Genomic DNA, 115,343 nt, shown 5'->3' with positions numbered 1-115,343 from the left:
ATCATGTTTGATTGTAATTATTGCTTTATCACTCCCTGCCCTTTTTCTAACATGATTTTTATCAAACTGGCTGAAAGAAGCAGCAATAGCATCTAAAATATTAGTTTTACCAACCCCATTTTCTCCACAAATTATATTCATTTTTGAATTTAAATTTTCGAGTTTTAAATATGGGATTCCGCCTACATCTTTTAACTCAATAGAATGGATTTTCATCTTATAACTACCTTAATTTTCTATCTTAAATAAGATATAGTTGATAGAATACCTTACCTAAAAGTTACTTCATTCATAAACTTATAACTATTTTAAAAAATTGTTTTTTATTTTAATTCAATCATGCCACGCATTTCATAATTTTGAAATGCAAAGTCAAATGTACTAGATACTGTCTCATTTCTTTCTGATACAAATTTAAAAAGACTTCTTAATATCTCAATAACATTTTCAATATTGAAACCTGAATCATGGAATTCAGCTTTTATAAGTTCTTTGAATTTTTCTGTGTCTACACCTTTAACGAAAATCAAAACGCTTGAATCATCTAAGACTCTAGGCTCTTCAGTATTAGCATTTATATAGACTGCCCTATCACCAGCATCTGTCAAATAAATTGCAGTTAGGTGGGTAGTATCCAACCAATAATCATCTATTGTATTCCGAGCTTTATAGCGCTCAAGATATTCAACGATTTGATACATATCAGTAATTGGACTGTTAGCAGCAAATGCTTTCACATCTTCTAATAGATCAGCACTTCCACTACCAGAAATATATCCGCCATTCCATTCAATAATTTTTTTTATATCATTAGAAACTACCCGGGCTACTTTACCATTTTGCATGTAGACCGACCTATTATCTGCTGCCATTGCTAATGCACCAGCATTTCTTATTAATACACACATTGTCATTTTTATTAATACCTAATTGAGGATGTCTTATTTTAGGCTATCAAAAAATTGAAAAGAATAGTTCAGTGAAAAGATGCTTTGCGCCATAAAATGACGCGCACTTACTCTATGAGATGATCATCGCTAATATACGTAGATCTATTTTCATCTACTCATTTTATTATTGAAAAAAAAAACATCAAATCGATGATTTTTACTTTTAAATGTATATTCACTTATTCGCTCAAATCCCACCAATAGCTATTGCCCAAATTTTCTAACCGTTTTTTTGTTTTTGGTAAGTAGTCAGGGTCAATCATGTTTTGAAGTTTAGAGTACAACATTCTGTCAATTATGACCTTACTCTACCATATGTTTTGGAATGGCAAATTACCCTTCAAAGTATTTGCAATTTCCATTGCTCGTGTAGATTCTTTACCTTCAATAAAGTTATTGCCCATATGCTATTACGCACGGCGGTTAATGTGAAAGAAAACACTTTCACAGTGCTGCAGCATAAATCGCTTAACTACGATAAACCGATTTATATTGAAGTTGATATGCACCCGGAACTTGCTGAAACAGTAGTTAAATGTATTGCCAATTCTTTTCGTTTGAATTGTCCACATTTAATTGCTACTCGTCCGGAACGTATTACCGAACATAATCGGATTCCAAAACCGCACCCCTATGCAGTTACTGAGGATCACTTAACAAAGCAATTTCAGAAATACCGTGATTTGTCTGGAGCATGTGACCATCTAGAACCAAGACAACGCCCATCTTTTCATGATCTACGTGCACTTGGTATTTTCAATATTACCGAGAAATATGGAAAACCTTATGCCCAAGCATTGGCAGGACATGCAACGGAAAAAATGACTGATCACTACTTGCAAGGTCACGAAGAACCGAAGCCAGAAAGGGTTAGTTTTCGTTAGTTTTTAAATTCTAAACTTGATTAATTTTCGCACTTATCCACATTAGGGCGTGAATTAGTTCCCCGAAAATACCCCGAAAGATGCCCGAAAAGAAAAAACCGCCAATTAAGGCGGTTTTTTAAATTACTGATTTAACAGCGAATCTTGGTAGGTATATCCAGACTCGAACTGGAGACCTCTACGATGTCAACGTAGCGCTCTAACCAACTGAGCTATACACCTAGAATGGAAAGCATCATATTCATTTTTCAAAAGCAAAACAAGAGATTTGCCATTGAAAAAAATACAAATGAGCAGACTTTGAGCAAACTCTTTTTCATTTCCCAAAAAGTAAAACGGTACATGGTTCAACCACATACCGTCTTTGGTTAGCCAAATATCAAGCTCAACTTAACAAGGGCATTTCTTCAAAGTACCACCTGCCGATGGATAACGCACATCAACACAATGTCGATAGAAAGTCTTCGCATCCATAGGTGTTAAATCTGGATGGTGGACTTTCATATGCTCCAAATACGTTTGATAGTCCGGCACGCCTACCATCAGTCGGAAGCTTTGCTGCAAACGCTGCCACAAGGTTGCTATACGCGACCAGTTCTTTGGAGAAAGTAATAGCTCTTTTTGCGAGAGCACTGTCATTTTGATGATTTTCGCAATAATGACAGTTCCATTTTTTGCAAATTTAAAGTTCATCTTTATTCTCCTCGAGTGGTAACCACTTCAGGATCAGCATATACCGCAGGTGCTTCATTTACAGTCGGAGTACGACTCGCTAAAGCACGGCGAACAATACCAATTGAGGCAATAATCATGACAATCGAAACAATCATAAAGAAGCCACAAAGCGCAGCATTAATCTGATTCGACATCACAATGTTTTGCATCTCAGCAATAGTTTTGGCTGGTTTAATAATTTCACCACGAGCAATCGCGTCAGAGAACTTATGCGCTTGCGCCAAGAAACCAATTTTTGGGTTTTCGTGGAAAATCTTTTGCCAGCCTGCTGTCATACAGGTAATGAACAAGAAAATTGTTGGGAAAATGGTCACCCAAACATACTTTTCTTTTTTCATTTTAAACAGAATGACTGTACCTAAAATGAGTGCCATAGAAGCCAGCATTTGGTTACCAACACCAAATAAAGGCCATAATGAGTTAACGCCACCTAATGGGTCAATCACACCTTGATAGACGAAGAAGCCCCATCCACCAACTGCAACAGCTGTACCAACCAAATTACCAAAGAAAGAACCTGATGCTTTAACTGCAGGAATAACAATACCTACAGTGTCTTGCACCATAAAACGACAAGCACGAGTACCCGCATCGACAGCAGTTAAAATAAACAATGCTTCAAATAAAATGGCAAAGTGATACCAAAATGCCATCATTTGGCGGCTATTAAAAATTTCAGAAATGATATGAGCCATACCAATAGCGAAGGTAGGCGCACCACCTGTACGTGAAAGAATCGAGCTTTCACCTACTTCTTGAGCCAATACGGTTAACATTTCTGGGGTAACAACAAAGCCTAAATTACGTACAGCTTCTGCCGCAGTTTCTACAGTTGTACCGAGTACTGCCGCTGGCGCATTAATCGCAAAATACACACCTGGGTCTAAAACTGTCGCACAGATCATTGCCATGATCCCGACAAAAGACTCCATAAGCATACCGCCATAGCCAATCATGCGCATGTCAGCTTCGTTATCGACGAGTTTTGGTGTCGTACCACTAGATACAAGCGCATGGAAACCAGAAATGGCACCACAAGCAATGGTAATAAATAAGAATGGGAATAAGCTACCTGAGAAAACCGGACCTGTACCATCAATAAAATGAGTTACAGCAGGCATTTTCAATTCAGGTAATGCAATGATAATACCCACCGCTAAACCAAGAATTACCCCGATTTTGAGGAAGGTAGATAAATAATCACGCGGTGCTAACAACAACCAAACAGGTAATACCGATGCGATAAAACCATAAATGATGAGACACCAAGTCAGTTGTGTACCAGTTAAAGTGAAGAATTCACCCCAGTACGGGTCTGCTGCAACATGTCCACCATAGACAATTGCCAGCATCATTAAAACAAAGCCAATAATTGAAACTTCTGCAATACGTCCCGGACGGATAAAGCGCATATAAACGCCCATGAACAATGCAATTGGAATGGTTGCTGCAATACTAAAGACACCCCATGGACTATGTGCAAGTGCTTTAACAACCACCAATGCCAGTACTGCAAGGATAATAATCATTACCCCAAGCGCACCGAGCATTACGACAATACCAGCAAAAGAACCAAGCTCCTGCTTTGCCATTTCACCCAGTGAACGACCATCACGGCGTGTTGAAATAAATAAAACTAAAAAGTCTTGTACTGCACCCGCCAGAACTACACCGACCAATAACCAGATGGTTCCCGGTAAAAAGCCCATTTGTGCTGCCAAAATTGGTCCAACTAACGGCCCTGCTCCTGCAATTGCAGCAAAGTGGTGACCGAAAAGCACATATTTATTGGTGGGTACATAATCCAGACCATCGGCTAAACGGTGGGCTGGGGTTAAACGTCTTGGGTTTAATTCAAATACTTTAGTTGCAATAAATAGACTATAAAATCGATATGCGATGCTATATACACATGCTGCAGCCAGTACAAGCCAAACCGCGTTAACATGTTCACCACGACTGAGTGCCAGCATCCCAAAAGAAATTGCACCTATAATTGCCACTAGGCTCCAGACCAGCTTGGAGGGAAGCGTAGATTTCGCTTGCATTGTGTCCATTCTTAACCTCTCAATAAATAACTACAGCATTTTTATATTGTTATGCACTGTTTCTCTTAATCCCTGTGACTCTACTCCTCCTTTTTCTTTTTTCCTCTTATACTTTCGCATAAAAAAAGGGATGATTTACATCATCCCTTCGATAATAGTTTATTTTTTAACTATTATGCACGCTCTAAATAATCGCCAGTACGAGTATCTACACGAACGCTTTCTTCTTGCTGAACAAATAACGGAACACGAACAACCGCACCTGTTTCAAGCTTAGCTGGTTTACCGCCACCGCCAGATGTATCACCACGTACGCCTGGATCAGTTTCAACAATTTTTAATACAACGAAGTTCGGTGGGCTTACTGTTAAAGGTACGCCGTTGAACAACATAATTGTACATTTTTCATTTGAATCATCTTTTAACCATTTAGCAGCATCGCCCATTGCAATTTTGTCTGCAGCGATTTGCTCAAAAGTTACAGGATCCATGAAGTTCCACATTTCACCGTCGTTGTATAGGTATTCCATTTCAACTTCAACGATGTCAGCCGCTTCTAAAGAGTCACCTGATTTGAAAGTTTTTTCTAATACTTTGCCAGTTTTAAGGTTACGTAATTTTACACGGTTGAACGCTTGACCTTTACCTGGTTTTACATATTCGTTTTCCATGATAGAACATGGGTTACCATCAAGCATAACCTTAAGGCCAGCTTTGAAATCATTTGTAGAATAATAGGCCATGAAAGGCACACTCCAAACTTAACAAGTCAACTATGCGATATAATGCGTTGTTGCATTATCTTAATCGTGTCAAATGATAAACTATTTATACCAAGAGCAAAACTGGCAATCACAACTCAGTGACCTTATTACTGATCCTTCTGAATTGCTAAGCCTACTCGAGTTATCCTCAGATCAGCTATTATCAGGTGCGATTCTGGCTTCTGAAAAGTTTAAATTGCGTGTTCCTCGTGCGTTCGTCGGAAAAATGAACGTTAAAAACCCGCTTGACCCGCTTTTACTACAAGTATTACCTCATCATTTAGAGCTTGAGGAACATCCCGAGTTTGTAACCGACCCTTTAGGTGAAGAAGCAGCCAACCAGTTACCGGGTGTTTTACATAAATATAAATCGCGCTTTTTACTGACTTTGACGGGTGCATGTGCTGTGCATTGTCGTTATTGTTTCCGCCGTCACTTCCCTTATCAGGAAAATCTGCCAAAAAATGATGATTGGCTCAATATTAAAAACTATATCGAAGCCAATCCTGACATTAATGAAGTAATTTTAAGTGGAGGTGACCCACTTACACTTTCTAACCGCAAGCTTGCACTTTGGCTAGAACGTTTATCATCTCTCAAACAAGTAAAGATTTTGCGAATTCATTCACGAGTTCCAATTGTCATTCCAAATCGAATCGACGAAGAGCTTATTTCTTTATTAAAAAACAGTAGGCTGCGTATTGTTCTGGTGGTACACTCGAACCATGCTTCTGAGCTCGATGACTTTACTTGTTCAAAGTTGATGGAGTTATCTTCACACCACATTACTGTACTAAATCAGGCGGTATTGCTAAAAGGTGTCAATGATTCTGCTCAAACTTTAACTGATTTAAGTTATCGTCTATTTGAAGCTCGCGTTATGCCATATTACTTACACGTATTAGATAAAGTAAAAGGTGCACAACATTTTGATTTAATGCCATCTGAAATAGATGCGATATATCAAGACGTGTTAGCGAGCCTACCTGGATATCTGGTTCCTAAACTCGTCAGGGAAATTGCGGGCGAAAAGAATAAAACACCGCTTTTTGGGGCTACAACTTTTTGAGTTATATAATAAGTGATGATGAATAATGCACTTTCGGACATTTTTCACAATCAAACCTCACGTACTCGTGAACGGTTAAGCTTTTGTGAAGCCAACATTAAAGACCTTAATGAATGGGTCACTACCCTTTCTATTATGCAATTGGGTGATACTTCAAAAGCGCTATTTACTGCAATTTTGGAATTAAATGAATTAAATTGCAGTGAAACGCTTCGCTTTGACTTAATTCAAACGCTTCACCCAACTATTAATAATGTTTTGGCAAGTTTAGAAAAGAACTTCTTTAACCAAGGTGTGATTAGTACAGACCGGAACGAGCATATTATTGAGCTGGCAATGCTGTTGCGCTGTTATTTTGCCAGCATTTATTTAAATATTGCGCAGACCAGCCACGAACAGCTGCAAAAACAGAAGTTCTCTTTGTTTTCTTTTAAACAAAAGAAAAACTTACAAACTGCACGTATTTTGGCGACATTCCATGCGTTGCAGCAACTGACCAATCTTTTATACCAACAGCATATGCTCTATAGCGAACCTGTAAAAGGACAATGGTTAATTGCACATCAACTTTATGAAACAGCCGTTCAGCACAAATACCATTTAACCAATATTAATCATATTCAAGGCGTGCAACATCCTTTAGCGAATATTACGCAGGCTTATGCACAGCTTATTTTATTAGATATTTTTAATACCAATCAGATTCGTCAATCAGAAATTCAGGCTTTGTTTCAATGTAGCTTCGACTGGGCACGCATGATTCAGATCTTGCCTAAAGACTCTGCTTTAACAAAGTATGTGGTCGATCCAACTAAAGACCACCCACCTGTATATAACAAAAAGCAAAGTTCAAACTTCAACCCAAGCATTTTTATTAGTACACAAGCGTTGCTTGAGCATGTCACTGCTACCATGCATAAAAATGCTCAATATATGTCTAAAAATGAAAAGATTTATTTGAGTCCAGCGTTAAAGTTTCACGTTCAAACCATTTTGGGCACGACAGCACAACGCCGTCATGAACGTTATGAATATAATGCTGCACTACAAATCTGTTTCGGATTAAGTACCGCTCATTTTTACTTATCTAAAGCAAAAAACTTTGAAGAAACGCTACAGCTTAACAATAACTATAATCTACAAAGCGAATCGAAAGTTTTATCAAACCTAGAGAAAAAAGAGCAACAAACTTCGTCTTACCAACGCTTAAGCCGTGAGAGTAAAACCATCTATCAAACCACCGTGCTTGATATTAGTGTGAATGGCTATCGTATTAAATGGTCTGGTGAAGCGCCTAAAAACTTAAGAACTGGCGAATATATTTTAGTCAAAGAAACACTGCATGGTCAGTGGCGTGGCGGTGTGATTCGCTGGATTAAACAATCAACAGAAAAAAGTCTGGAACTGGGTTTAGAAATTCTTTCACAAGCCATGTTTCCTTGTGCTGTACATATTCAGGCAGAGCGCCATACTCGTAATTACCACCCTGCACTATTACTACAAACTCAAAACTTAGAAGAAATACAAAACACGCTTATTTTACCGGGGTCTCAAATTTTTAGAGAGCAACAAACAATTCATTTACGATTGGGGACAGAAGAAATCAAAGTGTATCTACTCAAAGCACAACTCATTACTCAAAGTTTTATTCAATTTCAATTTGAACTTTTGAATGAGCAGCAGCAACACCTGCTTGATCAGTTCATGCTGAAAAAGAATAGTAACGTGAATAGCCAAGATTTATGGGAAGCATTAAAGTGAGAAACTCTTTACTATCTAAAAGGTTAAAACGTACTGAAATACGTTTACTCATTATTGATGATAACCAGTTACGTTATAACCAAATTTTAAATTTATTATCGGGGAATGATTATCAAGTTAATGCCTTATTACTTGATGATTTAAAAAGTTTTGAAAAGCAGCTCAATACATCGTGGGATGTCATTATTTTTGGTCGCGCATATGATTTGAAAATTGAACAAACTCTCTCCCTTGTTCAAGCCTCAGAACAGCCGCAGCTACCAATTTTACTTTTACAACCAGATGATTACCAAGCGCAGCAATATCAAAGCTATATTCAAAAAGGTATTTATGATGTAGTCCCGCTAGAACCTCTGGACTATTTCTATATTACGCTTGTTCGAGCACTGTCATACAGCCGCCTTTTACAAAAGGAACAACGTCTTTTGGCGGAGCTTGATACCATTCATACGCATACGCAAACATTGGTCGATAACAGCCATAAAGCGGTCGCTATTTTTCAAGAAGGCATCCACATTAAGGCAAATACCGAATATTTGAATCTTTTTGGCTTTCAGCAAGAAGAAGATATTATTGGTTTGCCGATTTTAGATGTCTTACAACCCAACGATTTAAATATTTTTAAACAACGTTTTAAGAAAATTTCTTTAGGACAGTTTGATCAAGCACGCTTCGAGATTCAAAGTCAGCATCAAGCCATTTCGGGTAATAATGCTTTAAAACTGGAATTTATTCCGAGCCAAGAAGAAGATGCTGTACAGCTGACCATCGACTATCAAGTTGATTTAAAAACACCAGCAAATACGGCGCCGTCCGAGAAAACAACTGGGTTAAGCACGGCTTGGCCACAGATTAACCGACATTTATCGACCCACCCTGCGCAAGCAAATGCCATAGTTCTATTTAGACTTGCACAGTGCCCAGAACGCCTCTTTCAACAAGGTTGGCAGACTTTGGGGCAGTATTTCAATCAGCTACATGGTTTTTTAAAAGACCATGCACAAATGCCGATTTACCAAGTCGATTTGGGTACGTATATCGGCATCTTACAAGCTGAAAATAGTACAGTTTTAAACTCTCAGTTGACGAGTTTGCAAACTTTGCAAAAAGAACACTTGTTAAAAGTGAATGAGCAAAACTTTTCGGTACAGTTAAAGCTTGGCTATGCTCCGCTTAATCAACCACTCACTGAGGTTTCATTTAGCTCATTACTTAATGAAGCTGAAAAGCAGAACCTACCTCAAGTTACCCCTCAGCTTGAAATAACGCCTATCGTAGAAAAAACAGTTTCGCCAAGCATTGAAGCTGTTCCTCTTGATTTAACAATTGAACATTTTGAGACGACTTCGCAGTCTTCTTTGCTACAGCAGTTAAGACAAAAATTAGCTCAGGGACAAATACACCTGAAGTATCAGCAAGTTTATGACAAGCATGATGAAGAAACTCATAACTATGAAGTGACGAGTGGCTTTATTGCTGATGAACAATGGCATGATTTAAATGACTTAGCTGACTTAAAAGAAGATGCTGAACTATCAATTCAACTAGACCGCTGGATATTGGTAGAAGCGTGTAAACAGCTTCATAACTTCATTGCTCAGTATCCTAAAGCAAGACTCATTATTAACCTTAATATTGATATTTTGCTGAAAGATAAGTCATTCCCTGAGCTGATTTCAAAACTGCTTACCATCATTGGTAGCAAGCTTGAAAGTCCGCTAATTTTGCAATTTTCGGAACAGGCACTTCAGCACTACCTCCCAACAGCTCAGCCGCTGATTGGTCGTTTACGTCAACATGGTGCGGAGGTTTCAATCCGAGACTTTGCTTCTTCTATATATAGCGATTCAATTTTGCAGCAGCTTGATATTCAGCTCGTAAAATTACAGTCCAGCAAAACTGACCTATTAAGCTCAGGCCAAGGACTTAGTAGCTTGCAAGAAAAAGTATTGAACTATTTGACTGTAAAACCGATTGGAATTTTATTGGCTAACTTAAATGATATGAACCTGTTTGCTAATGCATGGAATGTGGAAGCACGTTTCTTACAAGGTGATTATTTTCAGAAAAAGCTTGATCGCTTAACAGATGTGCAAGACCAATAATGGTCTTGTACGCTAAAAACAAAAAACGGGCATAAGCCCGTTTTTTGTTTCGTTTTGAAGTATTAACGCTTGATAGAGCGAGACATACCAGCAAAACGTTGTTTGAATTTGTCGATACGACCACCAGTGTCTACATTCTTTTGTTTACCAGTGTAGAAAGGGTGGCAAGCTGAACATACGTCAAGGTAAATAGTTTCTTTACCTAAAGCAGAACGAGTTTCGATTACGTTACCGCATGAGCAAGTTGCAACTAATTTTTCATATTTTGGGTGAATATCGGCGCGCATCGTCGATTACTCCTAATTGAAGAAAGGCTTAAGCTGTCATCGCAATTGATCACTCTCAATTAAATTGAGGCAGGCTTTTTCAAGCAGATCAACACCACAACAGACCATTCTTTTGGCCCACCGAAACCTCTAGGGTTAGAGCTAAGCACAACAAGTGGACAGTATTATACGCCATATAATTTTTTTTTGCGACTTAATCTTGGGATTTAGCCCAGTAATTTGCGATTACTCCACACACCATTAATTGTATTTGGTGAAATATCATAATTGGCAATACAATCATTCCTAACGGCTGACCAATAAATAAGATTTGTGCCATTGGGACCCCACTTGCCAAGGTCTTTTTTGAGCCACAAAAGAACACGGTAATCTGATCGGCACGGCTAAAACCAAAAGCACGCGGTAAATACAGTGCAAGCAACATAATAATAGTCAGTAATACCGAGCAAGCGAGTGCCAAAAGAAGTAAGGTTTTCCAATTCACTTGATGCCAAAGTCCGGCAACTACTGCCCCACTAAATGCACCATAGACCACCATCAAAATTGAGCCTTGATCGAATGCTTTTACAATGCTTGGTACTTTTGCCATATATGGAAAAACATAAGGACGAAGCAATTGCCCTAAAACAAATGGCACTAATAACAATAGCGTAATTTCTATAATGGACGATGTAGGATCAAACCCGTGCTGACTTTGCCCTAAAATAAAGAAACTGACTAAAACTGGCGTAATGAACATACCCACCAAGTTTGAGAAAGATGCACTACATACCGCCCCTGCCACATTCCCTTTTGCCACTGAAGTAAAAGCAATAGAAGACTGAACTGTAGAGGGTAAAAAACACATAAACAGAAAGCCCCAATAAAGCTGCTGTCCCAATAAAGGTAAAAGAATAGGTTTAGCCAATAAACCAAGGGCAGGAAAAATAAAGAACGTAATTGCAAATACCAGTAAATGCATTTTCCAATGCAAAATACCTTCAATTACAGCCTCACGAGACAACTTAGCCCCATGCAGGAAGAATAAAATTGCAATCGCGACTGTAGTTAATGTATTGAAATACTGCGCAGCTTGACCACTGACTGGAAAAAATGTTGCTAGCAGCACCATACCAACCAACAAAATTGTAAATCGATCAAGTGCCAAGAACTTCAGCATGTTCACATCCTATGATTATTTTAGACAAATAAAAACCCAGTTGACAAATTGACCATTTGGTCAAGCCTTCATCATACTGGGCTATAAAAATAAAGCTAGGCTTTTAAGACCTAAATCTTAAAGCGCCATATTCAATTATTTAATTATTTCTAGCATTTGCATCTTGCTGAATGAGCTCGATTTTGTAGCCATCTGGATCTTCAACAAAGGCAATAACCGTAACGCCACCCTTCATTGGGCCAGCTTCACGCACAACTTTACCGCCACGTGCTTTAATTTCTTCACATGCTTTGTAAGCGTCTTCGACACCAATTGCGATGTGACCATAAGCATTACCTAAATCATAACTTGATGTATCCCAGTTATGAGTAAGTTCAAGCACGGTATTATTTTCTTCATCGCCATAACCAACAAATGCCAGTGTAAAACGACCTTCTTCATAATCACGCTTACGAAGTAACTTCATCCCTAATACTTCGGTATAGAACTTTAAAGATTGTTCTAAATTGCCTACTCGCAACATTGTATGAAGCATTCGCATGTTTATTCACCTGCCTTTTCTGTTTCATGTGTTTGATGATCTTTGAGTAGTTTTCCAACCCAAACCACTAAAATTAAGATTGGAATCCCGATCAGTGTGGTCATCAAAAAGAAGTTTGGGTACCCAATATTACTCACTATGGTACCTGAATATCCACCTAAAAGTTTTGGTGTAAGGGTCATGAGTGAACTAAAGATCGCATATTGAACAGCAGTAAATGACACACTAGTTAAGCTCGAAAGGAATGCAATAAATGCTGCACCAGCAAGACCCGAAGCCATATTATCTACAACAATTGCGAAGTAGAGCCACAGCGAACTATAAGGCTTGATGACTTTACCGCTAATCTCAACTTCTTGACCTGACTTGGTGTCAATGTATGGTAGAGGTTCAATGTTCACATCTAATTCTGCTTTTGGTGCAGAATTTGAAGCGACTTGATATTGATGGGAAACTGATAATACTTTTTGGTTTCCTTCAACCACCGCAGCAGTTAGTTGCTTGCTTGGTGATGACAATAATTTTTGCATATCAATTGCAGCGTTAAACACGCCTTTTTGATCTGTCATTTTTGCATCAAAATTCTGTCCATCAAGATTCACCACAATCTTTTGGTTAGGCGATAAAGCTTTGCCAAAGTACTGACCACGAACAACCACACTGCCTTCAGAAGATTTAGCAGTGATTTGGTCACTTCCCATTAAAGGTAAAATTTGTAGAGGAACATGTTCAGCATGCGTTGTTACTAATGGTTGAACTCGGACTATAGTCTCTGCTTGTTGACCTTGCAAAGCATAGCCAGCTTTTACATCAACTTGTTTAGTCCCATCAAAAGTGGAACTCGGGACTTTAATCTTCCAATAACCCACTTCATCTGGCTGAGCTTTATAATGTTTATTACCCACTTGAACATCAACCATATCAAGCGGTTTGCCAGATTTTACTAAACCAATGAAAATGAGGTTAGTCGAGCTTGCTAATACAGCACCAACAAACATGAGTTTCATGATGTTCATACGCTGCGCTAGTAAGCCGCCTAAGAAGCCACCAACCAAGCTAAAGATAACACCATAAACTTTTACAGCTTCGGCAATTTGCTCTTTGCTAAAGTTCAAATCTTGATAAAAGACATTTGAAATCACACCCGCAATAATGTCTGAAATACGGAAGAAACCAATCAAGAATAAAAGCACTAACGCAAGTTTGACACCATAACGTTTAAAGAAATCAAGAATTGGTGCAATCCAAGTTTCTTTTGCCATTTGCTGGTTGACCACGCCTATTTTCACCAGTATGTAACCGACTAAAATGGCAGTGCCTGTTGCCGTTAAAAATCTTAAAGCTTCTAAGCCAAATAAAGCTGCGCTGTCTTGAATATTGCCAGCTTTAGAAATTGCCTCAGTAATTTGACCTGAGTAAATATAAGTTATGACAAACGAAATGACCGCTACAAAGAAGACTAAAACCAGACGGTAATAATCTGTGGTTTTATAGTTTTTATATACGCGATTAACCTTAGGTTCGCGAACAAGCAAGGTTGTAATAATACCTACCGACATGACGGCTGCCATCGTTAAGTAGGTGGTTTTCCAAGCCTCGTAAATATAGTTGCCTTTAGCTGTTCCTAAATGTGCGGCTAAGAATAATGCACCAGCACCCGCGACAATCATACCGATACGGTAACCCGCATTATAAGTAGATGCTAACACTGTCTGCATTTCAGTTTCAGCTAACTCAATACGATAAGCATCAATCACGATATCTTGCGTTGCTGCTGAAAAGCCGAGCAACACGGCACCTGCCGCCATTTGAACAAGGTAGCTATGACCTAAAGCTGGGTCGGCAAAAGCCATGGTACAAATCGCAAGCACAATTAAACACTGCGCGATTAGCAACCAAGCACGTCTTCGGCCTAAAGCCTTGGTCAAGACCGGTACTGGTAACTCATCAATTAAGGGTGCCCAAACAAACTTAAAGGAATATCCCAAAGCTGCCCAACTGAAAAAAGTGACTGCACTTTTATCAATGCCCGCTTCACCTAGCCATAAAGAAAGACTAGAGAAAATTAGTAAAATAGGTATTCCGGCAGAAAAACCCAGAAATAGCATAATTAATGCACGACGGTCTAAAAATGCTTTAAACGCCGAGACCCAACCAGAGGTTTGTGTGGTCATTCGTTTTTTATTTTCCATAAATTATAAATGCGCCTATTCAATCGCTTCTTACAATTGCTTTCAAGATTCTTTCTGCAATCAAGTTTTGTTTTGGTGATAAAAGCAGCAAGTTTGCTTGATATTTTATGCTAAACCTGTATACCTTTAATCTTCAACCTTCGTTTTCTTTTGCTGGATATCAACAGTGACACAAAAACTTGATCAAGTGACAACTTCAACTTTATCACTCGCTAAAACAAACACCACAAACGTCACAATAAATGCATTTCCTTCAGCTTTTGAGCAACCTGATATAAAAATGACTTTGGATAAAACAGCCTTAAAACCCGAACAACTTACGCATATTCCAAATTTCGAAAATATCCCAGCTTCTACAAAACGTATAAAACCGCTTAATAACTTTTTAGGGCAAGACCGTGCCAAAGCTTCGGTAGAAGCAGGCATTTCTTTACCCTACTCTGGTTATAACATTTTTGCAGTAGGAACGGCAGGCTTGGGTAAACGCACCATGATCAAGCGTTTACTCCAACAACATGCGAAAACAATGCCTACTCCAGATGATTGGGTATATGTCTATAATTTTAAGCAAGCACGCCAACCACTTGCTCTACGCTTCCCTGCTGGGCAAGGAACGAAGTTTCAGCATACTCTTCACCAAACTTGGCAAATTATTTTAAAACAGCTTGAACGCCGTTTTAGTGCCGAGACTTACCATAACCGTATTGAGCGTATCCGTGAAGAAACCGGAGATGAACAACAACAAGCGCTGGTTGAGTTAACCAAAGAAGGCGAAGAGCTCGATTTAAAATTGATTTCTCGAAATGAGAAACATGGTTTTGTACCTGTACAAGTAAAAGATGATCAGGTGCAAGAACTGACTCAAACAGAAATTGATGCTTTAAATACTAAGCAGCGTGCTGAGATCGCAGCTAATGTTCGTTACATGGATAAAAAGCTCGAGCGTCTTGGTTTGCATTTAGGCGATTTAGAAGATGACGCACGTGACAAAGTGTCTGTGTTAAATCGAGACATCGCGACTCAAGTGGTTATGCCACGCATGGATTTGATTTTAAATAAATATGGCCAAGTCAAAGGCCTTGAAGATTATTTAAAGCAGTATGCGCAAGATGTAATTGACAATGTTGAGCTCATTTTAGAGCAAGAAGAAGATGACTTTGCTCCAGCTATGTTCAATCGTGTACCTGCTCGCTATCAAGCTAATGTGATTGTCTCAAACAAACCAAACAGTGGTGCACCGGTTATTTTTGAAGATTTCCCAACGCACTACAACTTGCTTGGTCATGTCGAACAACTTACTCACAACGGCACAATTACCACAGATTTCACTCTCATTCGCCCAGGTGCTCTACATCAAGCGAATGGTGGTTTTTTAATGCTTGAGGCCGAGCAATTACTCGAGCAGCCTTATGCATGGCAAGGTTTGAAGCGTGCTTTAAAATCAGGCCAGCTCAAGCTCTCTTCTCTTGAACATATGTTGACGTTAACAGGCTCTATCTCAATAGAACCTGCTGCAGTTCCACTTGATATTAAAGTGGTTCTTATGGCGGAACCTGAAATTTATTATGAAATTTTAGAAGTAGAACCAGAGCTTGGTAGTGTATTTAAAATTCGTGCAGATTTTACCGATACATTACAACGTAATGACGAAAATGAACAAGCTTACATGCAGCTAATTGCTGACTATGTACAAGCAGATAAATTGCTTCCGTTTGACCGCAGTGCATTAGCAGCTTTACTTACCGATTCAAGCCGTCAGGCAGAAGACCAAAGCTCGCTGTCGTTACATGCTTCAACTTTGGGTGACCTCATTCGCGAAGCGCATCATCATGCATTTAAAGCCAATGAAAAGATTGTAACCGACCAGCACATTAACCTTGCACTACAACATAGACAATATCGCTTAGGCTATTTAAGAGAGCTTTACTGGCAAGATCTGTCGCGAGGAACTCAGTTAATCGAAACTTCTGGTCATCGTTTAGGTCAAATCAATGCCCTCTCCGTCATTCACTATGCAGATGTTGAGTTTGGTTTACCTTCACGTTTGACTGCATCAGTCTATCAAGGTGGCGGCGATATTCTTGATATTGAACGTAGTGTAGAACTTGGTGGTTCACTACATGCCAAAGGCGTGTTGCTCATGTCTAGCTTCTTGAAAGCTCACTTTGGCCGTGAACAGATTTTACATTTCTCTGCTGCGCTTGCATTTGAACAAAGCTATGGGCAAGTGGATGGCGACAGTGCAACAGTTGCCGAGCTTTCTGCATTAATTTCAGCAATTAGCCAAATACCAATTGATCAATCATGGGCGATTACCGGTTCTATGAACCAGTTAGGCCAAGTTCAACCAATTGGTGGTGTAAATGCCAAAATTGAAGGCTTTTATGATGCTTGTAAATTACAAGGTTTAACTGGCAAACAAGGTGTCATTATTCCACGTCAAAACATGCAGCATTTGATGTTACGTCAAGATGTGATTGATGCGGTGCAAAGTGGTCAATTCCATATCCATGCGATTGATACCATCGATCAAGCGCTTGAGATTTTAATGGCCCGCCCTGTAGGTACACTCGACAAAAAAGGCAAGTACAGTAAACACTCTATTTATGCTGCTGTAATGGAGCAACTCGAATATTGGCAGGCCATTGAAGACGGCGCAGAAATTGAAGAGGAGCCAAAGAAGAAAAAGAAAAATAAGAAAAAGATCAAAAAGCATGAAGAACTCACAGCTGATGATCTTCCCCAAGAGACTCAAGAAGAGGTTGCGACTCTGAAGCAGAAATAACATCAATAAAAAAGGGCTTGTAATCACAAGCCCTTTTTTATGAATAAGATCAAATTAGCGAACAATTTGCATGGCTCTTCCGCCTGCCAACTGACTAAAATATTGTTTAAGCGCTTCAACACAACGCTGAATCTTCATTGGCTGTTGATCGTGTTTTGCGATCTCTGCATATAAAGTGAAAGCTGGGAGTTTCCAATCTGGAAGGATTTCAATTAAAGAACCAGCCTTAAGTTCTTTTTGAGCATCTAAATATAAGATTCTGGCAATACCATGTCCCTGCTGACATAAGGCTTTAGCAACTTGCAAATTATTACTTTGCAAACGACTTACCATCTCTATATGTAATTTTTCACCGGTTTTAGCATGTTGAAAACTAAAACTGCGTGATTCATTCATTGCATTGATAGAAAGCAATTCATGGTTGTTTAAATCATTTGGATGCAAAATCGGGCTTGATTGATTGAGATAGCTGGGAGAGGCTACCAAAATCTGATCAACAAAAGCCATAGGAACTACAGTACTACTCTCTTCTACTGGTGTAGAACTCATACGCACTGCAATATCAATTCGCTCTTCAATTAGATCGATATAACGATGCCCCACTTCAAAATGAACAGATAAACCACGATGGGCAGACATCCAGTGAGATAACGCAGGAATAATGTGCTGAACTGCTAAATCAGGTGTAGTTGCAATACGCAAATCACCAATCAAATCATCTCGCAATTCATTGATTCTGATTTTACCTCTTTCTGCTGCTGCCAACATTTCTTGGCAACTTGAGAAAAAAGCCTGTCCAGCCTCTGTCAAACTAAGTTTTCGAGTAGAACGGTGTAATAAAATTACATCCATTTCATTTTCAAGAGAACGTATTTGCTGACTTACAGCACTTGTTGTAATGCCTAATTCACGTGCCGCACCACTAAATGAACTTTTTTCAACCACACAAGCAAAAACACCCATCGCACGAAGCTGATCTAACATAGGTTTCCTCAAATCTAATTCTAAATTTATAAAAAATGCTTATTGTTGTAATGAAAGCAACCAATTGCATTATACGAGGAAACCTATATTTATTGCATTAGCTAATTTGGTAAAAGATTTGCTGGATTGATTGGTTTACCGTCAAGGCGAATTTGGAACTCAAGCATGACACGAGAAGCCCCTGAAGACCCCATCTCAGCAATCTTTTGGCCCGCGGTTACATTATCTCCACTCTTCACCATCATCTTGCTATTGTGGGCATACGCACTGATATAGCCATCAATATGTTTAATCAAAACGAGATTACCATATTCTTTTAAACCATCGGCTGCGTATACAACTTGACCATCAGCCGCGGCATAAATCGGGTCACCCTGGTTACCACCGTAACGAATTCCTTTGACATTATTCGCCAAATTAAATCCTTGGATCACTGGACCACTATTTGGTTTCACCCAACGCAAGCTTGAACTTGGAACAGAGACACCCACTGTAGTATTGGTAGTTGGTGCAACTGTTCTTGGTGGCGGTGTAGTCACCGTCGTTTTTGGTGGGGTTGTTGTAGTTGTCGGTAATGCAATGGTTTGACGCTTAATTGGTTCTTGTTGCGCCATGACTTGTGTCGACACGGTTTTTGGTGAAGAAGATTTCTTCAATCGTAGTGATTGATTGACATAAATGCGATATGGCGGAGCAATATCATTCATCTCTGCAACACTGAGGTAGTCCAAACCATAACGCATTGCGATACCACTTAAAGTATCACCTGAACGGACGGTGTAATAGTTAGGAGCCATTGAATAGCGAGAACTATTATTAATTTGTGGTTTAGAAGCACACCCTGCCATTGCAACAGTGAAACCTACAGCTACAGACAACATCATAATTTTCATTATATTGTCTCTTTGAATATGCGATCTGCTTTGTTGCCCAGTTAAATGCATCGATCTCCCTCACTAAATGCTACAAATCATTTCGGCTAAGAGTACCAAAAAAGTAAGAGGAAACATGTTCCTCTTTTTCTTTATTCACAAAGTTATAACATTTGGCCCAGATTATTAGCCCAGACTTGCCTGCAAATCTTCTAAAACCGCATAGTTTGTTGCATCCATCTGAATTGGGGTTACGCTTACAAAACCGTTCGCAACCGCAAAAAAGTCAGACTGAACTTGGCTGGCAATACGCTGTGGGTCCGTAACCGCTTCACCTGCTAGACCAATCCAGTAAACCTGCCTTCCTCTTGGGTCAACATGACTTGTAATTGGTTTAGACTGAGCACGACGACCTTGATAGGTAATTTGAGTCCCTTTAAGCTGTGGCACATCCGGAATATTAATATTAAAAATATGTCGCGGCGGTAGCGCAGGTAATCCATTGGCAATAAAGTCATGCACCCACTTGGCTGCTTGAGCATAATCATCTTTATGGTTGTATGAGCGAACATCCGACCCAGCCAAAGAAACCGCAATTGCTGGCTGTTTCATTAAGCGCCCTTCAAAGGCAGCGCCGACTGTTCCAGAGTACAGAACATCATCACCTAAGTTTGCGCCGCTGTTGATTCCACTCACCACCAAGTCAAATTCGAAATCGAATAATCCATTCATAGATAAATAGACGCAATCGGCTGGTGTTCCATTGACTGCCCATACATCTTCAGCAATTTGAATAGGACGTAAAGGACGATCTAGTGTTAACGCACTCGAAAATCCACTTCTTTCACTTTCCGGAGCAACCACGACAACACGGCCTAGTGGTTTTAAGGCTTCAGCTAAAGCTTGTATACCTGGTGCAAATACACCGTCATCATTCGCAATTAGAATATTCACAAAAAATCTTTCTCGACAAATAAACCCAAAGGTTTTCTCAATTGAATTATTTGTTGAATTATATATATTTATGCCTCCATAGCATTATAAAATTGTGAAAAAATGAAAACTTTCGCTCCTTTTTTTCAAGTATTGGGGATCAGTATCACATTGTGTACGCAAACGGTTTTTGCTGATGAGGGTATCTCGACACAAGAAGCTGACAGCTTAATTAAAGATGACATTGCATCTACTCAAGTTTTACAAGAAATTTGCCCTACTTTTGTTGGCGCAAATAAAAATCTTGAAACCAATACTAAAAAGATTATTGCGATGTACCTCGGCGGTTATTCCAATAAAGCAATTACCTTCTCTGCACTGCAAAATGATGCAGAGTATAAAACTTTATTAAATGAAGCTCGCCAAGCTGCAAAAGAAATGGATCATCATGAGCAACATGAACTTTGTGAAGAAGTTGTAAATTACAAAGACTAAGCTTAATTCGCTTTTCTTTGGAGGGTTTTCTGTTTATGTAAAGCAGAAAACCTACATAACAATACATTTTTTCCATTTTTTTAGCGTTTAAATTGTTTAAGCTATCGGCATATTTCAAATTTTTGTTTCAGGTTATCCATGTTTATGAAAAAAAGCTTAGTTCAATCACTTTCTGTTGTTTTACTCATGACAATGGCAACAGTGGGTTATGCTGCTGACAAGAAAAAAACAGCTGAAAAGAAAACTGAAAATGAAAATGTTGTTGAAGTTACACCGACCAAAGGTACTACGCCGGAAGAATTAGCAGCAATTCAAGTACTTTCTGAAATTTGCCCAAGTTTGATTGGTAAAAAAGATGCAGAATTTGCTCAAGGTTATGAGCGTCTTGTTAAAGACTATTTACCAAATGAAGCAGATCCAGTTGCCGCTTTAGAAAAACGTACTAAAGACAAAAGTTTCAAGAAAGTCTTAAAAGAAGCACGTAATGATGCAAAAGCTGCTGGTAACGAGCAAAATACGTTAGTTTGTCAAGACGTAAAAGCTTATCAATCGCAAAACTAAATTAGTTAAAAACTCTCTAGTTACAATACTGTTTGAAAAAGCCGACTTCCCCCATAGAAGTCGGCTTTGCTTTGTCCTAAAATGCTAGGCTCTTCTGCTTCACACAAGATATTGGAATTACCTAGAATGACTCGAAAAAGCGCTATTGCTGCACTCCTCCTCTTACCAAGTTTTTCTTATGCAGCAACTGTCTTATCAGCTCCGCCAGAATTAAATAATAAGTCTTATGTATTAATGGATTACGAGACAGGACAAATTCTCGCTTCTAAAAATGAAAATGAAAAGCTTGCTCCTGCTTCTATGACTAAAATGATGACAAGCTACATCATTGAACAAAAATTATTAAAAGGTGAACTTACCGAGAACGAAAAGGTTCGTATGAACGAATCAGCTTGGTGTAAAGGAAGCAGCGCTGAATCATGTATGTATGTACCATTAAATGGCACAGCTACTGTTTTAGAAATGCTTCGAGGTATTATCATTCAGTCTGGTAATGATGCATCAAAAGCAATGGCTGAACACATTGCCGGAAATGAAGGTACTTTTGCTCACCTGATGAATCAGGAAGCAAAACGTATTGGTATGACAAATACCCAATTTATGAACTCTACAGGCTTACCTGCTGAAGGTCATTATTCAACTGCAAAAGATATGGCAGTTTTAGCTCAGCATATTATTAAAGATAGCTCAAGATACTATCCAATTTACTCTGAGAAAGAATTTACATTTAACGGTATCAAGCAAGGTAACCGTAATGCTTTACTTTACACTGACCCAAGTGTTGATGGTTTAAAAACAGGCCATACAGATGAAGCTGGTTATTGCTTAACGACTTCGAGTAAACGTGGTCCAATGCGTTTAATCTCAGTGATTTTTGGTACCGACAGCGTTAATGAACGTGCTAATCAAACTCGCTCATTGTTGTCTTGGGGCTTTGCAAACTTTGAAACTGCAAATGTTCAACCTGCAAACCAAGTTCTTGCAAAAGCGAAAGTATGGTTCGGTAAAGAAAATGAAGTTCAAATTGGTTTAGCCGAGAACTTTAACGTTACTATGCCTAAAGGCAAAGCAGGCGGTATTAAGACTCAATTAGTTGTACAACCAAACCTTAATGCTCCGCTACAAAAAGGCCAAGTGGTGGGTAAACTTGTTGCAAGTTTAGATGGCAAAGTCATTGCTGAAAAACCTCTTGTTGCATTAAAACCAGTTGAAGAAGCAAGTTTCTTCGCACGTATGATTGACCATATCAAACAATTCTTCAGCAACTTATTCTAAGTTTAGAGTAGTTGGATTAAGCACTCATGCTATTAGCTTGAGTGCTTTTTTATTTTATAATTCGATTAAATTTTATTTTGATGCTTCTCATGACAAAAAACATCCGTCCTTATTTAGATCATCATCCACAAATTGATCCAAGCTGTTACATTGATGAAATGTCAGTGGTTGTTGGTGATGTTAAATTGGCCGAAAATGTTTCGGTTTGGCCTTTTGCAGTCATTCGCGGAGATGTAAATAGTATTCAAATTGGTAAAAACAGTAATGTACAAGACCACTGTATGTTACATGTGAGCCATAAAAATGATGCAAAACCGAATGGTTCACCTCTTATTATTGGTGAAGACGTAACAGTAGGTCATCATGTTACTTTACATGGCTGTACAATTGGCAACCGCGTACTAGTCGGAATTAATACCGTCATTTTAGATGATGTCGTTATTGAAGATGATGTAATGATTGGTGCGGGCAGTTTAGTTCCACCTCGTAAAGTCTTAAAAAGTGGTTATCTATATGTTGGAAGCCCTGTACAGCAAGTACGTCCTCTAACTGAAAAAGAATTGGCATTTTTACCTTATTCAGCAAGACATTATGTAAAAGTGCAAAATAACCATAAAGATAACCAAACAAATTAAAAACGTAGTTAGTTTTTCAAACGATAGAGTTTTTAGAGTGCTCTATCGTTTGTAAGATCACCGTAGCCAAAAACCCCTAAATTTCGTATCATACGACTTTTAAATTCATGGTGCTTTTTTATGGCCGCATGGACTCCTCATGTCACTGTCGCTACAGTCGTAGAAAAAGATGGACGCTATCTTTTTGTCGAAGAACATAGCGAAGGTTTTGTACACACTGTGTTTAATCAACCTGCTGGTCATGTGGAATGTGGTGAAACGCTAACAGAAGCTGCTATTCGTGAAACACTTGAAGAAACGGGTCATCATGTTGAGATAGATGCCTTACTTGGTATTTATACATATACCCCACCCATGTTTCCGGACCGTACTTACTATCGCTTCTGCTTTTTAGCACATGTCACTCAAGTCGAAAGCGACCCTAAACTTGATACAGGTATTGTTTCTGCTGTCTGGATGACTCTAGATGAGCTTCAAGAATCTGCCCGTGCTCGTAGTCCTTTGGTCATTAAAGCCATTGAAGATGCTATAAAAGGCCACCATTATCCTTTAGCTCTTATTTATGAGCACCCTTTCTCTCCCTCATTAACTTCTCATTTGGATGCCTAGTCCTATGCAACAACGTGTCATCGTCGGTATGTCTGGTGGCGTAGATTCATCTGTTTCTGCGGCACTCTTACTTCAACAGGGTTATCAAGTTGAAGGTCTTTTCATGAAAAACTGGGAGGAAGATGACGGCACGGAATACTGTACAGCAATGGAAGATTTAGCCGATGCTCAAGCAGTAGCTGATAAAATCGGTATTAAACTCCATACTGCAAACTTTGCTATGGAATATTGGGATCGTGTATTCGAACACTTCTTGGCTGAATATGCAGCGGGTCGTACCCCAAACCCAGATATCTTGTGTAATAAAGAAATTAAGTTTCGTGCATTTTTAGACCATGCTATGACTTTAGGCGCAGATTTCATTGCAACAGGTCATTATGCTCGTCGTGCTGAAACTGCTTACAACTCTAAAGGTGAAGCATATGCACCTTTATTACGTGGTTTAGATAACAACAAAGACCAAACCTATTTTTTACATGCAGTGCATGGGCGTGAAATTAATAAAACCCTGTTCCCTATAGGCGAAATTGAAAAACCGGAAGTTCGTAGAATTGCCGAAGAACTGGACTTAGCAACTGCGAAGAAAAAAGATTCAACTGGTATATGTTTTATCGGTGAACGCCGTTTTAATGACTTCCTTAAACAATATTTACCCGCTCAACCAGGTAAAATTGTATTGGATAACGGTAAAGAAGTTGGTGAACATCACGGTCTGATGTACTATACGCTCGGTCAGCGTGGTGGTATTGGTCTAGGCGGTATGAAAGGTGCAGCAGAAGGTGCATGGTTTGTACTTCATAAAGACGTAGCAAATAACCGTTTAGTTGTAGGCCAAGGACATGAACACCCACTGATGCAAAGTACACAGCTTTGGAGTGAGTCCATTGACTGGGTAGCAGGTGAACAACATATTCCGTCTGAAGGATTACGTTGTACCGCTAAAACACGTTATCGCCAGCCTGATCAGGCTTGCACAGTGTTTATTGATGAAAATAGTGAACACGGTATTCGTGTTGAGTTTGATGAACCTCAACGCGCAGTTACACCGGGTCAAAGTGTTGTATTTTATTCAGATGAAGTTTGCCTAGGCGGGGGTGTGATTCACCATACAAATGCCCCTACACCAAATTTTATTTAAGGGAATGAGTGGCATGGTGGAGTTACCCTTTCAACAATCACAAGCCTTGAATGTTCGCCAAAACCGTGCCCTTGCTTTAGCTGGGGTATTCCAAGCGACCCAGCTTACACATATGACTGCTATGACAGGTCAGCAAAGTATTGGTGAAAGTGGTAACTTCTATTTTGAGTTATTAATAAAGGCGAGTTTAAATATTCGCCCTACAACAAATAATAATACCGTTCAGACTTTAGATTTTTTTAATCAACTGGCTGATATTTCGTTAGGTCTTAAAACACTCGAAAATTGTATTACCCAGCCTTTTACCAATGCGCCTAAGTCTCGTTTGCCTAAAATGCGTAGTGCAAAGCTTCCTATGTCTTACGCAATGTCACTTTTGCAATTAGAAAAAAAGGTCTATAGCAATCCTGAATATGTGGCAGTTATTGAAAAAGCGCAGCAGAAGATTTTAAAACAGCTTTCTTTTTTCGATAATAACTATTTACACCCAAGTATTTTAGCCAATTTGGCGCAAACCTATGTTGATACTGCCGGGCAAATTAATCCACGCATTTTAGTTCGTGGTAATGCTGAGGCATTTAAAGATACCAACCATACCAACCGTATTCGTGCTTGTCTGTTTACAGGGCTACAAATGGCTCATTTATGGCGACAACTCGGCGGTAGTTCATGGAACATGATTTTTAGCAAACGTAAATTGCTACAGGATATTCAAGCACTTGCTCGCTTACAGTACCAAGTTATCTAAGTCTGTAACGAGATTATTTTTGTTTTATGTTTATTCCAGCATTAAGGAATCGTTATGAACGCTTTAACCGCACTATCACCATTAGATGGACGTTATGCCAGCAAATGTGATGCGCTACGCCCTTTTCTTTCTGAGTTTGGTTTAATTCATGCTCGTGTCACTGTAGAAGTGCGTTGGTTACAAGCGCTTTCTAACCGTCCAGAAATTATTGAAGTTGCTCCTTTCTCAGCTGAAACAAATGCAGCTCTAGATGCAATCGTAAGCAACTTCTCTGAAGAAGATGCGAATCGCATTAAAGAAATTGAACGTACAACTAACCATGACGTAAAAGCAGTTGAATATTTCTTGAAAGAGAAAATTGCTGGTATTGCTGAATTACAAAATGCGGGTGAGTTCATTCACTTCGCTTGTACATCAGAAGACATCAACAACTTGTCTCATGCGCTTATGCTTAAAAACGGACGTGAAGTTTTAGTATCAAGCATGAAGCAAATTTTAAATGCAATTTCTGCTTTAGCAACGACTCATGCTGAACAACCTATGTTGTCTCGTACACATGGTCAAACTGCTAGCCCAACAACTTTGGGTAAAGAAATGGCGAACGTTGCATATCGTTTAGCTCGCCAAATCAAGCAATTTGAAAATGTTGAGTTACTCGGCAAAATCAATGGTGCAGTAGGTAACTACAATGCTCACCTTTCTGCTTACCCAGACGTTGATTGGCCAGCACACTCACAAGCTTTTGTTGAATCTTTAGGTTTAACATTTAACCCATACACAACTCAAATTGAGCCACATGACTACATGGCTGAGTTGTTTGATGCGTTACGTCGTTACAATACAATTTTGATCGACTTTAACCGTGATGTATGGGGTTATATCTCTTTAGGTTACTTCAAACAAAAACTTAAAGAAGGTGAAGTTGGTTCTTCAACTATGCCGCACAAAGTTAACCCAATCGACTTTGAAAACTCTGAAGGTAACTTAGGCATTGCAAATGCAGTGTTGGCTCACTTAGGCGAAAAATTACCAATTTCTCGCTGGCAGCGTGACTTAACTGACTCAACTGTACTTCGTAACATGGGTGTTGGTTTTGCTCAAAGCTTAATTGCTTTTGATGCTTGCTTAAAAGGTATTGGTAAACTTGAACTCAATGCAAACCGCTTAAATGAAGACCTTGACCAAGCTCAAGAAGTTCTTGCAGAACCAATTCAAACAGTTATGCGTCGTTATAACGTTGAAAAACCATACGAGAAGTTAAAAGCTTTAACTCGTGGTCAAGCAATGACTCGTGACATGATGGTTGACTTCGTAAATGGTAATGAACTTGCTCAAGTACCAAGCGAAGAACGTGCTCGTTTAGCTGAGCTTACACCTGCAACTTACACAGGTAATGCAGCTGAACAAGCAAAACAAATTAACGATTTAATTAGCAAAATCTAATTAAAAAAGTTATAAAAAGCGAAGCTTAGGCTTCGCTTTTTTATTACACTCATATAAATCAGAATAAAGACTTATCTAGAAGATGATCGAAAAAGAATTCAAAGTTAAACACTATATTGCGCTTGGCCTGCTTTTTATTGCCATTATCATTTCAGGTATTCAACCACTTGAGTTTGAGGCTTATTTACTTCATCAAGCTGGCACTGTTTTTATGGTGATTCTGCTTTTTATTATTTTCAAAAAAATTGGACTCGATTTCTTAAGTTTCACTTTTTATCTACTGTTTTTATTAATCCATATTATTGGCGCTCACTATCTCTACTCATACGTTCCGTATAATGACTGGATTCAACACATCTTTCATTTTAACTTAGATGAGTACATGGGCTGGTCTCGTAATATGTATGATCGTTTAGTTCATTTTGCCTATGGTGTTTTACTCTACCCTCTTATTTATCGTGTATTCCAAGTATGGTTGCCGACTGCACGACCTTTTTCGCTATTTTTACTTGTAGTCCAATTCGTGATGGCATCAAGTGTCTTTTATGAACTGATCGAATGGGCAATCGCAATTGGGTTATCACCTGAACAAGCAGAAAACTATAATGGGCAACAAGGTGATATGTGGGATGCTCATAAAGATATGTTACTCGCCACAATTGGCGCAATCCTCTATGGGCTTTTCACCTTGATAACATCACCTAAATTAGACAATAAACCGTAAATAAAAAGCGCTCATTGAGCGCTTTTTATTTGTTACCAAACGGCCTGTTAAACAACCGGATAGGTTTGCTCTAACATGTTTTGCAAAGGTGAAGAAGTCGTATTTGGCAAAAGATGATCAAGATTTGTTGTCTGATCCATTGAAGTATTTACATCATTTTGCTCAGGAGTCTGCGTCGTTTTTAATGCTGTCGATGATAGAAGTTTTGAGACAGGATCTGATTCGTTTAAAGAAGAGCTTTTTAGCAAATCATCTACAGGAACAGTTTTCTGCTGACTAGTCGGCTCAGTTGTCGTAGTTTGCGCAACCTTTAAAGTATGTAACCCAACACTATCTGCCAAAGATGGAGCTTCTGTACTTAAAGTATTGACTGAAGCATCGGCCAGACTCGCGACCTTCGGTGCAACCACATAAAAAGTAAATGGAGAGCTTGCTTCACTGGTCAGCCCTGCTGCATCGGTTTGGGTTAAAGTAATGCTGTGCTTACCAAGAGTTAAGTCTTTATCAAAAGTAAATGACCAAGATCTACCAGCCGTTACAGTCACCACCCCAATTGCAACACCATTATCATAAATCGTAAGTGTCGCATTTGCTTCACCTGAACCCGTAAGTTTTGGCCTAGCATCGTCAGTTTCCGAACCTGCCGCGATAGCGCCTTTGATGTCACCTACATCATCTTCTACACTGTTTAAGATAGGTTTGGTTGGAGGTATAGTATCTTTTATACCCACAATATCCAGACTTTCAGATCTATTTCCTGCACTATCAATCGCAGAAACAGCACCATGGTTGTTATCAGTCAATGCTGGCGAAATAGTAATGGTAAATTTTCCATTCGCATCTGCTGTTCCAGTACCAATCACTTTACCAGTTGCATCTTTAATTTCAATTTTGGCATTGGCTTCCGCTGTACCAGTTACTGAAGTGCCATCTGCATTAATTTGAGCCGTTGGTTTATCTGGTGCAATCGAGTCAAAACCTGGCTTAATTTCGACAGGCTTAGACGTATTACCGGCTGCATCTTCAACAACTACGGTGCCTTTTTGAGACTCTTTTAAAGCAGGTGAAAGCGTAATTTGAAAGTCACCTTGGGCATCCGCCATGCCAGATCCAATGACATTGCCATCGGCATCTTTGATTTGAACTTTTGCATTGGCTTCAGTTTTACCATGTATTACCGACCCTTCTTTGTTGACTTCAACAAAAGGAGAAGCTGGTGGCACGGTGTCTTTACCTGCAATAATTTTAACTTCTTCAGATTTATTACCAGCAGCATCTTCAGCAATAACTTTACCGCCCGCCTCACCAGTTAATGGCGGAGTAAGTTTTAAAGAATAAATACCATCTTTATTTGCAAAAACAGAACCTAGTACTTTGCCAGTGGCATCATAAACTGTAATTTTTGCATTTGCCTCTGCTTTACCAGTCAATAATGAACCATCATCGCTTAATTGGGCCTGTGGAGTATCTGGAGGTATTGTATCTTTTGTACCTGTTACAACAGTCGCTTTAGAGCTATTTCCAGCCGCATCTTGGGCAATAACATTTAATTTGTCCCCATTCACTAGAGGCTTATCTAATTTAATCGTGTAGTTACCACTTGCATCTGCAACACCCGATGCGACTGTATTGCCTGCAGCATCTTTAAGATAGATTTTTGCATTTGCTTCAGTTTTACCAGTCACTGTCACGGTATCATCAGCAAGCGTAGCGGTAGGAGCAGCAGGCGCGATTAAATCAGGTGCACTTGCTGAGTCATCCTTATCATCTTTCTTAAAAGCCCAAAGATATAATCCTTCCACAGCTAGAACTGCTAGACCAGCTTTGAGTACATTACCCATTGAAAAACTTGGATCACCATCAACCGCCATAGTTGCAGCTGTTGAACTCGTACTGGCATAGCCCAAATCTGTAACGTGATTTAAGCCTTTATAATCGATCACTTTGCCTTGGGCATCAAACTGTGCTTCAACAAACTTCCCTTGTTCTGTTGGAAAAACAAGTGAATGCTCTGTTGTATTCGTTGCTTCATTAAAGAAATTTTCTAAGACAATGGTCTCTCCATTTTTTAAATGGATGACTAGGCGTCCACCCTGTTTTTCCATCGATGCAATATCTTTTTGACTTACACCAATTTGAATAATAGTAGGCTGGTTTAAAATTACTTTATTGAGCTGACCATCTTGCAGAACGTCCAAACCCTCTTTGGATGCCACAATTATTCTTGTCATTATTTCCTATCCTGAATTTCAGTTATATTTTTAAATGTGTAACTTTTTAAATGAAACATCTAAAAGCTATTTTATTGTTGCCTAAAATATCAAAATCACTTATCTATCACAATTCAATAAGTATATTTATCAACAATATTTTTTGAATTCTCATTAAAAAATATAACTTCAAACAGGATTCATATGCACCTTATATATTACATCCTTAAATAAATAAAGCTAAAAGCTCCGACAAGAACTAACACCAATAATGTCATAAATTTTGTTATTTTTTTATCTGCTAATGTCATTTTAAGCATAGTCCAGCCTTGAAAGCGTTTAGCAAGAATGCTATTTAAAATAAGCGTTGAAAGATGCAATATAACCAAAGCTAAAAATAAATTTGCAAAAAATGAATGTAAGTCTCTCAAAGAATAAGTAAAGTGCTCTGTTCCATATCCAAGTACTACAACAATAGGAATGAGTATGAAAATAAATACAATCGAAGCTTGAAATAACCCAATACTGATCAATTGAATTGAATTTTTCGAAAAAATACTTACTGAATTTGCATGACTAAACGGCTTTTTAATTGCGTTGAATGCCATATTGCTTCGCTTCTTTATGCCAAATGGCGTAGTATTTGAAATACGTGGACTTAAAAAATGCCAGATAACCCGTGTGGTAATACTCATCAGGAGGATATAACCAAACATCATATGCACCTGATGTAAGTCCTCACTATCCCCCGTAAAATAAGCACCAACAAACGCAACCATAATAATGATGTGCAAGATTCTTATAAGAATATCAATATGAGATAAAGCCTTTGACATTACAAAACTCAAAAATTTAAAAATAACCACAACTTTGGCAATTGAAACTTAAACAAATATTAATCAAATTGGTTTAATCACTCCCATAAAAAAGAGCACCTATAAAGGTACTCTTTCGTTAAAAATATATCTTAATTAAAACTTCGTATCGCGCATTTGCACTAAAGTTGAATTCGCTTTTGCCAATGTATCTGCAACTTTATTCATTACCGCCGGAATCAAACTATCTGCCATTTGTGCAGCTTGTAGACCTAACTTTTCACCCAAAGTTGCCTTTTTACGTGTATTAATCACATAGACATCATGCTGAGGTAACAACGCTAATAGATACTCATCAGAAGTTTCTAATTTATCTACAAGGTTTAAATCAAGCGCGTCTTGTCCATACCAATGCTCACCTGTAGCAACTTTGTCTACATTAAGCTGTGGACGATACTTCTCTACAAAGTGCTTAAACAAGATATGTGTTTGTTGTAGTTCTTCTTCAAACTTCGCTTTACCTTCAGGCGTATTTTCACCAAACATAGTCACAGTACGCTTATATTGCCCTGCTGTGTAAAGTTCGAAGTCAACGTTATGCTCTTTTAAAAGACGATTGAAATTTGGAACCTGAGCAACGACACCAATCGAACCAACAACAGCAAATGGTGCAGAAATAATTTCATTTGCAATACAAGCCATCATATAGCCGCCACTTGCAGCGACCTTGTCAACACAAATCGTTAAATGAAAGCCTGCATCACGTAAACGAACCAATTGAGCTGCTGCTAGTCCATAACCATGAACCATACCACCCGGACTTTCAAGACGTACCACTACGCGGTCACGTCCAGCTTTAGCGGTAGCTAAAATAAGTGTGATTTCTTCACGAAGGTTTTCAACCGCAGATGCTTGAATGTCACCTTTAAAATCTAAAACAAAAATTTTCTGGTTGTTCTTACGGCGAATTTTAGCTTCTTTTGCAAGTTGTTGAGCCAATTGTAAAAGCTCTAAACGACTTGCTGTGGTTTGTGCAATTTTTTTTCTCTGTTCATTTACACGTGCATTTAAATGACTAACACGTATTTCCGCAGGGAGTTTAGGCAAATGGAATAACATAAAATTCTATGCTCATAAGTTTGTCTTTATAGCCTTAAGATGTGGTTCTTTTGATTAAAATTCAATAGCGATTTTGCAAAATAGATTCATTTTCATTTATTAAATAAAAAAAGAGCACAAGGCTCTTTTCTTTTACAGCTAGAAATTAACCGAAACGGCCAGTAATGTACGCTTCTGTCAATTGATGGTCAGGTTGCGTGAATACTTTTTCTGTAGAGTTTACTTCGATCAAATCACCTAAATGGAAGTAAGCTGTACGGTCTGAAACACGTGCCGCTTGTTGCATTGAGTGCGTTACAATCACAATCGTATATTGATCAGAAAGTTCTGAAATAAGCTCTTCCACTTTTGCTGTTGCAATTGGGTCAAGTGCAGAACATGGTTCATCCATCAAAATGACTTCAGGACTTACCGCAATCGTACGTGCAATACATAAACGTTGTTGCTGACCACCAGATAAGCCTGTACCTGGCTGATTCAAACGGTCTTTCACTTCTTCCCATAAGCCCGCTTTACGCAAGCTATTTTCAACAATTTCTTCTAAGTCATATTTGTCACGTGCTAAACCATGTAGCTTTGGTCCATATGCAACGTTATCAAAAATAGACTTAGGAAACGGGTTTGGCTTTTGGAATACCATACCCACCTGAGCACGTAGCAATACAACGTCCAGATTTGGATCATAGATATTTTTATTATCTAAAGTGATCTTACCTGTTACACGGCAGCCATCAATCGTGTCATTCATACGGTTTAAAGTACGTAGGAAAGTTGATTTACCACAACCTGATGGTCCAATGAATGCAATCACTTCATTTTGGTAGATATCTAAATCAATGCCTTTAATCGCTTCAAAGTCGCCATAATAAACATGGGCATCTTGTGCACTAATTTTGATTTCAGTTGAGTTCTGCTTTTTTGAAGTTTGTGGTTCAAAATGCGAAACATATGAAGTGCCATGATTCTGCGGCTTATCTGTAAATTGAGATTGTTCAGTATTCACTAACTTATCCTTTTCTAAGGAATTCGTAATATCAATAGTATTCATTATTTATCCTCTATTACCAACGCACTTCGAACTTTTTACGTAACCAAATTGCAAGGCTGTTTAAACCAATCATTAATGCAAGAAGTACGATAATCGCAGCAGCAGTACGGCCTTCGAAGAAGTTACGCAACTCATTACCCTGCCATAAGTAAACTTGAACAGGTAAAGCAGTTGCTTGATCAAATGGAGTGGTTGGAATACTTGCAACGAATGCACTCATTCCGATTAAAAGTAACGGCGCAGTTTCACCAAGCGCATGTGCAACACCAATAATTGAACCTGTCATGATGCCCGGCATAGCCAAAGGTAAAACATGATGGAAAACGGTTTGTACTTTTGAAGCACCTAAACCAAGTGCAGCTTGTCGAATTGATGGTGGGACAGCTTTTAAAGACGCACGGGTTGTAATAATAACTGTTGGCAGTGTCATTAAACTTAATACCAAACCACCGACAAATGGAGCCGACAGTGGTAAATGCATCCAACCAATGAAAATAGCTGCACCAAGTAAACCGAACACAATTGAAGGAACAGCTGCAAGGTTATTAATGTTGACTTCAATAATGTCTGTAAGGACATTCTTAGGAGCAAACTCTTCCAGATAAATAGCACTCGCCACACCAATTGGAATTGAAATAATGATCACAATCAGCATCATGAATAACGAGCCCATGAATGCACCTGCAAGACCACTAATTGCTGGTGAACTACGAGAGTCCGGATTTTTAAATAAGTTGGTATTAAACGTATTTTCGAGAATACCTTTTGCTTTCAAATCATCTGCGAGCTTACGGATTTCCGGATCAAGCTGTTGCTGGTCATCTGGTAATGAACGGTCAATATTGCCTTTTAACCATACATCTACGTTAGCATCGCCCAAGAAAGTAAGGTTCTCTTTTTTACCAATCAGCGATGGGTCGGCAAATACCATGTCACGCAAACGATAAGCTTCTGAGCTTGCATAAAGGCTACGTAAAGAATCACGTTGCGACTCAAGTGAAGGATCTTTAGCGACCATACCATTTACGATCAGGCTATCCCAATCCACCATACCCATTTTTGTTTGCCAAGCTACATAACGTTCTTGGTAATGCGCAGGTGTTTCACCTTGAGTACGTGCTGGCAATGGACCGGCATCAATCACTTTAGGATCGAAGTAAACTGGTACATTCATACTGGTTTGCCAAAAAGCAGGTAAACCTTTTGCCAAAATACTACCAAACAATAGCGCTACGAATGCAAGACCAATAACCACTGCCGATAAACCAGCAAAACGGAAAGCTTTTTCTTTGCGGTGACGTTTAGCCAATGACTTTTCAATCACTTTTTTACGGCGATCACGTGCTTGAGCAGCAGCTTGTGGATCAAATACGTTCTGATCCATAGGAGACGATGTATTTGATGTACTCATTCGTATTGCTCACGGTATTTACGCACAATGTACAGTGCAACAATGTTTAATCCCAAGGTGATTACAAAGAGTGTTAAACCCAGTGCAAATGCCACCAAGGCCTGTGGGCTTGCAAAATCGGTATCGCCAGTTAACTGTTTTACGATGGTTACAGTCACTGTCGAAACAGCTTCAAACGGATTTGCATGTAGAAGTGGACTGTTCCCCGCTGCCAAAACCACAATCATGGTTTCCCCCACGGCACGTGATACAGCCAATAAAAAGGCCCCTGTAATACCCGGTAATGCTGCTGGTAAAACCACTTGGCGAATTGTTTCTGATTTGGTTGCGCCAAGTCCGAGTGAACCATCACGAAGTGCACGAGGAACTTGAGTAATAATGTCATCAGACAAAGATGAAACGAATGGGATAATCATGATTCCCATTACGAAACCAGCAGTCAGTGCACTGGTTGCGTTAATTTCAATACCAATATGAGCACCCACAGCTTTAAAGAATGGACCAATAATCATCATGGCAAAAACACCATAAACAATTGTTGGAATACCCGCTAAAACTTCAATCGTTGGTTTTGCCCATGAGCGTAACCATGGTGAAGCATATTCAGCTAAATAAATGGCAATCATTAAGCCAACAGGTACAGCAACCAATAAAGCAATACCACTGACCATGAGCGTACCCCATAGCAATGGTAATAACCCATAACTACCTTCAGCGTTGCCTGAAGTACTAAAGCCAGGGTTCCATTCTGTACCAAAGAAAAAGTCAATTGGACTTACAAAATGGAAGAAGCGCATTGCTTCACCAAACATCGACATTACGATGCCGATTGTGGTTAAAATTGCTACACCAGAACACAAAATCAAACCAACATTAATGGCACGTTCAACTTGGTTACGTGCACGATATTCTTGGCTGATTTTTTTCTTTGCCCAGACTAAACCCAATAATGCAGCACATACAACAACGGCAAATTTGGCAAAAGAGCCAATAGTTTGAAATTTTGCATATTGCTGAGCAGCAGCCAACTCATAAGCTGCAGGATGATCACTTACCCCAAAACCAGAAGCAATCGCTTGAACTCGATCAACAAGTACGCTTCTTGCTGCTTCATCAAGAGAAGCTGACACAGAAGCTGGAACATTATTAAAGATAATATGATTTAAAATATTTGGTTCAACTAAGTTCCAAATCATCAAAATTAAAAAAGCAGGGATACCGCACCAAAGTCCAACCAGTGCGCCATAATAACCAGGACGAGAATGTAATGTCGCCGAGTTGCTTCCCTTACCTGCTAGGTTACGGCTTTTTCTCAGCCCAAGTTGATATGCAATTGCCACAAGGGCTAACAACACACCGATAAGTAGCAGATTCATGTATTCTCCACTGTTTTCTCAATTGTCATAATTTGGGAAAAACGTGTTAGACAAAAAGGCTGATGATCACTTGGGATCACCAGCCCCTATTCAAAACAATTTATTTAACAGTTTTACCTGCTTTAAAGTCAGCTAAGACTTTAGCGCGTTCTGCGTCAGACATCGCGATTAAACCGTCACGCTCAGCTTTAGAACCTTTACCAGTCGCTTTTTTGCTTAGGAAGTATTCTACATACTGTGGTAAACCTTTAACTGATTTTAAGTGTTCGCCTTTCACATAGAAGAATAATGGGCGAGATACAGGGTATGTACCATTTAACACAGTTTTCTCAGAAGGAAGTACGTTGTTTACTGATGCTACACGTAACTTGTCACGGTTCATGTCATAGAAACTTAAACCAAACACACCTACTGCACTTGGAGAAGTTTTTAAGCGAGCTAGAGTTTCTGTATAGTCGCCAGCAATTTCAATTACACGGCCGTCTTTACGGAAAGTCGAACATGCTTTCTTCTGAGCATCTTTATCTAGGTTTTTGAAGTATTCGTATGATTCACAACCAGCATCAACCATTTTTTCTTGGAAAACTTCACGCGTACCGTGGTTAGACGCAGGAATTACAAGCGTAATAGGTTCATTAGGAAGTGATTTGTCAATTTGGTTCCAGTTTGTATAAGGGTTTGGAACCAATTTACCTTTTGAAGGTAACTGTGCAGCTAAAGCAGCAAACACATGGTAAGGTTTTAATTTATAAGCTGCTTTGTGTGAGCTAGACGCGAATACAATACCGTCATAACCGATTTTGATTTCTTGAATTTGTTTTACGCCAGCTTTGTTACAAGCTTCAATTTCTGTAGTTTTAATTTTACGAGAAGCGTTTGCAACGTCGATCGTGTTGTCACCAACGCCTTGACAGAATTGTTTTAAACCAGCAGAAGAACCACCAGAACCTACAACAGGAGTTTTAAATTGAGGGAATGTATTACCAAACTCTTCAGCTACAACGCTGGCAAACGGTAATACAGTTGAAGAACCAGCAATTTGAATCGTATCACGAGCTGCATTTGCAGTCGTTGTTACAGCGGCCCCAGTTACTGCTAACGCAATTGCGATTTGACGTGGATTTAAGCGCATTCTGTTCTCTCTCATTAATGCAATAGGTTGTACGTCACTTTTTGTTGAGTGCTTGTACGCTCTTCGATAGCTGCATTGTGAATAGAAAATATGACAAATAAGTTACAGTATTATGACGCTTTCATGATTTTTATAATGTTCATTGTCACATTTCTAAATCTATTTTATATCAATCATTTAATCTTATTTTATAAGGGTTGTGTTACCTCAATTTTATATTAAATATGACAATCACCCAAATTGATAAAATTACAATTATTCTTAAATTATAAAAACTTAAAGAATTTAATAAATTGATATTACAAAGTTAATTTATTGACATATTTCTCAAATTTTTATATGTCATATTTATTTTTAAAAAATTATTTCGTTCTAACATGAAAATATTATGACAAAAAGATAAACGGTTACCTGCTCTTTGTCAGATAACCGCAATATCACTATCAATTTAGCAATTAGTTTGATTGTACTTCTGGCATAGGAACCATTTTTTTACGGTACTTGAAGAAATACATGATGGCTAAAACAGCAAGCCAGATTGGACCTAAAATTACAGCCAGTCTCATATCTGGCGTCATTGCCATAATAATAAGAATAAAGCATACAAAGCTAATGGTTAAATAATTACTCCATGGACTCATAATGCTTTGGAACTTGGTTTGGCGACGTTGTAATTTCATTGCTTTGGTAAATTTCAAATGTGTGACTGAAATCATGAGCCAGTTAATAACAAGTGCAGCCACAACCAACATCATAAAGAGCTGAAAAGCTTGACCAGGGATTAAATAGTTCACCACCACACAGACTGCTGTGATTGATGCAGAAACAAGTGCTGCTGGAACCGGAATACCACGGCTGTTTACTTTTTTCAAAATTGCAGGAGCATTACCCTGCTCTGCCAAACCATGCAACATACGGCTATTACAATAGATACAACTGTTATAAACCGAAATAGCAGCAATTAAGACCACAAAGTTCAGGACGTTCGCAACGCCATTACTATTGAGTGACTGGAAAATCATGACAAATGGACTACCGCCTTCTGCCACCATATTCCAAGGGTAAAGGCATAAAAGAATACCGATTGCGCCGATATAAAAAATCAGGATGCGGTACACAATCTGGTTCACTGCTTTTGGAATTGTTGTTTCTGGTTTCTTCGTTTCTGCCGCAGCAATACCAATAAGCTCTAAGCCACCAAATGCGAACATAATGACAGCCAAGGCCATAATAAAGCCATGAATACCATGTGGGAAAAAACCACCGTGTTGCCATAAATTTGCAACACCCGCTTGTGGACCTGCTGAACCTGAAAATAATAGATAAGCACCAAAGCCAATCATGCTTAAAATCGCAACAATTTTAATGCACGAAAATAAGAACTCGGATTCCCCAAAAAAGCGGACATTTACCAAGTTAATGCCGTTAATTAAAATAAAGAAAAATAATGCAGTCATCCATGTCGGAATTTCAGGCCACCAGAACTGTATAAACGTACCAATTGCACTCAGTTCGGCCATACTTACCAGTACATACAACACCCAGTAGTTCCAACCAGACATAAAACCAGCCATTTTGCCCCAGTATTTGTTCGCAAAATAACTAAAAGAACCACTTACCGGTTCTTCAACAACCATTTCGCCCAAATGACGCATAATTAAAAAGGCAATCACCCCTGCAATTGCATATCCTAATAAAATTGAAGGACCAGCCAATTTAATTGTTTGAGAAAGACCTAAGAATAACCCTGTTCCGATCGCCCCTCCGAGTGCGATGAGTTGAATATGCCGATTGGATAAGCCTTGTTTTAACTCGTGCTTATTGTTTGCATCCATAACATTATCTCCAATGTTGGTGTCACTTCCTGTACACCTTTATTCAGCACCATATCCGAAGGCCAGAAACCGACCTTCGGACATAAGTTGCTTTAATATGAGTCCATTTAATTTTGAGAAGACTTGTCCTATCTTCTATTTAAAACGAGCTTGCATCCTTACATTTAATCGGTTGGGAACGCTCCTTTAAAATTTCATAGCCACGATCGCCATAGTCAAAACGTGCAATCACGGAAGCAAATTTTTTCAAACTTACTGGCGCATCCATTGCAGGTAGTTTTAATTCAATAAAAGTTAACTGGTCATTTTGCTGAACGTTGTCTAAAACGCTCTTTAGCTGCCCTGCGGTTTCAACTACATAAGTTGTATGACCCTTTTTACCGTTAAATACCGCTGGAATTTCAGTGTATTTCCAGTTTTGTACATCGTTATAAGCAGCGGTTTCACCCATAATTAGGCGCTCAATGGTGTAACCACCATTGTTCAGCAAGAAAATAATTGGTTTTAAACCGTGACGGATAATTGTAGAAAGCTCTTGTACCGTAAGCTGGAAAGAACCATCGCCAATAAATAAAATTTGACGGCGTTCAGGAGCAGCTAACAAACTACCAAGCAAAGCCGGCAAGGTATAACCAATAGAACCCCAAAGCGGCTGAGCAATATATTTAGCTGTCGCTGGAAGCTTTATACCCGACAAAGCAGAGTTTGATGTCCCGACTTCACCAATAATCACATCATCTTCTTTTAAGAAACCTGAAATGTAGTTCCAAAGCACATCTTGGCTTAGCTTTTGTTGAGCTGGCGCTTCAACTACTTTCTGAGGTTGTTTTTCGAGAAGAGGAGTTGATGATTTACGTGGTGCAACTTTTTTATTTAGCTCAACAAGTAACTGGCCAATCTCAATACCTGGAAAATCCTGACCAAAAATATTTAAGCCATAAGATTTAATTTCGATGTAGTTCTTGGTCTCAATTTGATGCGTAAATACAGCTGAACCTACATCGGTAAAGCGTGCACCAATCCCAATTAAACAGTCAGATTGCTCAATGATATTTTTCACATGCGGTTGGCTTGCCCCACCTACATAAGTCCCGATATAACGAGGTGAGCCCTCATCCATAATATTTTTTGCAGTATTCATACCTGCAAATGGGATTGAGCATTTTTGAGATAAGTCATTTAAAAGTGAAGTAACCCCAAAAACCGAAGCTTCATTATCAATAAGAAGCGCTGGACTTTGAGCATTCTCAATAATGTCACAAAGTTTGCTTACCACACTTTGCAATAATTCAGGTTCAACTGCTGGATAGCTTAGGTCGAGCGGACGCTCAGATACTTCAATTTTAACGTGGGTAATATCACCTGGTAGTTGAATGTGTACAGGACGACGCTCAAGGAAACATTGACGTAACACGCGGTCAATTTCAAAGGCTGCATTTGCTGGAGTTAAACGTGTTTGGGCAACAGTGAACTCTTTCATACAGTTCATAATGTTGTCGTAGTTACCATCAACTAACGTATGGTGTATGAGAGTGCCCTTTTGAACTGCATGTAAAGGTGGAATACCTGAGATATGAATAAGAGGTACATTTTCTGCATAGGCCCCTGCAATACCATTAATCGCACTTAAGTCACCTACACCATAAGTGGTTGCCAAGGCAGAAAAGCCGTTAATTCGTGCATAACCGTCTGCTGCATAGGCAGCATTTAATTCATTACAATTTCCAATAAATTCGAGTTGTGGGTCTGCTTCAACTTGTTCTAGATATGAGAGGTTAAAATCACCAGGTACACCAAAAAGATGTTGGATACCCATTTGTTTTAGACGAAGATTTAAAAATTCACCAATTTCTATGAACATTGCTCTATATCCTTTGAGACCAATTTTTATTCCATAGAAAAATAATATTTCATCTATCTTTTAGATTTCGTGCATAATGAAAACGCATTTTAATAAAAATACATGATTTGTGTATCATAAAAGGATTTTATGCAATGGATAAGTTCGACTGGCAAATCATTCAGGCACTACAAAAGAATGGACGGCTCACTAATCAGGAAATTGGAGATTTAATCGGTTTATCTGCTTCGCAATGTTCAAGACGACGTCAATTGCTCGAGCAAAAAGGCGTGATTCTTGGTTACACGGCGCGCATTCAGCAACAGGCGCTAGGACTGGAAGTTACAGCGATGATTCATATTAATTTAAGGACACACGAGGCAAAATCACAACAAGCTTTTCAAGAGCTGATTGAAGCTGAAGACAACATTCAGGATGCATTTTCAATTAGTGGCGATGCGGATTTTATTTTAAAAGTTGTTGCTGAAAACTTAGAACAGCTTTCCCAATTTGTGACTGAAAGATTGCTTTCTTATAATTTTATAGGGCACATAAAGTCTTACATTGTTCTTAAAAAAATTAAAGAACAGAATCATTTTTTAATCAAGCCTAAAAGCATGAGCTATCATCACTCCCAGTAAGCAAGCGAAGCTTTTCTCCCATATAGATCAAAATAAAAAGGCGGATACTAGATCCGCCTTAAAATGAATATTTAGACTTTACTGATATGAACCGTTTGCCCAATCGTATTTTCAAGTAAACCTTCTAAGCCAAACTCAGCACCTAAGCCTGACATTTTCCAGCCACCAAAAGGTGCATGAGGCAGCACTTCTGCATGGGTATTAATCCAAACCGTTCCGCATTGAAGCTGAGTAGCATAAGTTTGAGCAGCCTTAATATCAGAAGACCAGATTGAACCACCCAAACCAAACTCGCTGTCATTGGCACGGGCAATTGCATCGTTGATATCTGTATATTTTAAAACAGGCAACACTGGACCAAATTGCTCTTCTTGTACCACGCGGCAAGAGTCAGAAACTTCAGTCAAAATAGTTGGCGCAATACAGTAGCCCTGCTCTGGAACTTGTTGTTGTCCAGAAAGTGCTTTTGCACCTTGTTCAATCGCTTCAGCAATAAGAGCTTTCACCTTGTTATATTGCATTTGGTTTTGTACTGGACCAAATGTTGTAGAAGATGCCATTCCATCCCCTACCACTTGAGCGTTGGCAATATCAGCTAACTTTTGAGATAAAGCTTCATATTGGCTTTCATGCACATATAAACGCTTTAACGCCGCACATGTTTGACCAGCATTCAAGAACGCCATATTAAAAATCTTGGCTGCAATTTCATCGATATTTGCATCTGGCAATACAATACCCGCATCATTACCACCCAACTCTAAAGTTAAGTGTTTTAACTGCTGAGCTGCACCAGCCATAATGTGCTGACCTGTTCGAGTTGATCCCGTAAACACGACTTTTTGCACATCTGGATGAGAAGATAATGCTTCACCAATCTCACCAGCACCAACCACAATTGAGATCACACCTGCCGGAACTTCTTGCTGAATGATTTCACATAAACGTAAAGTCGATAGTGGTGTGTATTCAGAAGGTTTGCTAATGACAACGTTACCTGCACGTAAAGCAGGCATGATATGCCAAACCGCAATCATGAGTGGCCAGTTCCATGGCGTAATTGAAGCCACTACACCTAATGGTTGGCGATGGCGCTCAATACGCTTAGTTTCACTGTCTTCAATGACTTCTACAGGTAAATCCATAGCAGCCGCATAACGCGTCCAACCAATTGCACCCTGCACTTCCATTTGTGCAAGTGCCAATGGCTTACCCTGTTCAAGCACAACCAACTCTGCAAGCATTTCAGCGTGCTTTTCAATGCCATCTGCAATCTTGTTTAAGATTGACTTACGCTCTTCGTGTGAAACTTGCTGCCAAGCTTTAGATGCCTGTTTAGCTGCACTCACTGCCTGATTGACCTGTGCAACCGATGCTTTTGCACAACGTGCAGCAGTTAAGCCAGTAGCGGGGTTAAGAATTTCTAGTTCACCTTGTTCACCTGAACAAAGTTGACCGCCAATAATGAGTTTAAATTCATTGAGCATATTCGCTTGTTGCATTTCTTCTTCCTTGTCTTAATTGTAATTACAGCCACTTACTTTTTTCAGTTAAAGCGGGATTATTTAAAGTGAGTACGATATTGATATATCAATGCGACCCAAAATATCGGGAACATACCAATACAATAAGAAATTTGCTCCCCATAAATCATGCATAATTATTTATGTTTTTTGAAAATATGCATGTTTTGTGCATTTCATTCTCTTGCGATGCACACTTTTAATAAAAATAATATGTAATAAAAAAGCCCGGCAATAAACCGAGCTTTTTTTGTTATCAACTTAATTAGTCGATTGGTGGTACATAGTTACCAGAAGCAATTGCATCTTTAATGCGGTCAGCTTCAGCCAATACTTGACCTAAAAGGTTTTTAACATTTTCGAATGTTACAACAGGGCTTAATGTTGTCATCTTCAATGACTGCACATTACCCACTTTTGTTACACCGATATTTGCTTCACCACGTGCAAACAATTCGTCTGCTACGTTTTGGTTTAAACTATCGATAAACTCAACTGGGTAGCCTTGTGGCACAACCCGGAACAATACCGAAGCAAATTGTGGTTCAACCAAAAGCTCTAAACCTTCAGTTGCCTTGATGTAATCTGCAACTTCACGAGTCAGTTTGACACCATGGTCAATCATTGAACCGTAAAGGTCTTCACCTAGTGATTCAATTGTCATCCACAATTTCAATGCATCAAAACGACGAGTCGTTTGTAATGACTTAGATACAAGGTTTGGTACACCATGTTCTTCGTCATAAGCAGAGTTCAAGTATTCAGCTTCGTAGTGCATGAAACGGTAGTTCGCTTCGTCTTTCAACAAGAACGCGCCACAGCTAATGCTTTGGAAATAATGCTTATGGAAGTCGAGGGTAATCGAGTCAGACAACTCAATACCATCAAGCATTGCACGATAGTCATTTGACAAGATCAGTGCACCGCCCCAAGCCGCATCGATGTGCATCCATGAACCATACTTAGTCGTGATTTCACGAATTTTCTTCAATGGGTCAATTGCACCAGCATCAGTTGTACCTGCTGTCGCAACAACACAAGCAACCACTTTGCCTTCAGCTTGAAGATGTGCCATCGTTTTTTCGAGAGCATCAACATCCATCTGTGCATTTTCATTCACAGGAACAGTCACAACTGACTGGAAGCCCATGCCCATCATTGCCATGTTCTTTTGCACAGAGAAATGCGCATTTTCAGAACAAATGACTTTGACGTTTTTCATTGCCTCAGCTGGAATACCATCACGCTGTACAGACCATGGGTTACCATTTTCGTCTTTCCAGTTTTTCGAGATGCACCAGTCACGAGCAAGCAATACACCCATCAAGTTAGATTGAGTACCGCCAGAAGTGAAAACACCAGCCTGACCAGAACCATAACCTACTTTTTGACGCAACCAATCAATAAGCTGAACTTCCATTAATGAACCTGCCGGGCTTTGATCCCATGAGTCCATAGACTGGTTAGTTGCATTGATTAACACTTCCGCAATCTGGCTCATCACCATAGTTGGGCAGTGTAAATGCGCTAATGAATGTGGATGGTGTACTTTCAAGCTTTTATTTAAGAAAAGCTCAATCATACGTTGAAGTGATTCTTGTACACCCATACCCTCTTTTGAAGGTTGGAAAGAAATTGCTGAACGCAATTCTTTAATGCTACCGCCTGTGTACATTTTTTCATTTTGCAACCATGCTGAAACGGCTTTTACCGCTTCGCCCATTGCTGACTCATAGTCAGCAATGGATTGTGCATCATTGCAGAGTAACGCTTTACGATGTTCTGCAAAATCCACCATTCTTACGCGCCTCGTACTGCAACCAATGCTTCTGCAATCGCTTTCTTGAAGCGGGCAATTACTTCAACACACTCTTCTTGAGTAATGATAAGTGGGCAAAGTAAACGAATTACTGTACCGTTACGACCGCCTTTTTCAAGCAATAACTTGTTGTTAAAGCAAGCAGTCTGGATCGCAGCCGCTAACTGAGAGTCAGCAGGATGAGAACCGATACGGTCAGCAGGTTTACGCTCGTCAACGATTTCAACGCCGATCATTAAACCACGGCCACGTACGTTACCGATACATGGGAATTCAGTAGCTAATTTTTTCAATTCAGCTTGTAAGAAATCACCGCGTTCTTGCGCATTTTGAGCGAGATTTTGTTCGCTAATCGTTTTTAATACGACAAGACCAGTACCCATAGCAAGTTGGTTACCACGGAAAGTACCCGTGTGACCAGCAGGCTGCCAAGCATCAAATTTACGCTTAATACCTAATACTGCAAGTGGTAAACCACCACCTACTGCTTTAGACATTACAACAACATCAGGTTCAATACCTGCATGTTCGAATGCAAACATTTTGCCTGAACGTGCAAAACCAGCTTGAACTTCGTCTAAAATTAAAACGATGTTGTGCTTTTCAGTCACTTCACGGATTTTTTGCAACCATTTTACTGGAGCAGTAACCACACCGCCTTCACCTTGAATTGCTTCAAGAATAACAGCTGCAGGCTTAGTTACACCGCTTTCAACATCTTCAATAAAGTTTTCAAAATAGTAAGTTAAAGCATCAACACCAGCTTCACCGCCTAAACCAAGTGGGCAGCGATATTCATGCGGATATGGCATGAATTGTACGCCTGGCATTAAACCATTAACCGAGTTTTTCGCACTTAAGTTACCAGTCATTGCAAGTGAACCATGGGTCATCCCATGATAACCACCAGAGAAACTGATAACTGAACTACGACCAGTGTAAGTCTTAGCAAGTTTAACCGCTGCTTCAGTCGCGTCTGCACCAGCAGGACCACAGAACTGTAAGCAGTACTCTTCTTTACCGCCTGGTAAATATGCTAACAACGCTTCAGTAAACGCATCTTTTAAAGGTGTGGTTAAGTCTAAAGTATGCAATGGCAAACCACTTGCCAATGTGTCTTGAATACTTTGAATCACCGCAGGATGATTATGACCTAAAGCCAATGTACCTGCCCCAGCTAAACAATCAAGGTACTGTGTACCTTCAACATCAGTAACCCAGCAACCTTGTGCTTTCGCTATCGCTAACGGTAATTTACGTGGATAGCTACGAACATTCGATTCCATCTGACTTTGGCGAGTCAAATAATATTCGTTGGTAGCATTAGTGGCAGGGTTGACAGAAGTAACGCTCATATCGGATTACCATCTCTGATAAGGGTAGAAAGAAATAAGTCTGGTGACTTTTGGTCCTTTGACTCGGTGCTTTATAGAACTAGCGAAGACACATATTTTATATCTTGTAACTAGGAGCGCGATGATACCTAATTTTGCAAGAAAAAAAACGTCTTTTGTGTACTTTACTCATCTAATCTTATTGAAAAAATGTATTATCCCAATAGTTATGATGAATTATCATCATACTATGTGACAACCTAAAGAAAATATTCTTTTTTTATATTAGTTTGATTTTTTAAGTTACATTGAAATACTTTATTTTTAAGTTTTTATTTTTTAAAGCTTTTATTTGCACCAAAAATTAAAAAAATTGATTTAAATATTACAAATACCCCACAAAATCTGCAAAAGTTATGCATAACTTATGTTTAACATTTCTTAATGAAAAAAATTAAATTTATATTAATTTTTAAAGGATAAATTTATGCGTACTTTAGCAATATCTACTCTTCTACTTGGTACGGTACTCAGCCCTATGGTTTTTGCCCAAGATGATAATGCACTTCACTACAATATCGTAAATGTACAAGCTGAAGCTTCTCGTCAGGTATCTAACGATGAAATGCACGCAACTTTATATATTGAAAAAAGTAACAAGCAACCTGCTGAACTTTCAAATCAAATTAACCAGTTAATGAATCAAGCACTTGCGACTTCACGTAAATACCCGCAAGTAAAAGTGGAAACTGGTGCTCAAAGCACTTATCCAATTTATGACAATGACAGTAACAAGTTAAAAGAATGGCGTGGCCGTGCAGAAATCCGTTTAGAAAGTAAAGATTTTAAAGCAGCAAGCCAATTGATTAATGAGTTACAGCAAAACTTCCAAACTCAGTCGATTAACTTTAGCGTTTCAGATGAGCAACGTAAAAAAGTTGAAAATGAGTTAATGGTTGAGGCATCTAAAAGCTTCCAGCAACGTGCTCAAATGCTGACTCAAGCTTGGAATAAAAGCCAATACACATTGGTGAATCTGAACTTGAATACCAACAATTACTTCCCTCAACCTGTTATGCGTGCCAGCCTAGCTAAGTTCGCTGCTGCTGAAGCGGCACCAGCTCAAGACATGGCTGCTGGTGAGTCTAAAATTACCGTAAATGCAAACGGTTCAATCCAGTTTAAATAATTTATGTTTCAAACTAAAAAACCGCATTCTTCATGCGGTTTTTTATTGCTCGCTATTAATGTTCTAAACGTAAATCCTGCAATGAACTCCACGCTGCTTTAGCTAACACATCTTTATAAACTTTAGGGTCGGACTTTACACGTTGTGATAACCACGCACGGCAATAGCTCTCTGTAGAACCAATCACCAATGAAAGCAAAAGCTCATTTGGAATTAAACTTAATGCTTTAAATTCTTCAAAATTTGCAATCAGACTAAATATATTTTGGTTTCTGTTCTTATTTCTTTGGACGAGCTGCTGGTGTTCTTCACCTTTCATCATGTTAAAACGTGCTGAATTTAAAAATCTTGCGAATTCAGGCTGCTCACTTACCCAGTCCACATAACTATGAATTAAAGCAAATACCACATCTTGTAGCGTTTTGGCCTGTTTTAAGTATTCATCTCTTAGAGCCGTTTGGTCATCTAAAGCTGAAAAAAATAATGCCGCGACGATACCCTCTTTATTTTTAAAATGGTGATAAATCGCTCCAACACTCGTTTTGGATTTGGCACGAATCATTTCTATACTGGTCGTTTCAATACCATGCTCTAAAAAACAGACTAAAGCATCTAACAATATTTGTCGTTTTAAAACAGCCCTTCTTCCGGGATACAAACGTTCTAATAAGTTTTGAGCAGATACCATTTTGTATTCTCTGACCAGTCATCGGAGATATTTTGAATGACTTGACGCCTATTTGTAAACAGAACTATATTCTTTAACAGAATAATATTCTGTATTTAAAATTATAGGAAGTAAAATTATGCCAACTACCTTAGAACTTTGGAAAAAAGTGACTGCTTTTCCTAAAGGAAAGTGGACATTCTCTCGTATGCTGTGTCTAAAAGCACCCTATTTCGGTAGCATTTCCCCTCTTTTTATTGAGTTAAAACCGAACTATTGCGAAATTTCTATTAAGAAGAAGCGCTCTGTGCTTAATCACATTGGAACAGTCCATGCGATTGCCATGTGCAATATGGCAGAACTCGCAGGTGGAACCATGACAGAAGTGTCTGTCCCTTCTACCCATCGCTGGATTCCTAAAGGCATGACCGTTGAATATTTAAAAAAGGCAGAAACAGATCTCATCGCTATTGCAACGCCTGTACAAACTGATTATGAGTGGGAAAAAGCAGGAGAATATTTAGTAAGTGTAGATGTTTACGACACTCATAAAGACAAAGTTTTTCATGCGGTCATTACAATGTGGATTTCTAAAAAGAAATAAAAAAAGCCCTGAAATTTCAGGGCTTTTTTAGCTTATTTTTTAAATGGGAAAGCATATTTTGCAATACGCCCAACCACTTGGCCGAACTGTTTAACAAAGCTGGCATTGTTATAGTTCAAACCATATTTTTTACAAACTGCTTCAACTTTTGGAGCCATTTGACGATAACGACGAGCAGGAATATCTGGGAATAAGTGGTGTTCAATTTGGTGGCTTAAGTGACCAGATAAAATGTGGAATGCTTCCGAACCAGTTAAGTTAGAAGAACCACGAATTTGGCGCATATACCAGTGACCGCGGCTTTCATCTTGTAAAACTGTTTTTGGAAACACTTCGGCATCTTTTGTGAAGTGACCACAGAAAATAATACTGAATGTCCAAATATTACGAAGACCATTTGCAACCAAGTTTCCTGTAAATACAGGTAATGCTGCAGGACCTGCAATGAGTGGGAAGAAAACATAGTCTTTAAAAAGTTGTTTACCAATCTTTTTATTCACTGGTTTTAACTCTTCCAAAAATTTTGCTTTAGTCTTACGTTTGTAAAGAACACGACCAATTTCAAGATTCTGGATTGCTACGCCCCACTGGAATAATAAGCAAAACGGAATACTATAAATAGGTTGAAACAAGAAACCTGGTTTCCAACGTTGCTCTGGGAATAAGCGAAGTAAGCCATAACCAATGTCATCATCGATACCTTTAATATTGGTATAAGTATGATGCTTATAGTTATGCGTTTGACGCCAGTTATCCGATGTACCTACTGTGTCCCACTCATACGTTTGACCATTAAACTTAGGATCATTCATCCAGTCATACTGACCGTGCATCACGTTATGGCCGAGCTCCATGTTCTCCATAATTTTAGAGAAGCCTAATAGACCTGTACCTAAAATCCATGCTGGCGGAAACCAACCTGCAAATAGACATGCACGGCCTAAAAGACCGCTATAGCGAACTGCTGCATAAACACGGCGGATGTATTTTGCGTCTTTTTCACCCAAATCATCCAATACTTCTTGTTTGATCTGATCAAGCTCTTTTGCAAATGCTTCAAGTTCCGCTGGAGTCAAATCGCGATTTTTAGGATTTTTAAAATATTCGACTTTCACTGGCATATTCATAAGAGGTCTCTCTTAAAGATCAATAACTAGATCGGATTGTGCTGAGTTCACACAAATCTTAAGTAACTGGCTTGGTTCTGTATTTTGACTACCGTTTAGTAAGTTACGTGTAGAACCTTGCGTTTTACTACAAACACATTTATTACAAATTCCCATACGGCAACCATGTGTTGGCTTAACACCTTCATGCTCTAGGCTCACCAAAATCGATTGACCCTTAGGAATTGCTATCACTTTATTAGACTGTGTTAATGTGACATTCACATAACCGACGTCATCTGCAGAGCTTTCATTAGTTAAACTAAATGCTTCAGTAAGCACGGCTGGTGCTTTTTCAAAAAGCTCTTCGACAGTTGAAACAAAACCAGATGGACCACATGCGTAGACCGTGCTGTTTTCAATATCATCAACCAATGCAAGATGTTCAGCATTTAAGCGCTCATCATTTGGTGTTTCTTGTGTGTAAAACACCTGATAGCTGAAGTTTGGATTTTGCTCTGCTACTTGTTCGAAAAACTCTGTAAAAGCAGCATCAGAACGCTGTTTTACCCAATATAAAAGCTGAACCTGTACTTTTTCTAACTGCTGGCTTTGCTTAATTGCTGTAATTAAGCTCAACATTGGTGTAATACCACTACCCGCAGCCAACATAATTAATTTTGGTGTCTGGATATTTTGTTGCATGTCACCATAAGGTTGACCTAACTCAAAAATATCACCAATTTTACTTTCCGCAATGAACCAGTTACTGACAATACCATTGGCAACTTTTTTAACTGTTAAACGTAAGCGCTCTGCATCTACTTGCGTCAAGCTATAAGTACGTTCATAACGGCGGCCTGCAATTTCAACAATAACCGGATGATGCTGACCTGCTGCTCCCATTTTAACCAAACGGTTGCATTTTAAAGTAAGGCTCACAGTGTCATGAGCTACGAATTCTTTTTTTACAATTTGAACTAGTCCATGCTGCACAGACCATAAAGGATTTATTTTTTGTAGCCAGAAACTCGCTATATCTTTATCAAATACAGCTTGTGTTAATGAATTGAATAGAGAATTTCTCTTTTCGATTGCTTGCATAACTGAGGGCTCTGTCGCTCTTTTTTAATTATTATACACATGTATATATATTTGTATATACACCTGTACTTTTAATTACAATTTCACAAGTTCCCTGTCTAACGCTATAATCCAGACAGTTTAAGAACATATTGAAAAGCATGACCCAAACCTCACTTTCTCAGAGCCCAAATGACACAGCCTCTTCACAAGATGTCATTGAAATAAAAACAGCAACGCGTTCTGTTGGAAGAAAAGCGACGATTACCAAAGACGAACTTTTTCAGGCTGCACTTAACCTGATTGGTCCACAAAAAAGTATCGCCTCATTAAGCTTACGTGAAGTTGCGAGAGAAGCTGGTATTGCACCAAATAGCTTTTATCGCCACTTTAAAGATATTGATGAATTAGCCATTTCACTCATTGACCGCGCTGGTATCGTTTTACGTAAGATTATTCGTCAAGCTCGTTTGCGTGCATCTTTTCAAGACAGCATTATTCGCAGTTCGGTAGAAATTTTTCTTCAGCAGCTTGATGCAGACGAAGGTAATTTAAGTCTGTTATTACGCGAAGGCTTTACAGGTTCAGCTTCTTATAAAGCTGCGGTAGACCGTCAGCTCAACTTTTTCCAGCAAGAGCTACAAGAAGATTTAATCCGCCTAGAGCGCTTAAATAACAACCACCTATACCATCCGGAACTCGTTGCAAAAGCAATTACTCAACTGGTGTTTCATATGGGTGCTAAAGTGATTGATCTTCCAGTTCATCAACGTGCGGAAGTCGCCGAACAAACCATGATCATGATCAGAATGATTTTAGAAGGTGCCCGTCATCTAGACGAAGCAAAAATACGATAAATTCAACATAAAATGGTTTGTCATTGTACAAGCCATTTTTTATACAGACATACCTATTTCTTGATAAAAATATAATTCACAGATTGAAGCAACCAACATGCAAGAGTATAAGTAATTATTATTCTAGCAATACATACCCATATTTCCCCACGATATTTAGGGATTCACATGCAAAGTTTGAGTAATCGTCAAAGCCTGATTGCAAGCTATATTCTGATGGGCATTTTTTTGCTTTCGGTTATCCCCTTGCATCTCTTAGCAAGTTTTTTTGCTGGCTTTCTCATTTATGAAATTATTATTAGTTTAAGCTCTATTGTTGAACGTTATATTGATGGTCAAAGAGCCCGCATTTTTATTAGTATTTTATTAAGTATTATCACGGTTTCACTTATTGCCTTTTTCATTACAAGTTTAATTAGCTTTGTCGTTTATGACTTAAAGGGTGTAGGTATCCATAATATCAACAATAAAGTCGATCAAACGCTATTACATTTACAAACCGAAATTGGTAAATATCTTCCAGGTTATATTCCAGATAGTGTTACAGAACTAAAAGATGAAATTTTTGCATTTATGAAAGATAACGTGACGACATTAAAAAATGCCAGTTCCGATATCTTACATAACTTCGTAACCATGATTATGGGCCTTATTATTGGTATCTTGGTCGCTATTCATGGCTTTCACCGTCGTACACCACAGCCTATATTTAAGTCGTTACTCATTCAACGTATTCAAAAATTATCAATTTCTTTTAGGAATGTAGTTTTTGCCCAAATTAAAATTTCAGCAATTAATACACTGCTCTTTATCTTATTTGCGTTTGTACTATTGCCGATTTGGGGTGTTCACCTACCTTTCGCAAAGACATTAACCATTCTTACTTTTTTGTTTGGTCTCATTCCAATTTTAGGCAACTTAATTTCAAATACGCTTACTTTTATTGCTGCACTTACGGTTTCACTCGGTCTAGCAGGTGTTGCTCTGCTCTACCTCGTATTAGTACATAAGTTAGAATATTTTATTAATGCGAAAATTATTGGTCATAAAATTAATGCCAACGCATGGGAAATTTTATTAGCCATGTTAATTTTTGAGTCAATTTTTGGTTTAGGTGGCCTGATTGCAGCACCGATCTTTTATGCCTATTTAAAACTAGAATTAAAAGATGCCAGAATGATTTAATTAAAATTTGCTCAATAAAAAAGCGCCTTTACGGCGCTTTTTTTTGATTCAACACTTATGGTTTAACCACTACGAGCACTTGAATTGCTTCCGGAGTTACCGTTAAGCCATCAAGTAAGCTCAAGCCTTCTTTTTGCAACTTCTGTAAGCGCTCGATTTCGTCTTGACGAATACTTGGGTTGAACTGTTTTAAATAAGTTAAACGATCAATCTCGTATTGCCATTTACTACCATAATGCTCTTTTGCCTGCTGTTGAAGCTGTGGCAAGCCGACTTTAGCGATATCAAGCGCTTGTCTATAACGCTCTTCAATCACTTCACGGCGAGCTTTAACCACTTGGCGGCAGCTATTGCCATCTAAATGATGCAAATATGGTTTTAAAATGGTTGGATCAATCTTTTCAGATAAGTCCTGACCATTTTCACTTAACAACACGCGAATGAGCTGTTTCGGCAAGCTTGATGGCAAGTTCAAAGCTTTTGGTGCAACCACATCAACTTTAAACCAAACTTCAAGTAATACAGAACCTTGCTTTAATGCATTTGACTTAAGAACAGCAACATTGGTACTACCGAACGCTTGTGTACGGATCATTTCCATAACACTTTCAATGAACGGATGTTCTAAAGTTAGATATTGAGCATCTTCACGCATTTGTGCCTGATCACGATAGAACGTGGCAGTCATGCCTTCTTCATCTAATGCCAAACCTTGTACTTGCATTTGGTCTGTCGGACGAATAATAACAGTACCGTTACTTTGCTCATCAAAATCAATATTAGTTGAAGACATAAAGCGCTTCACAAACATAGGTAATGTTGTGTTGTCATCGTAGTCTTCTAAGGCTTGAACAATTTCTTGTGCAACGATAGGACGGCATGAGTTGTATTCAAGCAAGCGATCTCGACCAGCTTGTAACTCTGTTTCTAAAGCTTGACGTTGAACATTTACTTCTTCGAGTAAATCTTCAAAGGTTTGACCTTGATCTGAAAGTAAGCAGTCTTTTAATTCAACAATAAAGTTTTCTTGCAGCGTTTGAGCTGTCGGAGAAATATTGCTGAAAATATTCAACGCTTCGTTGTACCAACGGAACATACGCTCTTGAGCAGTGCCCATTAAGTAAGGTACATGAATTTGGATACGGTTTTCTTGACCAATACGGTCTAAACGACCGATACGTTGTTCTAAAACATCAGGGTTTGCAGGCAAATCAAATAAAATCAGATCACTTGCAAACTGGAAGTTACGGCCTTCTGAACCAATTTCAGAACATAGTAGAATTTGAGCACCATAGCTTTCTTCTGCAAAGTAAGCAGCCGCTTGGTCACGCTCAAGTAGACTCATGCCTTCATGGAACATTGCAGTACGAATACCAGCATGCAAACGAAGTACACTTTCTAAAGATTCAACAACAGGACCACTACGAGCAATTAAAAGAACTTTTTTGTGCTTAAGTTCTTTACGCAAGATTTCCATTAACCATGGCACACGTGGGTCATTTTGCATCCATGAACCATCAAGTTGTGCTTCTTCTGGCCACATTTGCTCACGTAATTTACCGTCTTTTGACCAATCTTCTGGCGCTGGTAAAGGTGCTGGTTGGCAATCACGGCCTGGGAAGCCTTGAATCGCTTCACGCGTATTACGGAATAAAATACGACCTGTACCGTGACGGTCTAACAACTCATGAATTGCTCTGAAACGTTGTTCAGGCTGATCTTCAATTGAATGCCCCAATAAACCTTCTAAAGCTGTTAAATGCTCTTGAGTTAAAGGTTCATCTGACATCAAGACTTCTGCAACTTGAGCAGTTTGTTGATACTGCGCTTCTTCATCTAAGAAGCGTTCTAAACTGCTAAAGCGCTGTGGATCTAACAAACGTAAGCGTGCAAAGTGACTTTCTACACCAAGCTGTTCAGGTGTTGCTGTAAGCAACAATACACCCGCCGTGTTTTCAGCAAGTTCTTCAACTAAATCGTAACGATCATTACCGCCTTCTTCTTCGCTCCACATTAAGTGATGCGCTTCATCGACAACGAGTAAATCGAAACCAGCTTCTAATGCTTGCTCACGTAAATCATCATGGTCCACCATCAAATCTACGCTGGCAATAATGCATTGCTCAGTTAAGAACGGGTTAAGCTCTGGATCATGTTCTTTAATAGATGCAGTACGGGTTAAGTCGAACAGAGAAAATTGCAAGTTGAAACGGCGACGCATTTCAATCATCCACTGATATTGCAGTGAATCAGGGACTAAAATGAGGATTCGTTCAGAGCGACCAGTTTTAAGCTGTTGGTGGATAATTAAACCAGCTTCAATTGTTTTACCTAAACCTACTTCATCGGCAAGTAAAACACGCGGTGCGAAACGTTTACCGACTTCATGTGCAATATAGAGTTGATGCGGAATTAAACCTACACGTGCACCGACCAAGCCGCGTAAAGGACTGGTTTGCATTTGCGATTGCATGAGCATTGCTTCAATGCGTAAGTCATACCACTCTTTATAATCGATCTGGCTTGCCAGCAAACGATCTAAAGGTTTTGACAACTGAATTTGTGCACCAATACGAGTTTCATTGAGCGCTTTACGTTCTTGTTCGCCATTTTCTAAAGTACGAACGACGTTATAACGCAAAACACCATGACGGTCTTCAACCGACTCAACAATCCATTTCTGGCCTTCTTGGTCTTGAACTTCATCGTTTGTGTTAAAGATGATGCGAGATAGCGGTGCGTTATTACGTGCATACACACGCGTTTCATCGCTTTTGGGGAATAAAATGCTGACAGATCTTTCATCTACATCAATAAGAACGCCTAAACCGAGCTCAGTCTCTGTATCTGATAGCCAACGTTGACCAATAGCATACTGCTGCAATTTTTCCACCTTTTTCTCAAGTTCGCACTACATATTGTACGATGCAAATTAGCTTATTTTTGCATCTTTTTATGTAGTCTTTAAAGCAAAATTTTGCAGCAGAAACCAATTAAATTGTTTCGCTACAAAAATTACTCATTGAAAGTTTTTACATTAAAACGGTACAGGACAGTTAAACGTTAATGATTCCCCTGTAACAGGGTGATTAAAGCTTAACTGTTTGGCATGCAAGCACAGACGAGGAACAAGTAATTGTTCCGGTGTTGCATACAATGTATCACCTACAATTGGATGTCCCAGATATTGCATGTGTACACGGAGTTGATGAGAACGTCCGGTAATAGGTGTTAATTTGACACGCGTAACCGATTGTCCCTGAATCTGGAAATGTTCAATCGCCTGCCAATGTGTTAAAGCAGGTTTGTTATGAGAAGCATCGACAATATGCAAAGGTGGTCGACTCGGGTCATAGACTACAGGAATATCAACTGTCCCTTCGCCGTCTAGATGGCCTGCGACTAACGCTTCATATATTTTCGAAGTTTGACGGTCTTGAAATTGGCGTGCAATCGCACTTTGTCCACGCTTAGATAACCCAAAAACCAAAATACCAGAAGTATCACGGTCAAGGCGGTGAATGAGCAAAGTTCGTGGTTCAATTGCCACCAGTCTTGTCAAAACGCTGTCATGTAAATCACCTTTCCCTGGCACACTCAAAATGTCCGAAGGTTTATGAATCACCATAAAATCATCATCACGATAGATCAGATGTTCACTTAGAAAATCACTCAAAGTTGTATTCCCAAGGCAAGATGAAAAACAAGCGGGCAATAATAAAAAGCTTACGTCCGAATTACAATGCCGTTCGGGTAAATTAACGACAGAATTTGCAAATATTATGATTCAGTTTATGGCTAAAGCCGATTAGTGCTTCAATAACTGCATAATATGTTGCAAGGTAGGTGTTTGCATCAGCTCTTCAGTACTTAGACTCGCACCATTCGCACGCCATAATTCCACCAAATAATTGACGCCAGCAGTGTCTAAGCCATAGTTTCTTAAATCTATTTCTGGATGAATTTCCATTGGATGCCGCCCCACCTGTTCAGCAACTGCCAATAAAATTCCTTTATCGGATAACACCTGTGACGACGGTGCACTTAAAGACCATAAGCGCATTAAAGTCTGTGTGTTTATATGTTGAATGGAGTCAAAACTGATTTTTTCAATCCATTGTATATGCTGCTCTAAACTGCTCGCCAAAATCGCATCATTTACAACAGCTACATAATCTGTAATGGATAAAACAAGCTGCATGACTTGCTTAAATAGCGGTGATAAATTCCCTGCCATAATCACCTGTGCCTGAGTATTTGATGACAACTGTTGTCCAAGCTGCAACATGATCTGTTGAAGTTGAGATGACTGAATCATCATGACTGGAATTTCGAGTGCCTGTGCTCTTTTGCTTAGTAATTCTAAATGATCGGCTAATGGCTGATTCATCCAGTCAGGGGCATTTTCAAGTTCATTTAACCCAACCATGAGCAAGATGCTATGCGTAGATTCAATAGACCAATTTGAAGTACTTGCGGCTAACTGGATTTTTCGAGGTAAGGGATAAAACATCGTTCTCTACAAATATAAAAATAGCTCAAATGAAAAAGCCCGTTTAAAACGGGCCTTTTGCTTACTTCATTTCGGCGAATGTTTCTTTTGCAGCCTGAATCGTATATTCGATATCTTCATCTGAATGAGCAGATGAAATAAAGCCTGCTTCAAATGCCGATGGCGCTAAGTTTACACCGCGCTTTAACATGCCATGGAAGAACTTTTTGAAAGCTTCAATGTCACATGCCAACATTGAGTCAAAGCTTGTAATGTCTTCTTGGTCGGTAAAGTAAAGACCAAACATTGCGCCCGCTTGCTGAGTTTTAAATGGAATACCTGCTTCATCAGCCGCGGCTTGTAAGCCTGCAAGTAACTTTTCAAGTTGAGCAGATAACTTATTGTAAAAGTCAAGTTGGCGTAAATGTTTAAACATTTCGATACCAGCGCGCATAGCAAGTGGGTTACCAGATAAAGTTCCCGCTTGGTATACACCACCTAAAGGTGCGATGCATTCCATGATTTCACGCTTACCGCCAAATGCACCTACAGGTAAGCCAGCACCAATAATTTTACCCAAAGTCGTTAAGTCAGGTTTAACGTTATAAACTGACTGAGCACCACCTAAAGCAACACGGAAACCTGTCATTACTTCATCAATAATGAATACAGATTTATATTCATCACACACGTCACGAATCGCTTGTAAGAAACCATCAATTGGTTTCACCATATTCATGTTACCTGCGACAGGTTCAATAATAACGCCTGCAATTTCATGGCCAAATTTAGCAAAGCATTCTTTTAATGCTGGAATATCATTATATGGCAGCGTTAAAGTGTGTTTAGCGAAGTCAGCTGGTACACCTTTCGATGTTGGTTCGCCCTCACCTTTAGTTAATAAACCAGAACCTGCTTTTACCAATAAAGAGTCAGAGTGCCCGTGGTAACAACCTTCAAACTTCACGATTTTGTCACGGCCAGTATAACCACGTGCTAAACGAATAGCAGTCATTGTTGCTTCCGTACCAGAATTGGTCATACGTACCAATTCAATTGATGGCATGATTTCACAAATGATATCTGCCAACGTTGTTTCATGAACAGTCGGCGCACCAAAACTTAAACCATCTTCTGCTGCTGTTTGTACAGCTTTAATAATATCTGGATGAGCATGGCCCAAAATCATTGGTCCCCAAGAGCCAACATAATCTACATAGCGCTTGCCATCGACATCCCACAAATACGCACCTTTGGCTTTCTCGATGAAAACTGGTGTGCCTCCAACGCCATTAAAGGCACGTACCGGAGAGTTCACACCACCTGGAATGTGTTTGCTGGCTTGTTTAAATAACTGTTCTTGCTTTGGAGATAAACTCATGGAAATGCTCGTCTTAAATATCTAAAAAATAATTTTGAAAGCTTAAGAAAATAATTGTGCCCACGCCTGTACACGGGCAGGAATTTCAGCAGTTGATCGACCTAATATATCACTAATGACTGCACAGAGGTCAGCTCCAGCCTCAATCACAGGTTTTGAGTTTTCAACTGTTAAACCACCTATTGCACAAATAGGTAAATCATATTGAGCCGCTGCTTGCTTAATGACTTCAATACCGACATTGCCTGCTTCTGGTTTTGTGGCAGTTGCATACACTGCGCCAAAGGCAATATAAGTTGCGCCATCAGCAATTGCTTTTTGGGCAAGTTCTAATGAGTTTAGGCAAGTACGGCCAATAATGACACCTTCTGGTAACTGTGATTTTGCATCTGTGATTTCACCGTCACTTTGGCCTAAATGCACACCTAAACCAAACTGTGCAGCCAGTTTTAGGTCATCATTAATGACAAAAGGAACCTGATATTTTTCACATAACTGTTTGATCTGTTCAACTTCAGCAGACTGGTCGGCTTTGTCTACTTTCTTACGGCGGTATTGTAAAATTGCGATTTGACGGGTTGCGAGTGCGGCGTCTAATTTTTCTAATAATAATTGGATTGGGTCATCATTGGTAATGAGATATAAACCGCGCATACTCTACTCTCGCTTTAAAAAACTTCGCTAGTATAACGGATTTATAAGTCATCATAAGTACCGATTGATATAGGCTTACCAGTACCAATCGGTATATTAAGAAATAGAAATAAAAATTAACTTGGAATTTTATCGTGCTTACGATCAATCAAACTTAATCGACCAGTCGCAACATCAGACAGCATTCGCCAATCAGAAATAAAGCTATAAAGAGGCTGTTTAAAACTCGCAGGCTTATTTTTTTCAAACATAAAATGTCCAACCCATGCACATGCATAGCCAGAAACTAAACCATAAAGTGCGTATTTGGCCTGTTTTTTACGAATGGCTTTTGAAAAAAAGTATATGCCAATGCTACTACCCACCACATGTAAGCGTCTGCTCATAATGTTACGGTGTTCGGTTAAATAAAAACGATAAAATTCCTGATAGTTTTTAATCGGTAATTCAAACTCTGGCTGAGCTTCATGATTGAAGTTTACTGGTGCATTCACGATCATCTTCCTGATTTTTATTTGATCAAAACATCACCTGATTGTACACCTAAAAGAAAGCCTAAAGTCATATGTTTGATTGTAACTTTCTCTATCAAAAGCATTATTTTTAGCGCTAAGCTATTATACTTATTCAAGATAGTTTAAATACCTGATTCAGGGAGATCCATTATGGTTGAAGTTGAGCTTAAGTTTCAGTTACCTGAATCGAAGAAAAAAACTGTTCAGCAATATTTAAAAAAGCATAAAGCGCAGAATATTCATTTGCAGGCCAAATATTACGATACACCAAATCGCCTACTCGCGAAAAATGGTATGGCCCTACGTTTACGTAAAGAAAATGATTTGTGGGTACAAACCTTTAAAGCCGCTGGTCAAAGCCATTTACACCGGGTCGAAGAAGAAGTTTTTTTAGGTAAATGCGAACAAGAACCTGAACTAAACCTTGAGTTATACAAAGATAATAAAGCAGTTACCGATTTACTTACTCAAACTTTAGGCACTGAAGTCGAAAAGCTAAGCTTGCAGTTTGAAACTGATGTACATCGTACTTATCATGTATTTGAAGCCGACGACACCGCTATTGAAGTCTGTCTTGATGACGGTGTAGTAAAAACGGCAACCACCCAAAGTAAAATTTGTGAAGTTGAGTTTGAACTTAAACAAGGTGCTGTTAAAACACTAATTCAATTTGCACAGCAATGGATTAATCGTTATGAGTTATGGCTCGATGTTAGAAGCAAAGCCGAGCGCGGTAATTTATTAGCCTTAGGACAAGCCGTTTCACCTGCTGTTCACGCAAAAGGTTTGAGCTTAGATAAAAACATTTCAGCAGAACAAGCGCTCAAAAAAATTGTAGAAAACTGTTTAGGACAATTCTTACCGAATATGGCTGCAATTGCTGATGGCGTTGCCGAAGCTGAGCATATTCATCAGGCACGTGTGAGCTTACGTCGTTTACGCAGTGCACTTCATCACTTTTCAGCATGGTCGGACGAGTTAAATCCTGCTTGGGAAGAACAAATTGCCGAGCTTTTCCGCAAGCTTGGAGACACGCGTGATGAAGATGCTATTCGTACTGAAATTTTACCGATGATTGTGCAGCATGGTTCACCTGAGCTTTTGCTTCCGATTTCTGAACAGCCATTAAAAGACCTTGCTACACTGTTTAAATCGGCAGAAACCGTTAAGCTTATACTTGTCTTGTTAGCATTTGCCTATTCAGAAGAAGATAGTCAAAACACCAAAGGAAAATTAAAAAAACAGGTAGAAAAGAGCTTAGACAAGTTACATCATCAAGTCGTGAGTCATGCCGAGCATTTCACCGAACTTGAAGTCACTGAGCAGCACAAAATACGCAAAAAAGCGAAGCAATTACGTTACTGCATCGAATTTATATCGAGCTTATACCCTCGCAAAAATGTTCAGCAGTTTTTAAAACAATTACAACCTGTGCAAAATACCTTAGGGCTTTATAACGACTTGTTTATTGCCGAAGATCTATTTAATAAAGCAATTGAACACGACCCGCACTTTTGGTTTGCATTAGGATGGATTAAGGCCAAACAACCTTATTTACAAAATCAGTCTGCCAAAGCTTTGCAAAAATTTAAACAAGCAAAAACTTTTTGGTAAGTATCTTAAAGTCGCGACACATATGTCGCGACTTTTTATCGGTATTTACCAAATACTTTCCATACACCGTTATCTGCTAACGGGTCATTATAACTATCACTACGCTGTTTTCTTGGCTTATCGCGGGCATCGACGAGTTTAAAGTGCGGCTCTACTCCCAACACGATTCCATTGGTATAAAAACGTGAACGCGTATATTCACTTTGGCCATGCTGGAATACATAAGTTCTTAAATCGATAAATTCACGGTGTGCAACTAATGCTGCTGTGTCGTCGCTCTGCAACCATTCTTGCATGGTAAATATCTGATCTGTTTCAAACTGCCCACATTTTTCAATAAGACTGGCCACACCACGGAAAGTTTTCGATTCTTTAGCCCGTGTTTTATTAATCCGAATTCGGTCTACATGGAAAAAGAATAAAGGTAAGTTTAAATGACTCGGTAAATGAATCGCATCTGGTAATTCATCTTCCATAAAAGGTTGAAAAAGCTCTTGTGCCCTTTCTATTAAATCTTTCCATTGTTGGTAATAAGCTAAGACTTCTTCTTGCAAACCATAATAAATTGGCAGCCCTTCGACATGCTCCAAATATTGGGGCGGAAAAACATGCTGACGTAATAAAGCAATGTCTGTTTTTAGGCTTTGAACGGCAATTGCATCTTGCATATTATAACTCCCAATACTTAGGCTATTTACAGACTAAGGCAAAGGTTTTGTTTCCGCAAGGCTTTGCCTATAATAAGCAGCTCTATTTTTGCGGGAATAAGTCATGTCTCAAAAGATTAATGCAACAGATATTACTGAAGAAGAAGCGTTAAATGCTGTTTTCTTTGAGCGTGCGGATGAATTCATTAAACAAGCGAATGATTTTTGTCGCCCGCCTAAAGGCCAAAAACCTGATCCAGCTGAGCTTCGAGGTCAAGTGAGTGCTGCGATGTTATTTGCAACTGCCCGTTTTAATACATGGGTCGCTGCCAATAATTTTAAAGATGGCAATGAAATGCGTGATGCAAAAGAGCAAGTGATGTCTTATCTGCTTCAACAATTTCAAATGATGCTTGAAGATAACTTTGATGAGTACTGTGAACAGTTCGAAAACTATTTACGTTTCCGTAAGAATGAAGATTTTCATACTCATAAGCATGACCATGATCATTAATAAATTTTAAATACCCAAATAAAAAGCCACTTCATGTGGCTTTTTATTTGGCAAGTCATTTATTGCTTTTGCGGTTGACCATATTGGTCAGCCATCACTTCAACGAGATTGGAAAGTTTAATATATTTTTTAATGACTGCATTCACATCAGCAACAGTTAGCTTTGTTAAATCTTGATCATGCTTAACACGATCCAGTAATGTTTTACCTGACTCAAGCTCAATATTTAACATACCGTGAATATTACGCTCATCCTCTAATGCAGTAACACGTTTTTTCATGAGATCTGCTTTAGCTGCTGCAAGCTCTTGCTCGGTAATACCATTGGTTAATAAGTCATTTAATACCTTATGAACTGAAGCAGAAACTTGTGCCGAACGCCCCGCCGTATAGTTTGCACTAATACTTAATGCACCCACATTGGTGTCCTGATCAAGTTGCAGTCCTGTTCCAAAACCATAAACTAATGCATTTTTTTCACGAAGCTCTTGAGCCAAACGCGAAGAAATTTGAGAATCACCTAAAATATAATTCATTAAAATTAAGGCAGATGCATCTGGATGATTTTTTCCAACCGGTATCGCAAGTACGCTTTGATAACTACCAAACTCACGTTGTTCAGATAAAGCATGTACTTGCTGAGCAGGAAAATCGACGTGTTGAATTAAGATTTTTTCATATGGTTGTTTACTGTTCCAACTACCAAACTCCTGATTTAATAATTTTTTCATTTTCTTAGCATCAAATGCGCCGGTAATTGCAATTTGGGCATGGTTCATTGCAAAGAAATGCTGATATAACTCTTTGACTTGTTCTTGGGTCACATCCTTTAATTGTTTTTTAGCTAACTCAGGTTCAAAGTGGTAGCGTAAATCACCTGGCTGATATTCTTCAACTAAACGTGACAAAGTTAAACCTGCAACTACATCAGGTTCTGTATAAGGACGATCAAGACTAGATAAGCTTTGAGATTTAATTAAATCGAATTGAGATTGTTCAAATTTAGGGTTTTTCATAACCTCTAGAACAAACTTGAAGAATTCATCAAACTTTTCAGTTTTAGATTGAATATTAATGGTCATGCCATTGCCGTCAGCACTCGCATAAGCCGCGCCACCAGCATCAATCGATTTATCGGCAATATCTTGCAAGCTATATTTATCAGAACCGCGAAGTAATAAATACGAAGTTAAATCAACTACCGTGCCTTTATTAAATAAAGATTCTTCTGTACCGAAATCCATAGTAATGGTGGCATAGGTACGATCATCACGGGTTTCCACAGGGAACAAAGCATACTTCATTCCATTTTTAAGTTTTCCACGAATAATCTTTTTCTCATTACTCTCAGCATATTGCTTAGAAGTTTTTAAAAACTCGTTAACTTCTTCTTGATAAACTTTCGGGTCTTTTAAAGGTTCTGGTTTAACATCTGTCTGATCTAAAGTTTTAGGTTTATCTTTTGGGTCGAGTTGCAATGCTTTCTTTTGATCTTCAGGTGTTGGCAAAATATCGCCATCAATACGATGCCCAGCAATAAGGAACTGTTTTAAGGTTTGATTTAGGTCATTGAGCTTCACTTTCTCAACTGCATCTAAATCTTTGAAATATTGATCCCATTGCCCACCAGCTACGCTGTAATCACTTAAACGAGATCCCAAAGCAACGGCGTCTTTATTGACTAACTCGCTTTGTGTTTTCATTAAACTTTTTACACGTTTTAGCTCAGTCTCAGTAAAAGGTTTACCCTTTTCAATTCCAGAGAGCAAAGCGCTTTCAACTTTGTTAGGATCATTTTTTGGTGAGTAAACCGCACCTAAAAATACGACATTAAAATCTTGGTCTAACCAAGTTGATGCCTGAACGTCTGTGCTAATGCCTGTTTCAACCATATTCTGGTACAAATGACCGCTTGGCTGCATGGTATATAACATAGGCGCTAAAGCCAGTGTCGGCTGAATTTTGACGTTTTTTCCATTCATATAAATATGGAATTTGGCTAAATCACTGCCTTTTTTCACCACAAATTCACGATTCTTTATTTTTGTGGAATCTAACACCGGCACCTGAACAGGCTTCGGCACAGCTCGCGCAGGAATTGGGCTAAAATATTGGTCAATTGTCTTTAAAACATCAGTTTTATCAAACTTACCTGAAATCACCATAACCGCATTGTTAGGTGCATACCAACTGCGGTAGAACTGGTTCAACTCAGGCATTTTAATAGACTTAAGCTCAGGTAAATCACCAATTGGTAATCGTCCTAAATACTTGTTTCCATAAGCCGATTTCCACATTTGATCCATTAAGACAGCAAAAGGCTGATCCATACGGACTTCACGTTCACGCTTTACAATTTCAATTTCAGAAGGAACAAATTTTTCTTGGAGTACCAATTTATCCATACGTTCAGATTCAAGGTACAACACTTGATCTAGCGCATTTTTTTCTGGACGGACAATATTGGTGTATTTGGTTGAATAGTAGTCCGTGCTCGCGTTAGTCATTAATGTATATTGGTCTAAACGGCGCTGGAACTCTTCACCCTTCACATTTTGCGTGCCTTTAAACGCCAAATGTTCGAGTAAATGGGCTAAGCCGCCTTTACCTTGCGGGTCGTTTAAAGAACCTGTCAAATAGATGGTATTAATAAAGATTTTATTTTCTTTGTCATTCGGCGCAAGTACCACCCGAAAGCCATTATCTAATTTATATTCCTCAATATTTTGCTTACTTTTTACTAATGTCGTTTGTGCAAATGAGGCAGCACTTAAACCAAGAATACATAGGGAGAGAGTCAGTTGTTTAAACTGCATAAACATATAAATACCAATTAATTTGAATAATAAAAAATCAATAGTTGTGGGACTATAGTAGGAAATTTAAGCTGACATTAATAGTAAAGATTTGAAAAAAAAGCCGTTTATTTAAACGGCCTTATATTTTAAGGAAAAATTTCTGCTTGCATATAAAGTTTGCCATAGCCTGAAATTTCAATACGTTCCTGATTTAGGATATTGCAATATAAGACGCCTCCTCGGCTAGAAGCCTGATACGCTACAATATTATTTTTAGCGAGTTTCTCTGCCCATAGCGGTGCTATTGCAGTATGAATTGAACCCGTAACTGGGTCTTCGTCAATACCCGCAATAGGCGCAAAATAACGAGATACACAGTCATATTGCTGGTCGGCTTTTGAGGTAATTGCAACCTCCATGCCTGTAGTTGTAATAGCAGCCCGTTTACCTAAAGTCTTGAGGAGGTTCATGTCAGGCTGCTCATCTAATACATCTTGAACTGACTCATATTCAACAATATAAGCTTGAACGTTTTGATATACGGCTTTAAAGGGTTTCGTTAATGCTTGACGTAAAACAGCTGGGTAATCTTCAACTTGATGAGCCTTACGAATTGGAAAATTCATTCTGATTTTGCCATCATCATCTTGATGAACGATAAAAAGCCCTAAATTTCGGACATGAAAATTAATGGTCTTCTTGTCAGTAAAATCTTTAAATAATACAAAAGCACTGGCAAGCGTCGCATGCCCACAAAAATCGGCTTCAACTGTTGGCGTAAACCAACGAATTTCATAGTTTTCAGCGTCTATGATTTTTACAAAAGCAGTTTCAGACAAATTATTTTCAAGTGCTATCTTTTGCATTAAATCTGCATCTAGCCATTCTTTTTCAACAATCACAGCAGCCGGATTGCCACGAAATAACTCTTTGGTAAAAGCATCGACTTGATACATTTTCATGATAGTGCTCTCTTTTGTAATAGGTTCATTTTCAAAAATTATTTAAAAGAAAAACAGATACAGTTTTTTAAAAATTAACATCACAGCGGCAATTTAAGCATATAAAAAAACGGCTCATCCAAAGTGGAGAGCCGTTTCATATTAACTTTTAATGATGTTGAGTTAACTCAATTTCATCTTCACTATTTAATATGTCTTTATCGGTCTGCCCCATAAATTGGCTCGTAACTACACCCGCAGTCATTGAACCATTTACATTCAATGCTGTACGTCCCATATCAATTAACGGTTCAATTGAAATAAGAAGTGCAACTAAAGTCACAGGTAAGCCCATGGCAGGAAGCACGATCAATGCTGCGAAGGTTGCACCGCCACCTACTCCTGCAACACCAATCGAACTTAAAGTCACAATACCTACCAACGAAGCAATCCACATTGGGTCTAAAGTGTTAATCCCCATAGTTGGAGCAACCATCACGGCTAACATGGCAGGATATAAACCCGCACAACCATTTTGACCAATGGTCGCACCAAAAGAAGCAGAGAAGCTTGCAATAGACTCAGGTACGCCTAAACGACGAGTTTGTGCCTCAATATTCAGTGGAATACTTGCTGCACTTGAACGGCTCGTAAATGCGAATGTTAAAACTGGAGCAACTTTCTTAAAGAACTTAAGTGGAGAAACACCTGTTAGAGTCAAAATAATGGCATGTACGGCAAACATAATCGCCAAGCCTAAATAAGACGCCACCAAGAAACCGCCTAAGTTTAAGATATCTGCAACATTTGAACTTGCCACAACCTTAGTCATGAGGGCAAAAACACCATACGGCGTAAGCGTCATGACTAAGCGAACCAGCTTCATTACCCAAGACTGTAACGTCTGAATAGCAGTCAAAATACGCTGACCTTTCTCTGCGTCATCTTTCATTAGGTTGAGTGCTGCGATCCCTAAAAAGATAGCAAAGATAACCACGCTAATAATTGAAGTCGGATTTGCACCCGTTAACTCAGCAAAAGGGTTACTTGGAATAAAGGAAAGAATAAATTGCGGTACGCTTAAGTCTGTTACTTTACCCACATAGTCTGTCTGAATTGCAGTCAGACGTGCTGTTTCAGCGGCCCCTTGTACTAAACCTTTGGCAGTTAGGCCAAATAGGTTCGTCACAAATACCCCAACTAATGCAGCGATGAGTGTTGTAAATAACAAAGTTCCAATAGTGTAGACGCTGATTTTTCCTAAAGAGGAAGCTTGGTGTAATTTTGCAACTGCTCCCAAAATAGACACAAATACCAAAGGCATCACGACCATTTGTAAAAGTTTTACATAGCCGTTACCAACAATATTAAACCAGCTAATAGATTCAGCAAGAATCGGATGGCCACCGCCATAAATCAAATGTAGTCCTAAACCAAACACTACACCTAAAATTAAGCCAGCTAGAACTTTTTTAGATAAGCTCCAGTCTGTTTTACGTGTTTGGGCGAGTAAAAATATTAACCCGACAAAAACCACAATATTGATGATTAAGGGTATATTCATTCCCAAACTCCAAATTATTGCTTGTGTCATCTTTTAAGGGGGCATATTTGACCATAGCCGGTCTATATAAACTACCCTTTTCAACAATTTTCTAGCATGCAGATCATTACCGATCTGAATGAGAATATAAAATGACTTTTAAATACATATATATCACTTTTAAAACATAAGTTAAGTAGGATATTTATGTATAAAAATTAAGCGCATTTCTGTATAAATTGTTGCTCAATAAAACAAATAAATTGCTTTAAATTACTGCCCCATGTGTCAGCAGGCTGGGCAACTAAATAGGTGGTGAAATGTGCTGATTCAGTGTTAATTTCAAAACAATTTAATGAGACTTTATCGGCTACTTTAGTCAAATATGACTTTGGCAATAAAGCAAAACCAACACCTAATTCCACACAGCTTACAATCCCATCTAGGCTGCCCATTTCCATAATTTGCGAAGGCGGCACATTGTGATCATTTAAAAACAGCTCAATTGCATGGCGATATGAACACCCTTGTCGGAACGCAATAAATCGGGTCTTTGCAAGCGTAGCAATGTCGGGGAATTCAATTTGTTGTTTTGGGCAAACCAAAACCAATTGTTCTTGCCACACGGGCAAGCTATATAGCTCTGGAATCACATATTTAGAAGCAACAAAAGCACAATCGACCTCGCCTTGTTGCACAGCATTTAACAAATATCCTGTCGGGTGAGTTTGAAGTTCAAGCGGCAAATTCGGATATTGCTGCATACATTCATTAAGCAATTGAGGCAGTCTTATCGCTGCAGTCGTTTCCATACTGCCCAAACGAATCGTTTCATTCGGATCAATATCACCTTCTTGAAAGATCTTTTTAGCTTTATTGTGCAATGCAATCATTTGAACAGCGTAGCTATGTAGCTGTTGCCCTGCATTGGTTAATGTCACGGGATTATGGCGATTTAGTAAAATCACACCTAACTCTTCTTCAAGCTTTTTCACATGGCTGGTGATATTCGATTGAACCGTATACATTTTTTGTGCAGCCAATGAAAAACTTCCACTCTCTGCAACCGCTAAAAAAAACTCTAAAGACTTAAGCAACATAGCACTATCTCAAAACAAGATAATTAATATCATATTAAATCATTTTTAAAGATTATAAAACTCGCTTTTAATAATAAAAAAAATTGAGAGACTCCTCATGACTACGCTTTATCGAATGAGCCTGCTTGTCTTTCTAGCAACTTGCTTAGGAATTGGTATTTTTAGATTTTCTTACACTGCACTTATGCCCATCATGATTGTGCAATATGGATGGACTCACGACTTTGCAAGTTTTTTAGGCAGTGCAAATTTATTGGGCTACCTGCTAGGTGCCTTGTTGGCATTATTTAGTATTAAAGAAAAATCTATTCCAACTCTTATTATAAGTTCTGCACTTGCAGGCAGCTTAAGCCTACTCTGCTGCGCCTTTATACACATGCCTTTGGCTTGGTTTGTGTTTTGGCGGACCATCTCTGGTATTGCTGGTGGTCTACTCATGATTTTGGCACCCAGCTTTGCTATGAAAAGAATTGCCATAAGCCAAAGGCTTAAAGTCAACTTTTTAGGGTTTAGCGGTATTGGTGTGGGGGTGCTGTCTGCCACTATTATTATTCCTGCACTCAAAAACATGCCCGTCCAATATGTCTGGGGTATTTTTGCAGCACTGTCTATTATTGGCAGTTTGATACTTTTTCAGTTATTAAGGCACCAACCTACAGAGTCCGTACAAGCGGCCAATCAAGCACCTCAAAACAGCAAACATTCACGCTTGGGGCTGGTCATTATTATTGCCTATATGTGCAGTGCTTTTGCATATATTCCACACTCTTTGTTTTGGATGGACTACTTATCGGGAACCCTACATTTTCCATTAGAGCAACGAAATTTATTTTGGGTTCTTTACGGGGTCGGAAGCTGTATTGGCGCTTTTGTGGCGTATTGTTTAAGCCGTCTTACTGGATACTTACAAGCCATTAAATGGCTATATGGGTTCTACTGCTTGGCAGTTGCCCTACCGTTCTTTTCCCATGCTACTGCTTTGCTCGCTTTATCTTCATTTCTTACAGGTCTACTCACACCGGCCACAGTATTCATTAGTTCTTATAGCCTGCTACACATTTATGAGCAGCGTTATCAAAAAATCTGGAGCCTTGCCACCATTGGCTTTGCCAGTACCCAACTGCTAGGTGGCGTGGTAATTAGTACCTTGCATCACTTGCATTGGTCTTATGCACACCTGTTCTTAATGGGTGGCATTGTTTTGCTATTCGCTTTAATCCTTTTAGTTCGCACCCGTTCTTCTATACCTACCACTCTCGGAGAAACCGAACCGTGAAACCGTTGTTCTTTGCTCTATTTTTAGTTGCTTTCGTACTTGTTATTCAAACCTTAGATCAAAGCTATCAAAAGAAAATCGGGCTATCAAAAACTGCTAAACATCCTGAATTTATGCAATAAAAAATGCCCCGATATATCAGGGGCTTTTTCGATGAGCACTCAAATATTTCCGAAATAGAAATTGATGAATACATCAACAGTCAAAATCACATAGCAACTATAATTTTAAGTCTTATCAAGAATGCCTAGCTGACAAAAAATGTCACATTATGTCAATGTAGAGTGTAATTTTCTGATCTATATTCAATAAAAATTTATAATTTTTAATACTTAAAATAGAGTAAGACATGAGCAATAACAATTATATTGATGAGCTTTTAAAGCTCTTGGCGATGTTCGCTTTTATCTGTGTTTCATTATTGGCATTTAAATGTCGGACTGTGTTCGCACTTGATATGACTACATCATATGAGGTCTCTGTAAAGATTGTTATTTATATTGGCACGGCGGCTATTCTTAGTTTTTTAACACGCGATCATATTGAGTTTACAACACAATTTTTAATTGCTGTTCCATTCGCATACTTTTGGCTAGAGCCAGTTCTTGACTACAAGGCCATTCAAACTATACCAGATGTTCCGTTTTATCTGTCAGGTCATGGTCAAAGTTTAGGGCTATTGATTGTCATTATATTCTGTTTTGCCCTATGGGTATTTAAAGAAACAAGCTCAAATTCGCCTGAGTCTCAAAATGTCTAAATAGGTTTTTTTTGGGAGTTTTATAAAGTTAAAAATAGTCACTGTACTCTATGTTTTTATAATATATATTTTAAACAAATTACTTTATACCAATTAAAAACTTTTAAAAATGTTTAATATATCAAACCCAGCAAATGCCGTTGTTGTAGGTATTATCACAATAATTGCTACAGTTAGTCTTCTTATATGGAAGTTTAATTTTTATCTTGGCATAGATATATATACCAGTGGAGAAGTGCTTTTCAAAACGCTGCTATATGCAGCCACCATAGGTCTATTTAGTTACTATTTTCGTTATACCATTAAAATTAGTAATACGGTGATCTTATCATTACCTCTTTTTTTCTTTTGTATCAGACCCATTCTGAACTACAAAATGACGCATACCATGGGCAATATTCCACTGTATGCAACTCATCATGGTCAGGGTGGAATATTACTAAGTTTAACAATATTGGCTTGTATGCTATGGGCATTTACCGCTCACTCTTAGCTTAAATTATACTATTCCATAAACTTATTTTTATTCATTTCTATACTATAAAAAATCTATAAATAACAATTCTTCAAAGTAATTTAAAAAGCCCTCAATTGAGGGCTTTTCTATAAAAGATTAATCTTCCATGTGCTTAATAATGGCATCACCAAATTCAGAGCAACGCAATAAGGTTGCTCCCGGCATTAAACGCTCAAAATCGTAAGTTACCGTTTTAGCTGCAATCGCTCCTGAAATTCCTTTAATGATCAGGTCAGCCGCTTCAGTCCATCCCATGTCTCGAAGCATCATTTCAGCAGAAAGAATAATTGATCCCGGATTTACTTTATCTTGTCCGGCATATTTAGGAGCTGTGCCATGCGTTGCTTCATAAACTGCGATTGCACCACCAATATTTGCACCAGGCGCAATACCAATACCCCCTACTTCTGCCGCTAATGCATCAGAAATATAGTCACCATTTAAATTAAGAGTTGCAATAACTGAGTAGTCAGCAGGACGCATCAAAATTTGCTGTAAAAAGGCATCTGCAATTACATCTTTAATAACGATGTCTTTACCGGTCCTAGGATTTTTAATTTTAACCCACGGCCCGCCATCTATGAGTTCACCTCCGAATCGATCGAGTGCTAACTCATACCCCCATTCTTTAAAGGCACCTTCGGTATATTTCATGATATTCCCCTTATGAACAAGGGTTACCGATGGTTTGTCATTATCTATCGCAAATTGAATAGCTTTACGAACTAAACGTTGTGATCCTTCTTTAGATACAGGTTTGATTCCAATACCACATCCTTCTGGAAAGCGAATTTTTGTGACGCCCATTTCTTCTTGAAGGAATTTAATTACCTTCTTCGCTTCTTCAGAGTCTGCTTTCCATTCAATACCTGCATAAATATCTTCCGAGTTTTCACGGAAAATCACCATGTCGGTTAGTTCAGGGTGCTGAACAGGTGATGGAACACCTTTAAACCAACGTACAGGGCGTACACACACGTACAAGTCTAATTCTTGACGTAAAGCCACATTAAGCGAACGAATACCGCCACCGACTGGGGTAGTTAAAGGGCCTTTAATTGAAACAACAAACTCACGCAGGGCTTCAAAAGTTTCTTCTGGCATATAGGAGCCATAAATTTTATTGGCCTTTTCACCGCAATAGACTTCCATCCACTCGATGGAACGTTTACCGCCATAAGCTTTTAAAATAGCTGCATCGACGACGGTTTTCATTGTTGGTGTAATATCTACACCAATACCATCACCCTCAATAAAAGGAATAATTGGATGATTTGGTACATTCAGCGACAGGTCTGCTTTAACTTTAATTTTATCACCGTCGGCAGGAACCACGATCTTCTGATAACCCATTGTGTAGATTCTCCCTTTTATAATATTTAACTAACCAAACAAAAATAATTATCGATAAACAATACTTTCAACTTTTATTAACGCATAATAGCTTAATCGAATTTAATCCTTTTTGAGATTTATGTGGGAAATAAGCAAATTTCACACTTAAATATAGCTCAATGTTTTTACCGCTTATTTGAAAGAAGAAGTCATTTTTTATGAAAATCGTCATTCTTAACAAACCTTATGACGTGCTCTCCCAGTTTCGTAAAGACGAAGCGCACATGACGGTCTCTGACTTTGTAGATGACCCGACTTTACGCATAGCAGGTCGTCTTGATATGGACTCTGAGGGTTTAGTTTTTTTAACCGATCATGGTGGTTTGAATCAGTTCATTACCAACCCTGCGAATAAAAAATACAAAACGTATTTAGTTCAAGTTGATGGCGATGTAACCGAAGAAGCGCTTGAGCAACTTCGTAAAGGTGTAGAGCTTAATGATGGTATGACTTTACCAGCTAAAGCGATTAAGGTAAGTGAACCTGCATGGTTATGGGACCGTGACCCTCCTGTACGTTACCGTGCCAACATTCCAACGTCTTGGATTGAAATCTCTATTTGTGAAGGTCGTAACCGTCAAGTTCGTCGTATGACCTCTGCGGTAGGTTTCCCGACTTTACGTCTCATTCGTACTAAAATTGGTTCGATTGATTTAGTCCAATTAGGGTTACAACCGGGCGACACCAAAGAAATCGAACCTCTACTCTACCCAGACTTTAAAGATGTTCCAGCCGAGCAACCTTATCGTTCACGTTCTTATGTAAAAAAACCGGGTGGTACAGGTGGCAAACCAATGGTTCGTAAGAATAAAGATGGTTCTGTTAAAAAGTCTGGTACAAAACGTATTTGGCAAATGGATGAAAGTGAAAAACCACGTCGTAAGACCAATGGTACAACTCGTCCAAATACCAAGGCACCACGTGGTCGTGGCCGCAATGGTCGATAAAAACATTTAAGTTTTAAAGCTCACTTCGGTGGGCTTTTTATATATCCAGTTGTTTAAAAATTTGGTCAATCTCAGTAAGTGAAAAGTACCTCTTAATTTGTGAAAAATTATTCTCATCTTTAAAAAAGCCTGCAAAAATAATTGGCTCTTTTTTCAAAACCGATTGCTCTTTTGAAATATGTATACTATTCAATTCATAAAAATATGGTTCCCTACTAATTATTTCAGCAACCTTATCAAAATAACTAGGCTCAATATCCCAACCATAACCATTATAATCGATGTATGTCTTATCTAAGAATTTTACTACCGTTTTGTACTTATCAGAATCTTTAAATAAATCTTCAATTTCAGTATAGTCAAATTTATAAGAATTTGATTTTAATACCATCTGATAATATTTAATATTTCGTCCTTTTAATACTTCCATTATTTGCTCTTGGCACACTTTGGATAAATAATCTGGCAAAACTTCATTATCTTGATGTAAATCTTTCCGAGTTTTTGGCATTTTCAATCCAAAATAGATTGCTTTTACAGCTCTAAAGTCATATTCAACTTTACCAAAATTATCCATGATTATTCTTATTTCATCTTCATGCTGCCATCTTTTAGATTTTGTTCCCGATGTAAGCTTAAGCGTTTCAACTATATTATCAGCTCCACTTTGGATAAGCATATCGAATTTAATTTCAGGGATAAAATCTTGATAAATCACATCAAATGAGCAAGCAATTTTATTAAGTTCGCTTAGTTTTTCTAGCTCATACTCAATACAAAAACCTGTATGAGAGTCTGCATAATATGCCCAAAGTAGCTCATCCAAGACGGTCTTACTTAATGAATAGATACCTACTTTTTCTTGTATTTGTGCAACTAAAGCAAAAAAACTACCAGAGAGCTCTTTTGTAGAAACTGAACTAGTATTAGTTAGTTCAACTAAAGCTTGCTCAATACTCCGTATGTCAAATAAATTCTCACATGGGTCATTAAGCTTAGATGGATGTGGAGCATAAAAATAATCTTGTTTTAATGACTCTAAATCGCGCTCTGAACCATATCTGTATTTATAAACCTTCATATCTTTTTCTAATCGTGAGCTACATACAGAACACTTTTACATTAGTTTTATGTTTATTACAAAATAAAAAAACCGGTGCATAGGCACCGGTTTTAAGCTATTTACTAACGGATCAGTAATTAAGCTTGAACAGTTGAAAGTGCTGCATTAAATGTAGCGCTTGGACGCATTACAGCGTTTACTTTTGCAGGGTCAACTGCATAGTAACCACCGATGTCAGCAGCTTTACCTTGTACTTGAGCAAGTTCAGCAACAATCTTCTCTTCGTTTTCAGCTAGAGCTTTCGCAAGTGGAGCAAACTTCGCTTTCAACTCAGCATCTTCGTCTTGAGCAGCAAGTGCTTCAGCCCAATAAAGTGACAAGTAGAAATGGCTACCACGGTTGTCAAGCTCACCTGTACGACGTGATGGAGACTTGTCATTGTCAAGCAATTTACCAGTCGCTTCGTCAAGTGTCTTCGCAAGTAACTTCGCACGAGCATTGTTTTCTTTAATGCCCATTTCTTCTAGAGAAACTGCAAGTGCAAGGAACTCACCAAGCGAATCCCAACGTAAGTGGTTTTCTTCAACAAGTTGTTGTACGTGTTTAGGTGCTGAACCGCCTGCACCAGTTTCGTACATGCCACCACCCGCCATAAGCGGAACAATAGACAACATCTTCGCAGAAGTACCAAGCTCCATAATTGGGAACAAGTCTGTTAAGTAGTCACGTAAAATGTTACCAGTTACAGAAATCGTGTCTAGGCCACGAACTACGCGCTCAAGTGTGTAACGCATTGCACGTACTTGAGACATGATTTGGATATCAAGACCAGTCGTGTCGTGATCTTTCAAGTACTTCTGTACTTTCTTGATCAATTCGTTTTCGTGTGGACGGTATGGGTCAAGCCAGAAGATCGCAGGCATGCCTGAGTTACGTGCACGAGTTACTGCAAGTTTTACCCAGTCACGAATCGGAGCATCTTTAACCTGACACATACGCCAGATATCGCCTTCTTCAACATTTTGAGTCAATAACACTTCACCAGTATCAAGATCGGTAATGTTTGCAATACCAGCTTCTGAAATCTCAAAAGTTTTGTCGTGAGAACCGTATTCTTCAGCTTTTTGAGCCATCAAACCAACGTTTGGTACTGTACCCATAGTCTTCGGATCGAAGTTACCATGCCATTTACAGAAATTGATCATTTCTTGGTAAATACGGGCAAATGTTGATTCTGGCATTACTGCTTTAGCATCGTATTGCTTACCATCAGCACCCCACATTTTACCACCAGCACGGATCATTGCAGGCATAGAAGCATCTACGATGATGTCGTTAGGTGAATGGAAGTTTGTGATGCCTTTTGCCGAGTCAACCATTGCAAGTGCAGGACGGTGTTCTTGGCAAGCATGTAAGTCTTCGATGATTTCTTCACGTAATGAAGTAGGAAGAGTTTCGATTTTCTCGTATAACCCAGCCATACCGTTATTAACGTTAATACCTAATTCGTCAAATAACTTACCGTGTTTTTCGAAAGCTTCTTTGTAGTAAATTTTCACACAGTGACCGAAAACGATCGGGTGTGAAACTTTCATCATTGTCGCTTTTACATGTAAAGAGAATAAAATTCCAGCTTCTTTACAATCATCAAGTTCTTTTTCGTAGAAATCACAAAGTGCTTTCTTGCTCATGAACATTGAGTCGATGATTTCGCCTTCTTGAAGCGCAACTTTTGGCTTAAGAACAATGCTCTTACCACTGTTTGTGATAAGTTCCATTTTTACATTGCGTGCACGGTCAAGTGTCATTGACTTTTCACCGTGGTAGAAGTCACCTTCTTCCATGTGTGAAACGTGAGTTTGTGACCACTGTTTCCACTCGCTCATTGAGTGAGGGTGTTTCTTAGCGTAATTTTTAACGGCAGCAGGAGCACGACGGTCAGAGTTACCCTCACGAAGAACTGGGTTTACTGCTGAACCTAGGCATTTGCCATAACGAGCTTTAATAGTTTTTTCTTCTTCAGTCGCTGGGTTTTCCGGATAGTCAGGAATTGCAAAACCTTTAGATTGAAGTTCTTTAATACATGCTGTCAATTGCGCAACAGAGGCACTAATATTTGGGAGTTTGATAATGTTAGTATCTGGATCTTGTGTAAGACGACCTAGCTCAGCAAGGTTGTCGGATACCTTTTGCTCTTCACTTAGGTAGTCAGCGAATTCTGCGAGCACACGTGCAGCTACAGAGATGTCACTTTTAACAATCTCGATACCTGCTGGCTTAGTAAAGGTCTCAATGATCGGCAGTAGCGAATAAGTCGCCAATAATGGCGCCTCGTCAGTCAGTGTGTAAATGATAGTTGACTTTTCACCAGCCATATATAGCCCCTTCCGTTGAATTGAGTTTTGAGGACCGAGCTTTTGGCCCAGTGCCTACGAACCGATATGCTTAAATAAAACCCTGAGAGTATCGGCTCTCATTGGCTTTCAGTCAACGAAATATCCAGTGATAACGACATTTCGCAGCGAAATAATACATAATTTAAATCTATTGATAATAATCTTATACCTAACTTATGGTAATATATGTACGTTTACCAACTTTTTAGGTATAGGACATTGTTAAATTACATGAGATATCTTTCAGAGTTCTGACAAATATTATACTTTTCATTCAAAATAAACTCAAAGATAACACCTATTTCAATTTTCAAAATCTACTAAAAAGTAAAAAACCGATGTACGAAACATCGGTTTTTTATAAATTAATTCACTGTTATTTAGGCTTTTAACCATTTATCAGCTTTACTTTGATCTTCAATAATAAGTTCAACTTCAGTTAAGTTTATGCTGTCACCTGTCACTTCAAACGACAATAACTCATCACGGCGGAAAGCCAAGACTTGATAAATACCCTTTTGCTTAGCATATTTCTCAATAAGTTTTGTGGTCGCTTTTAATCCATCAATTGCGATAATGACATCATTGGCAGAAATACCTGCTTTTGCCCCAGCTCCTTCACGTTGAGCATTTTGTACCAATACACCTTCAGGTTTATCGGTTAGCTTTAAACCATAAGCTAATGTCTTATCATTTTTAAATGTATAACTTAAACCAAACTCAGGGAATAACTGATCTAGCGGTAACTCATCCGTTGTGTTAATCAAATGATTGATTTGCTCAACCCAACTATCACCCGTTAACTCTTCACATAAATCGAAAACGGTACGTTCATTAACCTGAATACCATTTTGTGTATTTTCATACAATCGACGCATTAAGGCATCAAGACTAGAACCACGTAAACGCAAGCCTAAATCTAAACATAGGGCAACTAATGCACCTTTGTTGTAATAGCTAGTGCCCGCATTATTGGTGTTTTCATCTGGACGATAAAACTTAATCCATGCATCAAAACTTGATTCAGCTACTGTTTGAACAAAGCGACCCGGATTTTGTAAATAACGATCAAGCTGTGACTTCAACAAATCTAGATAAGACTTCTGAGAGATCACACCGCTACGTAATAAAATGAGATCATCATAATATGAAGTAAACCCTTCAAAGATCCACAGTAGCGAGGTATAACCTTCTTGATGAAGATTATAATTTGCAAAGTTTTCTGGGCGAATAAACTTCACTAACCAAGAATGAAAATACTCATGGCTACATAAACCTAAGAAACGTTGATAGTCTTTTGATGGTTCAGTAGGTTCATTCGACTTTGGTAAATCATCACGTGGTGTAATCAGACTTGTACTATTGCAATGCTCTAAGCCACCATAACTATTCCCTGTTGCCATCGTCATAAACGTATAGTTTTTAAATGGCGCTGAACCAAACATTTCAATTTCAGCTGCACAGATTTTTTCAATGTCCGCTTTTAAACGGTCCACATTGGTACTGTGCTGTCCTGAAATTGCAAATTCATGTGCAATTCCGTGCGCTTCGAAACTAAAACGTGTTTGATCAGCCAGTTCAAATGGACTATCAATCAGTTGATCATAATGATCAGCTTTTAAGGTAAAACGTCCCTTAACTAAGCTTTTTGAAGCTAAGCCAGTGGCTAATTGAAAGTGTTTTAATTCATCAGGCAAAAAGATTTCTAATTCACAAGCAGATTGTTCTTGGCCATCTAAACCTAAGCATACACAGGCAGGGTTAATATATAGACGAGTTTGATCTACATAAGCACCACGTACCGACAAATCATAAGCATACACATCATATTCAACAGTAATTAACTCATGGTCGGTGTTAAATAAACGCCAGCGATTTTTTTCAGTTTTTTTAATATTGAGCATACGTCCAGCTTCATCGTAAGCTTTTACAGCCTCAATATGCTTAGAAAACTCACGAATTAAATAACTGCCCGGAATCCACGTTGGTAACCATAGTTCCTGATTTGGATTCGCTAAAAAACGAATTGTTACGTGAACAAGGTGCTGTTTGTAATCATCGAACTCTATTTGATAATGCAACATAAATTCTTCAATTTTAAAATAAGAACGGTTTCACATTAGATTATCACTTTTTTGTATCCACTTGCGTAGATGTATTTTTTGGCAACAATTCACACTAGCCTTCTACAAAAAAAAGGCATAGCATGCTGGGCATCTGTGTTCCGTATTTGCCAGTAAACGTCAAGGTCACCTAGTGAAATTCTTCCTATCTCTTTTTACGCTGTTTAGTATTTTCTGTACTACTCTTACCAATGCTGCTCTACTTAATATTGCTCCTGAAAGTGTTGAAGCCGCTGCATGGACAATTGTAGACACTCAATCTGGACAAATCATTGCTGAGCATAATAGTCATGTACAACGTGCACCAGCATCCTTAACCAAAATGATGGTTGCCTACATTGCATTAAAAGAGATTAAGGCTGGAAAATTAAAGCTAGATCAAGTCATTACTGCAACCCCTGTCGTAGGTGTGGTTCAGTGGGACGAATCACAAATGTACCTCAAAGCGGGCGAGCAAATTTCAGTTGATCAGCTTTTGGCTGGTTTAATTGTGATGTCGGCAAATGATGCTGCTGTGACTTTGGCAGAAAAAATTTCTGGTGACGTGCCTCATTTCGTACAACGTATGAATCAAGAAGCGCAAGCATTAGGTATGAAAGACACGCATTTTAGTAACCCTGCCGGGATTACAATGCCTGACCATTACACTACAGCTCATGATTTGAGCTTATTAAGTCAGGCAGTGATTCATCAAACACCTGAATATTTACATTATTCAAAAATGCCAAGCTTTAGCTACAATCAACGTTTTCACCATGCGACCAACCTTGCTTTGAAATATGATCCATCTGTAGATGGTTTAAAAACTGGCTATACCAAAGCAGCGGGTTATAACTTGGCTCTCACAGCTTCGCGCCCTTCGTTTTCACCAAACTTACCGCAAAGACGTTTACTGGTTATTGTTTTAGGTACACCAAGTGCCGTGAAACGCGCTGAAATTGCCGATAAGTTAATGAATCTTGCGTATGCATATACACGTGATGAAGTGGTTATTCCAGAGCAAAAACTAATTGCTGAGCTACCTGTGATTAAATCAACTTTAAAAATGTTTAAAGTAGAAACTAAGCAGCCGACCATTGTTACGACTTCTTTATATGCTGAGCCAGCAGCAATCGATTTAAATACGTTTGATTATGCTACACAGCGTATTCAAGTTCTTGATAGTAACAAGCAGCCTAAAACTATTGCTCCACTTGAAACCACTCAAACACGTGTAAACATTGAGTTAAATGAGCAAAAGTTAACTGCACCGTTAATGAAGGCGATGAACTTGGCAACTGTTTCAATTTATCAAAATAATCAATTGATTCGCAGCCTACAAATTGAAAATGATGTGCATATTGAAGAAGCGAACATTTTCCAAAGAATCATGATGTGGTTCTCTAATCTTTTCTCTATTTTTTCATCGAGTAACCATAGTGCAGCAAAACTCTACCCTGTAGATTCGCACTAAAAACATCAAATTGTGCACAGAGGCACAATAAATTTTATAAATAAAAGATGGCATAATTTAGCCATCTTTTTTTATAGAAAAATAATTAGGTGATAAAAATGGCCCAAAGTTTACATCATATTGTTATTGTCGGTGGTGGTGCGGGTGGTTTAGAACTTGCCACACAACTCGGTGAAACTTTTGGGAAAAGTGGTAAAGCTAAAATTACATTAGTCGACCAAAATTTGACTCATATCTGGAAGCCGCTACTGCATGAAATTGCTGCGGGTTCTTTAAATCCTCACGAAGAACAAACCAATTATTTTGCCCATGCAGAGAAACATCATTACGAATTTGTATTAGGAACGTTTGTTGCAATTGATAAAGAGAAAAAAATAATAGATTTAGTGCCCCCTCAAGTGTCTAAAGAACAAAACAATCATGTTCAACAACTGAGTTATGACACGCTTATTTTGGCGCTTGGTTCTGTATCAAATGACTTTAATACACCAGGGGTACGTGAAAACTGTCATTTTCTCGATAGTCGAAAACAAGCTGATATTTTCCAACAAGACCTTTTGCATTTATACATCGAAGCGCAAAATCAACCAGATCAACGTACCTTAAATATTGGAATCATTGGCGCGGGTGCAACTGGCGTCGAACTTGCAGCAGAACTTATTGAAACAACCAAAAACTTTTATCGCTATGGTTTGAAAAAAATCCATCCTAAACAAGTCCAAATTACACTGATTGAAGCATCAGGACGAATTCTTCCTGCCCTAAATGAGAAAACGGCTGAGCATAGTGCAAAACAGCTCCAAAAAATGGGCATCGAAATTTTAACTCAACACCGCGTTGAAAAAGTTGATAAGCATTGCATCTATTTCAGTAACGGTCATCAGCTCAAAAGTGATATTACGGTATGGGCAGCTGGGGTAAAAGCTCCCAAAGTTCTTGAAAGTTTTACCGACTTCGAACGTGACAACATTAACCGCTTAATGGTCTATGCAACCCTGCAAACTTATTCTGACCCAAATGTATTCGCTTTCGGTGACTGTGCACATTGCCAGCTTGATGCACGAAACCCGCCTCTTGGACCACGTGCTCAAGTTGCCAGCCAACAAGCAAGCTTTTTAGTTGATGCGATGGCTGCCAGACTTAATGGCCGTTCACAGCCAATGTTCACTTTTAATGACAAAGGTTCACTTGTGTCTTTAAGTCGTAATAAAGCCGTTGGAGAATTGCTTGGGGATGTCAGTGTACAAGGATATATTGCTAAAACGATGTATGTATCTTTATACCGTTTACATCAAGCAACAATTCACGGATACACTCAAGCTGGACTACTCACAGTGAAAGATTTACTTACAAGACGAGTACGTCCAAAAATTAAGCTGTATTGAGTTGAATTTTTTAAGTTCATCCCTATATAGACAAAAACGCATTAGAAAAAGTGTTAAAGATTGAGATTTTGTAGTCTACAAAATTTATTTTTCACTTTATGATGTACGCTTTAATTGATTGAATGGATCAAAAACATGACTGCAATTGCAAATAACCACGTGGTTTCATTCCACTATAAATTAACAAACGCTGAGGGTGAAACACTTGATCAATCTCAAGGTGAACCACTTGCCTATTTGCATGGCGCAGGCAATATCATTCCTGGTTTAGAAAATGCATTAACTGGTAAGACTGTTGGTGATAAATTCACTGTAAACGTACCAGCTGCTGAAGGTTATGGCGAATACAACCCAGACCTAGTACAAGAAGTTCCAGCTCAAATGTTCCAAGGTGTTGATAACATTCAACCTGGTATGCAATTCCAAGCTCAAACAGATGACGGCGTTCAAATCGTTACTGTTAAAGCGGTTGAAGGCGACAACGTTGTAGTTGATGCTAACTTCCCACTTGCTGGTCAAGATTTAACTTTTGAAGTTGAAATCGTAGAAATCCGTGAAGCTTCTCAAGAAGAATTAGATCACGGTCACGTACACGGTGCAGGTGGTCACCACCACTAATTCATCTTTCACAAGATGATAAAAAGCAAAGCTTCGGCTTTGCTTTTTTTATGCCTTTATTTTATATAATATTCAGTGAGTTAATTTATTATTGGACTATGCATGTCAAATGCTTATCAGTTGATTTGGTTCCGACAAGATTTGCGAGTACGCGATCATGCAGCTTTATGGCATGCCTGTCACCAAGGACCTTCAATTGGATTAGTCATCTTATCGCCAGAGCAATGGAAAAAACACGACGATGCTCCAATAAAAATTAATTTTTATTTACGACAACTCAAAGAGCTTCAAAAAGAATTAGCAACACTTCATATTCCACTTATTATCCAAGTCATTCCCAATTGGAAAGATATCGCCAAATTTATTTCTGATTTCAGCAAGAAATATAATATTGAAAATGTTTATGCCAATATTGAAATGGGTGTAAATGAATTAAAAAGAGATAAAACAGTACAAGACTCTTTAAATAAAGGCAGCAAAGAACTTTTTTTATTTCATGACCGCACGATTTTTCCCCTGCGTTCAGTTCGCAACAAATCAGAACAACCGTATCAAGTTTTTAGTGCATTCAAAAAAGCATGTTATGCAAAACTAGATACCAGCGGTTTACCTCAATGCTACCCTTTACCCAATAAACAAACTAAAGTTCCAACTGATTTCTTAAATGTGGGAAATGCAGACTTAGCTGAAATTGAAGAACTATTTTGTTCATCTATTTCTAAAGAACAGCAAGATTTATGGCATGTTGGCGAATCATATGCATTAGAACAGTTAGATGAATTTATTAAAGACTCGGTGTCTCACTATAAAGTCGAGCGAGATTTTCCTCACGTAGAAGGTACAAGCAAACTTTCGCCTTATTTAAATATTGGCATTTTATCTATTCGACAGTGTTTACAAGCGCTCTTTCGTGCTCAACACGGCAACTTTCACTTAGTCGATGAAGGCCAACAAACATGGTTGGATGAACTTCTTTGGCGAGAATTCTATCAGCATATTTTATTTGATTTTCCGTATGTGTCTAAACACATCCCATTTAAAAAAGATACTCAAAAAATTCAATGGAATCATAATCCAGAACACCTGACAGCATGGCAAACTGGCCAAACGGGTATCCCTATCGTTGATGCTGGCATGCGTCAACTTTTAGAGACAGGCTGGATGCATAACCGAGTACGAATGATTACCGCTATGTTTTTATGCAAAAACTTACTGATTGATTGGCGCATTGGTGAACAATGGTTTATGCAACATTTAATTGATGGGGACTTAGCGGCGAACAATGGTGGCTGGCAGTGGTGTGCCTCAACTGGAACAGATGCTGTACCTTATTTCCGGATTTTTAACCCAGTTAGTCAATCACAAAAATTTGATCCGAATGGAAACTATATTCGCAAGTGGGTGAAAGAATTAGCTCATCTGGACAATAAATCCATTCATGAACCTTACTCAACCAAAACGAGTCTTCGCTTAAATTATCCAAAACCAATTGTAGACTTAAAAGAATCACGTATTAAAGCAATTGAAACATTCAAGAGTATTTAGATAAGAATTGAGTCTTATCTGTTTATTTTTGATTAACAATTAATAAGAGGATTTGACTATAAAGGGACTTTCAACTACAAATAAATATATTAGATACTTAAAAAGGACAGAAACAACAACAACTTCGCAAATCAACACCTTTCATTATAAAAGTATAAAAAAATTAACATTACAAAAAGGTAGCATAGCGCGCATGCAGCAAAAAAACCCAGGTAGAACACTCGTCTTATGGATTATCGCAGCTCATCTATTTATGGGAATGGTTGCATATGAGTGGTTGCCTGTGAGTTTTAGAGGAAGTTGGATTTTTATTCTTCTTCTTTTAATTTCCGGCGCTTTTTTAGAAGTCGGCTTGTCTTTAATTGTCGGTTTACTCGCATTCATTGGAGTTGCCGTATATTTTCTACTCGACTTAGGAGCGCAAACGCACATTGAGCGGCAGCTTCTTTTACTTTTTATTATTCCCCTTATTCCGCTCTTTTTAAGTGCTGTACGCCACAATATCGAAATTAATGTTCAAAAATATCGAGATATTCAAAGCTATGACCGAAATTATCGCCGCGATATTTTCCCGATCAGTGCTTTAAAATATTTCCAGCGCAGCTTTTTTAAGCTTCTTGATCACCATAATGTACAAGACTATGAAGTCTTTGCGATCAAGATTCTTAATCGTAGTTTAATCAAAGAAATGCTAGGTGATGATGTTTGGAAAACCACTCAAAACGAAATGATTAAGATTTTGAGCCAACATGAACCTAATGAGATTATTTTCCAGTTTGCAGATGATGACTTGGAAAATATATACAGTATTGTCATTCGCCAGCAAAAAACTGAAGAAGAACCTGACTTTATTAAAAAATTAAGAGAAATTATGACATTACGCCTTGAGGTGGAATATAAAATTATTCCAATTCCACCTGAGGAGATGAGCTAATGTCCAATCTTCTCAATATTTGTGGAATTGTGATTGCTTCTAGCCAATATCCAGATGCCACTCTACAACAGTTTTATCGGCAATATTATCATTGTGAAATTAAAGCTGAGCAAATAAAAACTGAAGTTCAAAGTTCTAATGATCTTTCCATGTTTTTTCCATATCAAGACACATGGTGGCCTGTCTTTACCATTGACCAGCTCAAATCAGAAAGTTTCCAGAGACTTATACATCATGGAATTAAACCCGGCATTATCTTGCCAGATGAAGTATTTGGTTTCCCTCACTATTTCTTATTAAAAGAAGCAATAAGCCAAGGCGCTATTCCTATCGTTTTATTTAAAACAGAACAACCTCAATATTTTGCTGCTAAGGCCACATTTTCAACAGCTATTGGTTTACGGCCAATGGCTGCTTTTGTAAGTACTGGATGGGATGAAAATTTAATTTCACAACCTGCGGGAAGTTATATTGTTGAATTAAATACCTCGACCCTACCTTTACCCTCTAGAAAAATCCGACAAGGTCAGCATTTCTTTTACTCAGCAAAGAACTTTAACGGTCATGTTTCGGGTTATGAAATTATCATTAATCCTCCTACGGACTTACCTGTGTCCAATATTCGGTATCCTCAACTCGGTATTTCATGGAAATTTAATAATATTAACTACGTAAGTACACCTGAACATGTCACTACCAATCTTATTGGTTATATATTTATTGGTTTAAGCATTGTTGTTGTTCCTCTAGATCTGATTTTAACAACAACTTATCCAGATCTTCTCGGTACATTTGGTAGCTATATTTCGTGGATCTCTTTGGTCGTCGGGTTAATTTTACTGCTACTGCTCACCTTCTCTATTATTAGGAGGGTTCGTAAAAATGGCTCCCATTGATATCCTGTTTTTATTTGGTTTTTTAGGGATTTGGATTCCACAAGCATTTTGGGCTTGGTTAAGCTATCAAGCATGGAAATATTCAAAAACTGCTGAAAAAGAACTACACAATCTGCCAATACCAGAGAGATGGCCTGTCTTAAGTGTTTTAATTCCCGCCTATAACGAAGGCGTGGTGATTGAAGATACTTTACATGCCATTGCCCAACAGGACTATCCAGCAGAGTCTTATGAAGTACTGCTTATTAATGATGGCTCTAAAGACAACACCCTTGAAATTGCAGAAAACCTTGCAAAAATTTATCCGTGCATAAAGATTGTTAATGTCCCCAAAGGTATGGGCGGTAAAGGTAAATCAAGAACACTCAATAATGGCCTTCCTCATGCTAAAGGCGAGTTAATTGTTGTTTATGATGCAGATAGTACTCCTGAACCTGATTGTGTCCGATTACTCGCACAAACCTTACTGGCAGATAAAAAGTTAGTCGCTGTAAATGGCAAAGTTAGAACCCGTAACTGGCAAGATAGTATTTTGACTCGCTTTATTGCCATTGAGTTCATCTTTTTTCAGTGGATTTTTCAGGGTGGGCGCTGGCAACGTTTTGAACTATCAACATTGATGGGGACTAACTACGTTATCTGGCGCGATGCATTAGAAACTTTAGGTGGTTTTGATGAAAAGTCGCTAGTCGATGATACAGAAATGAGTTTCCGAATTTTTATCGGACAAAAACGAATTAAATGGGTTCCCTATGCAATTGGTTGGCAACAGGACCCTCCTTCCTTAAGTGTATTTGTTAAACAGCGCTCACGCTGGACTCAAGGTAATTTTTATGTGACACGTAAATATTTACCTGTAGCACTGAGAACGCCATTTCCTATCGGAATTGAAATTCTGAATAACATTATGTGCTACATCCTTTTCGTACCAGCTCTATTCTGGAGTCATATCACTTTAACGCTTGGCTTACTTGATATTGCAGGCATTTCAGTTCCGGGTCCATTTACGTTACTGTGGGGCCTTTCATTTTGCCTATATGTGGCACAAATGTGGTTTACGCTATCTTTAGAAAAAGTTAAACCAGAACTCTATTTTTACTCTGTTTTATCTTACGTAAGTTACTCACAAATCTTCTTATTTATTGTATTTAAAGCCGCATTTGACATGCTAAAAAATAAAATACAGGGCAACTCCCTTCAATGGTACAAAACGGAACGTAGCAAGGAGAAAAAATAAATGAAAAAGACTTTCGATCTTTACCAAACAGCTCAAGTGTTCCTTGCCAGCACCAGTTTTTTACTCGCCATGTCTGCTCATGCATATACATGGAAACTGGATGATATTAGTACCTCGACTAAATATACTGTCGAGCCTCATTTTTTCTATGTTGGGAAAGGTGCTGAATGGCAAAATGTCCAGTTTTCTAGTGACTACTCAACTGAAAACGACACAACATTACTGGTGAAATATGACGATAAACTCATCTATAACACGACCTTAAATGGTGACGGCCAATTTAAATTTAATATTCCTGCCAGCCCAAGTGGTTTTCACCGTTTAGATTTTATTATTCAACAATATGCTAAACCGACAACTCTAAACCAAACAAAAGAAACCTTCTGTACCGAAGATATCGATCATTTAACTTATTTGAGTAATTCCCAACTCGACTTTACTCCTGTCCGAAATATATACCGTTTAAAAGATTTACCAGATGCCCTATTTAACCCACAAGCTAGACGTCCTACCCCATTTGTTGGAATTTTAAAATATAACCGTAAGGAAATTACCGAAGCATCCATGCTAGCTCGTTTAGCAAGTTCTTGGAGTTCTGTAACACCAATTGAATGGGTCGATTCAGGGCAAACTAATTTAAACCCTGAAACAAACTTTATTATTGAAGTAATTCATTCGGCTAGCCCACTTAAAGGCGGTGCTTTAGTACAAATTGCAAAACCAGCAGAAGGTGTACCGACATTATCAATTACTTACCACACACCTCAAGAGCTTACAGCCACAATTAATGGACTAATTAACCCGTCTTATGTACAGCAGCTTGATACAGGCAGTGCTATTTTCCCAACCACAATTTCAACACCAGCGTGGGCGCAATTTAGAAAAATTGATACGCTTGCAGATTTGGGTATTAGCGACTTCAGACTCAACCATGCTGAAAAGAACCTCTTTCTTGATTTCCCAGCAGTGTGGCAACCAACTGATATCCTACAGGGACAAATCGCACTTCGTATTCAAAGTGGTTTATTACAAGGCTCTAGTATCACTGCATGGCTGGATGGCGGCCTTGCTGGTAGTATGAAAACGGCAGATCTTGCTTCTGACCCTGTAAACCGACAGTTCAACATCTTTGCCAAGGAAATTTCAAATACAACAAACTTTAGCTTAAAACTTGAAAACTCAGTCATTGCCAACTCACAGTGTTTACCAAATGCTCACGGTTCACTTTGGGTTGATACCGCCAAGTCAACGGTAAAACTTCCACATAAGCTCAAAAATGGTGTTGCAGCACTTTCCATGACGTTAGCAACTAAGCCAACAATTGCAATTGATGACCAGTCAGGTGCACTGAATATGGCTATTATTTTGGGGCAAGTCGCTAAAAATATGTTACTTACACAAGCGCCAATACCTTTAAACCTAGTACGTTTTTCACCCAACACTCCGCAAGCAGTTAATGTGAGAGTAAATAAAGAGATTTATCAGCAACAAATCTTAATGCATCAAAACATTATTTATGCACCTGCGGCAGCAAATGGTTTTATTGTGAGTTATAACAATAACCGCTTTGATGTGATTACTGACTCTGAAAACGGTGCACTCACCTTTATGCATTTATGGGGGAAAATACAACATAAAATTCCAAACAATGTCACCAAAATGCTGGTTTCTGAAAATGGTAATATTTATGTTCTCCAAAAATTAATTGTAGGCAACCAAAAAGCACCACTAGTCCAACAGTCATCATTCTTTTTGCTAGTTGTGATTATCTCTGCAATTATGATAATAGTGATCTTCTTGTGGTATTGGTTACGACGAAATAATGAGAAAACAGATACCAATTAAAATAACTGCTTTTATTATTTTAATTATATGTAGTGTAGTAGCTTATGCGGGGTTGTTCAAAAATCATGGACAGCCTCCTATTATTGAAGGCATTTTCTGGCAACCCGACAATAACACCACTCCTCCTAAAGGAAACTGGCATTACTTAGGAGTGAACACTTTTGTTCCTCAATGGTCAGTCGTCGAATCTAAATCTTGGTGGAAAAACTCCACTCTTCCTCAATGGGAAAATGCCATTGATATACAAAAAATTAAACAACAACCTTGGGCTCAAAATCTTATCTTGGGTTTAGCAGGTGAATATAACGAACGTGAAGCACGTGCAAATGTCGTTGCTTTAGGAGAAAAATCTGCGCAAATTATTCAAGAACAAAAAGATGCACCATTAAAAGGTTATTATTTTCCAGTAGAAGCCGATCCAACATGGCTAAGAGTCAGTACATTAGGCCATGTTTTAGAAAAGCTCCCTTCACCTATCTGGGTTAGTGTTTACAGCGGCGAAAGTGAACCCGAAAACTATGATTTGTGGGTTAAAAGTTGGCTACCTCAACAAGCGGGCATCTTTTTTCAAGACGGCGTAGGCGTTGGTGTAAGGACTCCTCAACAAGCTAGACGTATTTTAGATCAACTTGAGCAAACTCTTGGAAAAGATAAAACGGTGATTGTGCTAGAAGCCTTTCGAACCAAGAAAAATGGACAATTCCGAGCAGCCTATCCTTGGGAAATCATTTCTCAGATTAAAGCTTATGAAGGCAAGAAAATTTATATTTTTGATGGTCCACACTACATGGGACGGTGGTCGGTTTACATCGTCGGTTTATGGTATCGCCTCACTTATGGCAGCACATCTACCGCCATAAACGAATCTGAAATTTCAAAATAAATGACTTCTATTCATAAGTTTTAGCAATTTCATCCAATATTCGCTGAGCAGCACGCCCATCACCAAACGGATTTTCAACATTTGCCATTTTTTGATAATGCTGTGAATCCGTTAAAAGTTTCTCAGCTTCATCTATAATTTTTTGCTGATTTGTACCAACCAGTACTCCAGCTCCCACCTCTACCACTTCTGGGCGTTCAGTCGTATCTCGTAAAATTAATACAGGTTTATTAAACGATGGACTTTCCTCTTGTAAACCACCAGAGTCCGTCAAAATAAAACTAGAACGGTCTATAACGGCCAATAAACTTGGATAATCAAGTGGCTTAACCAAATGAATTTGAGCATGATTTTTAAACTTATCATGTACTACATCATGTACAGCTGGGTTTAAATGCACAGGCCAAATAAAATGCAAATCTGGATGATGATTAGTTAAATGCTCAACTGCATTACAAATATTTTGGATTCCTTCACCGAAATTTTCACGGCGGTGAGCGGTAATAAGTACAACCTTATCATTTGGTTTTAATTCAATTCCGTAAGGTTCAAGCTGATTTTTTTAAACCAGTTTTTTCCGCAATTAATTTTCTACCTAAATACACAGCATCGACTACAGTATTACCTGTCACTGTAATTAAAGAAAGCGGAATTTGCTCATTTAACAAATTCCGCTTTGATTGCTCTGTAGGGGCAAAATGCCATTTGGTAATACGGGAAACTAACTGGCGGTTTCCTTCTTCGGGAAACGGATGATCTAAATCATAAGAACGCAAACCTGCTTCGACATGGGCAACAGGTATCTTCATTGAAAAAGCGACTAACCCAGCAGCTAATACAGTAGTAGTATCCCCCTGAATGACAATCGCATCTCTTTTTTGACCATCAGTGTAGACATGCTCAAGTTGTGTCAAACCATGAATCAATAGCTGATTTAGGCTTTGTCCTGCATTCATAATTTTAAGTCGGTGGTCAATTTCAACCCCAAAGAAATCTATAGCATCTCGCACTAATTCATCATGCTGCCCCGTGAAAATAACTTCTACCTGAAATCGTGAGTCTTGTTTTGCTAATAGAATTACTGGAGCCAATTTTATAAGCTCTGGACGGGTACCAAAAACAATCGAAATAAAAATTTTTTTCATTATTAGAAGTCCTTATAAAAAACAAGTTCTACTCGGGTATTGTTGTAATGATCTTTTGTATTAATAGGCACGTCTTTAAAATAGTTGCCATATAGACGTTCAACACGTAGTTTTATTGGTTGATAGTTAAAAGGCTGCCATGAAATCCCTGGGCCATATTCAAATAAATTATTGTAATATTCATTTTTACTGTCTGCTAAGCCATGCAATTTCACATAAGCCTGCACAGTTCCATTGTCCCCCTTATATAAATTTAAACCTGAGCGTAAGCGTAAATCTCCAATAACGTTATAGTCTTCTCTTGAATAAGTCGCGACATTACCATAGAGGTCAGTAAAGTAATTATCTAAACAAAGTGTATGATTACAGTTAGATTGCGAATACCATTCCTGATAACCCGTTACACCGCCTACAACACTTTCACGAAATTTTTTTCTATTTCGATCAATCAAGTCATAACTTCCTCCAACTTCGACATAAGCTCGAACAGGAATTGAAGTCCACGGTTGATAATTTGCACCTACCCCAAGAGTAACCGCATTTTCATCAATAATTTCAGGTCGTACTCCACCTTGAGATTTAGTATCACGGTTTAAATTAAGAAAGCCATATACTTGAGCTCGTCCGTTATCGATGTTTTTACCGTACCGAACTTTTAAAGGAAAAATAACATCGTCATAACGTGACTCATAAGAGGGTGCAAAATAAATATCACCAAAATATGGTTTAACCTCACCCCCACTTAAATTTTTAACCGCTTGAGTTGCCTTTGCTGCAATTGCTGGATCTGAAGATGAAGTTAATTCTTTAAATAAAACCAATGCTTCACGGTCTTTTTTCTGCTGATTCAGCAAATATGCTTCTTGTAATTTTAAAGTGTCGTCTTGAGGAGCTAAAGCTCTTGCTTGCCTTAAACTCTGTAAAGCCTCATCTCTTTTTTCGAGCCGAATTTGTAAATAAGTAAGGCTTTTCCAGACTTTAATATCTGTAGGGGTCAGCTTACTCAACTCAACTAATATTTTTTCTGCTTCTTGGGGTTGAGACTGCTCTATTTTATAAAATCTGTCCCACTTATCATAAATGAGGTTTCCAGGTTTATAGTCTGAAGCTACTTGGTCCTGTGCATAAACAGAGTCCATGCTCACTACCGTTAAAGAAGAGATCACTGCTCCCATAAGTAATATTGAATGCGTTATAGAATTTATTGTTTTGCTATTTTTCATTTTCACCTCTACAGTAAATTAGAGTTATTAGGGGCAATTTTTTGGAATGATCAATAAATATCATAATTAAAAATAATGATTTACATCGTTAAGTTAGGTTAAAAATGTTTTATATAAATAAGTTAGTCTCCATTTTTATTATTGATCTATTCTTTAGTATCCCTAAATTTCCTATAATGATGACATATTTTTTGATCAATAAATTGTAAAGTTTCATAGTATTTATAAAACATTTATAAGGAAAAACACATGGCTTTTCCACATCATACAGAGCATCATGCAATTCACCGTTCAGGTTGGTTAAGAGCTTCAGTTTTAGGAGCCAATGATGGAATTATTTCTGTCACTAGCTTAATTATGGGCATGGCAGCAAGTGGAGCCAACTCCCATACTCTATTAATTACATGTATTGCTGGACTAATTTCTGGGGCTACATCAATGGCCGCCGGCGAATATATTTCCGTAAAATCTCAAGAAGATATTGAAAAAGCTGATTTAGCTATTGAAGCAAAAGAACTCTCGAGGCACCCGCAAAAAGAGTTAGATGAATTAACTCAAATTTATATTTCTAGAGGCTTGTCTAAAGAACTAGCTCAAGAAGTTGCTTTGCAGCTAACCACTCATGATGCATTGGGTGCACATGCCCGTGATGAAATAGGTATCCATGAAAATACGGCAGCCAATCCTGTACAAGCTGCATTATCATCTGCTGCATCATTTTCTTTTGGGGCTTTTTTCCCCATGCTCGCTATATTACTGAGCCCGAATCAATGGATTATGCCTGTGGTTTTGGCTACCGGTATTCTTTCATTAGCGATTTTAGGTGCACTTTCTAGTTATTTTGCAGGTACATCTAAACTTAAAGGTAGTTTACGTATTACGTTATGGGGAATTTTAGCAATGGCTTTTTCAAGCTGGATCGGTTCTTTATTTAACGTCACTCCTTTATAAAAAGATTTTTAAAATAGTCCTCTAGAATATTTAAAAATTAAATAGCCAATATTATTTGCTCTTCATTCTATTTTCACGTTATGGTGAAGTGAAAGAAGTGAGGTGAATAAAATGAGCCTATTACAACAACTTGCAATTAAACATCCAATTTTTCTGGCTCCCATGGCAGGGGTTTCTACACCAGAACTAGCGGCCGAGGTTTCAAATCAAGGAGGCCTTGGATCATTAGGCTTGGGAGCAAATACTCCACAAAGTGCACGTGAACAAATTTTAAAAACTCAAGCACTCACTGAAAACTCATTTCAGGTTAATTTTTTCTGTCATCAATCTACAGAACTTAATCTAGAAAAAGCAAAACAATGGATTGAATATCTACGTCCTCATTTCGAAAAATTTGGTGTTCAACCACCTCAAGAATTGCACTGTATTTATCCAAGTTTTTTAGACAATGATGATTTTTTAAATGTTGTTTTAGAAACTAAACCTAAAGCGGTGAGCTTCCATTTTGGTATTCCGCATCCACATCAAATTAAAGCTTTGAAAGAAGCTGGTATTTTGACTATGGTTTCGGCTACCAACCTGATTGAAGCCCAAGCGATTGAGGCAGCAGATATAGATATTATTGTTGCTCAAGGTATTGAAGCTGGTGGACATCGAGGAATTTTCAACCAGACTTTTGATGCAGCGATTAAAACCAGTGACTTGGTCCAATTGATTGTGAAGCATTGCAAGCTTCCGGTTGTAGCTGCAGGTGGCATCATGACTGGCTTACAAGCCAAACATATGTTGGGCTTAGGAGCAACCGCAGTCCAGTTAGGTACAGCATTTGTTCAATGTCAAACTTCAAATGCTTCTGCTGAATATCGCAAAGCATTATTTACTGAACCTGTAACGCAAATCAGCGCGAGTCTTTCTGGGCGCCCCGCTCGCGGTTTATTCAACCATTGGCATACCAAAATCGATTCACCTACTCGACCTGCCCAACCAGAATATCCATACGCTTACGATTTAGCAAAGCAGCTCAATGCTCTTGCGAGTAAACACCATGACTATGGTTTTGGTGCATTTTGGGCAGGAAGTAATGTTGCACAAATACGCGAATTAGGCGCATCTGATCTGGTCAATCAACTCGTTGTTGAAATGCTAGATAATGAATAAATAAAGATTTTAAGCAACCAGCCCGTGTACTGGTTGCTTTATTTTAGTGAGTAGCCAATAAATTAACTTGTTCAACCTGAACATCGCTCATCAAATTACCTTCTGCAAGTAATTGATTAAAATAACTCTCGACCACTAATGCTTGTTCAGCAGTGGTTTCAACTTTATACATATTTTGTCGGAACTCATTACTTGAACGTAAGCCTTTGGTGTACCAAGCAATATGCTTACGAGCAATACGACATCCGGAATATTCACCATAAAATTGATATAACTCAGACAAATGTCCTAAAAGTACATCTTTGACTTCTTCAATATTGGGAGCAGCCAAATGCTCACCAGTTTTTAAATAATGAGCAATTTCACGGAAAATCCATGGTCGACCTTGTGCAGCCCGCCCAATCATAATTGCATCGGCGCCAGTATAGTCCAATACATATTTTGCTTTCTCAGGACTATCAATGTCACCATTGGCAATTACTGGAATATTGATTAACTGTTTAACATGTTTGATTAATTCATAACGTGCTGTATTTAAATACATGTCTTCACGTGTACGGCCATGCAATGCTAACGCAGCAATCCCAGCCTCTTCAGCACGTTTTGCTACCCGTAAAATATTTTCTTGGCCATTTAAAAATCCCAAACGGGTTTTTAACGTCACAGGAACATCAACTGCTGCAACAACAGCATCCAGTATTCGAGCAACCAAGTCCTCATCTTGTAATAATGCTGAACCTGCTAATTTATTACATACTTTTTTTGCAGGACATCCCATATTGATGTCAACAATTTGCGCCCCATTTGCAACTTGATAACGGGCAGCCTCAGCCAACTGCTCAGGATCAGAACCTGCAATTTGTGCAGAAATAGGAGCGAGCTCTCCATCAAAATTCGCACGATAAAGACTTTTTTTAGTCATCCGCAAAGTTTTGTCAGCAGTCATCATTTCGCTCACCGCATGACCCGCACCAAAATACTTACACAGTGTTCTAAATGGACGGTCTGTGACGCCGGCCATAGGGGCAACAATTAAATTATTTGACAGTTGATAGGGACCAATATACATATATATTCATACAATTGATGATCAACATAGTATACTTCATCCGCTTGATCAGCTCATCTTTTTTGCAGGTGCTTTCCTCGCCATGAACAAACCGTTGTCTTCCCGTTTTTTATTAAAATCATTCGGTGTAGTCACCGTATGCATGAGTTTAGCTGCTTGTGGAGATAAAGCCTGGTGGTCAAAAAATGATGAGCCCGATTTAGAAAGCCAGCAAATTAAAAAGTTAATTCCATCGCGTGTGCATGATCGTGAGTCATGGGCCAAAGATATTGAAGATATTATGCAGGAATTAAAAATTCCTAAAACCAAGCAAAATGTCTGCAGTATTGTCGCGATTGTAGATCAGGAATCTAATTTTGTTGCCAATCCTGTGGTACCGGGTCTTGGTAAAAAAGCAGTTGATGAAGTCAGTACCCGTTTAAATGAAAAGTTTGAAGACAAACTTGGTGAAAAAGTTGGTGGTACTGTCGCAGGCTACTTCGAAGAAGTATTAAAAACCCAGCCTTCCCCTGACAACAACTACATGAGTCAGATGCGTAAAGTCAAAACTGAAAAAGATCTCGACTTACTTTATCGCCAAATTTTTGATTTTATGACTCAACATTATCATGTCAGTGCTTTAACGGGCGCAGCCAAATTGGTCGGACAAGATATTGGCGAGAAAATGAATCCAATCACTACACTGGGTTCAATGCAAGTTCATATTAATTATGCCAAAGCTCATAAGCGTTCTAGCATGAATATTGCAGACCTTAGAAATGATCTTTATACGCAATATGGTGGTTTATATTATGGTATTCACCGCTTGATGGTATATCCAGCAGACTATGATAAGGCCATTTACCGTTTTGCCGATTATAACTCAGGCATGTACTCTAGCCGTAATGCTGCTTTTCAAAGCATGCTTGATGCCCTTACTGATACTAAACTTACCTTAGATGGTGATTTATTACTTTACAATAAATCTGGTGATCCACTCGCAGTTCAGAGTCAGTCAGAAAAAGAGTTAATGAAGCTATTTACTGCAAATAATGTTTTAATTACTCCAAGACAACTTCGCGATGACCTGAAGTTAGAAAAAGAGAAAAAGTTTGAAAGTACAACAACTTATATTGCATTAACTAAACTTTATAAGGCTAAAACTGGCAAAGAGCCGATCTATGCCATGATGCCTCAAGTGGTAATTTCTGGGCCTAAATTAAGTCGTGACTACAATACTAACTGGTATGCAACCCGCGTAAACGGACGATATGAATCATGTATGCAACGAGCGAAACGAATAAGACAATAAAAAATCTCGCCCTGTTCGATTTTGATGGGACCTTGTGCAGTAAAGACAGTTTTACAGGGTTCATCTTTTATGCGTTATCTAAGCGCCACATCGTTAAGCAAGGCTTGAAAATCCTGCCATGGATTCAAGCCTACTACCTTAATTTTTATCCTGCCCATGCGATGCGAGCTAAGCTGTTCCGAAGCATGTTCCGCAATACCCCAGCAATTGAGCTGCAAAGATTAGGTGAAGAATATGCACAAGAGCTCGTCTCGACGCTTTCACCTGAAATGTTTGCACAATTACAGCAACACCAGCTATTAGGTGATCAGGTGGTATTAGTTTCTGCTTCCATTGATATCTATCTTGCTCCACTTTGCAAATTACTAGGTATCGAATTAATTTGTACTGAAACTCAAGTTAAAAATGGCATCATGACGGGCTACTATTCAACACCAGATTGTAGTAATGAACAAAAGAAGTTAAGAATACATGAACAGTATTCTTTGCAGGATTATTATCAAATTTATGCTTATGGGAATACTTCAGAAGATTTAGACATGCTAAGCCTTGCCACCCATCCTTTTATGGTCGGTGAAGATCGAATCTTGCCATCATTAACACCACAAAAAAAGCTCGCATAAAGCGAGCTTTTTAATTGAACACAACTTAATAAATCGCCATATGGTCACGATGGATCATTTCAAGCGAACGGGCTTCTCCAAGTACTTGGTAAACCTTATCTGAAGAAAGGCCTTTAATAATTTCAGCTGAACGAGAACTAAAGTTTACTCGTCCAACCGCAATACGTTTGCCTTGTTTATCCACACATTCAACCACATCACCACGATCAAAATGTCCTTCAACAGTTTTGACCCCAACAGGGAGTAAACTGCGATGTTTTGATTTAATCGCGTCAACCGCGCCATCATCAATTACCAAGCGACCTGCTGTTTGTAAATGTGCAGCAAGCCACTGTTGATGTGCTGTCATACGGTCTTTATCTGTTGTGAATAATGTACCTAACATTTCACCAGCCATTACTCGTGACAATACATTGTCACTTTCACCACTAGCAATCAGTGTTGGACAGCCTGACTTGGCAGCTAAACGTGCAGCACGAACTTTAGTGACCATGCCACCTCGTCCAAGAAGTCCACCACCGCCAGCCATTTCAAATAAGACATCGTCCATGGCACGCACAGTTGATAACAACTTTGCATCTGGGTTATGGCGTGGGTCTGAGTCAAACATGCCTTGCTGATCTGTTAAAATGATCAGTAAATCAGCATGTACTTGACCAGCAACCATTGCTGCTAAGGTGTCATTATCACCAAAACGAATCTCGTCAGTAGAGACAGTATCGTTTTCATTGATAACCGGAATAACACGCCAGTCAATCAAGTTCTGCAACGCATCGCATGAGTTCAAATAACGACGGCGATCTGCCAAATCGTCATGTGTTAATAACACTTGCGCTGTTCGAATACTATGATTTTCAAGCACGCTAGACCATGTATGAATTAGGCCCATTTGCCCAATTGCGGCACATGCTTGTAAACTGGGTAGATCGGTGGGTCGACTCGCAAGCTTCATACGAACCATACCTTCTGCTACAGCTCCTGAAGACACTAAAATAATTTCGTGTCCAGCATTGTGTAAATCTGCAATCTGTTTCGCCCAATGCGAAATAGCTTCCAGATCTAGCCCCTGCCCATTTGCTGTGAGTAAAGATGATCCGATTTTAACAACGATTCGTTTACACTCACTGAGCTTACGTTGCCCATCGACCACTTCTATCATGTTTTCCTCGGTTTTTTAGTCACGAACGTAGATGCTTTCTACATCATTGTCGTCTTCATCATCGTCAAAATCGTCATCATCGTCCATCATACTTTCGAGACGTTGTGCTCGACGCATCGCACGATATGCTTCTTTTGCCGCAATGGTTTGTTCACGTGTTTCAACTTCTAGTTGTTCACGGAAAGCTCTTACTTCTGCTGCGTACTCAGGATCTTCAACTTCGCGTTCACGTTGTTGTTCAATCTGATCCATCAAGTAATACACAACTTCTTTTGTTCCTTCGCTTAATAAGCCTGATGTCTTAAAGACAGGACCAGTCCACTCTAATTCATCTAGAATGTGCTGACACCATTCTTCACGGCTTTCTTCAGCAATTTGATCCAGTTTATTCAGCACCAAAACAACCGGTAGTTTCGCCAAAGTAGGTGAAAACTTAGCCAACTCGTTCATAATTGCTTTTGCATTATGTGCTGGATCTGAACCATCAATTGGTTGTACATCAATGATGTGTAACAGAATACGAGTACGTGCCAAGTGTTTAAGGAAACGAATTCCTAGACCTGCACCCTCTGCTGCACCTTCAATAAGACCCGGAATATCGGCCATTACAAATGAACGATGACGGTCAGCATCTACAACACCTAAGTTTGGAACCATGGTTGTAAATGGATAGTCTGCCACTTTTGGTTTTGCAGCACTTACAGCACGAATGAAAGTAGATTTACCCGCATTTGGCATACCTAATAAGCCAACATCTGCCAATACTTTCAACTCAAGACGAATTTCACGAAATTCACCTTTTGTACCCGTAGTACATTTACGTGGAGCACGGTTAGTTGATGATTTAAAGTGAGTATTCCCCAAACCACCTTCACCACCACCTGCAACCAGAATTCTTTGGCCGTCTTCAACCAAGTCGCCAATAATATCGCCAGAATCTGTATCAACAATTGTTGTACCAACAGGTACTTTTAAAACCACATCTTCACCACCGCGTCCGGTACAGTTAGCACCTGCACCGTTTTTACCACGCTCAGCGCGGAATTTACGGGTGTAACGGTAATCGACTAGCGTACTTGTATCATCATCAGCTTGAATATAGATACTTCCACCACGTCCGCCATCACCACCATCTGGGCCACCAAATGGTACAAATTTTTCACGGCGAAAACTGGCTACGCCATTGCCACCGTCGCCAGCCTCTACGGTAATGACTGCTTCATCAACAAAGCGCATTTGCCAATCCTCTAAAAACTCTAAAACCGCCTATTCTGCCATATTTTCATAAAATTCTCGAATAGAAAATCGAGAGAATTCTACTTTCATAGGTCTTATTTTATTTCTTTTGATATTGATAAAAATTTACAGCAGATCATCGCCTCTCTTTATGTGTTGCCCCTTAAGGATGAACATTACGTAAAGGCAAATCCATCTTCATATCTAAATTAGCTTTGGTGTGCTGTACCGAGTTATACATAATCGCATTAAAGCTTGAGATATTACCCATTTCCATTGCATCGTTAATTTTCAAACTTGGATTAAACTGATGTTTAATGGGTAAGTTTACCGACTCATCAAACTCAAAATAAACCGGACCATTAAAAGCAATTTTAACGGGAATGGTATAACTACGTTTTAACTGAAATGGAATATCCAAATTGATGGGGATATTTAATTTTAATGGAAATCTAGGAAGTAATTTATTTTGATAAATTAAATCGGTGGTTGTTTCTAAAGGCATGACCTGATCAACTTTTAGCGTTGTCGCATAATCAACACTTACTGTAATTGGAGTCTCAACTTCAAACTCTAAATCAGCCAAATATCTTCCCTTTAATGGCACCGAAATCTGACGATCAATATCAATTGAAGTATCTAGTTTACCTATAGATTGTACTTGTAAGTTATTACCAACATGGATCTTCGTTTCTAGTGATTCTGGTAATCGAATATCTGACTCGTGTGCAGAAACAACCACTGAAGCCTGTATGTTTAAATAGAGCCAAAATAAAATTGCCGTGAGTACCATAATCAGAAAGAAACTGATGAGCATACTTTTTATTGAACCCAACATAAGCCACCCACCTACTTTTTCTGGTTCTGAGCAGGTAAAGATGTAGCATTATCATCTTTAACACGATTAAGGCTCATGCTCGATAAAGGTATTTTTAACTCACCATGCTCAATTCTAACTGGCAACGTATTTTTCACATCTACCGAAGCATTTAAAGCAGTTTTTACAGGTACATTCAAACTCCCCTGAATTGGAATGTTTGTTTTTAACTGAGCATTTAATGGAATATGAAGATCTTCTTTTAAAACAGTTTTAACTGGAGCATCAAATTTCAAATGAACTTTTTGATCAAGTGGGACTTGAATATCAATAGGTACATCAAGCTTTAATGGAATATTACCTTTTAATGGCAAAGTAATATCCCTACCTAATACTCTGACTTGAACTTTTGTGTCTATTGGTAGGCTTTGATCAACTTTTAACGTTTCTTTAACTGGGATAACGGTACTAATTGGCACCATATTATCGAAATAGACACGTGGAGTTAACGTCTGTGTGAGAGGAATCGTTAACTTTTCATTAATAGGAATATTCGCATTTACTCGGCCTTTTACATCGACATTTAAAGCATCTTTTACTTTAACTTGCACCTGCAATGGTTCTTGTAAATCAATCGCTACAGCTTGGTTTTTCAGCGGAATATAAATATTAAAATGCTTGAAAACCCAAATGGCGATGAGTACACCACATATATTCGCGATGATGATAAAAAAGAAGACGATTAATAATCTTTTAAACTGCTGCAATTCCAATCCCTTTACTATTTCTTTTTGTTCCTTAAGTCCTATTCTCATTGATTTCTAAAAAATAATCAGCATATATTTTGTACGGTTGTAAAAAAACCCAGTCTAAACTGGGTCTTTTTGTCACATACTTTTATCTAACGTTAAATGAAATTAAGCGTTAGTTTCTGCAGGAATTTTTGTATAGCTTACGCCACACATTTGTTCAGCGATACGTAATACTTGGCAGCTATAACCTACTTCGTTATCGTACCAAACATAAGCAGTTAAGCGGTTACCAGAAGTAATCGTTGCTTGAGCATCATATACACCCGCTGTACGAGAACCGATAAAGTCGCTTGATACTACTTCTGTAGAGTTTGTATAACCGATTTGACCTTGAAGGTTAGAGTTAATCGAGATTTGACGAATGTATTCGTTCACTTCTTCACGATCAACTTCTTTATCAAGCGTTAAGTTTAAAATCGCAAGAGATACGTTTGGTGTAGGAACACGTACAGAGTTACCAGTTAACTTACCTTTTAATGCAGGTAATGCTTTAGCAACAGCTTTAGCAGCACCAGTTTCAGTAATAACCATATTCAATGTAGCTGCACGACCACGACGATCAGCTTTGTGGTAGTTATCGATTAAGTTCTGGTCATTTGTAAATGAGTGAACTGTCTCAACGTGACCGTTAAGAACTTTATATTTGTCATCCAATACTTTAAGAATTGGAGTGATTGCATTTGTTGTACAACTTGCAGCAGAGATGATTTTGTCTTCATCTAAGATGTCAGTGTTGTTTACACCAAATACAACGTTTTTCATTTCGCCTTTACTTGGTGCAGTTAATACAACACGTGCAACGCCTGGGCATTTCAAGTGTTGGCTTAAGCCTTCAGCATCACGCCATTTACCAGTGTTGTCGATTAAAAGCGCGTTTTCAATACCGTATTGTGTATAGTCTACTTCACTTGGGCTAGATGCATAGATCACTTTAATGAAGTTACCATTCGCAATGATTGCTTCGTTTTCTTCATCAACAGAGATTGTACCAGCGAAAGTACCGTGAATTGAGTCACGACGAAGTAAAGAAGCACGTTTTGCTAAGTCACCGTCAGAAGACTTACGAACAACAATCGCTTTAAGGCTTAAACCACGACCTAAACCTGATTGGCTAATGATTAAACGAGCTAAGATACGACCAATACGACCAAAACCGTAAAGAACTACGTCTTTAGGTTGTTCAGAAGTTGCGCTACCTTTAATTGACTCAACTGCTTGAGCAACAAACGCGTCAACATCACCGCCTTTTTCTTTATATTCAACTGCAAGTTTACCGATATCAACTTCTGCAGAACCAATGTTTTCAACTTTTGCTAAAGCTTCTAAAATTGGGAATGTATTTACAACAGAAAGCTCAACATCTACAACACGTGTACGACGGTGAGTTTTCAAAATTTGAATAACAGAACGGTTAATTAAAGAGCGACCGTAAACAGATACGACAATATTTTTTTCACGGTATAATTGACCGATTACTGCAATCATACGTTCCGCGATTTCTTCACGGTTTTTCCAACGGCCTTGGTGTTCAGCGTGCAGGGCGATGATAGTGTCTTTGCTCACAGATACGTCCTCTAATTAATTATATCTAGGCGTGATTTTTAAAACCCCGTAATTGTAATGGAATTATTAGCAAGAATGAATCAAAAGCTGACGTTAGTGGCTAGATTTTCCTAAAATTCATCATAAATTCATAAAATACCTATAATTATTTTTTATTATCTTATTGTTTAAAGCAGCTAAATTTTTGCTTTTTCTTACTTTTTAGATTCTGATGCTCTAATCGTGAGCATCATTTTTTAATCTTTTTTGATATTTTTCGATATTTAACTGCAAATTTTTGGCTTTTTGTTGCTGTTGATATAGATGGAATGCACCTTCTAAAACAAGTACGAAAACAGCACACCAGATTGGAAGATAAGTAAACCATTCTTCCTGACCAATGCTTTCCCCTAGCACTAAAGATGCTAAAGCAAGTAACACTGGTTCAAGATATCCAAGCAGACCAAAAACAACCAAAGGTAAGTAACGGCTTGCCAATATATAACATCCCAAGCCTATAGCACTAAGCACACCTAATCCTGCAATAACCAACCCGAGTGTCGGCTGATTGAAAAACTTACTATATGGCAATAACCCTGTATGTGTCAGATAGATTGCAACTGGCATAATAATCAGAAGGTCCCACCAAAAGCCTCCTAAATTATCCGTTTTAATTTTCTTACGTAATAAGAAATAAGCGGAATAACCAATGGCTACCAAAGCAGTTTCCCAAGCAATGCTTCCTAGACGAAAAATCTCATGACCTACACCAACTATGGCCAGAACAATAGCGACCCATTGAAATTTTGATATTTTTTCGCCATATAAAACACTCCCAGCTAACACTAAAACAAGCGGTAGAAGGAAATATCCCAAAGACACTTGTAGACCACGGCCGTGCATTGGTCCCCATAAAAAGAGCCATAACTGTACCGACGTTAAAACGGAGGTTGTGATGAGTAATAAGAGAAAAGAAGGTTTTGCCAAAATACGGTGATAGATATTTTTAATATGGCTTAAGTCACCACTCCACCACATAAACACAGTTAAAAATGGCAAAGTCGCAATAATACGCCATCCAAACGTCTGCTCACTATCGAGTTGACCAAGTAATTGAGTGTAGAAATAAAGCACACCGAAAGTTAATGATGCCATGACAGAGAAAATCACGCCTTTTAACATCATCAACCCCTTCATACTTTAATAAAAATAAAGCGATACAATACTTGATTTATCCACTATACAAAAGAAAAAACCATGCGAAGACATGGTTTTTTATTAAGCAGAATTTATTTATTCTTTGTGCTCAGTATGAATAACGTCACGAATATCAAATCCTAATGTTTTTGCATAATTCAGATATTCGTCAATCACTTCTTTATGCGGGTGTGGCGTTCTAGATAATACCCAAAGATACTTGCGGGAAGGCTCCCCAACTAAAACTGTTTGATAGTCTTCATCCAGCTTTAAAATCCAGTAATCCCCACGAATGACTGGAATCCACCTTACAGCTTCAGGTAAAAAGCTCACTTTTAATTTTGTGTTATAGGGTGGATTAACTACGAAAGCCTCACCAATAGATTGCTGTAATTGCTTGCGATTATCATAACAACGGTTATCTACAACGATATTTCCATTTTCATTCAAGGTGTAAGTTGCAGATACGTTGTAAGCACATTTTTTTTGGAAAAAAGCAGGTTTACGCGCGACTTCATACCACACACCTAAATAACGGTCTAATTCAACTTTATCGACAGTTGGTAAAGGCTTCTGCTGAGCGTAGGCATATGTTCCGACAGCCAAACCAGTCAGAACAATCCCGCCCAATGCAATTTTTGCCAAGCGCCAACTGGCTTGCGGAACATTATTTCGAAATGCCATTGTTGCCCTCAACTTTTAGTTGTGAATACAAAATAACTTAAATATCTACACTAGCTTGTTTTTTAAACAAATCATGTAGTGTTATGTATCCATTTATTGCAACATTTGCGCTTTTAAACGAACAATTTCATCACGAATACGTGCCGCTTGCTCAAACTGTAAGTCTTTAGATGCTTTTAACATTTCTTTCTCAAGCTTAGTAATATGCTTACTAAACAATTTAGGATCAGAAAGAATATGTCGATCATCAGCACTTAGTGCTTGTGCCTGCTCTAATACCTTCTCATCAATTTGATCATCTGAAAGCACTTCACCTGCATCAATTTCTTTGATGACCTGACGAACAGCACTACGAGGTGTAATACCATGTAGTTCGTTGAACTCAATTTGTTTGGCTCTACGGCGCTCAGTCTCATCAATTGCTTTTTGCATAGAATCGGTAATTCTATCTGCATATAAAATTGCTTTACCTTTCACATTTCGCGCAGCACGACCAATGGTCTGAATAAGCGAACGTTCAGAACGTAAAAAGCCCTCTTTATCTGCATCTAAAATAGCAACTAAAGAAACCTCAGGCATATCCAAACCTTCACGAAGCAAGTTAATACCGACTAAAACGTCGAATACACCTGTACGTAACTCATGAATAATTTTGACACGCTCAACTGTATCGATATCTGAGTGCAAATAAGCAACCTTAACGCCATATTCTTTCAAGTAAGACGTTAAATCTTCCGCCATACGTTTAGTTAAAGTGGTCACCAACACACGTTCATTTAAATTCTTACGAATATTAATTTCAGAAAGTACATCATCGACTTGTGTAAGTACTGGGCGAACTTCAATTTCTGGATCAATCAAACCTGTTGGACGAACAACTTGCTCAACCACTTGTTCTGACTTTTCCAATTCGTATTTAGCGGGCGTTGCGCTCACAAATATAGTGGTCGGAACAATACGCTCCCACTCTTCAAATTTCATAGGGCGATTATCAAGCGCACTTGGTAAACGGAAACCATAATTCACTAAGTTTTCTTTACGTGAACGGTCACCTTTATACATTGCGCCAATTTGAGGAACCGTTACATGCGACTCATCAATAATCAGTAAAGCATCGTCTGGTACATAATCAAATAGTGTTGGTGGGGCTTCGCCTGCAGGACGGCCCGATAAATGACGAGAGTAGTTTTCAATACCATTGGTATAGCCTAACTGCTGCATCATTTCCAAATCATAGCGAGTACGTTGCTCGATACGCTGAGCTTCAAGTAACTTGTCATGTTCACGGAAGAACTTAAGCTGGTCTTGAAGTTCTTCCTTAATGGTATCAATAGCACGTGTTAAGTTGTCTTTTGGTGTCACATAATGGCTTTTTGGATAAATCGTAACACGTGGTACTTTGCGCACCATCTTACCGGTGAGTGGATCAAACCAGCGAATTGAGTCTACTTCGTCATCAAAAAGCTCAATACGAATCGCATGTTGGTCAGATTCAGCTGGGAAAATGTCAATAATTTCGCCACGAATTCGATAAGTACCACGTAAGAACTCAAGCTCATTACGCGTATATTGCATTTCAACCAAACGACGAATGATTTCGTCTCGACTCACGCGATCACCCTGCACCACATGCAATAACATTTGCATATAAGCATTTGGGTCACCCAAACCATAAATAGCAGATACAGAAGCAACAATAATTGCATCACGGCGTTCTAACAAAGCACGTGTTGCCGATAAACGCATCTGGTCAATATGGTCATTAATTGCTGCGTCTTTTTCAATAAACGTATCTGAAGAAGGAACATAAGCTTCGGGTTGATAATAATCGTAATAACTTACGAAGTACTCAACTGCATTATTTGGAAAGAAGGCTTTAAACTCACCATAAAGCTGGGCTGCCAAAGTCTTATTATGCGCCATCACAATGGTTGGTCGTTGTGTTTGGGCAATCACGTTTGCCATGGTATAGGTCTTACCTGAACCAGTCACACCCAACAGCAACTGATTACGAAAACCTTTTTCGACACCATTCACCAGCTTTTCAATTGCCTGTGGCTGATCACCCGCTGGCTGGTAATGAGTGACCAAATCGAAAGGTTGATTTTCGTTCACAGTTCTCTCTCTTTATAAAAATTTGAATTTATCGTCTAGCAACTTAATGGGGATTTTTTCCCTAATTTAAAGTCTGTAGCCAGATTAATCTACAGCGAAAATATTAAGCATCTTGATACTTGACCAATGCTTTAAACGGTTGCAACATGGACTTATCCATTAGATAAAAAGCATAACCATGACCTATCAATATCATGATGAAAGTATTGTAACTGAACTCCCTGAAGATACAGTGTTTGTCTTCGGTAGTAATATGGCTGGGCAACATGGTAGTGGAGCCGCACGTGTTGCCAGTCAGCATTTCGGGGCTGTAGAAGGTGTAGGACGTGGCTGGGCTGGACAAAGCTTTGCAATTCCGACTTTAAATGAACATATTCAACAAATGCCACTCTCCCAAATCGAGCATTATGTTGAAGACTTTAAAATTTATGCAAAAAATCACCCTAAAATGAAATACTTTGTAACTGCTTTAGGATGTGGGATCGCAGGTTATAAAGTTTCCGAAATTGCTCCGCTTTTTAAAGGCATATATCACAATGTGATTTTTCCAGAATCATTTAAACCGTATGTTGAAGATAATGCTGTTTCACAGTTTCCAACACTCACTCAAAAAATGGTTCAAAGTTTCATTAACGATGAAGTTATTTTCTACTTTAATCACGGCAGTGACTCTTTTGAAGATGCTTTAGATAAAACTGATTTATCAAATGCTGAAAAAGCGATAGCACTGATTGTCTTAAATGAAGAGTTATACCCTCGTGACCGCTATGGCAGAGGCCGAGATCACGAATTGAGTGATATTTTAGGTAAGCTCAATGGTAAGATTTTCAATATTCATGGTAACTCAGAAGGCGCAATGATTTTTGTTAGTGTCATTGTGGCACTGATGGAACTTTACGATTTCGATGAACAAGACTTTATTAAATTATGGCGGGGCGAGAAAAATATCGACCACCCAATTAACCGTTAATTTATTTTGATATTTTATGAGTAAAGCAGATAAATTCTGCTTTCTCATTATTTTAATTATTCTAAAGATTTAAACTGATTATTTTCCCAAATCCTAATTTTTCTCATTATACTTTAAAACGAACTGAATACTTAAAGAAACAAATGGAAACTTTAGATTCTTCAATTTTTGACTTAACCCCAATTCCAATGTGGATTGAGGACTTCAGTGAAGTAAAGCAGTTATTTGACCTATGGAGAAATCAGGGGGTCGAAGACCTATATGATTTTCTAAGTCAAAATGAAAATTTGATTGTCGAATGTGCCCATAAAATTAAAATTATTAAGGTCAACCAAAAAGTATTAGAACTTTTTGAAGCAAAAAACCAAGAAGAATTATGTGCCAATTTAAATCTTATTTTTAAAAAAGAAATGTTTGAAGCCCATATTCATGAACTCGAAGCGTTATGGAATGGCAAAACTCATTTTTCAAGTACCACTATAAATTACACGCTCTCTGGTAAACGTATTGATGTACAACTGCGTGGAGCAATTTTACCGGGTTCTGAAACTACATTTGACCGTATTTTAATTACCACCGAAGACATTACGCCGTATCAAAATGCACTTCGTCAGGAAGAGAAAAATCGACGCCTAGCAGAGTCAATGTTTATCTACTCCCCGACTTCGCTTTGGGTTGAAGATTTTAGCCGTATTAAAAATAGAATTGATCAGCTTAGGCTATTAGGTATTGAAGACTTTAGGACTTTTTTAGATGTACATCCTGAGTTTGTGCGTCAATGTATAGAAGATATTCTAATTTTAGATGTTAACCAGTCGACTCTCGATTTATTTAAAGCCCCTGACAAAACGACTCTCTTAAAAAATACCCATAAAGTTTTTGCTGAAGAAATGGTGGAAACTTTTAGAGAACAGCTGATTGAACTCTGGCAAGGAAATATTCACCACAAGCGTGAAGCCGTTAATTATGCCTTAGACGGACAAATTAGAAATGTCTTACTACAGTTTACCGTATTCCCAGGCTATGAAGAGACTTGGGGATTGGTACAAGTTGCACTTACAGATATTACTGCACGAAAGAAAGCTGAAAATTATTTAGAATATTTAGGCCAGCATGATGTGCTGACTAAGCTTTATAACCGTGCTTTTTTTACAGAAGAACTTAATCGCTTAAATCGCAGTATTATTCGCCCTGTTTCTTCAATTTTTTTAGACATGAATGGTTTAAAAGAAACCAATGATCAACTTGGTCACGATATTGGTGATGGTTTATTGCGGCGTGTAGGTAATATTTTAAATCAGGCAATCACAAATACTGCATATACAGCTTCTCGAATCGGTGGCGACGAGTTTGTGATTTTAATGCCTGGCGCTGATGAAGCGAATGTTTTAATGATGCTGCAAACTATTCAGGAGCTTTTCAATATAGATAATCAATATTACTCAAGCCATCCAATTAGTATTGCTATTGGACATGCAACCACAAAAGAAAATGAACAAGTGGAAGATATGCTAAAACGCGCAGATCACCATATGTATCAAAAGAAAAAAAGTTATTATCAAGAAGTGCCACAACAATAAAAAAAACAGGCATATTGCCTGTTTTTTTAAATTAACGTTTACCCATAGAACGGCGCGTGCCACGTGGTGGCATCCAAGTTCTATCTGCATATTGCTCTGGCTTCGGACGCACTTGGTTGTGTACAGCATCATCTGCTTGATTGCTTTCATTCGGCATTGGGAATGGCAATTTCACCAAAGCCTTTTTCTGTTTTGGTTGTTGCTCAGTCATGATTCAGTCTCGATATTTCGATTGCGACTTATTATAAAGGATTTTTCTCATTTCTTTCGAAAAAAGCTTCAATTGAGTAAAACCACAACAAGATCTTTCTTAAATTAAACTTTTTTACATCTAAAAATACCCACATCCGCAAATTGCCTAATTTTTGCGATAAGATAGTATGCTTTTTATTTTTTAATCCCATAAGAGGAATATTGCCGTGGACGTACGTCTTTCTGATCGTGTCAATGCTATCAAACCGTCCCCTACACTTGCTGTAACTAACAAAGCTGCTGAGCTTAAAGCTGCTGGCAAGAACGTGATTGGTTTAGGTGCTGGCGAACCAGACTTTGATACCCCGCAACACATCAAAGATGCTGCAATTGAAGCGATTAATAATGGTTTCACCAAATATACGGCTGTAGATGGTACTCCTGGATTAAAAAAAGCAATTATTGCTAAATTTAAGCGTGATAATAATCTTGATTATCAAGCGAATCAGATTTTGGTTTCATGTGGTGGTAAGCAAAGCTTCTTTAACTTGGCACTTGCTCTATTAAACAAAGGCGATGAAGTTATCATTCCAGCACCTTTCTGGGTAAGCTATCCAGATATGGTCATTATTGCTGAAGGTACTCCAATTATTGTGAAATGTGGTGAAGACCAACGCTTCAAAATTACACCTGAACAATTAGAAGCTGCAATTACACCAAACACTCGTTTAGTGGTATTAAACAGCCCATCTAACCCAACAGGTATGATTTATAGCAAAGCTGAATTAGAAGCTTTAGCAGAAGTTTTACGTCGTCATCCACAAGTATTTGTTGCTTCTGATGACATGTATGAACCAATTCGTTGGGAAGATGAGTTCTACAACATTGCAACTGTTGCTCCAGATTTATATGACCGCACAATTGTTTTAAATGGTGTATCTAAAGCATATGCAATGACTGGTTGGCGTATTGGCTATGCAGCCGGCCCAGCAAAAATCATTGGTGCAATGAAAAAAATCCAGTCTCAATCAACTTCTAACCCAACTTCAATTTCACAAGTTGCTGCTGAAGCTGCATTGAATGGTCCACAAGATGTTTTAGAGCCAATGATTGAAGCGTTTAAACGTCGTCATGACTTAGTAGTTAATGGCTTAAATGACATCAAAGGTATCTCTTGTTTACCTGCTGATGGTGCATTCTATGCGTATGCAAACATTCGCCCTCTTATTCGTGCAAAAGGCTTAAAGTCTTGCACAGAATTCTCTGAATGGTTACTTGAAGAAACTGGCGTAGCAGTTGTTCCTGGTGATGCATTTGGTTTAGGCGGCTTCATGCGTATTTCATATGCAACAGCTGATGAAGTACTTGTTGATGCGTTAGCACGTATCAAAAAAGCTGCTGAATCAATCGAAGGTGTTGATGCTGCAATTGCATCTATCGAAGCTGAAAAAGCTGCTAAATAATTTGTAAAATTAAAAAGGAAGTTTCTATCTGAAACTTCCTTTTTATCATATTGATTTATACGACCTTTAAAATAGTTATTATAAAATAAGAAGCTAATATTTTTAGCTAGCTTGCTAATTTCAACCTTTCTCTTTTTATAGTAAAATAATAAATTAAGATAAAATGTATCATTAAATAAATCTTCCGTTATTAAAAGCACTTTGAGTAAAAGAAATGACCGCTTGGCAAAGATTAGGAATAGAACCAACAGATAACCAGAGAGAAATAAAAAAGGCTTATGCCAAACAACTAAAATTAATCGATCAAGATACCCAGCCAGAAGAATTTATTCGTCTCAGAGAGGCGTTAGAAATCGCACAATTCGAAGCAGAACATTTAACATATGAAAATGAGGATTCGGATAATTCATTTTCTATATTTGAAGAAAATGCTTCATTTAATCAGCAAAATTCAAATCCAGATGACTTAAATGATCAAACACTTGAAAATAAACTTAAGAGATTAAAACATCATATTTTTATTCAAGACATTAACTTCAATATACGCGATGAATTAATTCATTTTAATAATGAAATTGAAGCATATAAAGATAAAAGTATTAGCAGCCATTTCAGAAATCAAGTTTTAGATTTATTAAAAGAAAATGATCTTGATGATTTTTATTATATCTTTACAGAAAAAGATGCCGAAAACTTTGATACAAACTATCAGAAAATAATTGAAAAAGAAAAAATCGAATATTCCGTTTCCAATAACGAATCTATTCAACCAGATGCACTTAGTATTCCAGCAATTCTTGAGGAAGTTAGCAATGCACTATGGAATAAAGATATTAGTGATATAACATTCAATAAATTCAATTATTTACTTAGTCAAAAATATGATATTCCTCTCAATCAACAAATAGAAATAAAAGATCAACTCCAAGCCCCTTTAGCAGAAATTGAAATTTATGATTTACAGCCTGAATATTTTCGGTTTCTAGAATTGTGGCATGAAACTTATCCTGATGATATTCATCAATATAATCCATCTTATTACTCAAGCTTACTACAGGAAAAATTAAATAGCTTTTTATCTCAATACAAACTCTTAAAAAAATTACCTAATGAGCATTTTGCACTATTAAATGAACTGTCTGGTGAAAAAAAATTTCATCCATTGAAAATGCTCAAGTTAAGAAAAAGTTTAAATAAAATTTCAAAAAACTATAGCACAGTTGAAATTATTGATAAATTTCAGCTTTCTAACACCCAAACTAACTCTAATTACTTATTTCTAAAAAGTTTAAGCAGTTTTTGGAAATTTACTATTATAAATATACTATTTATAACTATAACCTTTCTCTTTTTTAATTCCCTTATAGCTCCAGATAATCAAATTATAGTAAATTTATTAATTACGGTCTGCATTAGCCTCTTATATATATTTATACTACAACCTATATTAAATACTAAAATTTTAGGTCACCCTGATTATGAAAGAACATTGGGCTATTATCTTAAATATTGGTGTTTAAGTGGATTTATTCTCTGTAGTTTGACCCCTTGGCTTCCAGATTTACCCCATCAACTTCTAAGTTATGGATGGTTTATATCTACAATTATACTACTGAGTGCATTGCTGCTAGATGCAACACCATATATGAATAGATTAGAGCAAAGTGCATTTATTAATGTCGATAAATGGATAATCAATATCGGCTTAATCTCTCTTAGTATTTTTCTTATTTCTGTCTTTCTTATTATTGGTGAACCTGATCATATCTGGTTCATAATTTATAGTCTGATCCCGATCTGTTTCTTATTTTACCCAGAATCTTTCCGCCCTCTCTTCTATATTTTTGGATACAATAAAGAAGATACCAACTTAACAGATAAACAAATAATGTATAGAAGTATTGGTATTATCTTCTTTAGGCTATTTTGGATTTTTGGCTTTAGCTATTTATTTATAAAATCTTCCTCACAACCTTTTATGTATGCTGCAGGCTTGATTTTAGGAAGTATATTAATAACCGGATTTAGTGCCAAGAATCTCTCTTCTACACTTAAATATTTAACCTACATCGCCTTATGTATAGCAACGTTATACACCATACTCATCCCTTTGATATTAATTTATTATTTATATCAAAGCTCTCAAGCAAAAAAAATCATTTTATCTAGCTGCTAAAAATATCCCCTTGTATGTATCTAACAAAGAATTCATACAAGGGGATATAAATTAATACTCTTCAAACAAACTTAAATCTTCAATTTCATTAAGAAAAGCTTCGAAATGTTGTTGCGCCTCACGTATTTGTCTTGGATCCTGCAAATTTAAAATATAATTAAATTGTTGTGTTCGCTCCCCAATCTGTAAACGTAAATCTCCTGTATATTCACTAAATAAACGCTCTGCTCGTAATAATAAGCTCTTATTCATTAAAGTATCACGAGGATGTATTTTCAACTCCTGCAACTGTTGACGCGCCTGCTCTATTTGTTCTGCACTCATCACATTTTGATGATTAACAATCACTTTTTGAAGCTTTTCCCCCGTGCTTGGAACTTCTATATCAACCTCTAAAATACCATTTGGATTGTAAGAGAATCGTACCTCAATAGATAAATAGTCATTATTTGGAGGTAAAGGCACATTGAGCTCACCTAAAAAAATGTTTTCCTTACACAGACGATGTTCGCCTTGGTAAATCTTAACAATAATTTCTCTCTGTCCTTTATTCATCGCAGTATATGTATTCACCTTACTGGCTGGAATTACAATATTGCGCTCTAAGATAGGTGAAAACTGTCCATCATTTCCCACCGCTATCCCCAAACTAAATGGACAAACATCTGTTAAAACAATCTCTTTTAATGATACGTCTTTCGCTTTTAAACCTGCTTGTACACATGCGCCTCGTACAATTGCTTCATCAGGTTGGACACTTGTCGAGGGAAAACGGCCAAATAATTTTGTTACCAATTTGCGAACTACCGGAATACGTGTTGCCCCACCTACCATAATAATTTGGTCAACCTGTTGAGGCAGAACCCTAGCATCTCTTAAGGCACGCTCTAATGGACGGCGCAATCTAAGCAGTAATGGCTCAGCCAATACTGCGAATTCTTCTTGGGTAATTTCTAAAGTTGCTTCCTTATCTTTCCATTTAAATATTAACTCTGTTTTTGCTTCTTTACTTAAAACATGGAGACTATGTTGTGCTCTAGCTCTTAATGCTGTTTCAATATCAAATGGAATAGTATTTTCAGTATAGCCAAAAATAGTTGCATACTGTTTCCAGTATTGCTTCATTAGTAACTGGACAAAGTCATCTCCACCTAAATAATTATCTCCTGCACTAGCTCTCACTTCAGTAATGCCATCAAACAACTCAACAATTGAGACATCAAAGGTTCCCCCACCTAAATCAAAAATTAGGAAACAACTGTCCTGCGTTTGACCTAGTCCATATGCTAAAGCCGCAGCCGTAGGTTCATTAATGAGTCGACTAACTTTTAAACCAGCAAGTTCTGCAGCAGATATAGTTGCTTGACGTTGTATATCATTAAAGTAAGCAGGCACTGTAATCACAGCATCCTCTACTTCACATTGCAAAGCCTGCTCTACGTCCTCTTTAAGAGATTTTAATATCAATGAAGACAATTCAACTGCTGAAAAGCTCTGTTGACCTAATTTTAATCTTTTTGAAGTCCCCATTAATCGCTTAAAACTAGTTAATACCTCTTTACCACGGCTTCTTAACTCCAATGCAGCTTGCCCAATTAATATTTGCCCCTGCTCATCCAGTGCAATAGCTGAAGGTGTAGTTTTCATACCATAAGGATTATTAATAAGTCTAGACTGACCATTTTCAAAAATACCAACAAGTGAATTACTGGTTCCAAGATCAATTGCTATAAGAGGTTTAGTATCTATCATTTTCTATCAATAATTTAGAAATATTCATTTTAAAATTATTTTATTCGATTTAATAAATATTGGCGAGTTTTAGTTACTATTAAAACTTATTGATTCAACTTTATTAGAATATTTAATTTTTTATTTTCTAATCTTCTATACTCGAAGATTCTCTCATAGTTTTAACTCCAATTTTTTTATTGTAAAGCCTAATTTTAGCAATTAGGTCTATATATAATTCTAATT

At 38.3% G+C, this 115,343-nt stretch carries 96 protein-coding genes, 1 tRNA gene and 2 pseudogenes (1 of these 99 running past the window's edge); 42 read left to right on the top strand and 57 right to left on the bottom strand.

What is annotated here, in order from left to right:
* From ACIF8R_RS00495 to ACIF8R_RS00485, 3 genes and pseudogenes are all read right to left on the bottom strand, one after another.
* On the bottom strand, positions 1-216 hold the start of the coding sequence (locus tag ACIF8R_RS00495; RefSeq protein ID WP_262460631.1) for an AAA family ATPase. The gene continues 954 nt to the left of window position 1, outside the view; only the first 216 of its 1,170 coding nucleotides appear in the window; the start codon lies at positions 214-216; the stop codon falls past the left edge of the window.
* A gap of 107 nt (positions 217-323) precedes the next feature.
* Positions 324-914, bottom strand: coding sequence for a hypothetical protein (locus ACIF8R_RS00490; RefSeq protein WP_396478371.1), 591 nt, complete (start codon positions 912-914; stop codon positions 324-326).
* A 215-nt stretch (positions 915-1,129) separates the two neighbouring features.
* Positions 1,130-1,354 (bottom strand): annotated as a pseudogene (locus ACIF8R_RS00485) (hypothetical protein); the annotation flags it as partial.
* Between ACIF8R_RS00485 and ACIF8R_RS00480 the strand changes: the two are divergent.
* Positions 1,355-1,834, top strand: coding sequence for a hypothetical protein (locus ACIF8R_RS00480; RefSeq protein WP_396478369.1), 480 nt, complete (start codon positions 1,355-1,357; stop codon positions 1,832-1,834).
* Positions 1,835-1,979: 145 nt separating this feature from the next.
* Here the strand turns inward: ACIF8R_RS00480 and ACIF8R_RS00475 are convergent.
* The 4 genes from ACIF8R_RS00475 to efp form a co-directional block, all read right to left on the bottom strand.
* Positions 1,980-2,056: transfer RNA gene (locus ACIF8R_RS00475), tRNA-Val, on the bottom strand.
* 168 nt (positions 2,057-2,224) lie between these two features.
* Positions 2,225-2,527 (bottom strand): YbdD/YjiX family protein, encoded by a 303-nt coding sequence (locus tag ACIF8R_RS00470; RefSeq protein ID WP_016804681.1) that lies wholly within the window; start codon positions 2,525-2,527, stop codon positions 2,225-2,227.
* A gap of 2 nt (positions 2,528-2,529) precedes the next feature.
* Positions 2,530-4,626, bottom strand: a complete 2,097-nt coding sequence (locus tag ACIF8R_RS00465) for a carbon starvation CstA family protein (protein WP_396478367.1) — start codon at positions 4,624-4,626, stop codon at positions 2,530-2,532.
* 164 nt (positions 4,627-4,790) lie between these two features.
* Entirely contained in the window at positions 4,791-5,360 is a 570-nt protein-coding gene (gene efp, locus ACIF8R_RS00460; RefSeq protein ID WP_263614294.1) for an elongation factor P, read from the bottom strand.
* A 73-nt stretch (positions 5,361-5,433) separates the two neighbouring features.
* On the opposite strand from efp, the gene epmB reads away from it, so the two are divergent.
* The 3 genes from epmB to ACIF8R_RS00445 are packed head-to-tail and all read left to right on the top strand — an operon-like array spanning position 5,434 to position 10,316.
* On the top strand, positions 5,434-6,450 hold the full coding sequence (gene epmB, locus ACIF8R_RS00455) for an EF-P beta-lysylation protein EpmB (protein ID WP_396478365.1): 1,017 nt from the start codon (positions 5,434-5,436) through the stop codon (positions 6,448-6,450).
* Between the two features lie 15 nt (positions 6,451-6,465).
* Positions 6,466-8,211 carry a GTPase gene (locus ACIF8R_RS00450; protein WP_311086922.1) on the top strand — a complete coding sequence of 582 codons (1,746 nt, stop codon included), beginning with the start codon at positions 6,466-6,468 and terminating at the stop codon, positions 8,209-8,211.
* Entirely contained in the window at positions 8,208-10,316 is a 2,109-nt protein-coding gene (locus ACIF8R_RS00445; RefSeq protein WP_396478363.1) for an EAL domain-containing protein, read from the top strand. The genes ACIF8R_RS00450 and ACIF8R_RS00445 overlap by 4 nt, the downstream gene beginning before the upstream one ends.
* 62 nt (positions 10,317-10,378) lie before the next feature.
* On the opposite strand, the gene rpmE is transcribed toward ACIF8R_RS00445, so the two are convergent.
* The 4 genes from rpmE to ACIF8R_RS00425 all read right to left on the bottom strand — a co-directional run bounded on the left by rpmE (position 10,379) and on the right by ACIF8R_RS00425 (position 14,495).
* Positions 10,379-10,603, bottom strand: a complete 225-nt coding sequence (gene rpmE / locus ACIF8R_RS00440; RefSeq protein WP_001200845.1) for a 50S ribosomal protein L31 — start codon at positions 10,601-10,603, stop codon at positions 10,379-10,381.
* Positions 10,604-10,796: 193 nt separating this feature from the next.
* Positions 10,797-11,768 (bottom strand): bile acid:sodium symporter family protein, encoded by a 972-nt coding sequence (locus tag ACIF8R_RS00435; protein WP_006580654.1) that lies wholly within the window; start codon positions 11,766-11,768, stop codon positions 10,797-10,799.
* Between the two features lie 133 nt (positions 11,769-11,901).
* Positions 11,902-12,303 (bottom strand): lactoylglutathione lyase, encoded by a 402-nt coding sequence (gene gloA, locus ACIF8R_RS00430; protein ID WP_002052709.1) that lies wholly within the window; start codon positions 12,301-12,303, stop codon positions 11,902-11,904.
* A 2-nt stretch (positions 12,304-12,305) separates the two neighbouring features.
* Positions 12,306-14,495, bottom strand: coding sequence for an AmpG family muropeptide MFS transporter (locus tag ACIF8R_RS00425; RefSeq protein WP_396478361.1), 2,190 nt, complete (start codon positions 14,493-14,495; stop codon positions 12,306-12,308).
* Positions 14,496-14,661: 166 nt separating this feature from the next.
* Between ACIF8R_RS00425 and ACIF8R_RS00420 the strand changes: the two genes are divergently transcribed.
* Entirely contained in the window at positions 14,662-17,280 is a 2,619-nt protein-coding gene (locus ACIF8R_RS00420; RefSeq protein ID WP_263614297.1) for an ATP-binding protein, read from the top strand.
* 54 nt (positions 17,281-17,334) lie between these two features.
* Here ACIF8R_RS00420 and ACIF8R_RS00415 read toward each other — a convergent pair whose 3' ends face one another.
* The 3 genes from ACIF8R_RS00415 to surE all read right to left on the bottom strand — a co-directional run bounded on the left by ACIF8R_RS00415 (position 17,335) and on the right by surE (position 20,090).
* Positions 17,335-18,264, bottom strand: coding sequence for a LysR family transcriptional regulator (locus ACIF8R_RS00415; protein ID WP_263614299.1), 930 nt, complete (start codon positions 18,262-18,264; stop codon positions 17,335-17,337).
* A gap of 101 nt (positions 18,265-18,365) precedes the next feature.
* Positions 18,366-19,208 carry a peptidoglycan DD-metalloendopeptidase family protein gene (locus ACIF8R_RS00410; RefSeq protein WP_311069369.1) on the bottom strand — a complete coding sequence of 281 codons (843 nt, stop codon included), beginning with the start codon at positions 19,206-19,208 and terminating at the stop codon, positions 18,366-18,368.
* A gap of 114 nt (positions 19,209-19,322) precedes the next feature.
* Positions 19,323-20,090: a 5'/3'-nucleotidase SurE gene (gene surE, locus ACIF8R_RS00405; RefSeq protein ID WP_396478359.1), complete on the bottom strand. Its 768-nt coding sequence runs from the start codon at positions 20,088-20,090 to the stop codon at positions 19,323-19,325.
* A gap of 102 nt (positions 20,091-20,192) precedes the next feature.
* Here surE and ACIF8R_RS00400 point away from each other — a divergent pair, with 102 nt between their 5' ends.
* The 9 genes from ACIF8R_RS00400 (at position 20,193) to ACIF8R_RS00360 (ending at position 27,697) form a co-directional block, all read left to right on the top strand.
* The gene (locus tag ACIF8R_RS00400) at positions 20,193-20,564 is read left to right on the top strand and encodes an MCR_0457 family protein (protein WP_263614301.1); all 372 of its coding nucleotides are present in this window, start codon (positions 20,193-20,195) and stop codon (positions 20,562-20,564) included.
* A gap of 138 nt (positions 20,565-20,702) precedes the next feature.
* The gene (locus ACIF8R_RS00395; protein ID WP_263614302.1) at positions 20,703-21,125 is read left to right on the top strand and encodes an MCR_0457 family protein; all 423 of its coding nucleotides are present in this window, start codon (positions 20,703-20,705) and stop codon (positions 21,123-21,125) included.
* Positions 21,126-21,251: 126 nt separating this feature from the next.
* The gene (gene dacC, locus ACIF8R_RS00390; RefSeq protein ID WP_174722975.1) at positions 21,252-22,400 is read left to right on the top strand and encodes a D-alanyl-D-alanine carboxypeptidase PBP5/6; all 1,149 of its coding nucleotides are present in this window, start codon (positions 21,252-21,254) and stop codon (positions 22,398-22,400) included.
* An 89-nt stretch (positions 22,401-22,489) separates the two neighbouring features.
* Entirely contained in the window at positions 22,490-23,035 is a 546-nt protein-coding gene (locus tag ACIF8R_RS00385; RefSeq protein WP_004707665.1) for a gamma carbonic anhydrase family protein, read from the top strand.
* Positions 23,036-23,155: 120 nt separating this feature from the next.
* A complete protein-coding gene (locus tag ACIF8R_RS00380; protein ID WP_174722977.1) occupies positions 23,156-23,644 on the top strand; it encodes an NUDIX hydrolase in 489 nt (162 codons plus the stop codon).
* 4 nt (positions 23,645-23,648) lie between these two features.
* Positions 23,649-24,782, top strand: coding sequence for a tRNA 2-thiouridine(34) synthase MnmA (mnmA, locus tag ACIF8R_RS00375; RefSeq protein ID WP_396478357.1), 1,134 nt, complete (start codon positions 23,649-23,651; stop codon positions 24,780-24,782).
* Positions 24,783-24,795: 13 nt separating this feature from the next.
* A complete protein-coding gene (hflD, locus tag ACIF8R_RS00370; RefSeq protein WP_311086837.1) occupies positions 24,796-25,530 on the top strand; it encodes a high frequency lysogenization protein HflD in 735 nt (244 codons plus the stop codon).
* A gap of 54 nt (positions 25,531-25,584) precedes the next feature.
* Positions 25,585-26,973 carry an adenylosuccinate lyase gene (purB, locus tag ACIF8R_RS00365; RefSeq protein ID WP_002052704.1) on the top strand — a complete coding sequence of 463 codons (1,389 nt, stop codon included), beginning with the start codon at positions 25,585-25,587 and terminating at the stop codon, positions 26,971-26,973.
* A gap of 82 nt (positions 26,974-27,055) precedes the next feature.
* Positions 27,056-27,697, top strand: a complete 642-nt coding sequence (locus ACIF8R_RS00360; protein WP_396478355.1) for a DUF2238 domain-containing protein — start codon at positions 27,056-27,058, stop codon at positions 27,695-27,697.
* Positions 27,698-27,744: 47 nt separating this feature from the next.
* On the opposite strand, the gene blp2 is transcribed toward ACIF8R_RS00360, so the two are convergent.
* The 9 genes from blp2 to ACIF8R_RS00315 all read right to left on the bottom strand — a co-directional run bounded on the left by blp2 (position 27,745) and on the right by ACIF8R_RS00315 (position 40,504).
* The gene (gene blp2 / locus ACIF8R_RS00355) at positions 27,745-29,928 is read right to left on the bottom strand and encodes an Ig-like repeat protein Blp2 (protein WP_396478353.1); all 2,184 of its coding nucleotides are present in this window, start codon (positions 29,926-29,928) and stop codon (positions 27,745-27,747) included.
* Positions 29,929-30,125: 197 nt separating this feature from the next.
* Positions 30,126-30,743, bottom strand: a complete 618-nt coding sequence (locus ACIF8R_RS00350) for a cytochrome b/b6 domain-containing protein (RefSeq protein WP_396478351.1) — start codon at positions 30,741-30,743, stop codon at positions 30,126-30,128.
* 135 nt (positions 30,744-30,878) lie between these two features.
* Positions 30,879-31,841 (bottom strand): protease SohB, encoded by a 963-nt coding sequence (sohB, locus tag ACIF8R_RS00345; RefSeq protein WP_077169542.1) that lies wholly within the window; start codon positions 31,839-31,841, stop codon positions 30,879-30,881.
* 145 nt (positions 31,842-31,986) lie between these two features.
* Positions 31,987-32,889, bottom strand: a complete 903-nt coding sequence (gene pstB / locus ACIF8R_RS00340) for a phosphate ABC transporter ATP-binding protein PstB (protein WP_396478349.1) — start codon at positions 32,887-32,889, stop codon at positions 31,987-31,989.
* A 13-nt stretch (positions 32,890-32,902) separates the two neighbouring features.
* On the bottom strand, positions 32,903-34,300 hold the full coding sequence (gene pstA, locus ACIF8R_RS00335) for a phosphate ABC transporter permease PstA (protein ID WP_077169543.1): 1,398 nt from the start codon (positions 34,298-34,300) through the stop codon (positions 32,903-32,905).
* Entirely contained in the window at positions 34,297-35,676 is a 1,380-nt protein-coding gene (gene pstC / locus ACIF8R_RS00330) for a phosphate ABC transporter permease subunit PstC (RefSeq protein ID WP_002052700.1), read from the bottom strand. The genes pstA and pstC overlap by 4 nt, the downstream gene beginning before the upstream one ends.
* A 100-nt stretch (positions 35,677-35,776) precedes the next feature.
* The gene (locus ACIF8R_RS00325; protein WP_002052826.1) at positions 35,777-36,808 is read right to left on the bottom strand and encodes a substrate-binding domain-containing protein; all 1,032 of its coding nucleotides are present in this window, start codon (positions 36,806-36,808) and stop codon (positions 35,777-35,779) included.
* Between the two features lie 455 nt (positions 36,809-37,263).
* A complete protein-coding gene (locus ACIF8R_RS00320) occupies positions 37,264-38,643 on the bottom strand; it encodes an amino acid permease (protein ID WP_396478347.1) in 1,380 nt (459 codons plus the stop codon).
* 139 nt (positions 38,644-38,782) lie between these two features.
* On the bottom strand, positions 38,783-40,504 hold the full coding sequence (locus ACIF8R_RS00315; RefSeq protein ID WP_396478345.1) for an alpha-keto acid decarboxylase family protein: 1,722 nt from the start codon (positions 40,502-40,504) through the stop codon (positions 38,783-38,785).
* Positions 40,505-40,638: 134 nt separating this feature from the next.
* On the opposite strand from ACIF8R_RS00315, the gene ACIF8R_RS00310 reads away from it, so the two are divergent.
* On the top strand, positions 40,639-41,124 hold the full coding sequence (locus tag ACIF8R_RS00310; RefSeq protein WP_000357090.1) for an Lrp/AsnC family transcriptional regulator: 486 nt from the start codon (positions 40,639-40,641) through the stop codon (positions 41,122-41,124).
* 71 nt (positions 41,125-41,195) lie between these two features.
* On the opposite strand, the gene ACIF8R_RS00305 is transcribed toward ACIF8R_RS00310, so the two are convergent.
* From ACIF8R_RS00305 to ACIF8R_RS00295, 3 genes are all read right to left on the bottom strand, one after another.
* Entirely contained in the window at positions 41,196-42,626 is a 1,431-nt protein-coding gene (locus ACIF8R_RS00305) for an aldehyde dehydrogenase family protein (protein WP_396478343.1), read from the bottom strand.
* Between the two features lie 286 nt (positions 42,627-42,912).
* A complete protein-coding gene (locus tag ACIF8R_RS00300; protein WP_174723061.1) occupies positions 42,913-44,445 on the bottom strand; it encodes an aspartate aminotransferase family protein in 1,533 nt (510 codons plus the stop codon).
* Between the two features lie 2 nt (positions 44,446-44,447).
* Positions 44,448-45,821 carry a diaminobutyrate--2-oxoglutarate transaminase gene (locus ACIF8R_RS00295; RefSeq protein ID WP_396478341.1) on the bottom strand — a complete coding sequence of 458 codons (1,374 nt, stop codon included), beginning with the start codon at positions 45,819-45,821 and terminating at the stop codon, positions 44,448-44,450.
* A 466-nt stretch (positions 45,822-46,287) separates the two neighbouring features.
* Between ACIF8R_RS00295 and ACIF8R_RS00290 the strand changes: the two genes are divergently transcribed.
* Positions 46,288-46,989 carry an SIMPL domain-containing protein gene (locus tag ACIF8R_RS00290; protein WP_212511058.1) on the top strand — a complete coding sequence of 234 codons (702 nt, stop codon included), beginning with the start codon at positions 46,288-46,290 and terminating at the stop codon, positions 46,987-46,989.
* A gap of 55 nt (positions 46,990-47,044) precedes the next feature.
* On the opposite strand, the gene ACIF8R_RS00285 is transcribed toward ACIF8R_RS00290, so the two are convergent.
* Positions 47,045-47,677, bottom strand: coding sequence for a TetR/AcrR family transcriptional regulator (locus tag ACIF8R_RS00285; protein ID WP_396478340.1), 633 nt, complete (start codon positions 47,675-47,677; stop codon positions 47,045-47,047).
* Between the two features lie 118 nt (positions 47,678-47,795).
* Between ACIF8R_RS00285 and ACIF8R_RS00280 the strand changes: the two genes are divergently transcribed.
* Entirely contained in the window at positions 47,796-48,260 is a 465-nt protein-coding gene (locus ACIF8R_RS00280; RefSeq protein ID WP_396478338.1) for a hotdog fold domain-containing protein, read from the top strand.
* 32 nt (positions 48,261-48,292) lie between these two features.
* Here ACIF8R_RS00280 and ACIF8R_RS00275 read toward each other — a convergent pair whose 3' ends face one another.
* Positions 48,293-49,387: a fatty acid desaturase family protein gene (locus tag ACIF8R_RS00275; protein ID WP_396478336.1), complete on the bottom strand. Its 1,095-nt coding sequence runs from the start codon at positions 49,385-49,387 to the stop codon at positions 48,293-48,295.
* Between the two features lie 12 nt (positions 49,388-49,399).
* On the bottom strand, positions 49,400-50,470 hold the full coding sequence (locus ACIF8R_RS00270; protein WP_396478334.1) for a ferredoxin reductase: 1,071 nt from the start codon (positions 50,468-50,470) through the stop codon (positions 49,400-49,402).
* 140 nt (positions 50,471-50,610) lie between these two features.
* On the opposite strand from ACIF8R_RS00270, the gene fabR reads away from it, so the two are divergent.
* Positions 50,611-51,306 carry an HTH-type transcriptional repressor FabR gene (gene fabR, locus ACIF8R_RS00265; RefSeq protein ID WP_002052794.1) on the top strand — a complete coding sequence of 232 codons (696 nt, stop codon included), beginning with the start codon at positions 50,611-50,613 and terminating at the stop codon, positions 51,304-51,306.
* 168 nt (positions 51,307-51,474) lie between these two features.
* Positions 51,475-52,491, top strand: coding sequence for an AI-2E family transporter (locus ACIF8R_RS00260; RefSeq protein ID WP_263614318.1), 1,017 nt, complete (start codon positions 51,475-51,477; stop codon positions 52,489-52,491).
* Positions 52,492-52,546: 55 nt separating this feature from the next.
* On the opposite strand, the gene rapA is transcribed toward ACIF8R_RS00260, so the two are convergent.
* The 6 genes from rapA to ACIF8R_RS00230 all read right to left on the bottom strand — a co-directional run bounded on the left by rapA (position 52,547) and on the right by ACIF8R_RS00230 (position 59,518).
* A complete protein-coding gene (rapA, locus tag ACIF8R_RS00255) occupies positions 52,547-55,384 on the bottom strand; it encodes an RNA polymerase-associated protein RapA (RefSeq protein ID WP_209048392.1) in 2,838 nt (945 codons plus the stop codon).
* Between the two features lie 144 nt (positions 55,385-55,528).
* A complete protein-coding gene (locus ACIF8R_RS00250; RefSeq protein ID WP_396478332.1) occupies positions 55,529-56,167 on the bottom strand; it encodes an RluA family pseudouridine synthase in 639 nt (212 codons plus the stop codon).
* A 132-nt stretch (positions 56,168-56,299) separates the two neighbouring features.
* Positions 56,300-57,004 (bottom strand): acyl carrier protein, encoded by a 705-nt coding sequence (locus ACIF8R_RS00245; RefSeq protein WP_396478330.1) that lies wholly within the window; start codon positions 57,002-57,004, stop codon positions 56,300-56,302.
* A 61-nt stretch (positions 57,005-57,065) separates the two neighbouring features.
* Positions 57,066-58,364, bottom strand: a complete 1,299-nt coding sequence (hemL, locus tag ACIF8R_RS00240) for a glutamate-1-semialdehyde 2,1-aminomutase (RefSeq protein WP_396478328.1) — start codon at positions 58,362-58,364, stop codon at positions 57,066-57,068.
* A gap of 42 nt (positions 58,365-58,406) precedes the next feature.
* The gene (thiE, locus tag ACIF8R_RS00235; RefSeq protein WP_396478326.1) at positions 58,407-59,018 is read right to left on the bottom strand and encodes a thiamine phosphate synthase; all 612 of its coding nucleotides are present in this window, start codon (positions 59,016-59,018) and stop codon (positions 58,407-58,409) included.
* Between the two features lie 116 nt (positions 59,019-59,134).
* Positions 59,135-59,518 (bottom strand): Mpo1-like protein, encoded by a 384-nt coding sequence (locus tag ACIF8R_RS00230; RefSeq protein WP_396478324.1) that lies wholly within the window; start codon positions 59,516-59,518, stop codon positions 59,135-59,137.
* 165 nt (positions 59,519-59,683) lie between these two features.
* On the opposite strand from ACIF8R_RS00230, the gene ACIF8R_RS00225 reads away from it, so the two are divergent.
* A complete protein-coding gene (locus ACIF8R_RS00225; protein ID WP_396478322.1) occupies positions 59,684-61,147 on the top strand; it encodes a CHAD domain-containing protein in 1,464 nt (487 codons plus the stop codon).
* A gap of 35 nt (positions 61,148-61,182) precedes the next feature.
* Here ACIF8R_RS00225 and ACIF8R_RS00220 read toward each other — a convergent pair whose 3' ends face one another.
* On the bottom strand, positions 61,183-61,815 hold the full coding sequence (locus tag ACIF8R_RS00220) for a hypothetical protein (RefSeq protein WP_396478320.1): 633 nt from the start codon (positions 61,813-61,815) through the stop codon (positions 61,183-61,185).
* Positions 61,816-61,918: 103 nt separating this feature from the next.
* On the opposite strand from ACIF8R_RS00220, the gene ACIF8R_RS00215 reads away from it, so the two are divergent.
* On the top strand, positions 61,919-62,308 hold the full coding sequence (locus tag ACIF8R_RS00215) for a DUF3144 domain-containing protein (protein ID WP_002052603.1): 390 nt from the start codon (positions 61,919-61,921) through the stop codon (positions 62,306-62,308).
* Positions 62,309-62,367: 59 nt separating this feature from the next.
* Here ACIF8R_RS00215 and ACIF8R_RS00210 read toward each other — a convergent pair whose 3' ends face one another.
* The 4 genes from ACIF8R_RS00210 to ACIF8R_RS00195 form a co-directional block, all read right to left on the bottom strand.
* Positions 62,368-65,130, bottom strand: a complete 2,763-nt coding sequence (locus tag ACIF8R_RS00210; protein WP_396478318.1) for a M16 family metallopeptidase — start codon at positions 65,128-65,130, stop codon at positions 62,368-62,370.
* A gap of 122 nt (positions 65,131-65,252) precedes the next feature.
* Entirely contained in the window at positions 65,253-66,068 is an 816-nt protein-coding gene (locus ACIF8R_RS00205; RefSeq protein ID WP_396478316.1) for a PhzF family phenazine biosynthesis protein, read from the bottom strand.
* A 148-nt stretch (positions 66,069-66,216) separates the two neighbouring features.
* Entirely contained in the window at positions 66,217-67,611 is a 1,395-nt protein-coding gene (locus ACIF8R_RS00200) for an L-cystine transporter (protein WP_337080721.1), read from the bottom strand.
* Positions 67,612-67,808: 197 nt separating this feature from the next.
* Positions 67,809-68,690 carry a LysR family transcriptional regulator gene (locus ACIF8R_RS00195; protein WP_396478314.1) on the bottom strand — a complete coding sequence of 294 codons (882 nt, stop codon included), beginning with the start codon at positions 68,688-68,690 and terminating at the stop codon, positions 67,809-67,811.
* A 97-nt stretch (positions 68,691-68,787) separates the two neighbouring features.
* On the opposite strand from ACIF8R_RS00195, the gene ACIF8R_RS00190 reads away from it, so the two are divergent.
* The 3 genes from ACIF8R_RS00190 (at position 68,788) to ACIF8R_RS00180 (ending at position 70,726) form a co-directional block, all read left to right on the top strand.
* Complete coding sequence (locus ACIF8R_RS00190; protein WP_396478312.1) at positions 68,788-69,966, top strand: YbfB/YjiJ family MFS transporter; 1,179 nt, start codon at positions 68,788-68,790, stop codon at positions 69,964-69,966.
* Entirely contained in the window at positions 69,963-70,088 is a 126-nt protein-coding gene (locus ACIF8R_RS00185) for a hypothetical protein (protein WP_396478310.1), read from the top strand. The genes ACIF8R_RS00190 and ACIF8R_RS00185 overlap by 4 nt, the downstream gene beginning before the upstream one ends.
* 227 nt (positions 70,089-70,315) lie before the next feature.
* A complete protein-coding gene (locus tag ACIF8R_RS00180; RefSeq protein WP_396478308.1) occupies positions 70,316-70,726 on the top strand; it encodes a hypothetical protein in 411 nt (136 codons plus the stop codon).
* 613 nt (positions 70,727-71,339) lie between these two features.
* Here ACIF8R_RS00180 and icd read toward each other — a convergent pair.
* Positions 71,340-72,596, bottom strand: a complete 1,257-nt coding sequence (gene icd / locus ACIF8R_RS00175; protein WP_396478306.1) for an NADP-dependent isocitrate dehydrogenase — start codon at positions 72,594-72,596, stop codon at positions 71,340-71,342.
* 200 nt (positions 72,597-72,796) lie between these two features.
* Here icd and ACIF8R_RS00170 point away from each other — a divergent pair, with 200 nt between their 5' ends.
* Positions 72,797-73,585 (top strand): rRNA large subunit pseudouridine synthase E, encoded by a 789-nt coding sequence (locus ACIF8R_RS00170; RefSeq protein WP_191028931.1) that lies wholly within the window; start codon positions 72,797-72,799, stop codon positions 73,583-73,585.
* Positions 73,586-73,622: 37 nt separating this feature from the next.
* On the opposite strand, the gene ACIF8R_RS00165 is transcribed toward ACIF8R_RS00170, so the two are convergent.
* From ACIF8R_RS00165 to ACIF8R_RS00155, 3 genes are all read right to left on the bottom strand, one after another.
* Positions 73,623-74,666, bottom strand: coding sequence for a DUF2971 domain-containing protein (locus ACIF8R_RS00165; RefSeq protein ID WP_396478304.1), 1,044 nt, complete (start codon positions 74,664-74,666; stop codon positions 73,623-73,625).
* 119 nt (positions 74,667-74,785) lie between these two features.
* Positions 74,786-77,023 (bottom strand): NADP-dependent isocitrate dehydrogenase, encoded by a 2,238-nt coding sequence (locus ACIF8R_RS00160; protein WP_396478302.1) that lies wholly within the window; start codon positions 77,021-77,023, stop codon positions 74,786-74,788.
* A gap of 401 nt (positions 77,024-77,424) precedes the next feature.
* Positions 77,425-79,128, bottom strand: coding sequence for a M61 family metallopeptidase (locus ACIF8R_RS00155; RefSeq protein ID WP_396478300.1), 1,704 nt, complete (start codon positions 79,126-79,128; stop codon positions 77,425-77,427).
* Positions 79,129-79,300: 172 nt separating this feature from the next.
* Between ACIF8R_RS00155 and ACIF8R_RS00150 the strand changes: the two genes are divergently transcribed.
* From ACIF8R_RS00150 to ACIF8R_RS00110, 9 genes are all read left to right on the top strand, one after another.
* Positions 79,301-80,620 (top strand): D-alanyl-D-alanine carboxypeptidase PBP6B, encoded by a 1,320-nt coding sequence (locus ACIF8R_RS00150; RefSeq protein WP_263614327.1) that lies wholly within the window; start codon positions 79,301-79,303, stop codon positions 80,618-80,620.
* 98 nt (positions 80,621-80,718) lie between these two features.
* On the top strand, positions 80,719-82,005 hold the full coding sequence (locus tag ACIF8R_RS00145) for an NAD(P)/FAD-dependent oxidoreductase (RefSeq protein ID WP_396478298.1): 1,287 nt from the start codon (positions 80,719-80,721) through the stop codon (positions 82,003-82,005).
* 135 nt (positions 82,006-82,140) lie between these two features.
* A complete protein-coding gene (slyD, locus tag ACIF8R_RS00140) occupies positions 82,141-82,623 on the top strand; it encodes a peptidylprolyl isomerase (protein ID WP_002052512.1) in 483 nt (160 codons plus the stop codon).
* Between the two features lie 102 nt (positions 82,624-82,725).
* Entirely contained in the window at positions 82,726-84,168 is a 1,443-nt protein-coding gene (phrB, locus tag ACIF8R_RS00135) for a deoxyribodipyrimidine photo-lyase (protein WP_396478296.1), read from the top strand.
* Positions 84,169-84,361: 193 nt separating this feature from the next.
* The gene (locus ACIF8R_RS00130) at positions 84,362-85,102 is read left to right on the top strand and encodes a hypothetical protein (RefSeq protein WP_396478294.1); all 741 of its coding nucleotides are present in this window, start codon (positions 84,362-84,364) and stop codon (positions 85,100-85,102) included.
* Positions 85,102-85,998 carry a hypothetical protein gene (locus tag ACIF8R_RS00125; protein WP_396478292.1) on the top strand — a complete coding sequence of 299 codons (897 nt, stop codon included), beginning with the start codon at positions 85,102-85,104 and terminating at the stop codon, positions 85,996-85,998. Before ACIF8R_RS00130 ends, ACIF8R_RS00125 begins: the two co-directional genes overlap by 1 nt.
* On the top strand, positions 85,985-87,235 hold the full coding sequence (locus ACIF8R_RS00120) for a glycosyltransferase (protein ID WP_396478290.1): 1,251 nt from the start codon (positions 85,985-85,987) through the stop codon (positions 87,233-87,235). The genes ACIF8R_RS00125 and ACIF8R_RS00120 overlap by 14 nt, the downstream gene beginning before the upstream one ends.
* Positions 87,236-89,080: a hypothetical protein gene (locus ACIF8R_RS00115; protein ID WP_396478288.1), complete on the top strand. Its 1,845-nt coding sequence runs from the start codon at positions 87,236-87,238 to the stop codon at positions 89,078-89,080.
* Positions 89,058-89,963, top strand: a complete 906-nt coding sequence (locus ACIF8R_RS00110; protein WP_396478286.1) for a hypothetical protein — start codon at positions 89,058-89,060, stop codon at positions 89,961-89,963. Before ACIF8R_RS00115 ends, ACIF8R_RS00110 begins: the two co-directional genes overlap by 23 nt.
* 7 nt (positions 89,964-89,970) lie before the next feature.
* Here the strand turns inward: ACIF8R_RS00110 and wecB are convergent.
* Together wecB and ACIF8R_RS00100 are read right to left on the bottom strand one after the other, a co-directional pair.
* Positions 89,971-91,108, bottom strand: a pseudogene (gene wecB / locus ACIF8R_RS00105) (non-hydrolyzing UDP-N-acetylglucosamine 2-epimerase).
* 2 nt (positions 91,109-91,110) lie between these two features.
* A complete protein-coding gene (locus ACIF8R_RS00100; protein WP_396478284.1) occupies positions 91,111-92,331 on the bottom strand; it encodes a tetratricopeptide repeat protein in 1,221 nt (406 codons plus the stop codon).
* A 249-nt stretch (positions 92,332-92,580) separates the two neighbouring features.
* On the opposite strand from ACIF8R_RS00100, the gene ACIF8R_RS00095 reads away from it, so the two are divergent.
* Together ACIF8R_RS00095 and ACIF8R_RS00090 are read left to right on the top strand one after the other, a co-directional pair.
* Positions 92,581-93,282, top strand: a complete 702-nt coding sequence (locus ACIF8R_RS00095; RefSeq protein ID WP_396478282.1) for a VIT family protein — start codon at positions 92,581-92,583, stop codon at positions 93,280-93,282.
* Positions 93,283-93,393: 111 nt separating this feature from the next.
* On the top strand, positions 93,394-94,440 hold the full coding sequence (locus ACIF8R_RS00090; protein ID WP_396478280.1) for an NAD(P)H-dependent flavin oxidoreductase: 1,047 nt from the start codon (positions 93,394-93,396) through the stop codon (positions 94,438-94,440).
* Positions 94,441-94,483: 43 nt separating this feature from the next.
* On the opposite strand, the gene dusB is transcribed toward ACIF8R_RS00090, so the two are convergent.
* On the bottom strand, positions 94,484-95,509 hold the full coding sequence (gene dusB / locus ACIF8R_RS00085; protein WP_396478278.1) for a tRNA dihydrouridine synthase DusB: 1,026 nt from the start codon (positions 95,507-95,509) through the stop codon (positions 94,484-94,486).
* Between the two features lie 82 nt (positions 95,510-95,591).
* On the opposite strand from dusB, the gene ACIF8R_RS00080 reads away from it, so the two are divergent.
* Both ACIF8R_RS00080 and ACIF8R_RS00075 read left to right on the top strand, forming a co-directional pair.
* Complete coding sequence (locus tag ACIF8R_RS00080) at positions 95,592-96,800, top strand: DUF1615 domain-containing protein (protein WP_396478276.1); 1,209 nt, start codon at positions 95,592-95,594, stop codon at positions 96,798-96,800.
* Positions 96,767-97,423, top strand: a complete 657-nt coding sequence (locus ACIF8R_RS00075; RefSeq protein WP_396478274.1) for an HAD family hydrolase — start codon at positions 96,767-96,769, stop codon at positions 97,421-97,423. Before ACIF8R_RS00080 ends, ACIF8R_RS00075 begins: the two co-directional genes overlap by 34 nt.
* Positions 97,424-97,448: 25 nt before the next feature.
* Here the strand turns inward: ACIF8R_RS00075 and proB are convergent, their stop codons facing one another.
* From proB to uvrB, 8 genes are all read right to left on the bottom strand, one after another.
* Positions 97,449-98,582, bottom strand: coding sequence for a glutamate 5-kinase (gene proB, locus ACIF8R_RS00070; RefSeq protein WP_022575289.1), 1,134 nt, complete (start codon positions 98,580-98,582; stop codon positions 97,449-97,451).
* 15 nt (positions 98,583-98,597) lie between these two features.
* Positions 98,598-99,818 carry an Obg family GTPase CgtA gene (gene cgtA / locus ACIF8R_RS00065; RefSeq protein WP_191010286.1) on the bottom strand — a complete coding sequence of 407 codons (1,221 nt, stop codon included), beginning with the start codon at positions 99,816-99,818 and terminating at the stop codon, positions 98,598-98,600.
* Between the two features lie 163 nt (positions 99,819-99,981).
* On the bottom strand, positions 99,982-100,656 hold the full coding sequence (locus tag ACIF8R_RS00060) for a hypothetical protein (RefSeq protein ID WP_311069411.1): 675 nt from the start codon (positions 100,654-100,656) through the stop codon (positions 99,982-99,984).
* A gap of 11 nt (positions 100,657-100,667) precedes the next feature.
* Positions 100,668-101,402 (bottom strand): MFS transporter, encoded by a 735-nt coding sequence (locus ACIF8R_RS00055; protein ID WP_396478272.1) that lies wholly within the window; start codon positions 101,400-101,402, stop codon positions 100,668-100,670.
* A 150-nt stretch (positions 101,403-101,552) separates the two neighbouring features.
* Positions 101,553-103,010, bottom strand: coding sequence for a glyceraldehyde-3-phosphate dehydrogenase (locus tag ACIF8R_RS00050; RefSeq protein WP_263614343.1), 1,458 nt, complete (start codon positions 103,008-103,010; stop codon positions 101,553-101,555).
* Between the two features lie 216 nt (positions 103,011-103,226).
* A complete protein-coding gene (gene rarD / locus ACIF8R_RS00045) occupies positions 103,227-104,174 on the bottom strand; it encodes an EamA family transporter RarD (protein WP_396478270.1) in 948 nt (315 codons plus the stop codon).
* A gap of 108 nt (positions 104,175-104,282) precedes the next feature.
* Positions 104,283-104,870 (bottom strand): lipocalin family protein, encoded by a 588-nt coding sequence (locus ACIF8R_RS00040; protein WP_311069413.1) that lies wholly within the window; start codon positions 104,868-104,870, stop codon positions 104,283-104,285.
* A 93-nt stretch (positions 104,871-104,963) separates the two neighbouring features.
* A complete protein-coding gene (uvrB, locus tag ACIF8R_RS00035; protein WP_396478268.1) occupies positions 104,964-106,985 on the bottom strand; it encodes an excinuclease ABC subunit UvrB in 2,022 nt (673 codons plus the stop codon).
* Positions 106,986-107,163: 178 nt separating this feature from the next.
* On the opposite strand from uvrB, the gene ACIF8R_RS00030 reads away from it, so the two are divergent.
* Both ACIF8R_RS00030 and ACIF8R_RS00025 read left to right on the top strand, forming a co-directional pair.
* Positions 107,164-107,955 carry a hypothetical protein gene (locus tag ACIF8R_RS00030; RefSeq protein WP_016804923.1) on the top strand — a complete coding sequence of 264 codons (792 nt, stop codon included), beginning with the start codon at positions 107,164-107,166 and terminating at the stop codon, positions 107,953-107,955.
* A gap of 143 nt (positions 107,956-108,098) precedes the next feature.
* On the top strand, positions 108,099-109,535 hold the full coding sequence (locus ACIF8R_RS00025; protein ID WP_396478265.1) for a diguanylate cyclase domain-containing protein: 1,437 nt from the start codon (positions 108,099-108,101) through the stop codon (positions 109,533-109,535).
* 31 nt (positions 109,536-109,566) lie between these two features.
* On the opposite strand, the gene ACIF8R_RS00020 is transcribed toward ACIF8R_RS00025, so the two are convergent.
* A complete protein-coding gene (locus ACIF8R_RS00020; protein ID WP_002118942.1) occupies positions 109,567-109,746 on the bottom strand; it encodes a hypothetical protein in 180 nt (59 codons plus the stop codon).
* A 208-nt stretch (positions 109,747-109,954) separates the two neighbouring features.
* On the opposite strand from ACIF8R_RS00020, the gene ACIF8R_RS00015 reads away from it, so the two are divergent.
* Entirely contained in the window at positions 109,955-111,190 is a 1,236-nt protein-coding gene (locus tag ACIF8R_RS00015) for a pyridoxal phosphate-dependent aminotransferase (RefSeq protein WP_396478263.1), read from the top strand.
* Between the two features lie 214 nt (positions 111,191-111,404).
* Positions 111,405-113,366 carry a molecular chaperone gene (locus ACIF8R_RS00010; protein ID WP_396478261.1) on the top strand — a complete coding sequence of 654 codons (1,962 nt, stop codon included), beginning with the start codon at positions 111,405-111,407 and terminating at the stop codon, positions 113,364-113,366.
* A gap of 51 nt (positions 113,367-113,417) precedes the next feature.
* On the opposite strand, the gene ACIF8R_RS00005 is transcribed toward ACIF8R_RS00010, so the two are convergent.
* Positions 113,418-115,118, bottom strand: coding sequence for an Hsp70 family protein (locus tag ACIF8R_RS00005; RefSeq protein WP_289739252.1), 1,701 nt, complete (start codon positions 115,116-115,118; stop codon positions 113,418-113,420).
* Positions 115,119-115,343: the final 225 nt, after the last annotated feature.

This window comes from Acinetobacter sp. ABJ_C4_1 (genome assembly GCF_044538495.1).
Classification (GTDB): domain Bacteria; phylum Pseudomonadota; class Gammaproteobacteria; order Pseudomonadales; family Moraxellaceae; genus Acinetobacter; species Acinetobacter nosocomialis_A.
Note: the sequence above shows the minus strand (reverse complement) of the source record. Positions and strands in the feature narration are given on the sequence as shown.

Coding starts and splice junctions, on each gene's coding strand:
- ACIF8R_RS00005 (WP_289739252.1), bottom strand. CDS start 115,118: ATGATAGATACTAAACCTCTTATAGCAATTGATCTTGGAACCAGTAAT.
- purB (WP_002052704.1), top strand. CDS start 25,585: ATGAACGCTTTAACCGCACTATCACCATTAGATGGACGTTATGCCAGC.
- ACIF8R_RS00205 (WP_396478316.1), bottom strand. CDS start 66,068: ATGAAAATGTATCAAGTCGATGCTTTTACCAAAGAGTTATTTCGTGGC.
- ACIF8R_RS00245 (WP_396478330.1), bottom strand. CDS start 57,004: ATGTTTTATCCCTTACCTCGAAAAATCCAGTTAGCCGCAAGTACTTCA.
- ACIF8R_RS00410 (WP_311069369.1), bottom strand. CDS start 19,208: ATGCATTTAACTGGGCAACAAAGCAGATCGCATATTCAAAGAGACAAT.
- ACIF8R_RS00260 (WP_263614318.1), top strand. CDS start 51,475: ATGCAAAGTTTGAGTAATCGTCAAAGCCTGATTGCAAGCTATATTCTG.
- ACIF8R_RS00305 (WP_396478343.1), bottom strand. CDS start 42,626: ATGCAACAAGCGAATATGCTCAATGAATTTAAACTCATTATTGGCGGT.
- ACIF8R_RS00275 (WP_396478336.1), bottom strand. CDS start 49,387: ATGAATATGCCAGTGAAAGTCGAATATTTTAAAAATCCTAAAAATCGC.
- proB (WP_022575289.1), bottom strand. CDS start 98,582: ATGATAGAAGTGGTCGATGGGCAACGTAAGCTCAGTGAGTGTAAACGA.
- ACIF8R_RS00415 (WP_263614299.1), bottom strand. CDS start 18,264: ATGTTAGATCAGCTTCGTGCGATGGGTGTTTTTGCTTGTGTGGTTGAA.
- ACIF8R_RS00400 (WP_263614301.1), top strand. CDS start 20,193: ATGAAAACTTTCGCTCCTTTTTTTCAAGTATTGGGGATCAGTATCACA.
- ACIF8R_RS00010 (WP_396478261.1), top strand. CDS start 111,405: ATGACCGCTTGGCAAAGATTAGGAATAGAACCAACAGATAACCAGAGA.
- ACIF8R_RS00075 (WP_396478274.1), top strand. CDS start 96,767: ATGTATGCAACGAGCGAAACGAATAAGACAATAAAAAATCTCGCCCTG.
- ACIF8R_RS00095 (WP_396478282.1), top strand. CDS start 92,581: ATGGCTTTTCCACATCATACAGAGCATCATGCAATTCACCGTTCAGGT.
- phrB (WP_396478296.1), top strand. CDS start 82,726: ATGTCAAATGCTTATCAGTTGATTTGGTTCCGACAAGATTTGCGAGTA.
- rpmE (WP_001200845.1), bottom strand. CDS start 10,603: ATGCGCGCCGATATTCACCCAAAATATGAAAAATTAGTTGCAACTTGC.
- ACIF8R_RS00155 (WP_396478300.1), bottom strand. CDS start 79,128: ATGTTGCATTATCAAATAGAGTTCGATGATTACAAACAGCACCTTGTT.
- ACIF8R_RS00110 (WP_396478286.1), top strand. CDS start 89,058: ATGAGAAAACAGATACCAATTAAAATAACTGCTTTTATTATTTTAATT.
- ACIF8R_RS00225 (WP_396478322.1), top strand. CDS start 59,684: ATGGTTGAAGTTGAGCTTAAGTTTCAGTTACCTGAATCGAAGAAAAAA.
- ACIF8R_RS00160 (WP_396478302.1), bottom strand. CDS start 77,023: ATGGCTGGTGAAAAGTCAACTATCATTTACACACTGACTGACGAGGCG.
- ACIF8R_RS00165 (WP_396478304.1), bottom strand. CDS start 74,666: ATGAAGGTTTATAAATACAGATATGGTTCAGAGCGCGATTTAGAGTCA.
- sohB (WP_077169542.1), bottom strand. CDS start 31,841: ATGTTATTCCATTTGCCTAAACTCCCTGCGGAAATACGTGTTAGTCAT.
- ACIF8R_RS00490 (WP_396478371.1), bottom strand. CDS start 914: ATGACAATGTGTGTATTAATAAGAAATGCTGGTGCATTAGCAATGGCA.
- ACIF8R_RS00280 (WP_396478338.1), top strand. CDS start 47,796: ATGCCAACTACCTTAGAACTTTGGAAAAAAGTGACTGCTTTTCCTAAA.
- ACIF8R_RS00230 (WP_396478324.1), bottom strand. CDS start 59,518: ATGATCGTGAATGCACCAGTAAACTTCAATCATGAAGCTCAGCCAGAG.
- ACIF8R_RS00350 (WP_396478351.1), bottom strand. CDS start 30,743: ATGTCAAAGGCTTTATCTCATATTGATATTCTTATAAGAATCTTGCAC.
- pstA (WP_077169543.1), bottom strand. CDS start 34,300: ATGAGTACATCAAATACATCGTCTCCTATGGATCAGAACGTATTTGAT.
- ACIF8R_RS00180 (WP_396478308.1), top strand. CDS start 70,316: ATGAGCAATAACAATTATATTGATGAGCTTTTAAAGCTCTTGGCGATG.
- ACIF8R_RS00020 (WP_002118942.1), bottom strand. CDS start 109,746: ATGACTGAGCAACAACCAAAACAGAAAAAGGCTTTGGTGAAATTGCCA.
- mnmA (WP_396478357.1), top strand. CDS start 23,649: ATGCAACAACGTGTCATCGTCGGTATGTCTGGTGGCGTAGATTCATCT.
- ACIF8R_RS00395 (WP_263614302.1), top strand. CDS start 20,703: ATGTTTATGAAAAAAAGCTTAGTTCAATCACTTTCTGTTGTTTTACTC.
- ACIF8R_RS00210 (WP_396478318.1), bottom strand. CDS start 65,130: ATGTTTATGCAGTTTAAACAACTGACTCTCTCCCTATGTATTCTTGGT.
- ACIF8R_RS00130 (WP_396478294.1), top strand. CDS start 84,362: ATGCAGCAAAAAAACCCAGGTAGAACACTCGTCTTATGGATTATCGCA.
- ACIF8R_RS00200 (WP_337080721.1), bottom strand. CDS start 67,611: ATGAATATACCCTTAATCATCAATATTGTGGTTTTTGTCGGGTTAATA.
- ACIF8R_RS00325 (WP_002052826.1), bottom strand. CDS start 36,808: ATGCGCTTAAATCCACGTCAAATCGCAATTGCGTTAGCAGTAACTGGG.
- efp (WP_263614294.1), bottom strand. CDS start 5,360: ATGGCCTATTATTCTACAAATGATTTCAAAGCTGGCCTTAAGGTTATG.
- thiE (WP_396478326.1), bottom strand. CDS start 59,018: ATGCGCGGTTTATATCTCATTACCAATGATGACCCAATCCAATTATTA.
- ACIF8R_RS00030 (WP_016804923.1), top strand. CDS start 107,164: ATGACCTATCAATATCATGATGAAAGTATTGTAACTGAACTCCCTGAA.
- ACIF8R_RS00220 (WP_396478320.1), bottom strand. CDS start 61,815: ATGCAAGATGCAATTGCCGTTCAAAGCCTAAAAACAGACATTGCTTTA.
- ACIF8R_RS00215 (WP_002052603.1), top strand. CDS start 61,919: ATGTCTCAAAAGATTAATGCAACAGATATTACTGAAGAAGAAGCGTTA.
- ACIF8R_RS00125 (WP_396478292.1), top strand. CDS start 85,102: ATGTCCAATCTTCTCAATATTTGTGGAATTGTGATTGCTTCTAGCCAA.
- ACIF8R_RS00300 (WP_174723061.1), bottom strand. CDS start 44,445: ATGGTGGATTTTGCAGAACATCGTAAAGCGTTACTCTGCAATGATGCA.
- pstC (WP_002052700.1), bottom strand. CDS start 35,676: ATGAATCTGCTACTTATCGGTGTGTTGTTAGCCCTTGTGGCAATTGCA.
- ACIF8R_RS00310 (WP_000357090.1), top strand. CDS start 40,639: ATGGATAAGTTCGACTGGCAAATCATTCAGGCACTACAAAAGAATGGA.
- cgtA (WP_191010286.1), bottom strand. CDS start 99,818: ATGCGCTTTGTTGATGAAGCAGTCATTACCGTAGAGGCTGGCGACGGT.
- ACIF8R_RS00290 (WP_212511058.1), top strand. CDS start 46,288: ATGCGTACTTTAGCAATATCTACTCTTCTACTTGGTACGGTACTCAGC.
- ACIF8R_RS00195 (WP_396478314.1), bottom strand. CDS start 68,690: ATGTTGCTTAAGTCTTTAGAGTTTTTTTTAGCGGTTGCAGAGAGTGGA.
- ACIF8R_RS00285 (WP_396478340.1), bottom strand. CDS start 47,677: ATGGTATCTGCTCAAAACTTATTAGAACGTTTGTATCCCGGAAGAAGG.
- ACIF8R_RS00170 (WP_191028931.1), top strand. CDS start 72,797: ATGAAAATCGTCATTCTTAACAAACCTTATGACGTGCTCTCCCAGTTT.
- ACIF8R_RS00025 (WP_396478265.1), top strand. CDS start 108,099: ATGGAAACTTTAGATTCTTCAATTTTTGACTTAACCCCAATTCCAATG.
- rarD (WP_396478270.1), bottom strand. CDS start 104,174: ATGATGTTAAAAGGCGTGATTTTCTCTGTCATGGCATCATTAACTTTC.
- ACIF8R_RS00315 (WP_396478345.1), bottom strand. CDS start 40,504: ATGTTCATAGAAATTGGTGAATTTTTAAATCTTCGTCTAAAACAAATG.
- pstB (WP_396478349.1), bottom strand. CDS start 32,889: ATGAATACTATTGATATTACGAATTCCTTAGAAAAGGATAAGTTAGTG.
- fabR (WP_002052794.1), top strand. CDS start 50,611: ATGACCCAAACCTCACTTTCTCAGAGCCCAAATGACACAGCCTCTTCA.
- ACIF8R_RS00295 (WP_396478341.1), bottom strand. CDS start 45,821: ATGAGCGTTACTTCTGTCAACCCTGCCACTAATGCTACCAACGAATAT.
- dusB (WP_396478278.1), bottom strand. CDS start 95,509: ATGTATATTGGTCCCTATCAACTGTCAAATAATTTAATTGTTGCCCCT.
- ACIF8R_RS00040 (WP_311069413.1), bottom strand. CDS start 104,870: ATGGCATTTCGAAATAATGTTCCGCAAGCCAGTTGGCGCTTGGCAAAA.
- ACIF8R_RS00380 (WP_174722977.1), top strand. CDS start 23,156: ATGGCCGCATGGACTCCTCATGTCACTGTCGCTACAGTCGTAGAAAAA.
- ACIF8R_RS00385 (WP_004707665.1), top strand. CDS start 22,490: ATGACAAAAAACATCCGTCCTTATTTAGATCATCATCCACAAATTGAT.
- ACIF8R_RS00080 (WP_396478276.1), top strand. CDS start 95,592: ATGAACAAACCGTTGTCTTCCCGTTTTTTATTAAAATCATTCGGTGTA.
- ACIF8R_RS00190 (WP_396478312.1), top strand. CDS start 68,788: ATGACTACGCTTTATCGAATGAGCCTGCTTGTCTTTCTAGCAACTTGC.
- blp2 (WP_396478353.1), bottom strand. CDS start 29,928: ATGACAAGAATAATTGTGGCATCCAAAGAGGGTTTGGACGTTCTGCAA.
- ACIF8R_RS00320 (WP_396478347.1), bottom strand. CDS start 38,643: ATGGATGCAAACAATAAGCACGAGTTAAAACAAGGCTTATCCAATCGG.
- ACIF8R_RS00270 (WP_396478334.1), bottom strand. CDS start 50,470: ATGCAAGCAATCGAAAAGAGAAATTCTCTATTCAATTCATTAACACAA.
- ACIF8R_RS00060 (WP_311069411.1), bottom strand. CDS start 100,656: ATGTTGGGTTCAATAAAAAGTATGCTCATCAGTTTCTTTCTGATTATG.
- ACIF8R_RS00360 (WP_396478355.1), top strand. CDS start 27,056: ATGATCGAAAAAGAATTCAAAGTTAAACACTATATTGCGCTTGGCCTG.
- ACIF8R_RS00465 (WP_396478367.1), bottom strand. CDS start 4,626: ATGGACACAATGCAAGCGAAATCTACGCTTCCCTCCAAGCTGGTCTGG.
- gloA (WP_002052709.1), bottom strand. CDS start 12,303: ATGCGAATGCTTCATACAATGTTGCGAGTAGGCAATTTAGAACAATCT.
- ACIF8R_RS00115 (WP_396478288.1), top strand. CDS start 87,236: ATGAAAAAGACTTTCGATCTTTACCAAACAGCTCAAGTGTTCCTTGCC.
- dacC (WP_174722975.1), top strand. CDS start 21,252: ATGACTCGAAAAAGCGCTATTGCTGCACTCCTCCTCTTACCAAGTTTT.
- icd (WP_396478306.1), bottom strand. CDS start 72,596: ATGGGTTATCAGAAGATCGTGGTTCCTGCCGACGGTGATAAAATTAAA.
- ACIF8R_RS00425 (WP_396478361.1), bottom strand. CDS start 14,495: ATGGAAAATAAAAAACGAATGACCACACAAACCTCTGGTTGGGTCTCG.
- ACIF8R_RS00120 (WP_396478290.1), top strand. CDS start 85,985: ATGGCTCCCATTGATATCCTGTTTTTATTTGGTTTTTTAGGGATTTGG.
- ACIF8R_RS00480 (WP_396478369.1), top strand. CDS start 1,355: ATGCTATTACGCACGGCGGTTAATGTGAAAGAAAACACTTTCACAGTG.
- epmB (WP_396478365.1), top strand. CDS start 5,434: ATGATAAACTATTTATACCAAGAGCAAAACTGGCAATCACAACTCAGT.
- ACIF8R_RS00100 (WP_396478284.1), bottom strand. CDS start 92,331: ATGAAAAATAGCAAAACAATAAATTCTATAACGCATTCAATATTACTT.
- ACIF8R_RS00145 (WP_396478298.1), top strand. CDS start 80,719: ATGGCCCAAAGTTTACATCATATTGTTATTGTCGGTGGTGGTGCGGGT.
- ACIF8R_RS00450 (WP_311086922.1), top strand. CDS start 6,466: ATGATGAATAATGCACTTTCGGACATTTTTCACAATCAAACCTCACGT.
- ACIF8R_RS00470 (WP_016804681.1), bottom strand. CDS start 2,527: ATGAACTTTAAATTTGCAAAAAATGGAACTGTCATTATTGCGAAAATC.
- hflD (WP_311086837.1), top strand. CDS start 24,796: ATGGTGGAGTTACCCTTTCAACAATCACAAGCCTTGAATGTTCGCCAA.
- ACIF8R_RS00090 (WP_396478280.1), top strand. CDS start 93,394: ATGAGCCTATTACAACAACTTGCAATTAAACATCCAATTTTTCTGGCT.
- hemL (WP_396478328.1), bottom strand. CDS start 58,364: ATGAGTTTATCTCCAAAGCAAGAACAGTTATTTAAACAAGCCAGCAAA.
- slyD (WP_002052512.1), top strand. CDS start 82,141: ATGACTGCAATTGCAAATAACCACGTGGTTTCATTCCACTATAAATTA.